The organism is Nocardia sp. NPDC052001 (assembly GCF_040680615.1).
GTDB lineage: Bacteria > Actinomycetota > Actinomycetes > Mycobacteriales > Mycobacteriaceae > Nocardia.
The window spans coordinates 1-113046 of the sequence record NZ_JBFAXC010000016.1 but is presented as its reverse complement, the minus strand read 5'-3'; the positions used below and the strand labels follow the sequence as shown (position 1 = coordinate 113046).

Sequence of the window (113046 nt, the reverse complement as noted above, 5' to 3'; positions counted from 1 at the left end):
GGGCGCGCCCCGGCCCGCAGCGCCGCGTCTCGCACCAATCGGATGAGATGGGTGGAGGCGGTGCCGTCGAGCGGGTTCACGCCTGGAACATTAATCGTCGTTAGGATTGCTGATTTTATGCCGATCCGCCCAGGAGGTCCCGGATTGCTGTGGGAACAGCACTGCTGCCTGCCGCTGCTGCCCTCGGCCGATATCGCCGAGCTGGCGCGCTATCCGCTGGGTTCGTATCTTTCGGTGAATGTGGGTTATTCGCTGCACTCCACCCGGGATGCGGAGCGGATGATCGATCAATTCCGCCGAGATGCTTTGGCGGACGGTCGATTCCGCTTGGTGGAGCGCATCGCGGACGCGGTCGATCCCGATCCGGACCTCATCGCGCTCGCCTTCGATCTGGAGGATTCCGGACCGCTCGGCGGTGACCTCGACAATGTGAAGATGTTCTACGATCTGGGTGTGCGGTCGGTGCTGCCCAGCTATAACTACGCGAATGCGGCGGGCTGCGGCTGCCTCGATACCGAGGACACCGGGCTGACCGCGTACGGCCGCGATCTGATTCGCACGCTCAACGAGGTCGGCATGTTCGCGGACGGTTCGCACTGTTCGCCGCGCACGGGTCTGGACATCGCCGATATCACCACCGTTCCGATGGTCTACAGCCATTCGAATTTCGCTGCGGTGTGGGCGCATCCGCGCAATATCTCCGATGATCAGGCGCGGGCGTGTGCCGCCACCGGCGGGGTGATCGGCATCAACGGCGTCGGCATCTTCCTGGGGCGCAATGCGCCGGGCGAGCGCGCCGAACGCGTGGAGGCCATGGCCGATCACATCGTCTACGGCGCGGAGCTGGTCGGAATCGAGCACATCGGGTTCAGCTCGGATTTCTCGTTCGACGGTGATGACTTCAATGCGGAGGTGGCGGCGAATCCGGAGGTGTTCTCCGCGGAGTTCACCCGCTGGGGTCCATTGCAGTGGACGCCGCCGGAGGATCTGCTCGGCGAATCCGATGTGCCCGGACTGGATGAGGTGCTCGCGAACCGCGGTTTATCGGCCGCCGAGCGTGCCGCCGTCTTCCACGGCAATTTCGCCCGCATCGCCGGTCAGGTCTGGCGGGACTGAACGACCCCTGGCGTAATCGATCTTCGCCGCTAGACTCGAACCCGGTGTTTGCCCTGCTCAACCCATTCCGTATCGAAGGGGAGATCAGATGACGCAGCTCGATCGCACGGTGCAGAAATTCGTGGACGCCGTCAACGCGCATGACGTGGACGCGTTCTTCCAGACCCTCACCCCCGATGCCAGCATGTCCGATGACGGCAATGAGCGGAATCTCGCCCAGTGGACCGATTCGGAAATCTTCACCACCAATGGCCGGATGCGGGTCGAATCGGTCACCGCGCCTACCGAATTCGTCGCCGATTACGCCAATGACCGGTGGGGGAGCATGCGCACGGCATGGCGCTTCACGGTGCGGGACGGTCTGATCAGCCGCTTCGAAACCGGGCAGGCTGGATGAGTGCGACGCGCGCGGCGGGGCTAGGCTCGCAGGCGTGACTTCCCACTACGATGTCGTCGTTCTCGGCGCTGGTCCCGGCGGTTACGTCGCTGCGATCCGCGCCGCTCAACTCGGCCTGCGAACAGCTATTGTCGAGCAGAAATACTGGGGTGGCGTGTGCCTGAACGTGGGCTGCATTCCGTCCAAGGCGCTGCTTCGAAACGCGGAGCTGGCCCATATTTTCCATAAAGAGGCCAAGACCTTCGGTATTTCCGGTGAGGTGAGCTTCGACTTCGGCGCTGCTTTCGATCGCAGTCGCAAGGTGGCGGACGGCCGCGTCAAGGGCGTCCACTTCCTGATGAAGAAGAACAAGATCGACGAGTTCGATGGCGCGGGCACGTTCACCGATGCCAAGACGCTCTCGGTCGCGCTGTCCAAGGGCGGCACCGAGACCATCACCTTCGACAATGTCATCATCGCGACCGGTACCACCACGAAGCTGCTGCCGGGGACCTCGCTGTCCGCGAATGTGGTGACCTACGAGGAGCAGATCCTCACCCGCGACCTGCCGGGTTCCATCCTGGTGGTCGGCGCGGGCGCGATCGGCATGGAATTCGCCTATGTGCTGAAGAACTACGGCGTGGATGTGCGGATCGTCGAATTCCTGGACCGCGCACTGCCGAACGAGGACGCCGACGTCTCCAAGGAGATCACCAAGGCGTACAAGAAGCTCGGCATCACCATCACCACCGGTGCGGCCGTGCAGTCCATCGATGACGACGGCTCCAAGGTCACCGTCGCCATCAAGGACAACAAGTCCGGCAATATCGAGACCGTCACCGTCGACAAGGTGCTGCAGGCCGTCGGCTTCGCGCCGCGCGTCGACGGCTACGGCCTGGAGAACACCGGCGTGCAGCTCACCGATCGCGGCGCCATCGCCATCGACGAGTACATGCGCACCAATGTCCCCGGCATCTACGCCATCGGTGACGTCACCGCGAAGCTTCAGCTCGCGCACGTCGCGGAGGCGCAGGGCGTGGTCGCGGCCGAGACCATCGGCGGCGCGGAAACCCTGCCGCTGGGCGACTACCGCATGATGCCGCGCGCCACCTTCTGCCAGCCGCAGGTCGCCAGCTTCGGTCTCACCGAGCAGCAGGCCCGCGACGAGGGCTACGACGTGAAGGTCGCCACCTTCCCGTTCACCGCCAACGGCAAGGCGCACGGCCTCGGCGACCCGACCGGTTTCGTGAAGCTCATCGCGGACGCCAAGTACGGCGAACTCATCGGCGGCCACCTCATCGGCCCCGACGTCTCCGAACTGCTCCCCGAGCTGACCCTGGCCCAGAAGTGGGACCTCACGGTCAACGAACTCGCCCGCAACGTCCACACCCACCCCACCCTGAGCGAAGCCCTCCAGGAGGCCATCCACGGCCTCGCGGGCCACATGATCAACTTCTGATCACTTCGCCCACAGCACAACAGCATTCGGCCCGGCACCGGTGAAACACCCGGTTCCGGGCCGTTTCGTATCCGGCTCGGTCCGCCTGGATGCGGGGATGCGGTCGCTGAACAACGAGTGAGAGTAGGCCGGGCGTTGGCATGTCCTACTCCATCAAACGATCAGTCACCCAGGTGTAAGCGCTTGTGCAGGGCGTGGATTCGTTCGGTCAGCTCCGGGAATGGGCCGCTGACCGGGATATTCGGGGCTACCTGGCTGATGGGGAGCGGGTTCACCGGGCCCTGGGGGACGCCGAATTCGGCTAGCCAGGCGGTGAGCTGTTCGGTCGAGGCGGCGTAGACGATGGGGCCCAGGCCGACCCAGGCGTGCGCGGCCGAGCACATGGCGCAGTGTTCGCCGGAGGTGTAGACCGTGGCGGTGGCGCGGTCGGCGGGGGTGAGGTTTTCGGCGGCCCAGCGGGCTAGTTCGAATTCCGGGTGCCGGGTTTGATCGCCGCCGGAGACGCGATTGCGGTCCTCGGCGAGGACGGTGCCGTCGGCGGCTACCAGTACCGATCCGAAGGGTTCGTCGCCCGCGTCCAGTGCCTCGGTGGCGAGTTCGACGCAGCGTTCGAGGTAGTGCAGATCGGTGGGCATGATGCCGCTCCTTCGTCGATGGTGTTGTCGCACAGCTGATCACGACCCGCTGATCACGACACTGCTCAGTCGCGGTGGTAGGTCTCCTGTGCGGAGCGGATCTGATCGATATTGGTTTCGAGCAGCACCACCAGGCCCTCGAGCTGGTCGGCGACTTTCGCGCCCAGATCGGTGAGGGTGTATTCGACGTGCGGGGGGATGGATTGCTGGACTTCGCGGTGGATCATGCCGTCGCGTTCCAGGGTCTGCAGGGTTTGCGAGAGCATGCGTTCGCTGATGCCGTCGACGCGGCGGCGCAGGGCGCTGAAGCGGAACGCGCCTTCGCGGAGGGCGACCAGGGCGAGGACGCCCCAGCGGCTCGCCACGTTCTGCAGGACCGGGCGAGATGCGCAGTTTCGCGCGAAGACGTCGGCCTCCAGGGTGGGGTCGTCGCGATCCGGGGCGGGCGTGCTCATGATTCGAGATTACCTAACCGTTCGGGTTGCGGTGCGGGAATAGTATGTGCTTACTATTAGTTAGTACACGTCGATACCGCAGTTCATTCCCTTGAATACCTGGAGGAAGTCATGACCGTCGCCGTCACCGGAGCAAGTGGTCAGCTGGGTCGTCTCACCATCGAGGCGCTGCTGCGCGAGGGCGCACAGCCCGTAGCCGTGGTCCGCGATGCCTCGAAGGTCGCCGATCTGGCCGAGCGCGGCGTCGAGGTTCGCGAGGCGAGCTACGACGACGCCGAGGCGCTGGACCGTGCCTTCGCGGGCGTCGACCGCGTCCTGTTGATCTCCGGCAACGAATTCGGCAGCCGAGTGGCCCAGCACACCAATGTGATTCGCGCCGCCGAGCGCGCGGGCGTGAACCTGCTGGCCTACACCAGCATTCCGAACGCCGAGCGCAATGAGCTCATCCTGGCGCAGGAGCACCGGGGCACCGAGGCCGCGCTGGATGAGGCGTCCGTACCCGTGGTGCGGCTGCGCAACAGCTGGTACTGGGAGAATTACCTGAACGGTGTCACCGCGGCGGCCGAGTCCGGCGTCTTCTACGGCGCGGCGGGCGAGGGCAAGGTGGCGGGTGCGGCCCGCGCCGATTACGCCGAGGCCGCCGCCAAGGTGCTCATCACCCCCGGGCACGAGGGCCGGACCTACGAACTCGGCGGCGATCTGGCCACCTATGCCGAACTGGCACAGGCGATTTCGGAGGCCGCCGGTAAGCCGGTGCGCTACCAGGACCTGCCCCAGGCCGACTACGCCGCCGCCCTCGAGCAGAACGGCGTCCCCGCCGGTTACGCCGCGGTCCTCGCCGACGCCGACGCGGGCATCGCCCAGGGCATCCTCGCCGTCGACAGCGGTGACCTGCGCAAACTGCTCGGCCGCGAGACCACCCCGGCGGTCGAGGTCTTCCGCACCGCACTCAACTGAGCGCGGTCTACGGTATTCGAATTGCGTTCGGGCCCGGTCGAATACGACCGGGCCCCGGGGCGGAGAGCTGGAAATCCAGGCTGATTCAGTACCAGTTGTGTTCCTGCCAGAACGCCCAGGCCGCCATCGGGCTGCCGTAGCGCTCGTTCATGTACTTGTAGGCCCAGCGCAATTGGGTCAGGGGATTGAAGATCCAGTCCGGTCCCTCCTCGCCCATCTTGTGCGCGGGCAGGGCCTGAGCCAGTCCGTACGCGCCCGAGGAGGGGTTGACGGCGAACACCCGCCAACTGCTCTCGTGCGAGATGATCTGGTCGAACGCGCCGAACTGATCCAGCGGAACGATGCTCAGCGCCATGGCTTTCAGCGCCGGTCGCGGGAAAACCCAGGACGGCTCCAGGAATCCGGCCGCTCCGCTCGAACTGGAGGCCAGTTCGGACAGGCTGGAGGACAACTCGGACATCCCGGGTGACAGCGAGGTGACGCCGGAGGCCAATCCGAGCAGCGTGGGAGCGGTCTGGGAGAGTCCTGCGGTCAATTGCAGAAATCCCACCGACAGGTCCGAGAGTCCGTCGGTGTACTCCGACAACCGCGCGATCTCGGCCGCTGTGACCCGCCTGCGCTCCTGCCCGGTATCGGTCACCCAGCGCAATCCGCCGCCCTGCCAGACCGGCCCGGTCCGCGACGGTTTGGTCGGTGCCTGCGCGCTGCTGCTGCCGCCGGTGGGGCTGGAGTTTCCGGCGGGCGGTGTGCCGGTGTCCGCGTACGCGGCCGGGCTGCCGACGCCGAACAGGATCGGCGCGACCGAGATCACGAGAATTCCAATGGTTTTCGTAATCACGACTAGGGCGAAGAGGCTTCCACCGTACGCGCCGCGCGGCGGTTCCCGTGGGAGCCGGATCGGCGCGCCGAACCGGAATCTTCCGGGGTTCTCGCTGGTGAGCCGTCTATGCTCAAAACTTTTGCGGCGGCCCGGCGTAACAATGCATCAGGGAAGGGCCGGTGTCGCCGCGCGGGGTTACTCGTCCTTCGAGTGGATTTGTTCTGCCCGACCGGTCAGCAGCGCCTGTTCGGTGCTGTTGCCGGTGAGTTCGGCCGCGCGCAGGAAGGCGGCGCGGGCTTCGGGGCCGCGGTCCAGGCGGGCGAGCAGATCGCCGCGTACCGCGTGCAGCAGGTGGTAGCCGTCGAGCGCGCCGGATTGTGCCGCCTTGTCGGCGAGTTCGAGTCCGGCGGCGGGACCGTGCAGCATGGCCACCGCCACGGCGCGGTTCAGTTCCACGATCGGTGACGGAAACCGTTCGGCGAGCACGGCATACAGTCCGGCTATGCGACGCCAGTCGGTATCGGCGGCGGTTGGGGCCATGGCGTGCACCGTCGCGATCGCCGCCTGCAGCGCATAGCGTCCCGGTGGGCGGCCCTGCGCGCGGTTCAGTGCGTGCGCGCGCCCGAGCGCCGCGAAGCCGCGCCGAATGTACAGCCCGTTCCAGTGTGCGCGATCCTGATCGGCAAGCAGCACAGGCTCATTGGCCGTGCCGTGCCGTGCCTGGAGGCGGGACGCCTGCAATTCCAGCAGGGCCGCCAGCCCGTGCGCCTCCGGCTCATCGGGCAGCAGCCCGGTCAGAATGCGCGCCAAACGCAGTGCGTCCTCACATAATTCGGTGCGTACCCAGCGATCTCCCGCCGTCGCGGTGTACCCCTCGTTGAAGATCAGATAGATCACCTCGAGCACCGAGTCCAGCCGCGCCGCCAATTCCGCCCCGCGCGGTACCTCGTACTTCACCCCCGAGTCCGCGATAGTGCGCTTGGCTCGCACGATCCTTTGTGCCACAGTCGATTCCGAGATCACATAGGCCCGTGCGATCTCCCCGGTACTCAGCCCGCCGACCATGCGCAGCGTGAGCGCCGCCCGCGCGGGCGGCGTCAGCACCGGATGACAGGCCGTGAACATCATCCGCAGCAGATCATCGAACGCGTCGCCTTCGTCGGTCGCCGATACGGCCGATGCCGCGGGATCGTCGCCGAACGCGTCGGCGCGCGGCCCGTGCTCGTCGATGCGCAGTTGATGTCCGAGTAATTCGAGTTTGCGGGCGAAGGTGGCGTCGCGCCGAATCCGGTCGATGGCACGGTGTTTCGCCGTCAGCATCAGCCAGCCGCCCGGATTCGGCGGGACCCCGTCACGCGGCCACTGCTCCAGCGCGGCCACGAGGGCATCCTGTGCGAGCTCCTCGGCCGTGCCCATATCCCCGGCGATCCGGGTGAGCCCGGCGACGAGCCGCGGCCACTCGATGCGCCACGCCGCCTCCACCGCTAGACGTGCGCGTTCCTCCGGCGGCCGCGAGGTATGAGCCTCGCGGCCGGGAGGTTCCGCGTCGGGTGGCCGCATCCGGTCAGCCCTGGTCGTCGAGCTGACGGACCTCGACTTCGATCTCCCACTCCGGCCCGTGCACGCGCAGGAAGCGCGAGGCCCATTCCACCGCTTCGGCATTGGAGCGGGTTTGCAGCAGGCAGTAGCCGCCGATGACCTCTTTGGTTTCGGTGAAGGGGCCGTCGATGACGGTCTGCTTGCCGCCGGATTGGCGGACGCGGGTGCCCTCTTCGGTGGGGCGCAGGCCGGCCGTGTCCAGCAGAACTCCAGCCTTGGTCATCTCTTCGATGAGGATGTTCATATCCGCCATCAACCGCTCATCGGGACCGCCCGCGGGCGCGGCGGCGGGGTCCAGGCGGATCAGCACCATATGTCGCATTGTTCGATCCTCTCGCTCACGCGACCTGGTGGCGGACATATGCCGCACCCGAGTCGAAGGTCTTGGATTCCGGCGGGTTCAGCTCCAGTCTGATTGCCATTGCTGTGCGCATTGCTCGTCCTTCCCGTTCGAGGCGGACCGTTCATCGGTCCTCACCTACTCCTCGAACGGGAAGGGACGGAATCGACACGACTAGACCCACTGCACGAGTTGAATCACGATTCCGTTCGGATCGAGGGTCTGGAAGTAGCGCTCACCCCAGGGTTCGGTCTCGATCTCGGTGACGATCGGGACGCCTTCGGCCTGGACTCGGGCGTATTCGGTGTCGATGTCCTCGACGGTGAATACGACCAGCACACCCTGTCCGGCACTGCCCGCGATGGTTGCCGGTTTGAAGCTGCCCAGGCCGGTGCGCAGGTAGATGACATTGATTCCGGCGTCCGGGCGGGTCAGGGAGACGAAGCCGTCGGCGGACATGGCCTCGGTGAAGCCGAAGTGGTCGATGAGGAACTTCGCCGAGGCGGTCGGATCGGGCACGTTCAGGGAGAGGGCGGATGCGGTGATCTTCATGGGGGCTCCTCGCTGCCGATTAACTCTGTACTAAGTACGCTGTACTTTGTACGTAAATTCCCGATGGCCTGCATCGTGACGTGCGTCACATGGATACGATCGGCGTGGAGGTGGCGATGGGCGCACGAGAGCGCAGTTCGGCCGGAGATCCGGTGCGCACGCTGGAACTACTGTGGCGCGAGCCCGGACAGGGCGGTCCGGCGCGCGGGCCCAAGCAGCGCACCACCGTGGACGCGGTGGTCGCGGCGGCGCTGGAGATCGCCGATGCCGAGGGGCTGGGCGCGCTCACCATGCGATCGGTCGCGGCGAAACTCGGGGTGACGCCGATGGCCACCTACACCTATGTGCCGGGTAAGGCCGAACTGCTGGATCTCATGCTCGATACCGTCTACCACGCGATGCCGCGCGCGGATCTCACCGGAATGCCTTGGCGGGACAAGGTTTCCGTGATCGCGGCGGAGAATCGGGCATTGCTCGCGACGCATCCGTGGGTCGCGTACGTGCCGACCACGCGGCCGCCGCTGGGGCCGGGCGTCACCGCCAAATACGACCATGAGCTGCGGGCGTTCGACGGACTCGGCCTGAGTGATGTGGAGATGGACGCCGCGCTGACCTATCTGCTCGGCTTCGTCACCTCGGTCGCGCGCATCGCCATCGATACCGCGCGAGCGGCCGCCGACAGCGGCGAATCCGATCACGATTGGTGGGAGCGCGCCGCGCCCCTGCTGGAACGGGTCATGCCCGCCGAGCGCTATCCGCTCGCCGCGCGGGTGGGGGCCGCCGCCGGGCAGGCGCACGACAGCGCCTACGGTGCCGATCACGCCTACGACTTCGGATTGGCGCGCACCCTCGACGGCCTCGCGGCCATGATCGAATCTCGCGCGGGCTGATCGAATCTCGTGCGGGCCGACCGGATCCCGTCGGCCATATGAGTCCGTGGGCGGTGCGCGTCCGTGGGGTAGACGAGTCTCGTGCGGGGTGATCCTGCCGAGTCGGGTGAGTGTTGCGCGGGGTTGGCTCCGGGCGGGGTGAGCCGGACGAATTCCGCTGCCGATGTCCGAGTCGCGCCAGTGGCCGAATCGCGCCGGGGATTGCCGGGAAGGTAGCCGGGCACTGTCGGCTGTTGTCGCGACTCCACGAATCCTGTTTGGCTGGACGGTCTTTGGCGAAACCGGCGGCCCGCTGCCGCAATGCGACCCCGCAGTCCGATTGCGGCCGATCGATATTTCCCGCGACATCACTGCGGCGCACGGGGCAGAATTCGAAGTATGCCGCGTTCCATCCCGGCAATCGTTGCCGCCGAAGCCTTCACCAGAACCGCGCAACCGGTGCTCCCGGCGGGCGAGGATCTGGTGTTGCGGCCCTGGCTGCGACGCGACGCCGATGAGGTGTTCACGGCCTTCCAGGATCCGCTCATCCAGCGCTGGCATCGGCGCACCGCCGAGACCATCGAGGAGGCGGAGGAGTTGGTGGCGGCGTGGGGTCGCACCTGGCACGGCGGCGTGGACGCGAATTGGGCGGTGACCGACAGCCGTTCGGGCCGAGTGGTCGGCCGCGCCTCGGTGCTGGGGATGGAGTTACCGCACGGAACCGCGGCCGTCGCCTACTGGGTGATGCCCGGCGCGCGCGGCCGCGGGATCGCACCGCGCGCCGTCGAGGCGGTCACCTCCTGGGCCTTCGACGATATCGGCTTCCACCGTCTGGAACTGCGCCATTCGGTCCACAACGAGCAATCCTGCCGGGTGGCGGGCAAATGCGGCTTCCTCCTCGAGGGCGTCAACCGCAGCGCCACCCTGCACGCCGACGGCTGGCATGACATGCACCTGCACGCCCGAGTCCGCGGCGACCACCCCGCCGAAACCCTCCCTCTCGCACTGGGTTCCCGCGCCAGGCACCGCGCGGAACCCTAGCGAGCGCGCCTGATACCCGCAGAACGGAATGGGGTCGTGGCTGCGGCGGCGCTATGAATGCCCCGCTTCGTCATCCCGGTGCTTGTGGGCGGAATCCACGGAAACCGTTGGTGCTCGGCGGGTGTGGATCCCGGCCAAAAGCATGCCGGGATGAAGAGGGGGTGCCGTTTCAGTGGTCGGTTTGGATGCGCAGGGCGGTGATGGTGCTGGCCAGGCCCTCGTACTGGTTTGTGAGCAGCACGATTTCGATGAGACGGCGCTCGTCGTAGTGGGTGGCCAGGGTCTGCCAGGCGATGTCGTCGAGGTCGCGGGTGGCGACGAGTTGGTCGACCGCGGTCAGCAGGGCGCGTTCCTTATCGTTCCAGCCGGGGGCGGCGGGGCCGGTGCGAATCCAGTCGAGTTTCTCCTGGGTGACGCCCGCGCGCTTACCGAGCCGGATGTGATGATCCATCTCGTAATCGCATTCGCGCAGGTGGGCGACGCGAATAATGACGAGTTCGGATTCGTAGCGACGCAGCCGCCCGCCCGGCATGAGCTTGCCGGAGAAGTGCAGCCAGCCGCGAAACAGTCCGCCGGTGCGGCCCAGCGTGCTGAACAGATGGGCGTCCTCGGTCCCGGCGGCGCGGGAGAGCGCTTGCCAGACAACCCAATTGACAGGACCGAGCTCCCGGAGGCGGCCGGGAGCGATGCGTGGCTGCGTCGACACCATGCCTCACGCTAACAGGCTGTCCCAGTCACCGGCCACCACTCGACGGTGTCACTCCCGCACGGCCTGGGCCAGTTTCGTCATTTCGATGGCGCGCTTGGCTCGGGTGAGGACGTGGGCTCGGGAGCTGGTGAGGTGGGCCATGAGGGTGCGCAAGGCCGTGTCGAGGTCGCCTGCGAGCAGGCTTTCGGCGATCGCTATGTGGTCCTCGGCCATGGCGGCTACGCGTTCGGCGGTGGGCATATCGATGGCGCGGACCGGGCGGACGCGGGCGTGCACGGTGGCGAGGGCGTCGGCCAGGGCCGAATTGCCCGCCGCTACGAGCAGGGTGGAGTGGAATCGCTCATCGGCGGCGATGAGTTCGGCACCCGGCTCGGGTGGCTGGTCGCGTAGCTGCCGCCACAGCTCCAACTCGCGGCGCAATGCCTCGGCGTCATGGAGCAGCTGGGACGCGTCGTCCATATGCTGCAACCGCTGGATTCCCCTGGCTTCCAAGACGATTCGGAGTTCGTAGAGGTCACCGAGTTCGTTGACGCGGGGGCGGTAGGGGTAGAGGCCGTCGGTGTGGCGTTCCAGGAGACCGTCGGCGTAGAGGCGCGCCAAAGCCTCGCGGACGGGGGTGCGGGAGACGCCGTAGGTCTCGGCGAGGCGTTCCTCGCCGAGCCGTTCGGTGGGGGTCAGGACGCCTGCCGCCAGGTCTCGTTGCAGGGCCAGGTAGACCCGCTCGGACAATGGAATACGCCCCCTGCGCGCCATGTCGGATCGCCTGATCAGATCGCCATGGCCAGTCGGACATCGGATTCCGCGCCCGCTCCACCCGCCCCGGTGGAGGTGATGCGCCCCGATTGCAGCACGTAGTACTGCTGTGCGGCCTGCAGCGCGAAGCCGATGTGCTGTTCCACCAGCAGCACGCTCAAACCACCGCGATTGGTGAGATCGATGATGGTGCGCTCGATTTCGGCGACGACGGACGGCTGGATGCCCTCGGTCGGCTCATCCAGGATGAGCAGTTTCGGTTCGGTGATGAGCGCGCGGGCAATGGCGAGCTGCTGGCGCTGACCACCGGACAGCAGCCCGGCCTTGCGGGTGAGCAGTTCCTTCAAAGCCGGGAACAGGTCCAGGGATTCGGCGATGAGTTCCTTGGCGCGTTTGCGCCCGTCCGCCACCACCTGGAGGTTCTCCATGGTGGACAGCTGCGGGAACGACTGCTGTCCCTGCGGCACATAGGCGATACCGCGCTTCACCCGCTTGGACGGCGACATCTTGGTGATGTCCTCGTCATTGAAGCGGATCCTGCCGGATTTGGCGGGCAGCAGTCCCACCGCCGCGCGCAGCAGCGAGGTCTTCCCGGCGCCGTTGTGCCCCATGACGGCGACCACGCCGTCACTCGGAACCGTCAGGGAAACACCGTGAATCACCTGGGTGCGGCCGTAACCGGTGGTCAGGTCAACGAGTTCAAGCATTCGCGGCCTCCGTGACATCGGTGGATGGGGCTTCGGTGGCGGGCGGCAGTTCGCCCGCGGCGGCGGTGCCGAGGTAGACCTCCTGCACCTTGGGATCGGCCTGCACCTCTTCCACGGTGCCCTCGCTCAGCACGCGGCCACCGGCGAGCACCGTCACCGAGGTGGCGAAGGCGCGCATGAAGTCCATATCGTGTTCGACCACCACGACGACGCGTTCGGTTCCGATGCGGCGCAGCAGGTTTCCGGTCTCTTCGCGTTCCTCGGCGCTCATGCCCGCGACGGGTTCGTCGAGCAGCAGCACCGAGGCGTTCTGCACCAGCAGCATGCCGATCTCCAGCCACTGCTTCTGTCCGTGGGCGAGGATTCCGGCGGGCTTATCGCGCAGTTCGGTGAGGCCGATGGTTTCGAGCGCCTCCTCGATGGCGGGCAGCACCGATTTGCGCTTGCGCAGCAGGGTGAGCGCGGAACGTCCTGCCCCGGCGGCGATATCGAGGTTCTGCAGCACGGTGAGCTGTTCGAATACCGAGGCGGTCTGGAAGGTGCGCCCGACCCCGAGCCGCGCGATCTGATGCACCTTCTTGCCGATGAGCTCGTTCCCGGACTTCTGTGCCGAGCCGGTGGCGGCGGCCAATCCGGTGATGGCGTCGATGAGCGTGGTCTTGCCGGCGCCATTGGGGCCGATCAAGAAGCGCAGATCACCCTGCAGCACAGTCAGATCCACATCGGAGACGGCTTTGAAGCCGTCGAAACTGACCGACAGGCCGCGGATCTCGAGGTATTCGCTGTCCATTTTCATGCGGTCACCTTCGCTTCGTCCGCAGGGGTTTCCGGTTCGGCCGGTGCGCCGGTGGACATGACCGAGGCCACGATCGCGGTGCCCGCCGGAACGGCCGGCGCGCTGCGCGCGGACCGCAGTCGTTCGGCCAATTGCTTTGCGATGGGCCCGAATCCGGCCAGACCGGCGGGCAGGAAGCCGACCACCACGATGAACAGCGCGCCCTGCAGGTAGATCCAGCCGGACGGGAATTCCTCGGAGAAGCTGGTCTGCGCCCACGCCACGCCGATCGCGCCGAGCGCCGGGCCGAGCAGGGTGGTGCGCCCGCCGATGGCGACGCCGATGAGGAAGGCGATGGAGGGCACCACGCCGATATCGGCGGGGGAGATGATGCCGACGATCGGGGTGAACAGCGCGCCCGCGATACCCGCGAAGAACGCCGCCACCACGTAGGCGACGATCTTGATATTGGCCGGGTCGTAGCCGAGGAAACGCACGCGTTCTTCCTGATCACGCACTGCCACAAGCAGTTCGCCGTACCGGCTGTGCATCAGCTGCCGCGCCACGGCCACCACGATCAGCAGCGCGCCCGCCGCGATGAAGAACAGCATGCGCCGGTTCACCGGATCGTCCAGCCGGAAGCCGAAGAAGGTCTTGAAATCGCTGAGCCCGGTGAACCCGCCGATGGTCTGCTGTCCGGTGAGCAGAATCGCCAGCGCCGCCGCGAGCGCCTGGCTCAGGATGGCGAAGTACGCGCCCTTGACGCGGCGCTTGAAAACACCGAACCCGAGCACCGCCGCGATGGCGGCGGGCAGCACCAGGATCCCGATGATCGCGACCGGTGCGGAAGCGAAAGGCTGCCAGTACGAAGGCAATTCGGAGATGCCCGCGATGGACATGAACTCCGGCACATCCTCGTGCGCCTTGGCGGCATCGGCCATCTGCATATGCATGGCCATGATGTACGCGCCGAGCCCGAAGAACACGCCCTGCCCGAGCGTCAGCATCCCGCCGCGCCCCCACGCCAGCCCGATGCCCACCGCGACAATGGCGAAGCACAGGAATTTGGCGAGCAGACTCAACCGGAAATCGGTGAGCACCGCGGGTGCCAGACCGAAGAGAACGATTGCGGCCAAGGCGAATCCGCCCACGGCCTTGAGCGAGGAATTGGTACTGAGCCGTTGCACAACGGAAGTCATTGGAATCCTTCCCGAGACGCCCGCGCCTGACGGCAGGTGACGCGAGCCCGGGTTCGTGAAAACCGAGGCGCGTATCGAACGGGTGTGCTAATTTTCTGATCATGCAATCCGCTTCTGTGAAGCGGGCGTTCAAATTTCGCTTCTATCCGACCGATGTGCAGGCAGCTGAGCTGACGCGAACTTTCGGATGTGTGCGGTTCGTGTACAACCTGGCGTTGGAAGCTCGAAGTGAGGCCTGGCGCCTGCACGGAGAACGAATTACCTACAACACCACTTCGGCGATGCTGACGTTGTGGAAGCAGACCGACGAGCTTGCGTTCCTGAACGATGTAGCGGCTGTCCCGCTGCAGCAGGTACTGCGACACCTGCAGTCCGCATTCGTTGCTTTCTGGGATAAGCGGGCGCGGTATCCGCGGTTCAAATCCCTCAAGAAGTCCCGTGCCAGTGCTGAATACTCGCGCAGCGGCTTTCGATACCACGACGGGCAGCTGACGCTTGCCAAGTTGGCCGAACCCTTGAAGGTTGTCTGGTCGCGACCACTGCCCGAGGGGATTCAGCCGTCCACGGTCACCGTGTCGTGCGACCGCGCCGGGAGATGGTTCGTATCGCTGCTGTGTGATGACTCCGGAGTCGAGTCCCCGCCCGTCACCGATGCCGCGGTTGGTATCGATATGGGTTTGGCGAGCCTTGCGGTGTTGTCCACGGGGGAGAAGGTCATGAATCCCAAACATGAAGTCCGCGAACAGATCAGACTTGCCAGAGCGCAGCGGAGACTGGCTCGGAAGGCCCCCGGCGACGGCGAGAATCGGAAGAAGGCTCGCCGGGCGGTTGCGCGCATCCATTGCCGTATCGCTGATCGGAGAAGCGACTACCTGCACAAAGTGACGACTCGACTCGTGCGTGAGAATCAAACGCTCGTTATCGAGGATTTGAAAGTCCGAGGGATGGTTCGCAATCGCGGTCTCGCGCGGGCCATCGTGGATGCTTCGTGGCGACAGTTCCGAACCATGCTGGAGTACAAGGGTTCCCGGTACGGGCGTGAGGTGATCGTCGTCGACCAATGGTTCCCCTCGTCCAAACTCTGTTCGGCGTGTGGAGCCGTTGCCGACGATATGCCGTTGGTGGTCAGGGAATGGGCCTGTGAAACCTGCGGTGTCACCCACGATCGTGACGTCAATGCAGCTCGGAACATTCTGGCCGCCGGACTGGCGGTTGCAGTCTGTGGAGATGGCGTAAGTCCTCATCGGGATACCCCGAGACGGCAGTCGTCGGTGAAGCAGAAACCTCGGCTCGTGAGAGCAGGGACCGCTACTCGATAGGCGTGGCGGGAAGTCAAGCCAGGCTCCTGGTGCGAACGGTGAACAGGCCCTGCGGGCGCACCTGCAGGAAGATCACGATCACGATGAAGACGATCACCTTGGCGACCGAGGCCGTGGTCGAGTATTCGACGAAGGAATTCAGCAGGCCCATGCCGAAGGCCGCGATGATGGTGCCCTTGATCTGGCCGAGGCCGCCGATGACGACCACCAGGAAGGCGTCCACGAGATAGGACTGGCCGATGGTGGGGCTGGTGGAGCCGATCAGGGTCAGCGCGACACCGGCGACGGCGGCCAGGCCCGAACCGATGAAGAAGGTGCTGATATCGGTGAATCGGGAAGAGACGCCGGAGGTTTCGGCGAGACTGCGGTTCTGCACCACGGCCCGGATGCGACGGCCCAGCGGTGTGGTCTTGAGCGCGGTGGCCAGCGCGATGACCGCGGCGACCGCCAGCACCATGATGAAGATGCGGGTCTTGGGGACGACCGTTCCGGCGATGGTGATGCCGCCGGTCAGCCAGTCGGGGGCCACCACGTTCTTGGCGGGCGCGCCGAAGATGTCCCGGGTGACCTGCTGGAGCACCAGGCCGACGCCGAAGGTGACCAGCAGGGTGTCGAGCGGGCGGTCGTACATCCAGCGGATGAGACCCATTTCCAGGGCGGCGCCCAGCAGACCGCCGACCAGGAAACCGACGAACAGCGACACGATCAGCGCGACGCCGGTGGAGTGAATGACTTGCTGTACAACGAATGTGGTGTAACACCCGGCCATGATGAATTCGCCGTGCGCCATATTGATCACGCCCATCTGACCGAAGGTCAGGGACAGACCCAGCGCGGCGAGCAGCAGGATAGAGCCGAGGCTCAAACCCGTGAACAGCTGTCCGACAGCGACTTCCATTGTGAATACCTCTGTGGTTCTCTCGCGCCGCCGTGGCGGGGCAGCGCGTCGTGGGCGATCCTCATGGCCGGGATGGCCGCCGTAACGGCCGGTGCGGCAACGAGTTCCGCACCGGCCGCCCCTCATCGGCGGCTGTCTGTTACTTGAGGCCCTTGGCCCAGTCGTAGGACTTCAGGTACGGGTCCGGCTGTACGGCCTTGCCCGAATCCCACACGGTGTAGATGAGTCCGTCCGGCCGGATCTCACCGATGCGCGCGGTCTTGGTGATGTGGTGGTTGGAGCCGTCGATGGTGACGGTGCCCTCCGGGGCGTCGTAGCTGACGCCGTCGGCCGCGGCCTGAATGTCGGCCACCGCGAAGGACTTCGCCTTCTCGACGGTGTTCTTCCACAGGAAGACCGAGGTGTAGGCGGCTTCCATCGGGTCCGAGGTGGGCTTGTTGGCGCCGAAGGCGGCCTTGTACGCGGCGACGAACGCCTTGTTGGCCGGGGTGTCGACGGTCTGGTAGTAGTTCCACGCCGTCAGCTGGCCCGCGATGTTCTGCGCGCCGATGCCCGCGACCTCTTCCTCGGCGATGGACACCGAGACCACCGGCATATCGGTGGGCTTGAGGCCCGCGTTGGAGTACTCGCGGAAGAACGCCACATTGGAGTCGCCGTTGAGGGTGTTGAAGACCGCGCCCGCCTTGGAGTTGCGGACCTTGTTGACGATTGTGGAGAAATCGGTGGAGCCGAGCGGGGCGTAATCCTCGCCCTTGATCTCGATGCCGTTGGCCTTGGCGTACGCCTTGATCTCGCGGTTGGCGGTCTGCGGGAAGACGTAGTCCGAACCGACCAGGTAGAGGGAGGTGATGCCCTTCTGCTTCAGGTAGTCCAGGGCCGGGACGATCTGCTGGTTGGTGGTGGCGCCGGTGTAGAAGATGTTCTTGCTGTCCTCCAGGCCCTCGTACTGCACGGGGTAGTAGAGCAGCGAGTTCAGGGATTCGAACTTGGGCTTCATGGCCTTACGGCTCGACGAGGTCCAGCCGCCGAAAACCGCTGCGACACAGTCGGAGCTGATCAGCTTCTCGGCCTTCTCGGCGAAGGTCTTCGGATCCGAGGCGCCGTCCTCGAGCACCAGGTCGATCTTCTTGCCCATGACGCCGCCGGCCGCGTTGATCTGGTCCACCGCCATCTTGGTCGCGTTCGCGACGGTCACCTCGCTGATGGCCATGGTGCCGGTCAGCGAGTGCAGCGACCCGATCTTGATGGTGTCCTTGGAGGTGTCGACGCAGGACTTGGCGTTGGAGCCCGCGGCGGTATCGCTGTCGCGGGAACCGCAACCGGCGATCATGGCTGCGGACAGCACCAGTGCGGTCGGGATGGTGATGGCCTTGACCAGGCGCTGAGTTCGCTGCCGGCGGTGGGAATCTTGCATTGGGCGGACCCTTCTCACTTGCACATCGACGCCACGTGCGTCGCTTGCGAATACGGCCGCGTATACAACTGCTGTATTCGTGAGGGGAACCGTAAACGGGAAGTATTGCGCCGGAATGACTCTCGATGACGGTCCGGTTGCCGATGTTTCCCGCGCGTGAATTTCAGCTCACCGCAACGCCGTTCGAGTCGATCACTTCGGCTATCACCGCAGCTGAAGGGCGAAATCGGGCACGGCGCGGCTCAGATCGGGGCGGGTTCCCACCATTGGTCACGGGTCTGCTCGAAGGTATGGCCGGGCCAGGAGACCTCGATCAGCAGCGTGCGGGCGTCGGGGGTGACCAGGCGGTAGGTGGCCAGGGCGAAGGGTGCCGCGGGGTCCTTGGGCTGGTGCAGCACCATATCGGCGGGAGCCGTGGTGGCGCGCTGCCCAATTCGGACGGTGTGCGCCTCCAGGTAGGTCTGGAGGTCGGCGGGTGTGGCGTACTGCGTGTACCAGGTGGTGATGTTGTCCGAATCGGTGCAGGTGATCTGGCGGACGGGCGGCGGATCACCGGCGGTGGCCACGATGGTGCCGACCGCGGAGCAGCGCGCGCCGTGCCAGGCGGTGCCGTTCGGATACCGGGGAATGAGTTCGGGGAAGGCGAAGGCGATATCCGCGTGATCGCCCCAGGACGGCGGAACCGGTACGGGGCGAATGAATTTCCAGTAGACGCCCACCGCGCCGATGCCCGCGACGGCCACCAGCGCCATGACCATCAGCAGGACCGAGGTGAGCCGCCAGTTCGAGGACACCTGGCGGCGGGCCGGGGCGATCATGGTGGGTTCGAGGGCGTGGTTGCCCGGGGCCGGGGCGGGTGGGGCCGGTACCGGCGCCGGCGGTGTGTACTGCTGTCCGTCCCGCGCCCCCACAGTCAGGGCGTGCGCGGCCGCCTCGGCGAATTCGCAACAGCTGGAATATCTTTCGCCCGGCAGCTTGGCCATGGCGCGGGCGATCACGGCATCGATGGCGGGCGGTATGCCGGGGACCGCATGGCTGGCGCGCGGCACCGGGCGGGTGAGGTGCGCGGCGACCATCTCGCCGGGATTGGCCGCCACGAACGGCGGTTGACCGCTGAGCAGGGTGTACAGGGTGCAGCCGAGGGCGTACTGGTCCACCCGGTGGTCCACCGGTTCGCCCGAAAGCTGTTCCGGCGCAGCGTAGGACAGCGTGGCCAGGAATTGGCCGGTCTGGGTCAGATGATGCTGATCGTCGAGCAGCCGGGCAATGCCGAAGTCTGTCAGCAATACTCGGTCACCGCCGCGCCCGGCGGTCAGTAATATGTTGGCGGGCTTCACATCCCGATGCAGCACACCGCGTTCATGGGCGAAATCCAGTGCGTCGGCGGTCTGCGCGATGATCCGCACCGCCCGCACCGGATCCACCGGCTCGTCGAATTCCCCGGCGTCCGAGCCGTCGACGTACTGCATGGAGATCCACAGCTGCCCGTCCTCCGCGCCCCGATCCAGCACCGAGACGATATTCGGATGGTCGAGTGCCGCGGCCACATCCGCTTCCCGCTCGAACCGCCGCCGCAGCTCCTCATCCGCGTACAGCTCCCGGCTGAGCAGCTTCAGCGCGATCAGCCGCGGTAACCGCGGATGCCCCGCCAGATACACCGTGCCCATGCCGCCCCGGCCCAGCACCTTTTCGATGCGGAACCCCGCGAACATCGCACCGGTGACGAGTCCCGCCCCCTGCATCACAGCACCTTCCACCCAGCCGACAAACCGGCTCCACCCTACGGAGTCCGGGTGCGCGCGGACGAATGTGTCATTGAATGACGTACGGGGAGATGGAACTGCGGTGTTCGCTGATGTCGAGGGTTTTGCCCAGGGGCGGGAAGGCGCGTTGTGGGCAGTTGGAGCGTTCGCAGACGCGGCAGCCCGCGCCGATGGGAGTGGCCTTGGGCTCGTTGAGATCCAGGCCGTCGGCGTAGACGACGCGGCTCGCGTGCCGGAGTTCGCAGCCGAGACCGATGGCGAACACCTTGCTGGGTTCGCCGTAGCGGGTGGCGCGGCGTTCGACGGTGCGGGCCACCCAGAGGTATTTTCTGCCGTCCGGCATCTGGGCGATCTGGGTCATGATCTTCGCGGGATAGGCGAAGGTCTCGTAGACATTCCACAGGGGGCAGGTGCCGCCGCTGGAGGAGAAGTGAAAGCCGGTGGCGGACTGGCGTTTCGACATATTGCCCGCGCGATCGACGCGGACGAAGGAGAACGGGACGCCGCGCAGGCGGGGACGCTGCAGGGTCGAGAGCCGGTGGCAGATGGTCTCGTACGACTGGGTGAAGAAGGCCGAGAGGCGTTCGATGTCGTAGCGGAAATCCTCCGCCATCTCATGAAAGTGGCTGTACGGCAGCACCGTTGCGGCGGCGAAGTAGTTGGCCAGGCCGAGCTTGGCCAGCACGCGGGACTCCGGACTGGAGAAATTGCCTTCCTCGACCAGCTTTTCGATGAGATCCCCGCACTCCAGATAGGCGAGTTCGGCGGCGAGTTTGAATACCCGCTGCCCGCCGGACAGATGCGGCGCGATTTCCAGGCGACGCGATTCCGGATCGTATCTGTGCAGCATGCCGTCGCCCAGATCGATGCGCTCGACGATCTGCACCCCGTGCGCGGTGGTGAGGCGGCGCGCGATCTCGCGTTTCAGATCGCCGCCGTGGAAGCGCATTCTGGTGGCGAGTTCCTCTGCGGCGGTATCCAATTCGTGAATATAGTTCTGCCGCTGATAGAAGTAGTCGCGTACTTCCTCGTGCGGTTTGGAGATGGCCCCGGAACCGCTGCCGTCGGCGAAACGATCCTCGGTGGCCGCGGCCAGCTGCGCGGTGGTGTTGCGATAGCGGCGATGCATATTCACCATGGCGCGCGCCAAACCCGGGTGCGCGGAAACCATTTCGGCGATTTCCTGGGCATCGGCCTCGATGCTCAATTCCTGATCCATGACGACTTCCTGGAGTTCGGCGATGAGCCGGGTGTCGTCCTGGGAGGAGAAGAATCCGGCGTCCACCCCGAAGACCTCGCTGATACGCAGCAGGACCGGTACGGTGAGCGGGCGGACGTCATGTTCGATCTGGTTGAGGTAGCTGGCCGAAATCTCCAGCTTCTTGGCGAGGGAGACCTGACTCAGCCCGCGTTCGGTGCGCAGCTGACGCAGCCGCGCACCGACGAAAGTCTTGGCCATGCGCCCAGTTTATGGGCGGTTTCGCAACCCTGCCAACCCGGAATTAACACCCTTGCTGAGGGGTGCGTCACAGGGACGCTCGGCGGAAGGTCCCCGATGTGTCGGAGGTCGGCGTTACCGTCGGGTGATGTATTTGTCGCAAGTGGTCGAGGCGTTGCGGGCGGTACGCGCGACTTCATCGCGAAAGATCAAGATCGCAACCCTGGCCGAACTGCTCGGCCAGGCCGGACCCGATGAACTCGCCCAGGCGGTGGCCTGGGTTTCCGGGGAGCTGCCGCAGGGGCGAATCGGCACCGGGTGGCGGACGCTGACCACGATGGAGGTCGAATCCGCGGCGGATTCGACGCTCACGGTCGGCGAGGTCGATCGGGTGTTCACCGAGCTCGCGGGCGTCGGCGGCAGCGGGTCGACGGCACGCAGGCGGGAATTGCTCGCGAAACTGTTCAGCGCAGCGACGAGCGAGGAACACGATTTCGTGCTGCGGCTGCTGACCGGGGAAATGCGGCAGGGGGCGCTGACCGCGATCGTCGCGGAGGCGGTGGCCAAGGCGTTCGAGGTGCCCATCGACGCGGTGCGGCGGGCACACATGCTGTCCGGGCGACTACCGGTGACCGCGGTCGCGGCTTCGACCGGCGGGGTGGCGGCACTGGAGGCGTTCCGGCTCGAGGTGGGGCGGCCGATTCAGCCCATGCTCGCGTCGCCGGGTGCGGCGCTCGATGAGGCCATGTCCGAATTCGACGGAGACGTCAGCGTCGAGCACAAAATGGATGGTGCGCGCATTCAGGTGCACCGGGATGGCGATCAGGTGTGGGTATTCACTCGCACGCTGCGCGATATCACCAAGAGCGTGCCCGAATTGGTCGGGCGGGTAAGGGAACTCGACTGCACGAGTGTGGTGCTGGACGGGGAGACCTTGGCGCTAAACGATTCCGGTCGCCCGCGTCCGTTCCAGGAGACCATGAGCCGGTTCGGCGCGGCGACCGCGCAGGAATTGCTGCTGCACCCGTATTTCTTCGACTGCCTGCATCTGGACGGCGTCGATCTGCTGGACGCGCCGCTGCGGGACCGCCGCGCCGCGCTCACGAAAGTCGCGGGCGCGCTGAGCATTCCGGCGCTCATCGCTCCCGATGCCGAGGCCGCCGCCGAATACTTCGACGGTGCGCTGGCCGCCGGGCACGAGGGCATCATGATCAAGGCCCTGGACGCGCCCTATGCGGCGGGGCGGCGCGGACGGTCCTGGCTGAAGATCAAACCCACGCACACCCTGGACCTGATCGTGCTGGGCGCGGAATGGGGTTACGGCCGCCGCACCGGATATCTGTCGAATCTGCATCTGGGCGCACGGGATCCGGACGGTGGCGAGCCGATCATGGTCGGCAAGACCTTCAAGGGGCTCACCGATGCGCTATTGCAGTGGCAGACAGCGGAATTCCCGCGTCATGAGCGCGAGCGCGACGGCTCCACCGTCTATCTGTGGCCGGAGCTGGTGGTCGAGATCGCCATCGACGGCGTCCAGGTCAGTCCCCGCTACCCGGGCGGCTTGGCGCTGCGCTTCGCCCGCGTGGTCCGGTACCGCCCCGATAAGGAACCGCATCAGGCCGACACCATCGGCACCTTGCGAGCCCTGCTCCCCGAACCCTCCGCCGCCGCACCGACTGACTGACCAGGCGTTACGCCCCGGACCCCGGTTCCCAGGAAGTTCACAGCGGGATGGATGCCGGTTCCGAGCTTCGCGGCGCACGATTCACATGTCGAGCTCGAGCCTGGTGGTTGTCAGGTAACAGCGAACGGGCACTGCCACCGCACTCCCACGCGGGTTCCGTTCGCTGTGAACCCTGGCCCGGGTCTCGACGGTGGGTTGCGCATGGCTCACCTGTGCTGTCGACGGCGTCCCGTACCCTCGCCGGGCGCCGTCGACGACACGAATTCGCGCGGTGATCGATAGTCGATCCGCGCTGTGGTCAGTCCCGTATCCGGGCGATCAGTACTCGTATTCGCGATTCCCGGTCAGATTGGGCAGTCGTCGCCGGCCCGCGGCCAATTCGGTCGCCAGATGCTCGTAGGCCAGGGCGAGTTCGCGCAGTCGCGTCGCCGCCTCGTGCATGGCCTCATCGGCGTACGCGAGCGTCAGGTAGGCCAGCGCCGAGAATTGCGCGAGCCGATCGATCACGGTGCCGACGGTCTCGGTGTGCAGTTGGGCGTCGCGGTCGGCCTTGGGCAGTTCCATCGCCACCCACCGATCGATATCGAGCACCATGCGGGCTCGTTCGTGGTCGATCAGCCCGGTCGCCCCGGCTTCCGCGGTCAGTCGCTTCTCGTGCAGATCCGCCAATAAGCCCGCGCAGTGCAGCACCGGGTGTCGATCTTCGGGCGGGAGGCCGCGGCAAGCCTGCAGCAGCAGATGTTTCGGCGGGAGCAGAGGCACGGCGGCCATCCTGCTACGCGAATATCTCCGATTGGCAACGACATTCGCGGACGATTGATCAATTCGCGGCGAGTTGCGCCGACACCCACGCGATCACCGTGTCATTCCTGGGCATGTCCTTGTGTGTCACCACGCCCGGGCTCAAATCCTGAACGTATTCGTTTCGGACACCGGGCTCTTCGAGGAATGACGCCGTCCCATCAGGGCGACTCACAGTGACTCAGACGAGGTCCACCCGGACCCCGGCGGCGCGCAGTTCGGCCACCGATTCCGGATCGGCATCGCTGTCGGTGACCAGCACGTGAATCCGGTCGATGGGGCAGATCCGCGCCAGCGCGGTGCGATGCAGTTTGTCCGAGGTCGCCACCGCGATGACATGCTGTGCGCGGCGCACCATTTCGGCGTTCACCCCCGACTCGTCCAGGTGGGTGCACTGCGCCCCGCCCTCCACCGAGATCGCGTTCACCCCGAGAATCACCGTGTCCAAACGCAATTCGGCCAGCGACCGCTCGGCCAGCGGCCCATGCAGCTCATATGACTCCCGCCGCGCCATCCCGCCCAGGCAGATGGTCCGCAGGTACGGCCGCAACACCATCTCCGCCGCGATATTCAGCGCATTGGTGACCAGCGTCAACCGCTCATCGGTGGCGGTCGCGAGATCCGGCCGTGTCGCCAGCGCCCGCGCGACCGCGGTGGTTGTGGTGCCGCCGTTCAACCCCACCACCGCATGCGTATCGATAAGCCCCGCAGCATGTTCCGCGATCCGCTGCTTGGCCTCATCCTCATGCCGATACCGCGCGGGCAGGTCATAGGCCACCGAGGTGGCCACGATCCCCCCGTGCGTCCGCGTCGCCAACTGCTGCTCGGCCAGCGCCGTGAAGTCCCGCCGCACCGTGGCGGGGGAGACACCGAGTCGCTCGGACGCCTCCTCCACCGAGAGCCGCCCCGCCTCGGCGAGCAACTCCAGCAGACGGTTCCAGCGCATGGGCCTATCGGCCGCTGCGGTCATTTCACGCTTCCCGCGGTGAGACCGGCGACCAGGCGTTTTTCGATAACTGCGAAGAGGATGACGACCGGCACGATACCGACCGTAGAGATGGCGAAGACGTATTGCCAAGCCGTGTCGTATTGGCCGATGAATTTGGTGAGGGCTACCGACAGTGGCTGGTTCTCCGGGGTGGTGAGAATGACCAGGCTGGCGGCGAATTCGTTCCAGCAGGCGACCACGGTGAAGATGGTGGCGGTCACGATGCCGGGCCAGACCAGGGGCAGGCTGACCCGGGTGAGGATTTGCAGGCGGGACAGGCCGTCGAGTTGGGCGGCCTCCTCGATCTCGACCGGGACCGAGGCGAAGAAGCTGTGCAGGATCCAGACCGCGAAGGACAGGTTGAAGGCGGAGTTCACCAGGATCATGGCCAGCCAGGTGTCATTGATGCCGAGCGTGAAGAACTCCCGGATCAGGCCGGTCACCAGCACGGTCGGTTGCAGCATCTGGGTGATCAGCACCAGACCCAGGAAGGCCACGCGGCCCGGAAAGCGGCGGCGCGCGGTGTAATACGCGGCCGGGATCGCCACCACCAGGACCAGCAGGGTCGCCGCCACCGAGATGACGATGGTGCTGACCATATTGAACGCCAGCGGGGTTTCCGGGGTGTTCCACATGGTGGAGTAGTTGTCCGGATGCCACTGCTGCGGCAGATACGTCGGCGGGATGTGCAGGATCTCGGCGCGCGATTTCAGCGAACCCAGCACCATCACGATGTACGGGATCAGGAAGATCGCCGCGAGCAGGACACCCACCGCGGTGAGTTCCCAGCGCCGCCGTTTGCGTCGCGGTGCGCGGGCGTCCGGCTTGCGCTGTTCGTGCGGCAGCGCCGCTGCGATCGTCATGCGTCCACCTGCTCGGTCGGGCGGATCACCTTCACGTAGATCGCGATGATCACCACGATCAGCACGAAGTTCAGCACGCTCATGGCGGCGGCCGTATCGACCTGCTGGTTCTGCCGAATCAGCTTGAACGTCAAGGTGGTTGTGGTGTCGGCGGAGAAGCCCGCGATGCTGCCGGTCAGAACCTGGAGGATGGGCAGCGAATTGAAGACGTTGATGATGTTGATGATGGCGGCGACCGCGATCGCCGGGCGCAGCTGCGGCAGTGTGATGTGCCGGTAGCGCTGCCAGGAGTTCGCGCCGTCCACCCGGCCCGCCTCCTGCACCTCGGCCGGAATCGATTGCAGCCCGGCCAGCATCGTGTACGTGGTGAAGGGCACCGAGACGAATACGCCGACCACGACCGCCACGATGAACGCCTGCGTCGGCTGTTTGGTGAAACCGTAACCGCGATCGAGCAGGCCGATATCAACCAGGAACCGGTTCACGATGCCGACATCCGGATCGAGCAGGTAGTAGAAGATCGTCGTCGTCATCACCACCGACGCCGCCCACGGCACCAGCACCGCCATCCGCACCGCGGTGCGGCCCGGGAAATCCTTGTTCAGGAATTGTGCCAGCGCGGCCGAGAGCAGCAGCGTCAATCCGACCACCGCCACCACCCACACCACCGTGTGCACCAGGATCGGCCCGAGCTCCGGAATCGCGAAAAGCCTGCGGTAGTTGGCGAATCCGGCCGGACCCTGATCCTGCCCGTACGGGCTCAGCGCCCGGGTGCTGGTCCACAGCATGTACCCGGCCGGGAAGACCACGATCGCCGCGATCAGCACCAGCACCGGGCCGATCCACGGCAGGGCGGCCAGCCCCGCCGTGAATCGTGTTGTCCGCCTGCTCAACTCGCCGCCTGTGTGATCTTCTTCAGCACATCGGCCGGATCCGCGCCCTGCGCGATGGTGCCCATCTGCTGTTTGATCGCGCCCTGCACCGCACCCCATTTGGGATTGTTGCTCGGGTAGAACTTCGCGACCGGGAGGGTGGCGGCGAAGATCTTGGTCACCGGATCGTCGGCCAATGCGGTGACCGCGCTCTTGGTGATCGGGATGAAGTGCTCGCTCTTGACGAAGTTCGAGTACACGTCGGCGGTGTAGAAGTAGTCCAGGAACTTTCGGATGGAGTCCTGCTTCTTACCGTCCTTCTTGAACGCCATCAGGTGATCGGCCACGCCGAGTGTGACGGGTGCGCCGGTCTCGGTGGGCGAGGGCGCGGTGGCGTACTTCAGCGCCGGATTCTTATCGCTGATCATGCCGAGCACCGGTGGCAGGCCCTCGATCATGCCGATCTTGCCCTGGATGAAGGCGTTGATCACATCCTTGCGGTCGGTCGCGCCCGGATTCGGCTGTGTCACACCGGCATCGGCGATCGCCTTCATGGCCTTCACGCCGGCCAGGTTCTGCGGGGTGTCGATGGTGAGATTGCCGCCGTCGGACCAGTTCCCGCCCGCGCCGAAGGTCCAGATGGAGGTTTCGCCCTGTGCCTCTTCACTTCCCAGTGGCAGCCCGTAGCCGGAGACGCCGCCGCCGAGCGCCTGGATCTTCTTGGCGTCATCGGTGAGTTCGGCCCAGGTCTTGGGCGGGGTGGTGATGCCGGCCTTCTCGAATAGCTCGGAGTTGTAGAACAGCGTGCGGGTGGAGGCGAACAGCGGTAGCGCCCACTGGGTTCCGTCGATGGTCGCGTTCTGTGCGAAGGCGGGCTGGATATCGGCCAGGGTGGCGTCGGAGGTGACCTCCTTGGCCGAGTAGAGCAGTTTGTCCTTGGCGAAGGTGGAGTACGCGTCGATGTTCAGGATGTCCGGGGTGGTGGACTGCGATTGCAGTTTGGTGCGCACCACGTCATTGATGCTGTTCCAGGACTCGATCTGGAGATCGACCTTGATGTCCGGATTCTTGTCGTGGAATCCGCTGATGATGTTGTCCCACAGCGCCTTGGTGCCGTGCGCGCCATCGCTGTAGGAGGGCACGAGCAGTTTGACGGTGTTCGGGTCGTTATCGTCGGAGCTCTTGGAACCGAAGCCGCAGGACGAGGCGGCCAGCACCGCCGCGGTGAGCACGGTTACGCCGGTGAGTGTCCGATGGAGACGTCTTTTCACTTGTCGAACCTTTCGATACACACACCCGGGTCAATCGGGGGATGATGGGTCGACCGGGTGATCGTTGTCGAATCTAACCCAGCCGTGATTGATTGTGACTACTTTGGCTGTAAATTTGACATGAACGATCACTGGGCGCACGCTGGGCTGGTGCTGTCCTCCGCCGAACACACCCCAGCCACCCACCTCTCCACCGAGATCGCCTCGCAGCCGGACAACTGGGTCCACGCGCGGGTCATCGCCGAGCGAAATCGCGCACTGCTGCCCGCTGCCGGCGAACGCGTGGCCGCGATCGGTTGCGGCACCTCGCTTTTCATGGCGCGGGCCTACGCCGCGCTGCGCGAGCGCGCCGGACACGGACTCACCGACGCCTGGCCCGCCGGACAACCGCCGATCGGGCGCGAGTACGACCGCTACGTCATCATCTGCCGCTCCGGCACCACCACCGAGGTGATCGACGCGGTGCGCGCGCTCCCGGCCGGGACACCGCGCGTGATCATCTGCTCGAGCCCGGGCACACCCGTTCTCGCCCTGGGCGATTCGATCCTCATCGACGAGGTGGACGAGCGCTCGGTAGTGCAGACCAGGTTCGCCACCACCACCCTGGCCATCCTGCGCTGGAGCCTGGGTGAAGACCTCACCCCGGTGATCGCGCAGGCCCGCGCGGTATTGGCCGAGGAGCCCGCGACCGCGCTCGCCGACGTGCGGTACGCCGACCAGATCACCTTCACCGGAATGGGATTCGCCGCCGCCCTCGCGGACGAGGCCGCGCTCAAACTGCGCGAATCCTGCCAGTCCTGGACCGAGTCCTACCTCGCCACCGAATATCGGCACGGGCCGATCAGCATTGCCGCGCCCGGCCGCGCGGTCTGGGCGCTCGGACCGCTGCTGCCCGGCTTCACCGCCGATATCGCCGCCACCGGCGCGCATCTCGAGCATCGGGATATCGATCCGATGGCGGATCTGGTTCGAGTACATCGGCTCTGCGTACTTCGTGCCGCCGATATCGGGCTGGATCCCGATCATCCGCGTAGCCTCACTCGCTCAGTGGTCCTCGATTTCTGAGTCATGATGTGAGCCTGAGCGTGTTCGTCCGATCGGAGCCCGATATGAACCTGCAACCCGTCATCGGACTCGGCCCGCAGGCCCTGGTGCTGGGCCTAGATGTCGGCGGCACCACCATCAAGGCCGAGATCAGCGATGCCGCGGGCGCGGTGCTCGCCGCCGGTGATGTCGCCACCCCGCGCGGTCCGGCCGCCTTCGACGCCATGCTGAGACTCGGAGACGCGTTGCTGGACAAGCTCTCCGAATCGGAGCGGGCGCGCGTGGAGCGGGCGGCGGTGCTGCTGCCCGGGGTGGTCGATACGGCCAATTCCATCGCGGTGTTCAGCGCGAATGTGGGATGGCGGGATATCGAAGTCGGCTCGCGCTTCACCGAACGCTGGGCCATGCCGGTGGTGATCGAACACGATGTGGCGGCCGCCGGATGGGCCGAATGGCGTTTCGGAGCGGGTGGTGACCGGGACAGTGTCTGCGTGGTCATCATCGGCACCGGGATCAGCGGAACACTCTCCGTCGGAGGGCGATTCGTGCGCGGCGGGATCGGGCAGGCCGGGGAGTACGGGCATATCGCGGTGCGGCCGGACGGGCTGCCCTGTCCCTGCGGCAATACCGGCTGCGTGGAAACGGTCGCCTCGGCCGCCGCGATAGCGCGCGCCTACACCCGGCGGACGGGTATCGAATGTGACAGCGCGGCAATGGTATTCGAGCGACTTGCGGACGCCGGGGATGATGCCGACGCGCGCGATGGCGGTACGCGCGCGCACGACGAGCACGCGCGCGCCGTGGTGGACGATGCCGTCGACGCACTCGCGGACGGCTTGCTCGGTGTCATCCACGCCGCCTGCCCCGAACGCATTGTGCTGGGCGGCGGTCTCGCCGGTGCGGGTGAAGCGCTCGCCCAACCCCTGCGCGATGCGCTCGCCGCGCGGCTGCGCGTCGTCCCCGCGCCCGAAGTGGTGTTGGGAGCCTTCGGCGCTCGCGCGGGACTTACCGGCGCGGCGCTCTTCGCACGGTACGGGGTGCTGGCATGAACGCGCCGGGGGAACATCCGAATGGCACCAGCCGCAGTCGGTCGAGCCGCAGCCGGGCGCGGCGGAAAGCGCAGGCGGCGAATGAGATCAGTCCGCCGAGCTTCGCGGTGGACGCAGGGGTGCACATTCGAGGGCGGATATTCGCGCCGAGCCACGTCGTCGAAGACGGGGTGATATCGGTTCTGGGGGAACGGATCATCGCCGTGCGCACCACCGAACAGTGGACGGTGACGCATCCGGAATCGGGGGAGTTGCCGTTCGAGGGGATGCTGTTGCCGGGGCTGGTGGACATTCATGTGCACGGTGGGGCGGGGCATCGGTTCGATACGGTCGATCAGGAGGAGGCCGCCGGGGCGGCGGCGTATCACCGGTCGCGGGGGAGCACCACCGTGCTGGCGGGGATTGTTACGGCCGCGCCCGACGATATGGTCGCGCAGGCGGCGGCACTGCGGGAGCTGGCGCAGGACGGGGTGATCGGCGGGATATACGCCGAGGGGCCGTTCCTTTCCGAAACCCGCTGTGGCGCACAGGATGCGCGCTATCTCAGTGATCCCGATCCGGTGCTGGCGCGGCGGTTGCTCGAAGCCGCGGGCGGACATCTGCGCATCATGACCATGGCGCCCGAACGGGACGGGTACGCCACCGTGGCGAGTCTGCTCGCCGATCACGGGGTGACCGTCTCGCTCGGGCATACCGACGCCGAGTTCGGAGTCTTCCGGGATGCCGTGCAGCCCAACGGCGTTGCTCGCTCGGTCACGCATCTCGCCAACGGAATGCGGCCGCTGCATCATCGATCGGGCGGCCCGGTGGCGGCGGCCGTCGCGGCCGCCGCGCGCGGGCACGCCACCGTAGAGCTCATCGGTGACGGGGTGCATGTCGACGCCGGTTTCGGCGCACTGGTTTTCGCCGCCGCCCCGCAGCGGATCGCACTCATCACCGATGCCATGTCCGCGGCCGGAATGCCGGACGGCGCGTACCGGCTCGGTCCGCAGGAGGTTCAGGTCAGCGAGGGTGTGGCGCGCATCGCGAGCGGGTCCATCGCCGGTGGCACCGCGCATCTGCTGCGCTGCGTGGCCTGGGCCGTGTGGGAATGCGGTGCCTCCCTCGATGATTCGGTGCGCGCCGCCACCATGACCCCGGCGACCACGGCCGGGCTCACCGATATCGGGGATATCAAGCCGGGCGGATACGCCGACATCATCGCCGTGGACGAGCAGTTGGCATTGCGCCGGGTACTGCATCGCGGGCGGTGGTTGTCATGATCCTCACCGTCACCATGAATCCGGCCTACGACCTCACCTATCGGCTGGATAAGTTCGAATACGCTGCGGTGCAGCGCATTCCGGTGGTGGAACAGCGGGTCGGCGGTAAGGGCCTGAATGTCGCCCGGGTACTTCGCGCGCTCGGGCACGAGGTCGTGGCGATGGGATTCGCCGATGCGGCCTTCGCCCGCGCGGCCGCGGCGGAACTGCCGGTCGACTTCGTCGAAGCGCTCCCGTTCGTGCGGCGCACGGTCGTGCTCAGCGAGGCCGATGGCACCACCACCGGATTATGGGAACCCGGTGCGGCACTGAATGATCCGGCCGCCGTCGACGACCTGAAAGACCGCATCGCCGCCCGGCTGCCGCAGGCGCGCGGCCTGGTCATCTCCGGCTCACTACCCGCCGGTCTCGACCCCGGCTTCCCCGCCACCCTGGCCCGCCTCGCGATCCGCGCCGACGTACCGGTCATCTGCGACGTCGACGGCGAAGCCCTGCGGCAGGCCGCCAAAGTCGAGGGCGTCGTGCTCATGCCGAACACCGACGAACTCGCCGCGCTACTGGGCGGGGACGCGGGCGACCGCGCCGCGATGCGCCGCGACGGTTCGGGCATTCGCCCCGCGTCGGCCCGTGACGCTCCGGTTGATCGTGCCGCGTCGGTCGGAGCTGTGCCGGACGATCCGGGGCGGTTGCTGGATGTGGTGCAGCCGCTACAGAAGTCGGGGGCGGCGGTGATCGTCGCGACGCGCGGCCGGGACGGGGTGTTCGCGATGGTGCGCGGGAAGGGCTGGTCCGCCGCGCCACCCGCCGAGATCAGCGGGAATCCGACCGGGGCGGGGGATGCGGCCGCGGCCGCGCTCATCGCGGGGTTGGCGGCGCTGCCCAAACTTCCGCGCCATATCCCGCCGGAGCTGCCGTTTCTGGCGACCGTCCCGCCCGGGTGGCTCGGTGCGCGCGAACTCGATTGGCCCGCACTGGTCGCCGAGGTGGTGGCAACCTCCGCCGCGGCCGTGGCCCGGCCGGTGGCGGGGGAGATCGATCTCGACCTACGCGCCCGCCTCATTCCGGAGATCCGGGTGCGGGAGTGGAACACCTGGCTCTACTAGGAGAATTCATGCTCACCCCGATTCCACGACTGATCGAACTGGCCCGGCCGGGCGGACTCGGCGCGTTCAATGTGATCACTCTCGAACACGCCGAGGCCATCGCCGCCGCCGCGGAAGCCGTGGAAAGGCCCGCGATCCTGCAGATTTCGGAGAACACCGCGCGCTATCACGGGAGTGTGAAACCGCTGGCCCGCGCCTGCCTGCAGATCGCGCAGGACAGTTCGGCGGCGCTCGCGGTGCATCTGGACCATGCCACCGAGATAGACCTGATCAAGGAGGCCGTCGAGGTCGGGATCGGCTCGGTCATGTATGACGGGGCGGCGCTCGACTATGCCGAGAATGTCGCTGTCACAGCCGAGATCGCGCGCTGGTGTCATGAGCGCGAGGTCTACGTCGAGGCCGAGCTGGGTGAGGTCGGCGGCAAGAACGGCGCGCACGTTCCGGGTGTGCGCACCGATCCGGACGAGGCGGTGGCCTTCGCCGCCGCGACCGGGGTGGACGCGCTCGCCGTCGCGGTCGGTTCGACGCACGCCATGCAGACCCGCGCCGCGACCCTGGACACCGATCTCATTGCGAGGTTGGCGAAGGCGCTGGATATCCCGTTGGTCTTGCACGGTTCCTCCGGTGTGCCTGATGATGGCCTGCGGTCTGCCGTGCGGCACGGCATGGTGAAGATCAATATCGGCACCCGGCTCAATATCGCGCTCACCGAAGCGGTCCGCACCGCGCTGGCGGCGGCCCCTGCCAGCTCCGATCCGCGAAAGTATCTGGGCCCGGGGCGCATCGGCATACAGCGCGATGTGGAACATCACCTCCGCGTGCTCGGCACCAGAATCCTGCGGGCGGTACCGAACTGATCGGCTCGGACTGCCGCCTTTGCGAACCCTTTCACTGACCATTCGCGAGGTTTGGGTCTTGCGCCCGTTGTGCTGACATGAACTAGTTGTCAGGGTGATCCTCACCGTGACCATGAACCCCGCCTACGACATGACCTATCGGGTCGAGCAGTTCGAACGGGGCCGCGCACACCGGGTGCGCTCGGTGGATCAGCGGCTCGGCGGCCGCGGCATCAATGTCAATCGGGTACTGAATCAGCTGGGCAAATACGCCCGCGCCACCGGTTTCTCCGACCATTCCTTCGCCGCCGCGGCCGAATTGGAGATGCCCGTCGACTTCGTGCACGCCCTGCCCTGGGTGCGGCGCACCGTGGTGATCAGCGAATCCGGGGACGGCACCGCCACCGCGCTCTGGGAACCCGGACCGCGCATCTCCGAACCGCACGCGGTCGATCAACTGCGGGTGCGGGTCGCGGGCATGCTCTCGGATATGAGTGGCATGGTCATCGCCGGATCACTACCCGGCGGCGTCGATCCCGGCCTGCCCGCCGAACTCGCCCGTACCGCCGTGCACGCCGGGGTGCCCACCATCTGCGATCTCGACGGGGCGGCGCTGGAACTCTCCGCGCGGGTGCCCGGGATCATCCTGACCCCCAATACCGAAGAGCTGGAACGACTCACCGGCCGCCCCGCCACCACCGTCCCGGAGGTGCTGGCGGCGGTCGACCCGCTCATCGCCGACGGCGCGGGCGCGGTCGTCGTCACCCGCGGCGGTGCGGGCATGATCGCGGTCACCGCCAATCGCGCGTGGTCCGCCGCCCTGCCCGAACCCCTCGCGGGCAACCCCACCGGCGCGGGCGACGCCGCGGTGGCGGCCATCATCGCGGGCCTCGCGGGCACCCGCACCCCCAACTGGCCCGCCCTGCTCACCGACGCCGTCGCCACTTCGGCCGCCGCCGTTGTCATTCCGGTCGCGGGGGAGATCGACCGGGTGCTGCGCGATCGGTTGATGCCGACCGTTCGAGTCACCGAATTGGAACCGGTGGCCGCTCGCTCATAGTTAGCGGGTGATCCCCACGGCGGCTGTGCACGACTGTGGACAGGTGGCGCACGGCACTCTCGCGCGGCGGCGTGGTGACCGGATCGGCCCGGCGCGGCGAGGTAAATTCGCTGGGATGCCGGATCTGCGAACCCCGCCCGACCACGGGCAGGGAGTGGACGAGACGTACCGGATGCCGCGGGCGGTGCGCGCGGCACAGTTCATCGCGGTGCTCATGGCCCTGATCGGAATGCTGTGCACGGCGTCCTCCGGCTGGTTGCTGGGAAGTAGTTCCGCCATCCAGACCGCGATTCCCTTCATCCCGGCGTGGCTGCTCGGGCTGGTGGCGTTGACCTTTCAGTCCGAGGGGCAGTCGGTGCGCATCGGCGCGATTCTGTTGGCCGTGCTCAATATGCTGTGGACGGTGCCGTCGATCACCGATGGGCATCCGCCGGGGCCGCTCGGGCCGATCACCTCACTCGTGGTGATAGTGCTGCTGTTTCGCCGGGAAGCCCGGGACTGGTTCGAACCGTCCGGCTGGTGAGGGTTCGGTAACCGGATTCGAGCGTCAGTCGTAACAGGCCCGAAATCCAGTCTGCCGATTCGCAATCTCGGTGCAATTCCCTGCTCCTATCGTGACCCTATGAGCTCGGGCGGAACAGGCATACACATCAGCGGTTTGAGCAAGACCTTCCGCTCCGGGCGGCGCAGCGTCGCCGCACTGGATTTGGTCGATCTGCATACCGACGAGGGCGCGTTCCTGTCGTTGCTCGGCCCGTCCGGCTGCGGGAAATCCACCATCCTGCGCATTCTCGCCGGACTCGACACCCCGAGCGCGGGCACCGCCCGCATCAATGGTGAGACACCCGCCGAACTGCGGCGCAGACATGAATTCGGCATCGCCTTCCAGGATTCGGCGCTGCTGCCCTGGCGCACCGTGGAATCCAATATCAAACTGCCGCTGCAGGTCGCCGGACTGCCCGCCGATCCCGGACTGATCGCGGACCTGATCGCCCTGGTCGGCCTCGACGGCTTCGAGAAGGCCAAACCCGCGCAGCTCTCCGGCGGTATGCGGCAACGGGTTTCGATCGCCCGCGCGCTGGTGGTCAAGCCCAAGATCCTGCTGCTGGACGAACCCTTCGGCGCACTCGACGATATGACCCGGCAGCGGCTCAACCTGGAACTGCTGCGCATCTGGACCGAAAAGCCCGCCACCACACTGATGGTCACGCACGGCATCGCCGAAGCGGTCTTCCTCTCCGATGTGGTCGCGGTGATGAGCCCGCGCCCGGGCCGCGTGGTCGAGGTGGTCGATATCGATCTGCCGCGCCCGCGTACCCCGGAAATGATGCGCACCACCGAATTCCACAAACTCTGCGACTATCTCTCCGAACTGCTGTTCGGGCGCACCGGACAGGGCGGGGTGGTGACCGAATGACAAGTACGGCAACCGAATCGGTGCGGGACGAGCCGCGCGGCGCGTTGGCCGCGCTGCGCGGGCAACTACACATTTCCACGCTCGGCGGGCTCGCGGGCATCGTGATCCTGGTGGCGGTGTGGGCGGTGCTCGCCGCACTGCACGTCGCCAATGGCACCGTGCCCGGACCGTGGCAGGTGCTGCACACCATGTACACCGACGGCTGGTCGCTGTACGGGCCGAACTTCAAGGTGACCGCCTGGGGCGCGCTCCAGGGTTTCGTGTGGGGGAACACCCTCGCCATCGTGCTGGCGCTGCTGGTGGTGCTGATCCCGCCGATCGAAATGCTCGTCACCCAGCTGGCCATCCTGAGCTACTGCACCCCGCTGCTGGCGCTCGGGCCGATCATCCTGGTGGTCTTCGGCGGGCGGACGCCGACCGTCTTCCTGGCCGCCATGTACTGCTTCTTCCCGACCATGGTCGGCGCGGTCTCCGGCCTGCGCTCGGCCGACGGCACCAGCCTGGACCTGGTGCGCGCCTACGGTGGCGGCCGCTGGCAGCGCATGCGGCGCGTGCAATTGGTGTCGGCGCTGCCGAATACCTTGGCGGCGTTGAAGATCGCCGCGCCCTCGGCGGTGCTCGGCGCGATCATCGGCGAATATCTGGGCGGGGTGGACAGCGGTATCGGCGTCGCGCTCACCGCCGCGCAGACCGCGTACAACGTGCCGCGCACCTGGGGTATGGCCCTGGCCGCCGCCGCACTCGCCGGGCTCGGATACGCGGTGGTCGCCCTGATCGCCCGCGCCGCCCTGCCCTGGACCCGAGCAGAGGTGCGATGAAAGCCCTGAACATCCTGCGGCCCATCGCCGGATTCCTACTGCCGCTGGTGGTTTCGCTGATCCTGCTGGTCGTGCTCTGGTACGGCTTCCTACAGCTCTATCCACAGGTCGGGCTGGTCGGCAAGAGTCCCGGCGATGTGTGGAAGTACCTGGTCACCGGCCCCACCTCCGGGACCGCCCGGCACGCCATCTTCGCGGAGATGCGAATCACGCTGCGCGACGCGGGAATCGGGTTCATCGCCGGGCTCGGCGGTGCGCTCGCGGTGGCGGCGCTGTTCGTCGGCGTTCCGGCGGTATCGCAGGCGTTCCTGCCGGTGGCCATGCTGCTGCGGTCGGTGCCGCTGGTCGCGCTGACCCCGATCATCGTGCTGGTATTCGGGCGCGGGCTGCTCGGCGTCACGGTCATGGCGGCCATCGTGGTGTTCTTCCCGGCGCTCGTCATGATCATGACGGCGTTGCGGGGAGCGCCGAAACAGGCGATGGAACTCGTTGCCGCCTACGGCGGTTCGCGCTGGACCACCATGCGCATGGTGTCCGTGCCCGCGGCGCTGCCCTCGGTGTTCGCGGCCGCCCGGGTCTCGGTTCCGGGTGCGCTCATCGGCGCGCTGCTGGGCGAATGGCTGGGCAGCGGAACGGGATTGGGCGCGGGGCTGATCCGCGCCATCCCGACGTTCCAGTACAACCGGCTGTGGGCGTCCATCGCGCTGGTCACCGTCGTCTCGGTGTTCGCCTACGCGGTGGTCGGCGTGCTGGAGAAACTCGTGCTGGCGCGGTTCGCCCCGCAACAGGGCCGCGATTAGCCCCGCGGCAGGCCGCGACCAGCCCCGCGACAGACCGCGCTCGGCTCAGCGCGCGAGCAGCAGCAGCCCGGCCGCCACGATCTCGACGCCGCAGTAGAACCAGTTGGGATAGAAGCCGGTGGCATCGCCCAGCAACCGGGAGATGATGCGCCCCAACGCCATTCCGCCCAGCGCCGCCGCCACCGCGACGACCGCACCCGGGCGGATATCGCCCACATCGGCGGCGGCCGCGCCCAGCAGCGCCGCGATGGCCAGCCCGAACCCGCCGTAGACGGCCCGGATCTCCGAACGCGCCACCGGCGACTCGATGCGAATATCGAACGGTTGCCCCAGCGCCGCGGGCACGGCCAGCGCGTACAGGCCCATCAGCAGGAAGAACGCCGCTACGACGAGGATCAGAACGGTGCCCATGGGACCTCCCGGAAACGATGCGCCGCACGCTGCGGCCACCATGCGATGATCGGCGCTGTGCCCGCCGACCCGCTTCCGGAAACGTGCTACCCGGCCACGGTGTGGCTCGGGCCGGGGTATGCGGTCTACCTCGGGCCGTCGCTGCGCCTGGATCCGCACTCCGGTTCGGTGCACTGCCTGGTGATCGGTGTCGACGCGCCGTTCACGCTGCGCATCGGCGATGACGAACAGGTGCTCCGCAGTGCCCTGATTCCGCCGCGCACCACCCATCAGGTGATCGCGGGCGGTGAGCGCATGCTGTTCCACTACATCGATCCGGTCGCGATGGACGCGCGAATCACGGCCGCGCTGAAGACGATTCGCGCCGATATCGCGATGAACCCGGCCGCCGCCGAACTGGCCGCCGACGCCAACCTCTCGGTCTCGCGATTCCTGCACCTGTTCTCCGCCGAGACCGGCACCAGCTTCCGCCGCTACCGGAACTGGGCGCGCATGGCGCAGGTCATGCGCGCGGTGGCGGCGGGAGCCGATTTCACCACCGCGGCCGTCGACGCCGGATTCGCCTCACCGAGCCATTTCAGCGATACCTTCCACGCCATGTTCGGCCTCACCGCCGGTACGCTGCTGCCGAACACGCGATTGGTGGTGTGCGGTGACGAGCCCTGAGTCGTCCATCGCGCGTTAGTTAACCTGGCGCACACAAATACGTCGGCGAAAGCAAAATAATCGAAACTGAATGGCCCTAGGTTCGGTACATGAGTCGTTTGCGTCAGCCGGGTTCGGTTTCTCCCTTGTCCATGGATCGGCGATCCTTCCTTCGCGCCGCCGGGCTCACCGGCGCACTGGTCGCCGGCGGCGGCCTGCTCGCCGCGTGCGGAAAGGACTCATCGAGCTCGGGTAACGGCACCACCGCCGACGGATCCAAGTACGGGACCGTCGCGGTGCAGCTGTCCTGGTTGAAGAACATCGAATTCGCGGGTGAGTACTTCGCGGATTCGAAGGGGTATTTCAAGGACGCCGGATTCGGCTCGGTGAATCTGGTCGCCGGTGGCGCGGCCAGCACCTCGGTGGAGGCGGGCCTGGGCACCGGGAAGATCTGGATCGGCATGTCCGCGCCGCAGACCACCGCGCCCGCCGTCTTGGAGGGCCTAAACGCCAAGATCGTCGGCGCGACCTATCAGAAGAATCCGTTCTGCATCGTGAGCTCGGCCGCCAAACCCATCAACTCACCGCAGGATATGAAGGGCCGGAAAATCGGTGTGCAGGACACCAATCAGCTGATTTTCAATGCCCTGCTCACCGCCAACAGCATGACGCCCAACGATGTCACCATCGTGCCCGCGCAATTCGATCCGAGCCCGCTCGCCAACGGTGAGGTGGACGGCTGGGTCAGCTACGTCACCAATGAGCCGATCACCTTGAGCGCCAAGGGATTCGCGAACTCGAACTTCATGTTCGCCGATTACGGATTGCCGCTCACCGCGGAAACGCTCACCGTCAGCCAGCACACCATCGACAATGAGCGCGAGAAATTGAAGGCGTGGCTGGTCGCCGACATCAAGGGCTGGCGGGACGCGGTGGCGAATCCGGCCGAATCCGCGCGACTGGCCGTCGAGGTGTACGGCAAGGATCAGCGCCTGGATCTGGAAGAGCAGAAGAAAGAGGCGATCGCGCAGAACACGCTGGTGGTGTCACCGGAAACCCAGTTCGACGGACTGTTCACCATGAGCGAGGCGTTGATCGCGCACAACATCACCGCGCTGGGCAAGGCCAAGATCGATATCACGGCCGACAAGCTGTTCGATATGTCGATTCTGAAAGAGGTCTACGCGGAGCATCCGGAACTCAAGCAGGGCTGAGGATTTCGAATCCCGGGAGTTACGACACCAGCGTATGCCGCTGCGGCGGGCCACCCAGGCTCGACAGCGGTTCCGCGCTGGTGCTGTTCCGGGTCGCCAGCAGTTCGGCGGCGATCGACACCGCGGTCTCGGCGGGGGTGCGCGCACCCAGATCCAGCCCCGCCGGGGCATGCAGACGCGACAGCGTCTCGTCGTCGAAACCGCCCGCCTGCAGGGCCTCCATCCGATGCGCGTTCGCGGCCCGGGAACCCAGCGCTGCCAGGAACCCGAGCTCGGGTAGTCGCAAAGCGATCGTCAGCAGCGGTATCTCGAACTTCGCGTCATGCGAGAGCACCACAACCGCTGTGCTGGAATTGATCTCACCCGCCGCGGCGAGCGTATTGAGATAGCGGTGCGGCCAATCCACCACCACCTCGCAGCCGGGATAGGCATCGGCATTGGCGAAGGTGGGCCGGGCGTCGCACACCGTCACGCGATAACCGAGCAGCCGGGCCTGAATCGCCAGCGCACCGGCAATCGCATTGGCCCCCACGATGATCAGGCGCGGCGGCCGGGTGAACGAGGATACGAACACATCCGAATCCGGCAGCGACACCAACTCGGTGCCGTGCTTGCGATCGGTGATCAGATGCTGGCCGATCACATCCGGATCCGAATGCCACACCACGGTGAAAACGGTGACCTGCCGCTGCGCCACGATATCCGCCGCCACATCCGGGAATTCCGGAAAATGCCTGCGCGAGAACGGTTCCGTGAAGACATCCAGGGTGCCGCCGCAATCCATTCCGGCATCGAGGCCACTGCCCGGGGCGAAACGATGCAGACCGCGGCGACCGGTGCGCGCCGCCTCCACCGCCGCCTCGTACGCGGCCGCCTCGGCACAACCCGCCGATACCGAACCGAAGGCCCGGCCCTCCGCGTCGACTACCATGGCCGCGCCGATCGGAAGCGGAGTGGAACCCATCGTGCGCACCAGCGTGGCGAGCCCGCCCGTCCGGCCGCTGTGCCACACCCGTAGCAGGTCGTCGACGATATCGCGCATCACTAGCTCCCGATCACCGTGTGCCGCACGGGTAGTCCCGGTCGATCCCCGTCGCTAGGTCATCACACGTGACGCACACCATATCCGCTCTTCCTCGCAAATAAGTCCCCGCCCCATAATTTCCTGTGGCATTCACCATCACGTCGGCCCAATGCGCGCGGCCCAATACCACCGGATGCCCCGGAGTCTTCCCGAAAAAGGCGCGCGCCAAACCGCTCTCGGCGATGCGCGCCGCCTCGATCACCCGGCGCACCACATCCGGGCCGACATCGGGCGTATCCACCGGCATGATCGCGACGTGACTCGGCGGGCCGGAAATCATGTCCGGAACGCTAATGCTCCCGGCGCGGGAATTATTGCCCGCAGTATTCCCCGCAGGGGTAATACCGTCGGCAGCAGTCCGCGCCGCAATGAATTCGCCGGGTGTGATTTCGCCCGGTGGAAAGGCGATTTCCGAAGGCGATGCGGGCGCGGTCATGAGACTCGGCGCGGCCGACACGGCAGCCAGCCCCGCCTTCATCGAGGCGCTCACCCCCGTCGCCCAATCCGACGCCCACACCGGATGCGCGCCCTCGGGCACCGGGATGCGGGGCGTTTGCGAGACGAGCCAGCGTGGGCCGGAACCGGATTCGCCATCGCGCTGTGCCGGGCCGGTCGCACCCAGCACCACGAAGACTCGCGCGCACCCGCCCGCACGCAGCGCGTGCACCGCCGTGCGCAACCACGCGCCATCCTCGGCCAGCGCTTTCGGCATGCCGTAGCGGGTGCCTGCGCCCGCCGCCAGCACGATGCCGTCACAGCGTTCGGGGGTCATGCTGGGCAGGGTAACCCCGGGCGATGATCTTCGCCCCTCGAGTGGCGGGCGCGGTTGCCATCACCGATGCTGGAGGCGATGACGGACAACCCGATCGGCCTCGACGAATTCACCGCGCTACCCGAGGCGGCGGCGGTGGAATTACTGCTGACCTGCTGCTCCTCACCCGCCTGGGCCCGCGCCGTGGCCGCGCGGCGGCCCTTCGCCGGAATCGACGAACTGCTGCGCGCCGCCGATGCGGAGCTCCGTGAGATCTCCCAAAGTGAAATGGAACGTGCCCTGTCCGGGCACCCGCGCATCGGCGATCGCCCGGACAGCGCCGCCTCCGCGCGCGAACAAGCCGGAATGGCCGACGCCGACACCGCCGTGCGCGCCGCGATCGCCGCCGGGAACCGTGACTACGAGGCAAAATTCGGGCAGGTGTACCTGGTGTGCGCCACCGGGCGGACGCCGGCCGAACTACTGGCCACGCTCACCGCCCGGCTCGGAAACGACCCGGATACCGAAAGGCGCATCGTGCGAGAGGAATTGGTGAAGATCAATCGAATCCGGCTGCGGCGGTTGCTCGATGCGGGAGCCGACGCGTGAGCACACTGAGCACCCACGTCCTGGACGCGGTCCTCGGCACACCCGCCGCCGACATCACCGTGACGCTGTTCGCCTGGGACGGAACCGAATTGGCCACCGGCCGCACCGACGCCGACGGGCGGGTCGGCGCACTCGCCGAACTGCCGATCGGTGACTATCGGCTGCGCTTCGACACCGGCGGCTATTTCACCGCGCAGGGCATCGACGCGTTCTACCCTGAAGTGATCATCGCCTTCACCGTCACCGGGGACCGGCACTACCACGTGCCGTTGCTGCTCTCACCCTTCGCGTACTCCACCTATCGAGGGAGCTGAGCCCCATGAATGCCGCTGCCGCACAGCACAATGACGGAGCACCGGTGAGCCCGCACGCGCGGGTCGGCAGCGGCGCGGCATCGGCCGGTGACGCCGGTGTCCTGATTATCGACAGCTGTGCCATCGCCACCGTCGACGCGGCCGGAACCGAATATCGGGACGGGCATGTCATCGTGCGCGGTAATCGCATCGAAGCGCTGGGAGCGGGGCCCGCGCCCGACGTGCCGGGGGCCACGCGCATCGACGGGCGGGGCTGCCTGCTCACGCCCGGTCTGATCAATACCCACCATCACCTCTACCAATGGGTCACGCGCGGGCTGGTGCCCGATGCCACGCTGTTCGAATGGCTTACCGCGCTCTATCCGATCTGGGCGGGGATAGACGCCGACGCCACCCGGATCGCCGCCACCGGTGGGCTCGCCTCGCTGGCACGCACCGGCTGCACCACGACCACCGATCACCACTACGTCTTCCCGCGCGACGCCGGTGATCTGCTGGCCGCCGAGATCGACGCCGCCGCGCAGGTCGGGTTGCGCTTCCACCCCTGCCGGGGATCGATGGATCTGGGCCGCAGTGCGGGCGGGCTGCCGCCGGACTCGGTGGTCGAGACCCTGGACGACATTCTCGCGGCCAGTGCGGACGCGGTCGGCCGGTACCACGACCCGGGGTTCGACTCCATGCTGCGCATCGCGCTCGCACCGTGCTCGCCGTTCTCCGTATCCGCGGATCTGCTGCGCGAATCCGCGCTGCTGGCAAGGGAACTCGGGGTCCGGCTGCATACGCACGTCGCCGAAACCCTCGACGAGCAGGAATACTGCCTCGCCACGCACGGCGTCACGCCCGCCGAATACATGGACAAACTCGGCTGGGCCGGGCCCGATGTGTGGTGGGCGCACGCCATTCACCTCGACGACAGCGCCATCGCGACCATGGCCCGCTCCGGCACCGGCGTCGCGCACTGCCCCACCTCCAACGGTCGCCTCGGCGCGGGCATCGCCCGCACCGCCGACCTGCTCGCCGCCGGGGTCCCCGTCGGACTCGGTGTGGATGGCGCGGCCAGCAATGAGGCGAGTTCGCTCATCGAGGAACCCCGCAACGCGCTGTTCTTCGCCCGCCAGCGCGGCGGTCCACAGGCGCTGTCGGTACGCACCGCACTGGCGATGGCGACGATGGGCGGAGCCCGAACCCTCGGCCGCGCCACCGAAATCGGCTCCATCGAGCCCGGAAAACTCGCGGACCTCGCGCTCTGGGACCTGTCGACACCCGCGCACGCGGGCATCGAGGATCCGGTCACCGCGCTCATCCTGGGTTCCGCCCCGCCGCTGGCCGCGCTGCTGGTGAACGGCCGAATCGTGTTGCGCCACGGCGAAATTCGCACCATCGATGAAGCACAGGTCGGTCGCGAGGTCGCCCGTGCCCAAGCCGCCCTGGTGGCCAAGGCGGGCTGACGCCACGTTCGGAAATTCGGCCGCGATCCCGGTACGCGGCAGGGTTATCGGGGTATGCGGAATGGTCGGATGATCGGATCATGGGGAAGAGTTACCCGCACGAAACAGGTGTGAGGGGTGCCGCAATCTCCGCGCAACTCGTGGCTCGTAATCTGAAAGGGAAGTCGTTACCAGCTGGCGCGGGGACGGCCCCGCAGGTGAGAGCAGGTGATGACAATGGATCTGGATACGATCCGAGAGGTGCTGATCGCCCGCGAACGGGCGGATCTGAAGGGATTGGGCGCGGGCACGGCGGTGCTCGCCGGGGGTACCTGGCTGTACTCCGAACCGCAGGATCACCTGGAAAAGCTGATCGATATCACGCGCCTGGGATGGCCGCCGCTCACCATCGATGACGCGGGGCTGGAAATCGCCGCCACCTGCACACTCGATGAATTGGCCACGGGGGAGTACCCCGCGCGCTGGGGTGCGGTGCGGTTGTTCGAGCAGGCCTGCGGCGCGCTGGTCGCCTCGCACAAGATCCGGCGCACGGCCACGGTCGGCGGGAATGTCTGCCTGGCGCTCCCGGCGGGCGCGGTGGCGGCGGCCTTGACCGCACTTGGCGGATTCGGGCTGGTCTGGGGATCGCGCGGCGATCAATGGATTCCGCTGTCGCACTTCGTGACCGGCGTGGGGGAGACCGTCCTCATGCCCGGTGAAATGCTGCGGGCAATTCGGATACCGGAGTCGAATCTGCGCTCGCGCACCGCATTCCGCAAGCTCGCGCTCGCCCCGCTCGGCCGATCGGGAGTGGTGGTCATGGGCCGCCGCGATGCCGACGACGCGTGCGTGATCACCCTCAGCGCCGGGACCACCCGGCCGGTGGTGCTCGAGTTCTACTCGTTGCCGACCATCGGCGAACTGTCGGCAAAGGTCGCGGAGCTGGATTCCGCGCTCTGGTACGACGATCCGCACGGTGCGCCCGACTGGCGGCGGGAGATGAGCGGCCGCCTCGCCGCCGAGGTGCTCGCCGAATTGGGCGGGCGGCCATGAGATTCCAGGTCGACGGCGAAGCGGTGGACCGCGCCGCTCGCCCCGGGCAATGCCTGCGCACCCTCCTGCGCGAAACCGGCCACCAGGCTCCGAAGAAAGGCTGCGACGCCGGCGACTGCGGCGCGTGTACCGTCCTGGTCGACGGTGCGGCCGTGCACTCCTGCGTCTACCCCGCCCACCGGGCGGAAGGCCAGACCATCACCACCGCCGCCGGACTCGGCACCGACGGCGCGCCAACCGATCTGCAACGCCGATTCATCGAGCACGCCGCCTTCCAATGCGGCTTCTGCACCGCCGGAATGCTGGTCACCGCAACCGAATTGGATCGAACGGGCGACCTCACCCCCGCCACCCTCCCCGAAAAACTCAAAGGCAACCTCTGCCGCTGCACCGGCTACCGCGCCATCACCGATGCGCTCACCTCCGGCCGCACCGACTGTGCCGCGAACGGCACGACTGCCGCAAACGGTATGGCTGCCCCGAATGGTGCGACTGCCCCGAATGGTGCGGTTGCGGCGAATGATGGGGCTGCGGCGAATGGTGCGACCGTCCCTTGCGGGTCGCGGTCGGGAAGGGTGGGAGCCGGGGATGGTGTGGGGGCCGGGATCGGGGCGCTCGCGGGTGGGCGGATTGTGCGCGGGGTGGAGCCGTTCACGATGGATGTCGATATGGGGGAGCAGGATTCGGGGAAGGTGCCGCCGGGGGAGGTGTTGCGGCTGGAGGTGGTGCGGAGTCCGCATGCGCATGCGCGGATCGTGTCGATCGATACCGCTGCGGCGGAGGCTGTTCCGGGGGTGCGGGCGGTATTCACGCACGCCGATGTGCCCGAGCTGCTGTATTCCACTGCGCGCCATGAGATCCGCGAGGACGACCCGGACGACACGATGATGCTCGATCGCATCGTGCGGTTCCGCGGGCAGCGGGTGGCGGCCGTGGTGGCGGATTCGCTGGCCGCCGCGCGGGCGGGCTGTCGCGCGATCAGGGTCGAATATGAGCTGCTTCCAGTGGTTTTCGACCCGGAAGAGGCGCTCGCGGAGCATGCGCCGCTGCTGCACGCCGAGAAGGGGCCGGAGTCGCGGATAGCCGATCCCGGGCGCAATGTGGTCGCCGCCGCGCAGGGCCGGGTCGGGGATGTCACCGCCGGACTGAGCGCGGCCGTCGAAGTGGTGCAGGGGGAGTGGCGGACGCACCGGGTGCAGCATGTGCACCTGGAGACGCACGGCAGCATCGGCTGGCTGGATCGGGACGGGCGGCTGGTACTGCGCACCAGCACCCAGGTGCCGTTCCTGGTGCGCGATGAACTGTGCCGGTTGTTCGGGCTCGAGCGTTCGGGCATAAGGGTTTTCGCCACGCGCGTGGGCGGCGGCTTCGGCGCGAAACAGGAGATGTTCACCGAGGATCTGGTGGCCCTGGCCGTGTTGAAGACCGGGCAGCCGGTGCAGTACGAGCTGACCAGATCCGATGAATTCCTGACCACCTGCCGCCATCCCATGCGTGTGCGGGTCACCGCCGGGGCCGATGCCGACGGCCTGCTCACCGCACTCGCGGTCGATGTGCTCGCCGATGCGGGAGCCTACGGAAACCACAGCGCCGGAGTGCTTTTCCACGGCGTCGGGGAATCCGTCGCCATCTACCGGTGCCCGAACAAGCGCGTCGACGGGCACGCGGTCTACACCAACAATGTCCCCTCCGGCGCGTTCCGCGGCTACGGCCTCGGCCAGGTCATGTTCGGCGTCGAATCCGCGCTCGACGAACTCGCCCGCCGAATCGGCCTGGACCCCTTCGAATTCCGCCGCCGCAATCTGGTGCGGGCCGGTGACGAACTCATCGGCGGTGCGGGCCACGCCGAACCGGACCTCACCATCGCCAGCTACGGCCTCGACCAATGCCTGGACCTGGCCGAACAGGCGCTGCGGCGCGGCAACGGCGTACCCGCCCCCGGCCCGGACTGGCTGATCGGCGAGGGTATGGCCCCCGCCATGATCGCCACCGTCCCGCCGCGCGGCCACACCTCCACCGCGCACGCCACCCTGCTCGCCGACGGAACGGTCGAACTACGCGCGGGAACAGCCGAATTCGGTAATGGCACCACCACCGTGCTGGCCCAGATCGCCGCCACCGTACTGGGCACCGATACCGCGCATATCGTCATCCGGCACGCCGACACCGATGTCACCGCCCACGACACCGGAGCTTTCGGCTCCACCGGCATCACCGTTGCCGGTCGCGCCGTGCACGCCGCCTGCGCACAACTCCGCGAACACGTACTGCGCCGGGCGGTCACCCTCACCGGGGCGGACCCCGACCGGCACACCCTGGAACCCGGTGGCATTCGCGTCGACGGCCGATTCCTCACCGCCGCAACACTTGTCGCGGACGGTGAACTCACCGCCACCGCCACCCACGACGGCACCCCGCGCTCGGTCTCCTTCAACGTGCACGCCTTCCGCGTCGCGGTGCACCCGGATACCGGTGAGGTACGCATCCTGCACTCGGTGCAGGCCGCCGACGCGGGCACGGTCCTGAATCCGGTGCAATGCCGCGGTCAGGTGGAGGGCGGGGTGGCGCAGGCCATCGGTTCGGCGCTGTACGAGGAGATCCGCGTCGAACAGGGTGAGGTCCGCACGAAAACCCTGCGGCACTACCACCTTCCGCAGCTTTCCGACCTGCCCCGCACCGAGGTGCTGTTCGCGGAGACCGCCGACCCGCTCGGCCCGCTGGGCGCGAAATCCATGAGCGAATCCCCGTACAACCCGGTTGCCCCGGCACTCGCCAATGCCATCCGGGACGCGATAGGTGTTCGCCCGCAACAACTTCCGATGACCGCGGACCGAATCTGGCGGCTGCTCCACGATGCCCGGACGACAGCGGCCCCGCACCTGGGGGTGCGGGGCTGATGACCGTGCGGCTGGGCCGGGACCTGGCGGTACGAGCCGATCGGGGCGGAGCGATCTCGTGCGATCAGATCAGCGCGATCGCGATGCCCAGTCCGGCCAGCGCAATGCCCTGGAGCGCGACGCGGTAGGGGAGGATGCTGTCCCAGCGATCCTGCAGCGCACGGGCATTCGCGGGAATGACGCCGGACTGCGCGGCCGCCTTCTGCACGTTGTTCACCGGCTTGGCGACCACGACGTAGAAACCGAGCCAGGTCACCAGTGCCAGTACCGCGACGCCCGCCGCGACTGCCGCGCCGATGGAACCGGCGAGCACCGCGAACACGGTGGCGAGCACGGCCGTGATGACGCCGCCCGCGCCGAAGGGCGGCATCCGCTTGTCGCCGTAGAAGTGGCCCCATCCGGCGGAGATCGTCACGGCCGCATCGTCGAGGTGCTTGTTGACCGAGCGGAGGATGACGGCGGCGGAGATATCGGTGCCGTACACCGCGCCATTGGCGAGGATGGCGGCGATGGCGAGGATCTGGGCGGTGGTGGTGAGCATGGCTGGTGTCTCTTCCGGTCGAAATCTAGCATCGCTAGGAACTGGAGCAACCATAACAGTAGCTCGGCTATGTTGTCTAGCGTTGCTAGATTTCAGTCCGGAAACCGGCGTTGATCAGGCAAAGAGATTGCGCACGAACGGAACCGAATCCGGCAGCGAGGCATTCACGGTGCCATCGTGATTGGTCGGATAGGTGTGCAGCGTGACCGGCTGCCCGCCCGCCCGCAAGCGCGCCGCGAACGCCAGCGTCGCCGGGGTGATGACATCGGTGTCCAGCAGGCCCTGGCCCAGGAAAAGCGGTTTGTCATAACCGGATTCGGGCAGTCCCATCACCCGCGTGAGCACACCGGGCAGATCCGGGATCTGCGACAGCGGACGCGAGAACAGATCCCCGACGACCACATTGCCTGCGGTCAACTCCTCGCCGAGCGCCTCCAGGCAGGAGGTGTTCGCGTGATCGAGCCAGTACCGGCCCGAATCGGTCAGGTACGACTCGATATTCAGCTCCGGATACGTGGTGCGCAGGCCGTTCAGGATGTACAGCACATATCCGGTGCTATGCGGCGGCAGCTTGGCCGGCGGCACGCCCGGGCCCAGCGGGAGCAGAATGTCCTCGATATAGGCCGGTACGCCGGTGCCGACCGCACCCCGGTAATCGAGTCCGGGTCCGCCGAATTCGGTCGCGTAGCGCGCGGTGAAGACCGCCGCACCGCCGCCCTGGGACTGGCCGACCACCGCCCACTTATGCGACAGCGAGGAATAGTGGCTGGTCGCGGCCTTGACCGCGTCCACGACGTTATGCGCCTCGACCGTGCCGTTGAGGTACGGATGATCGCCCGGGGTGCCCAATCCGGCGTAGTCGGCGGCCACGATCGCGTAGCCCTGCTTCAACCAGGTGCCCAGGTAGGCCCAATCCCGTTCGCGCGCACCCGGACCGGCGATGGAGTACGCGCACTCGTCGCCGAGGCCGATGGTGCCGTGCGCCCAGGCGATCACCGGCCAGCCCCCGGCGGGCGCGTCGCCGGGCGGGAAGTAAACCGCGGCACTCGTGGTTGTGGGTCGGTCGCCGACGGTGGTGCTGCCGTAGAGAATGCGTTCCGCGCGGGCCGAGCCGGGCAGTACGGCGGCCGGTGCGAGCGGTTCCACCGAACTCACCGCGCCGATCTCGGTGGCAGGCGCTGCCATCGCGCTCGGCACGCTGACCAGCGCCGCGATCGAAGTGGCGGCCAGGGCCGTTGTGCACAGCCATCGTTTCCGCATCGAAGCTCTCCTTAGGTTCTCTGACGTCGCACCTGCGCTGGACGCGTGTCCAGATTAGGGCCTTTGGGGTACCCCGGGTGGTGTGCCCCACAGCCATCAAGATCACAATCGATTGTGAAGGTCCTCACAGCTCGCCGTCCATCGGCGCGTCGCGTGCCGGTGGCCGTCGTCACCCAAACAGTACGGGCGTTATGCAAAACTGCACGTCAGAGCTACCCGCAAGTAGATTCCCCGGCTGCAATTAACAAGCAAATTTCGCAGCATTAGCAAAAGCAGGGCCAAAGCTAGCCGGGATTCACACTTGCAACAGGTAGACGGACATTTTTTCCTGTGCCATCGTGTGGAAGTACACCTCGCGGGCATAGCAAGCCTGCAAATTGCCGCTCCAGCAGTGTCCGAATCATCGCGAGAGGGTTCGACCGGCGGGGCAACCGAGACCGAACGAAGAAGTGGAGTCAGAGATGTCGACTGTCGGCACCCCGAAGACCGCTGCGGAGATCCAGAACGACTGGGACACCAACCCCCGTTGGAAGGGCATCACCCGTAGCTACACCGCCGAGCAGGTTGTGAAGCTGCAGGGCACCGTTGTCGAGGAGCACACCCTCGCCCGCCGTGGTGCCGAGATCCTCTGGGATCTGGTCAACAACGAGGACTACATCAACTCCCTGGGCGCCCTCACCGGCAACCAGGCCGTGCAGCAGGTGCGCGCCGGCCTCAAGGCCATCTACCTGTCCGGTTGGCAGGTCGCCGGTGACGCGAACCTGTCCGGCCACACCTACCCGGACCAGTCGCTGTACCCGGCGAACTCGGTTCCGTCCGTGGTGCGTCGCATCAACAACGCGCTGCTGCGCGCCGACGAGATCGCCAAGGTCGAGGGTGACACCTCGGTCGCCAACTGGCTGGCCCCGATCGTCGCCGACGCCGAGGCCGGCTTCGGTGGCGCGCTGAACGCCTACGAGCTGCAGAAGGCCATGATCGCGGCCGGCGCCGCGGGCGTGCACTGGGAAGACCAGCTCGCCTCGGAGAAGAAGTGCGGCCACCTCGGTGGCAAGGTGCTGATCCCCACCCAGCAGCACATCCGCACCCTGACCTCGGCTCGCCTCGCGGCCGACGTCGCCGGTGTCCCGTCGGTCATCATCGCGCGCACCGACGCCGAGGCCGCCACCCTGATCACCTCCGATGTGGACGAGCGCGACCGCGAGTTCCTCGATGGCACCCGTACCGCCGAGGGCTTCTTCGGCGTGAAGAACGGCATCGAGCCCTGCATCGCGCGTGCCAAGGCCTACGCCCCGTACTCCGACCTCATCTGGATGGAGACCGGCGTGCCGGACCTCGAGGTCGCGCGCAAGTTCGCCGAGGCCGTCCGCAGCGAGTTCCCGGACCAGCTGCTGGCCTACAACTGCTCGCCTTCGTTCAACTGGAAGGCGCACCTGGACGACGCGACCATCGCGAAGTTCCAGCGTGAGCTCGGCGCGATGGGCTTCAAGTTCCAGTTCATCACCCTGGCCGGCTTCCACTCGCTGAACTACGGCATGTTCGACCTGGCCTACGGCTACGCCCGCGAGGGCATGACCGCCTTCGTCGACCTGCAGGAGCGCGAGTTCAAGGCCGCTTCCGAGCGTGGCTTCACCGCCGTCAAGCACCAGCGTGAGGTCGGCGCCGGCTACTTCGACACCATCGCCACCACCGTGGACCCGAACACCAGCACCGCTGCGCTGAAGGGCTCCACCGAAGAGGGCCAGTTCCACTGAGCAACACCGCCACTCCGCGCCTTTAGCGCACAACTGGGATCCGTTCCCAGTTCTGCACGCGTGGTGCGGTAGGGCGCGGGAACTATTTCGGGGGTACCCCCGGAGTTACCCCCACCTTTCGAGATCAGTTGTCGCGTTGCGCGACAACCGGTTTCGAGGCAACTCCCGGGGCGGCAGTCGCATCACACCGCCCGCCGCCCCGGGGTCCTGGCCCTTCCCGTCGACAGCCCCGGCGGGGAGGGCGTTGTCATATAGCTTTGATCGAAAGACCTTACGAAGGCGCAGGGTCACAAGTAAGTCCGACGCCTTCACCCATAAAGCCACGACGGCTAACCAACAGCAGGAGCGGGACGTGAGCAGCGAGAAAATTCAGCGCGTTGGAATCATCGGCGCCGGACAGATGGGCGCGGGTATCGCCGAGGTTTGCGCTCGGGCACACGTCGATGTGCTCGTGTTCGAACAGACCCGTGAACTCGCCGCCGCCGGTCGCGCCCGCATCCTGCGGTCGCTGGACCGTGCCGTCTCCAGCGGCAAGATCTCCGAGCGTGAGCGGGAGCAGACCGCCTGGCGGCTGCGCTTCACCTCCGATCTCGCCGATTTCGCAGATCGTCAGCTGGTCGTCGAGGCCGTGCTGGAGAACGAAGATGTGAAGACCGCCATCTTCGCCGAGCTCGACAAGGTCGTCACCGACCCGAACGCCGTGCTCGCGTCCAACACCTCCTCCATTCCGATCATGAAGATCGCCGTCGCCACCAACAACCCCGAGCGGGTCGTCGGCATGCACTTCTTCAACCCGGTGCCGGTGCTGCCGCTGGTCGAGCTGGTCACCACGCTCAAGACCACCGAGGCCGTCTCGCAGCGCGCCGAGCAGTTCGCCTCCGATGTGCTCGGCAAGCAGGTCGTGCGCTCCGCCGACCGCTCCGGTTTCGTCGTCAACGCGCTGCTGGTGCCGTACCTGCTCTCGTCCATCCGCATGGTCGAATCCGGTTTCGCCACCAAGGAAGACGTCGACAAGGCCATGGTGCTCGGCTGTGCCCACCCGATGGGCCCGCTGGCGCTGACCGACCTGGTCGGCCTCGACACCGTGAAGTCCATCGCCGACTCCATGTACGCCGAATTCAAGGAGCCGCTGTACTCCGCTCCTCCGCTGCTGATGCGCATGGTCGAAGCGGGCCTGCTGGGTAAGAAGTCCGGCGCGGGCTTCTATCAGTACAACCGCTGACGACTGGCACGCGGGTACGAGTCTTTCGTCCCCGCGTGGGGCATAAGCTGCAATAAAGGGCTGGTGTCACCGGCCAGCCCACTCGGGGTGGACTCGAGTCCATTCCAAATCAGGGCGCAAACTGTGCGGCGCTCACCTTCGGTGGTGGGCGCCGCACAGGTGACTTAAGGAGGAGTGGCGCGCTCATGGCCAACGTCACCGATGGCTTCGGATCAAGCATTCTGGGCTATCCCCGCATCGGACCGCACCGCGAACTCAAGCGTGCTCTCGAGTCTTATTGGCATGGAACGCTTTCTCGGGAAGAGCTGGTCGAGGTGGGTCGCGAGATCCAGGAATCCCAGTTCCTCGAGCTGGCTGCCACCGGGTTGACGCAGGTCCCCGGCAACACCTTCTCTTATTACGACCACGTGCTCGACAACGCGCTGCTCTTCGGCGCGGTCCCCAAGCGGTTCGAGCCGTATCGCGAGGGGCTGGATCCGCTCGATTTCTATTTCCTGATGGCGCGCGGCAATCCGGATGTGCCGCCGCTGGAATTGGTGCGGTTCTTCAATACGCCGTATCACTACCGGCAGCCCGAACTCGACACCGATACCGAATTCTCCTTGCACCCCGAGGCTTTGCTCGACGAATTCGATCGGGCCAAGGCGCGCGGCATCGAATTGCGGCCGGTCGTGCTCGGCCCGCTGTCGCTGCTGTTGCTGTCGAAGACCGGACACGTTCCGGGCGAGACCGAATTCGACAAACTGGTGCTGCTGGACAAGCTGCTACCCGTGTACGAGGAGCTGTTCGAGCTGCTCGCCAAGCGCGGCGCCACCTGTGTGCAGCTGGACGAGCCCTGCTTCACCAGTGACCGCTCGCCGTCCACCATCGAGGTGTTCGAGCAGGCGTACAACCGGCTCTCCAAGGCCTCGCTGCGGCCGCGACTGCTCGTCACCGGACAGTACGGCGATTTCGGTGAGGCCCTGGAAGCGTTGGCGCGCACCAAGGTCGAGGCCATCGGACTCGATCTGGCGAACTTCCGCATCCGGCCCGAGGATCTGGCCAAGATTCCCGGCATCGGCCGCAAGCGGCTGTACGCGGGCGTCATCAGCGGCACCAATGTGTGGCGCGCGGACCGCGTGGTCGCGCTGGAATACCTGAACGAGCTCGCCAAGGTGTGCCCGGACATGGTCGTCTCCACCGGTGCGACGCTGCTGCACGTGCCGTACGACCTGCTCGTGGAATACGATCTGGAAGAGCATGTCGCCGACCGCCTCGCCTTCGCGAAACAGAAGGTGCTGGAAGTGGTTTCGCTTGCCAAGGCGCTCACCGAGGGGCCTTCGGAGAAGTGGCGCAAGCGGCCCACCTCGGTGCATTTCAAGCAGAAACACGCTGTGCGGCAACGGGTGTACAACGTGACGCCGGAGATGCGCGAACGTGCGCCGTATGCCGAACGCCGGGTCGCGCAGCAGGCCAAGCTGAATCTGCCGCTGGTGCCCGCCACCACGCTCGGCTCGTTCCCGCAGACCAATGCCGGACGGCAGGCGCGCTACGAACTCGGTCAGGGACGGCTGTCCTACGACGACTACCGCAAGCGCATCGAAGCCGAGATCGAAGGCACCATCCGGTTGCAGGAGGACATCGGCCTCGACGTCTTCGTGCACGGTGAGCACGAACGCAATGACATGATCCAGTTCTTCGCCGAACAACTGGACGGCTTCGCCACTACCCACTTCGGCTGGGTGCAGGTGTACGGATCGCGTTGTGTGCGACCGCCGGTGCTGTACGGCGATGTGTCCCGGCCCGCGGCCATGTCGGTCGAATGGACCACCTACGCGCAATCGCTCACCGAGAAGCCGGTCAAGGGCATGGTCACCGGACCGGTCACCATGCTGGCGCGCTCCTTCGTGCGCCAGGACCAGCCGCTGTTCGAGACCGCCGACCAGGTGGCGCTTGCCATTCGGGACGAAGTGGTGGATCTGGAGCGCGCCGGTATCGCCATCATCCAGGTGGACGAACCGTCCATTCGCGAACTGCTGCCGCTGCGGGTCAAGGGGCGGGCCGAATACCTGCGCTGGGCCGTCGGCGCGTTCAAGCTCGCCACCTCGGGCGTGCTGCCGGAAACCCAGATCCACACGCATATCGGCTATTCCAGTCGCGGTGACGTGGTGCAGGCCATCGAGGAACTCGATGCCGACGTGACGGCCATTGTCGCCACCCGCTCCATCGAATGGGTGCTCAAGGCGCTGGAGGAAGACAATGCCGAGGGCCGCGGGCTCACCCACGGCGTCGGACCCGGTGTGTACGAAAGCCGTTCGGCGCGTATCCCGGATATCGACGAACTGGATGAGGCCCTCACCGCCGCGGCCGCGGCCGTGACACCGCAGCGGCTGTGGGCCAATCCGGACGGCGGGCTCAAGACCCGGCACCACTGGCAGCTCGATCCGTCACTGCGCAATATGGTCGCGGCCGCCCGCCGCGTCCGGCGGCGCGCGCTGGCGGCGGAAGCCGAAGCGGCGAAGTAACTTCCGCACGCGACACGACAGCGCGGCGGCACCGGATGCGTTTCCGTGCCGCCGCGCTGTTTCGTATTCACGATCCCGTCACGATGAAGGAATTAGCCTGCGGGCACACTTCTTTCGAGACAGGAGGCGGATATGGATCCGACGGGTAAAGGGGATCAGCCGGACCCGGCCGAGAACACCAAGAGCTTCAATGAATCCGCGCAGAACAAGAGCGATCAGGTGGACCCGGATCAGCCCTGGAAGAGCGGGAACTAGTCGCCAACCACACACCCGTCGTTCCACCGTCCCGGTCGGCGCGGCCGATAGCCTGTGGCCGAGGTTGATTCGAGATAGGAGTACGACGGTGGGTCTGTTCGACAATCTGAAGGACGCGGCGGGCAAGGCGGCCGAACTGGCGAGCGAGCACGCGGACAAGCTCGACCCGCTGGTCGACAAGGTCGGCGACGTGGTCGACGAGCGCACCGAGGGCAAGTACGCCCAGCACATCGACAAGGTGCAGGACGCCGCCAAGAAAGCCCTGCACGAGCAGGTTCAGAAGTAGTTTCGGCCGGTCCCGCGCGCCGGTGCGCGGGACCTCCGGCCGGGCAGTAACGGATAGCGCTCGGCGCTGAGCTGCCCGCGGCCGCACTGCCGTCGGTAATCCGCTACCGCCGCTGTGTATTCGGCGACAATGGCGTCGATGCCATGACGCGGGATATCGCTGTCATCGCGGTGGGCGGATCGTCACCAGCCGTTGTGGCTGTCGTGGCCGCTGTTGTGGTCGCGCTGGTAGCGGTCGCGGTAGTGGCCCCAGCAGTAGTTCCAGTCGAAGCCGCGGCTGTCGCGATCGCAGTACCAGTGGTAGTCGTCGCGGTCGTAGTTGGTTGCGGCGGTGCCGGTTCCGGCGGGCACAGCGGACGCGATGCCCGCGCCGAACGGGAGAATGAACAGGGTGGCCGCCAGGGCGGTGGTGATGCGCTTCGCGGTGGTGGTCATGTGATCGGCTCCTCTTGCCTGGTTCCGGGAGGTGTTCCCGATGCATGCAATGGTGCTGGTCAGCGGCCGAATACTCTGTCGCCGCATGGACACTGGAAGTGTGTCCGCGCCGACACTTCCGGGCGGGCCCGCGCGCATCGTGTCAGCGGTGATCGGCGACCTTCCACAACCGCACGGTGTTGTCGGCACTGCCCGTGGCCAGCAGTGCGCCGTCGGGGCTGAACGCCACCGAATGCACCGCGTCAGCGTGCCCACCCAGCGGATTGCCGACCGGGGCGCGAGTCTTGCTGTCCCACAGTCGAACCGTGCCGTCCCGGCTGCTACTGGCCATAAGGGTGCCGTCCGGGCTGAAAGCCACCGCCAGCACCGGTTCGGCATGACCGCTCAGCGGATCACCCGCCGCGGCGCGAGTGTCGGTGTCCCACAAGCGAATCGAGGCATCGTCACCGGCGGTGGCGAGCAGCGTCCCGCCGGGATGGAAGGCCACCGCCCGCACCGCCCCCCGATGCCCCGACAGCGCCGCACCGGAGGCGACGCCGGTGCCGCCGCGCCACAGCCGGGCCGTGCCGTCCTGACTGCCGGTGGCGATCAGCGTGCCCTTGGGGTGGAAGGCCACCGCGCGAACCGGACCGGTGTGCCCGGTCATCGTGGTACCGGCGGGCTGGCGGGTCTGCACCGTCCAGAGCTGTGCGGTGTTGTCGTCGCTACAGGTCGCCATGAGACTGCCGTCCGGGTGAAAGGCTATGCCGCGCACCGCGTTCGTATGCGCGGTCAGCGGCCCGCCGATCGGCTGGCGAGTATGCGCGTCCCACAATCGCGCGGTGCGGTCATCGCCACCGGTGGCCAGGAGGCTGCCGTCCGGGCTGAATGCCACCGCGCGAATCGAATTACTGTGTCCGGTAAGCGAATTGCCGCTCTCGGCACCGGTGTGCACATCGATCAGCCGGGTCGTATTGTCCTTGCCGCCCACCGCCAGCAGGGTGCTGTCCGGACTGAACGCGATCGTCATCACCTGCGTCGGCAGCGTGAGTTCACCTGGTACATCCGGTGCTTGCGCCGGGGCGTCAGTCGGTGCGGAATTCTGGCTGTCGCCGGTCAGTGCGATCCCGGCCGCGGCGGCGGCCGCTCCGCCTGCGACCACCGCTCCGCCGAACAACGCCCACCGCCGGGTGAATCGGCGCGGCTGCGCGGATATCGCGGACGACCGGTGCGCGGGCCCACCGGTTGCGGACGGGATCGATTCGCGCGGACCCGTTCCCCCGTATCCCGCGGGCGGGGACAGGGCGGTTTCCGCATCCTCGCCCTGCCAGATCAGCGGCGGTTCGGTGCGGGCGCGGCGCCCGGAATCGGTCGGAAAGTACTGTCCCGCAACGGTTGAGCCGGATCGGTCGACAGCTTCGCGGGCCGCCGCGGCGAAGGCGGCGCAATCGGGGAAGCGATCCTCCGGACGTTTGGCGAGCACGGTGGCCAGCACCTCGTCCAGGCCGTGCGGCAATTCCGGGCGGTACTGGGTGGCACGCGGCGGCGGAGCGTGCAGGTGGGCCGCGACCACGGCCGCGTCATCGGCGCGGGGGTACGGCGGTTCGCCGGTGAGGAGTTTGAACAGGGTGCAGCCCAAGGAGTACTGGTCGGCGCGGTGATCGGTCGGGCCGCCCGCGAAACGCTCGGGTGCGGCGTACGCGAGGGTGGCGCTCACCCGGGAATTGGTTTCGGCGTCCTCGATACTGCGGGCGATCCCGAAATCGGTGACCACGGTGCGCTCGATACCACCGATACCGCGCTCCACCAACAGATTCGCCGGTTTGATATCGCGATGCAGGATCCGATGCCGGTGTGCGTGATCGAGCGCGCGGCCCGCATCGCCGATCATCCGCACCGCCCATTCGGCGGATACCCGGCCGCCTTCGCGGGCGAGCATGGCGGCGGCGTCACCGCCGTCGATGTATTTCATGGAGATCCACAGCATGGGATCACCCAGCGAATTGCGGTCGTAGATGGGCACGATATTCGGGTGATCGAGGGTGGTGATGAGCGCTGCCTCGCGCTCGAATCGCGCTCGCGCCCGGTAATCCTGGGCGAAGGTGTCGTTGAGGACTTTGAGCGCGACGGACCGTTCCAGCCGGGGATGGCGCGCCAGATACACCACGCCCATACCGCCCGCGCCCAATTGCCGTTCGATGGTGTAGCCAGCGAAAACCGCGCCCGCCTGCAATCGCATTCGGCTCCCACCCTCCGCGCCGTGCTAGCCGTCCAGCGACAGTATGCCGTGGCGGCGGGCCGGGTCACCCGAGTTTGCCCGCCCTCCCGGTGGTTACGGGCGCGGCGCTCCTCGGGTTCATTCGGACGGGGGAGTGGTGCTCTTATCGCGCCGGAAGCGCTCGGCGAGCGGTTTGCGCTCGCGCGGTGCGGGTTCGGTCCCGGTCGGGGACTCGACTTCGTAGCGGCGGATGTACGCGCCGATGAACGCCTGCGCGGACGCGGTGACCGGGATGGCCAGCAGGGCGCCGGTCGCGCCGAACAGGGCCGCGCCCGCGAGCACCGCGCCGAACGCCACGGCCGGATGCATATCCAGGGTGGTCGCCGTAATGCGCGGTTGCAGCACGTAATTCTCGAACTGCTGGTAGATCACGATGAAGCCGAGAATCCAGAGCGCGGTGCGCGGACTGTGCGACAGCGCGACCAGCACCGGCAGCGCCCCGGCCAGATAGGTGCCGACGGTCGGAATGAATTGGGAGACAACGCCCACCCAGAGCGCGAGCGCGATGGCGGAGGGGATATCGAGTATCCGCATGGCCACGAAATGCGCGATCGTGGAGCAGAGTGCCAGCAGCGCACGGGAATACAGGTAGCCGCCGGTCTTCTCCACCGCGATATCCCAGGCGCGCAACACATGTCGCTGCCGCTTGGGCGGCAGCACCGAGCACACGGCATTGCGGAAACGCGGTCCGTCGGCGGCGAAATAGTAGGTGAACAGCAGTACGCCCAGCGCCTGGAACAGCACGCCGATGGCGGTGGTGCCGATACCCCACACATCACCGGCCAGCCCGACCAGCCATGACTCCAGCCTGGAACTCAATTGTGAGGCGCGCTCGGTGATATCGGTGCCCGAGAGCTCGGTGTGGAAGGTGCGGTTGATCCAGGCGACCAGATCCTCGGCATTATGCGGTGCGTTCTTCACCAGCGCGGTGACCTGATCGATCACCAGATCGCCCATGGCCCAGGTGAATCCGACAACCGCCGCCAGCACGACCAGGAATACCGCACCGGTCGCCGGACCGCGCCGCCAGCCGCGCGCGGCCAGCTTGTTCACCGCCGGTTCGATGGCGAACGCCAGGAACAGCGACACCACCAGCACGGTCAACAGCCCCTGCAACTTCTGCAACGACCAGAAGGTGACGACGATCCCGGCCACCGTGGCCGCCGCCAGCAGGTACGCGCGCGGCAGCCACGGCGGAATCGCCACCGTCAGCCGCAACGGCGTGTCATCGTCCCCGCTCGCATCGATCCGCGCGGGTGTGTCGTTCTTCTCGGCCGCCTCGCCGGGCGCGCCGTCACTCTCATCGGGCACACCGCAAACGTAGCGGCGTGGCCGCTTTCCCGGTGGGAGCGGCGTGTTGTGCTACATGGTGGCGGCGTCGATGACGAAGCGGTAGCGGACGTCGCTGGCGACGACGCGGTCGTAGGCCTCGTCGATGCGGTCGGCGGAGATGACCTCGATTTCCGCGCCGATACCGTGTTCGGCGCAGAAGTTCAGCATCTCCTGGGTTTGGGCGATGCCGCCGATCATGGAACCCGCCAGCGAGCGCCGGTAACCCGCGATGGTGAAAGGCTTTACGCTGAGCGGGTTTTCGGGCAGGCCGAGGATCACCAGGGTGCCGTCCAGGGCCAGCAGTTTCATGTAGTCGTCGATGGGCAGATCCGCCGACACCGTATTGAGGATCAGGTCGAAGCGCCCGCGCAGCCCGCGGAAGGTCTGCCGATCGCTGGTCGCGTAGTAGTGGTGCGCGCCGAAACGCTCACCGTCGGCCTGCTTGCTCAGCGAATGACTCAGCACGGTGACCTCCGCGCCCATGGCGGCGGCGATCTTCACGCCCACATGCCCGAGCCCGCCCATACCGATGATGGCGACCCGCTTACCCGGCCCCGCGTTCCAGTGCCGCAGCGGTGAGAACAGCGTGACGCCCGCGCACAGCAGCGGCGCGGCCTCGTCCAGGCCGATGCCCTCCGGAATGCCGACCACGAAACCCTCGGTCACCACGATCTGCGTCGAGTAACCGCCCATGGTGTACCCGCCGGCCTGATCCTGCGCCGGGACCGGGGTGTTGTAGGTCATGGTCGCGCCCGGCTGACAGTACTGCTCCTCACCGGCCACGCACGGATCGCAGACGCCGCACGAATTCACCATGCAGCCCACGCCGACCCGATCGCCGACCTTGTGCCGGGTGACCTCGGAACCGACCGCGGCGACCAGGCCCGCAATCTCGTGTCCCGGTACGCAGGGGTAGCGGGTGCCGCCCCATTCATCGCGGGCGGTGTGGATATCGGAGTGGCAGATACCCGCGAACTTCACATCGATCAGCACATCTCGGGGTCCGAGTTCACGGCGTTCGATGGCGAGCTTCTCGAACCGGCCATCGGGCGCGGAAACGGCATAGGCGGCAGCAGTGCTCATGCGTACATGCCTACCATTCCGGCGCGGCGTGCTCACGGCGCGCCGCCGGATCGGCATGCTGAAGCCCGTGGCGATTCTGCTGGCGCTGGTGTCGATGTGCTCCACGTTCATCGGCGGACTGGTCGCGGACCGGCTCGGCGAGCGCAAACGCCTGGTCCTCGGCCTGGCGGCGGGCGTCATGCTCGGCGTGGTCGCCTTCGACCTGCTGCCCGAGGCGCTCGAACACGACACCCGCGTCGCACTCGGTGTTCCGGTGCCGCTGCTGGCCGCGGTGGTCGGCTTCTTCACCGTGCACATCGTGGAGCAGACGGTGGCGCTGCACACCGGGCACGAGGACGAATTCGGTACGCACCACCACGATTTCGCCTCGATCGGCCTGGTGGCCGCGGGCGGACTGGTGTTCCACAGCTTCCTGGACGGGCTCGGTATCGGACTCAGCTTCCAGGTCGGCGCGGCCACCGGGGCGGCCGTCGCCATCGCGGTGATCAGCCACGACTTCGCGGACGGCTTCAACACCTTCACCCTCACCACGCTGTACGGCAATGCCCGCAAACGCGGGCTGGCCATGCTCGCCGCCGATGCCATCGCACCGGTAATCGGTGCTGTCGCAGGCACTTTCCTGAAGGTGCCGGCGCAATTCGTCGGCATGTACCTCGGCTACTTCGCGGGTTTCCTGCTGTATCTGGCGACCGCGGACATCCTCCCGGAGGCGCACGCGGGCACACCGTCCAAGGCCCCGCTGCTGCTCACCCTGCTCGGACTGGGTTTCATGCTCGTCATCGCCGCACTGAGCCACTGAAAACCTGGTACACCAATAGATACAGAGTTCGCAGCCGACGCAGCAGCGGAGGATTCCGATGTACGACCACCCGCGTCGCACGAACAATGCCGGTGGCGGACGACTATTCGCGCTGTTCTGCGTGGCCGTCGTCGGAATCACCGCGTTCCTGGGCTATCACGGTGATCTGGCCCGCTGGCCCTTCCGGCAGGATCCGCCCACCGCCAGCCTGATCGGACCGCCGCTGCCGCCGCTGGACACCCAATTGGTGTCACACCTGGTGGACCCGGTACTGGTGAACATCACCGCGGCCATGCGCCCGTACGGTCTCGGCGCATCCGGTTCCGGCATCGTGCTCACCGCGAACGGTGAGGTGCTCACCAGCCATCACGTGATCAAAGGCGCTGACACCGTATCGGTTTCGGATATCGGCACCGGCGCGACCTTCCCGGCCACCGTGCTCGGCTACGACTCCTCGGCCGATATCGCGCTCATCGCGCTCACCGGTGCGGACGGCCTGCCGATCGCGCGCATCGGCAGCTCCGCCGGATTGCGGCTCGGCGACCAGCTATTGGCCATCGGCAATGCGGGCGGCACCGGATCGCCGACGTCGGTCGGCGGTGCGATCACCGGTCTGGACAGCAGCATCGTGGCACGTAACTCCGCGGATCTGTCACGAAAGTCCTTGCACGGCTTGATCGAAGTCGCGGCCGCCGTCGCCGCCGGACAATCCGGCGGAGCGCTGGTGGACCGCTACGGTGCGGTCGTCGGCGTGGTCACCGCCGCCTCCGGAGATCTACAGGCGACACTCGGTCGTGGACCCGAGGGCTATGCCGTGCCGATCGACGCCGCGATGGCCGTGGTGCGCCAAATCCGTTCCGGCACACCGACGGACACCGTGCACATCGGCCCCACCGCGACCCTCGGCATCATCACCTCGGACGCGCATCCGGCGGGCGCGCGCATCGATGTGGCCGTGTACGGGCAGCCGGCGTTCGCGGCCGGACTCGCCGAGGGGGAGGTGATCACCGCCATCGACGGCCGGATCGTCGCGAGCACCCAAACCCTCAAGGCCGCACTGAATCTGCACAAACCCGATGATGTGGTGCGCCTGGATCTCACCGCACCCGGTGGCGGGCAGCGGACCGTGAACGTGACGCTCACGGTCGGGCCGCCCAACTAGCTCACAGGTGATCGCGCCAGTAATCCTGGAATTGGATGTACAGGATCAGAATCACCACCGCGTAGTAGATGGCGACGACGGTCCACCGCCACTCCACCACGATCTGCAACAGTCCGCGGGACTTACCCCACAGCTGCCCCGTCACCACCGCCAGCAGCAGCGGCGTCACCGCCCACACCACCATGCACCACGGGCACAGCGCGTGAATCTGGAACACCGCCTGATAGATCAGCCAGCCGATGAACCCCATGCCGAGCACCAACCCGGCCCACAGTCCGCCCCAAATCCAGCGCGGCAGACCGATATTGGCCACCGCGAGCACCCCGAGCGTCACCACCACCGAGAACCCGACCACACCGATGATCGGATTCGGGAAACCGAACGCCGCCGCCTGATCCGACTCCATGATCGTGGTGCAGGACAGCGTCGAATCGATACTGCACAGCGGTTTGAAACCGGGTTCGGTGAACAGCTTGAACTTGTCGACCAGCAGCGTCACCGACGCACCCCAGCCGATCAACGCGCCGATCAACAGCGGCCAGGCGGACCGGGGTGGAGCCGAGATGATCACTTCGCCGCGGCCTCGATGACCGGCTTCAGGCCGTTCGGGCTCATCAGCGACTGCTGATCGCTGATCTGCTTACCGTTCACGTACACCGAGGGGGTCGACTTGATGCCGGTGTCGAAAACGCCCTTGGTCTCATCCTTCACGAACGCCGCGTACTTCTGGTCCTTGATGCCCTGTGCCACAGCGGGATCGGTGTAACCGACCGACGCGGCGATCTGAATCAGCTGATCGTCGGTCATGCCGTTGCCGCCCTCCTTGGGCTGCGCGCTGTACATCGCGGACAGCCAGGCCTGGAACTTCGACGGATCGGCCGAGGCCACCACGTAGGCCGCGCTCGCCGCGCGCGTGGAGAACTGGTTGCCGCTGGAGGCGCGGTCCAGGAACGAGATGATGTTGTACTCCACCACCGCGGTGCCGTTCTTCACCTCGTCCTCGAGCACGGCCGCGTTATTGCTCTCGAACATCTGGCAGGCCGGGCACTGCAGATCGGCGACGACCTGCACCCGCACCTTGGCGTCCGACTTGCCGATGCGGATCGCGCCGCCCTCGGTCAGATTCGGCGGCGTCGCGCCCGTGCTCGCGTCATGGGTGACGACCGGAGCGAACGACGAGGTGTTCTTGTCGTCGGACTTACGCATCGCCAGGCCGATACCGATGGCCGCGATCAAACCCACCAGGACGACACCCACGCCGACCTGAATGAGGATCTTGCGATTGCGATCGGCCTGTTGAGCCTTGGCCAGAGGATTCTTGCGATCACCCGGTTTGCTCACCGCGCGTTCACCACGCCTTTCGTAGTCACGACTGCTGCGGCCCCATCTTCACTCGCGAACCTGAGAGATTCCTGGTGAAACACCGCCGTTGCCCACAACGGCGGTGTATAGGCGGTGCGAATCACGCCTGGGCGAGCTTCTTCTTCTCGGCTTCCACATCGAAAGTGGCGGCGGGCCAATCGAGTTTCAAGCCCTGCATGGCGTCGATGAGGAGTTCGGTCACGGCCAGGCGGGCGTACCACTTGGAATCGCAGGGGAGTACGTGCCAGGGCGCGTATTCGGTGTTGGTGCGATCCAGGACCGCCTGGTACGCCTCCTGATACGCGGGCCAATAGGCGCGCTCGGCGAGGTCGTTGGGACTGTACTTCCAATGCTTGTCGGGGCGGTCCAGGCGCTGGGAGAGGCGCTTCTTCTGCTCGTCGAGGGAGACGAACATGGCGACCTTGACCACCGTGGTGCCGTCGTCGACGAGTTTGCGCTCGAACTTGTTGATCTCGTCATAGCGCTTGCCCCACACCTCCGGCGGCACCAGATCGTGCACGCGCACCACCAGTACGTCCTCGTAGTGCGAGCGGTCGAAGACGCCGATCTGACCGCCGCGCGGCAGCTGCCTGCGAATGCGCCACAGGTAGTGGTGTTTGCGCTCCTCGGCGGTCGGCACACCGAAGGCCGCGTGATCGACGCCCTGCGGATCCACCGAGCCGATCACATGCCGGACGATGCCGCCCTTGCCCGCGGTGTCCATACCCTGCAACACCAGCAGCACACTGCGATTGTCGCCATGCCTGCCATTGGCGTAGAGCTTCTCCTGCAACTCCGACAAAACGCCCGTGCGCTCGGCCAGCAATTGCTCCCCGGCCTTCTTGTCACCCTTGAAACCGGGAGTCGCGGATGTGTTCAGTTCGCTGACCTGCACACCGTCGGCCCGCAGGGCTTTGGTGACCGGTTTCGACCAGGATGCTGCCTTCGCCATCCGTCATGCGTAACACGCGGCGCGGCCCGGCGGGGGCAAGCACGCCGAAAATCTCCCGGTGAACCCGAGGTGATCCACATCCGAACGCCGAGTGTCCGGCCGGTTACACCCGCGCCAGGCGCACCAGATGTTCGGCCAGTTCGGCATCGCCGACCGGGGTGAGGGTGAGATCGGTGGCGGTGGTGAGCAGATAGCGGCCGTCACCGGTGAAATCCAGCCAGGTGCGATGCCGGGTGGGCGGGGACAGCGGATTCGCGGGCTCCACCGTGACGGTGATGAAACCGCGCCCGTCCACCGGCTCGCGCAATTTGCGGCGGAAATTATCGGCGGCCAGATCGGACGAATCCGGTTGGGCGGCAATCTCTTCGGCATGGTCGCCCGGTTCGGCCGGAAGTAATACCGCGTGCTGCGGTTCGCTCATCTGGGCCTGCTGCCCGGCGGGCGCGGAGCCGATGATCTCCACCAGTTCCTGACCGAGTTGATCGGCGGGACAGATCATCACCGAGACGGCGTCCGGGAGCGCGACCAGAATGCCCGCACGCTGCTGCGCCACCGCCGCGAAGGCGAGAATGCGGCGCGGTGCCGGATTGGTGCATTCGCCGTACAGCGTGACGGTGGTGGTGTCGGTGCGCGCGCACAGCATGAGCGCGGCGGTCAGGTCCGGATCGGTGCGGCCCAGGTAGCGGTGCCGCGGGCGTGCGGCGGCGCTCGCGGTGCCGCGAGTCAGGGTGTCGAGGGGATAGGGGCGGCGTTCCAGCTCGGTTTCGCGGGTCCAGACCAGCGCGAATTCGTCCGGGGTCAGCATCCATTTCATGCAGAGTCCGGCCTGCTGTCCATCAAGGACATACGGGCGTCCCCCTTTCCTGCGGTACGACCCTCCGTCCCGATCGCGACCCTACCGGAGCGTTTCGACGGCCGCGTCCCCTCGCGTAAGGGGGCTTACTGTGACGTACCGCACGGTAGGGTTCGGCGCGTCGGTGTGCGATCATCCCATCTTGGTCGAACGACCAGAGCTGTGTGCCGTTGTGCCGCAAACAGATAGCCGGAGGCAGAAATGCATATCGAATATCCGGCGGCGGCCGCGCCCACTCCGCGACGACCCGCGCGCCGCACCCGGGCGTCGAGCCTGGTGAGCGCCCTGCTTGCCGCCGGAACCCTGGCACTCACCGCCGGAACCGCCGGGGCCGCACCCATTCCCGCCCTGCCCGGACCGGACTTCCTCGGCACACCCGCCACCGCACAACCCGTCACCGGAGTGCCCGCGGTCCCGCAGCACCCCGGACTCGCCGCCAATGCAAACTCCGGCATCCACGGCGACGGCTGGATGAGTGACACCTACACCCGGCCCGGCCCACTCGGACATGACACCCGGGTTGACTCGCTACTGCTCGGCAGCGAATGCGGATCGGTCGCCTTCGACCGCGCCGGGCGCATCATCTCCACCTGCCCCGGCCTCAATCCCGGTCTCTACCTGATCGATCCGGCCGGAATGCGGGTGCTCGGCAAATACGCGCTGCCGGGTCGCGGCCCGGGGGCGATGCTCGAGCCCGGAGCCTTCTCCAATTTCGGTGGCGGCGCGTACTTCTTCCTCGACAATCAGGACCGCGCGGTGGTCGGGTCCAGCAGCGGGCACGTCCAGATCTTCGCGGAAACCCCCGCGGCGGACGGCTTCACCCTCGAACACGACTACGACCTCACCGGCGCGCTGCGACCCGGCGAAACCCTGAACTCGGTGCTGCCCGACTCCACCGGCCTGCTCTGGTTCGTCACCAGGACCAACGGCGTCGTCGGCACCCTCAATACCGAAACCGGTGCGATACAGGTGATCCGGCTCGGTGACGGCGCGGAGGGCGAGATCGAGAACTCCTTCGCGGTCGGCAATGACGGCGATGTCTACATCGCCACCAACCGCGAAATGCTGCGCTTCGACGCCGGACCCGGCGGCAGCCCCGAGGTCACCTGGCGCATCACCTACGCCAACAGCGGTCAGCGCAAACCCGGCCAGGTCGACGACGGCACCGGCACCACACCCACCGTGCTGCCCGGCGGCTACGTCGCCATCACCGATAACGCCGACCCCATGAACGTGGTGGTCTACCGCACCGCCCGCAACACCGCCCAGCGCGAAGTGTGCAGCGTCCCGGTCTTCGCGAAAGGCGCTGGGAATACCGAGAATTCGCTCATCGGCGCGGGCAACTCGCTGATCGTGGAGAACAACTTCGGCTACTCCGGACCCGAGGCCACCCTGGCGGGCCGCAACACCACACCCGGCTTCGCCCGCGTCGACATCGACGCCGACGGCAACGGCTGCCACCTGGTCTGGACCAACTCCACGGTCGCCGCGCCCAGCGTGGTCGCCAAACTCTCGCTCGCCACCGGACTGATCTACACCTATACCAAGGGCAACGAGCCGACCGACCCCTGGTACTGGACGACCCTGGACTTCCGCACCGGAAACCTGTTGTGGCAGCGGCGATCCGGCTCCGGCCCGCAGTTCAACAACAACTACGCGGGCCTGGCCCTCGGCCCGGACGGCACCGCCTACCTCGGCGTCCTCGGCGGCCTCATCTCGCTGCGCGACGGCAGTTAACCGACGCATCGTCAGCCGCCGACCGGCCCGGCGAATGGCAGCACCACCGTGCACCCCACGGGCACAGCGTGTTCCGGATCGAGTGCGTTCAGCACCACCCGCACCGCCACCGGGTCATAGGTGAGTTCGTTGTGCTCGGTGAAATCGGTCGCGCACAGGTCCTGGAGCACCACGTTCCGCACATTCGGGCCGTCCAGCAGCCCGGTCGTATAGGGCGTGGAGATCTCGTCGTAGCGCGTAACCACCATGGTGAAACGGATATTCGGCGCTTTCGCCGGATCGGGATCGAGCGTGCGCAGGAACGGCTCACCCGGGGACAGGCTGCACGGGCCGCATTGGCGCAGCAGTTCCCGGCCCGGTTCCACGGCCGCGGCGAGCGGCTGCAACGCGGCCAGTCCGCTCACCGTGGATCCGTGCAGGGGAGCGGCCAGCGCGACGAAGTGATCGATGTTCGGAATGCCGCCGAGCTGATTCAGGTAGTAGAAGGCCACCGCGCCGCCGATCGAATGGGTTACCAGATCCACCTTTTCGGTACCGGTCGCGGCAAGCACCCGATCGATGAACGCGGAGATCTGTCGTGCGCTGTCCTCGACGGGTGTGAACGCGCCGATCAGCGGGCCGGCCGCACCCACCCCGTAGGTGGTGGTGAAGACACAGTATCCGGCCCGGGCGAGCACCGGTGACAGCGTGTTCCAGGAGATCGCGTCATTGGACAGGCCGTGCAACAGCACCACCGGATTCGGATGTGCCGCAGTGGGTTTGCAGTTCCAGTCGTTCGCGCCGGGTGGTGGCTGGCCGGGACTGGTGAACTGGGCGGCGAGCCCGCCGGGATAGCTGTAGGACGGTTCGGGGTCAGCCGCCGCGCTACCCGCCGCCAATGTCGGCAGCGTGATCATCAGTGTCGGCAGCGTGACCATCAGTGCCAGCAGGCCGAATGTCCGGGCGGCGCGGATCTTCGCTGATCGCATTGCGGGACTCCATGTCTCGTGGACCGGTCGTCTCCCGCCGTCCCCTGCGCGGCGGGATGACCGACCGGTCGGTCACAGGTTAGCGCGGGTGGGTACCCTTCGGGAAGAGCCAATCGCCGAGAGGATTACATCGATGCCACGTCCGCCCGAACCGGGACGCAATGCCTTGCTCACCGCCGGAGCGGAAATCGCCGGGCGCGAAGGGATGCGCGGCCTCTCGGTCAATGCCGTGGTCGCCGCCGCCGGAATGGCGAAAGGCACCTTCTACCACCACTTTCCGGACCGTCGCAGCTATGTGGTCGCGCTGCATCACCGCTATCACGAGGAACTCGGCGCGGTCATCCTCGCGGCCATCGCCGGATGCGAACCCGGCGCGGAACGCTTGCGAACCGGTATCGCCGCCTACCTGGACGCCTGCCTGGCCACCAGCGGCACGAAAGCCTTTCTCGCGCAATCCCGTACCGATACCGACCTGATCGACCAGGTGCACGAGCGCAATCAACTGTTCGCCGCGATGATCGGCCCCGACCTGACCGAGCTGGGCTGGTCCGATCCCGAGCCGGTGGCGCTGCTGGTCATCGCCATGGTCGCCGAAACCGCACTGGCCGAACTCTATTCGGCCGGTCCGCGCCCGGACCTGCGGGCCGCGCTGACGGCCTTGATAGAACGAGACCCCCGCCACCAGGGGTGAGCGGGGGTCTCGCGAGGGTACTGGATCAGGCGACGTCGACGTCGATTGTCATGCCCGCCTTGCGAAGTCGATCGGTGAGCGCATCGCCCATGGCCGCGGCAGGGGTGAGAATGCCTGCCAGCTCCGGCAATTGGTCGAAGGCCAGGGCCAGGCCGGACTGGCCGAGCATGACCGAGGTGGCGGCGTAGCCCGGATCGCCCTTACCGGCGAAGGTGCACATGTACTTCGCGCCCGAGGTGGTGTTGGCGAACGTCTTCATGGTGAACCAGCCGCTGTTGCGGGCCTTTTCGCTCGGACCGGTACCCGGCTTGGGTACCAGCCGGTCCAGCAGGCGGCGGCCGACCGCGACCCGGGACAGCACCGCGCCCGCCGCCATTCCCGCCACGATTCCGCCCGCCATACCCGCCGCCACCAGGGGAGCGGTGGCCGAGGTGCCCGCGCTCATCACCTCGCGGTAGCGGAAGTTCTTACCGTACGGCCAGCCCAGCAGGCCATTGCTGCGACGCACGATCTTGGTGTTGTGCGCGCCCATGACGAAGGTGGCGACCCAGCCGCGCAGGCTCGGATCGATATTCGCCGCGCGCTCCAGCGCCTGATCGCTCTGCCGGCCGACATCGGGCTCGAGGGACTTGTCCGGGCTCAGCGAATACGGGTGCGACATGATCGCGCCCTTCTTCGGATCCGCGGCGATGGCCTCCATCATGGCGCGCCCGGAATCCACCGTGCCGCCGGAGACCCCGCCCTTGAGCCAGGCCACCAGGGTGACATCGGTGAGTTCACCGGTGTTGTCGTCCACGCTGCGCTTGTACAGCTGATACACGCTCAGATCGGACGGAATCGAGTCGTAGCCCGCCGAATTCACGATCTTCGCGCCGGTCTCGGCGGCCCGATCGGCGAACCGGTCGATGCATTCGCGAATGAACAGCGGCTCACCGGTGAGATCGGCGTAGTGCGTGCCGTTCTCGGCGCACGCCTGCACCAGCGGCAACCCGTAGCGCAGGTACGGCCCCACCGTGGTCACCACGACCTTGGTGCGCGCCGCGAGCGCGTTCAGGCTGGCCTGATCCGTCGAATCCGCCTGTACCAGCGGCCATTCCGCGGCACCCGGGCCGAGTTCGGCGCGAACCTTCGCCAGCTTGTCCAGCGAGCGCCCGGCCAGTGCGATGCGTGCCCCGGCGGGTGCGGCCCCGATCAGATATTCCGCGGTCAGTTTGCCGACAAAACCCGTCGCGCCGAATAGCGCTAGGTCGAATTCCCTGTCTGCCATGATTTTTCCCGTCCGATGGGGTTACGCCTTCGCGGCGCGTTTGCGAGTGGTCTTCTTCTTGGGTCCGGTGGTCGGCGTCGGCGCGGGCCGGGTGGCCAGCCAATCCCGGTGTGCGATACCGAGTTCGGTGACCGGGTCCTCCTTGTACAGCCACTCCCGGGAGATGCGATGCCAATTCCCGGTCGCTTCCAGCTGCCCGAGCATGCCGAAGGTCAGGAAATCCGCGCGCCGCGAGAACAGATGCTCCGGCGGCAGATTCTGCTGCTTCATACCGGAGAACTCGCTGGCCCGCGGGTCGACGGCGAGAATGAAAGCGCCCGAGGCGAGCTCGGGCGTAATGGTGAGATCCTCATCGACCAGCGCCCATTCACAGGCCGCCAGCACGTACTCCAGACATTCCTCCGGGGTGATCTCGTCCGGGGAATCGATGACGCCGCGCTGAATCATCAAGTCGCGCAACTCTTCCGCGTGATCCTCCGCGGCGGCGCGAATGCAGGTGGCCTCGAATTCGACGTGCTCGGGATCCATCCGGTTGTAGAGCCCGAAGTCCAGGAACGCCACCCGGCCGTCCGCACCCAGCAGCAGATTGCCCGGATGCGGATCACCGCAGAACTCGTTGAAGGTGAACAGCGAACCCACGTAGAACCGATAGATGATCTCGCCGATGCGATTGCGCTCCTCGGCGGGCAGCGCCCGGATCTCCTCGAACCCGCGCCCCGGGAAATACTCGCTCACCAGCACCCGCTGCGTGGACAGCTCCGGCATGGTGTCCGGCACCACGATGAACGGATGCCCGCGATACAGCGCCGCGATCTGCGACTGCGTATTCGCCTCGGCGACGTAATCGAGTTCGCTCTCCAGATTCAGCCGCAGCTCATCGAGCACCGCCGGGGTCACCCACGGCATGGCCGATTGCAGAATGCGCCGGAACATGGCCAGGTTCTTCAGATCCGCGCGCACCGCGGAATCGATGCCCGGATACTGCACCTTCACCGCGACCGTGCGGCCGTCATGCAGCTGCGCCCGATAGACCTGACCGATCGAGGCCGCCGCGATGGGTTCGGGCTCGAAATCGGCGAAGACCTCCTCCAGCGTCTTACCGAAATCCTCCTCGATGACCGCGCGCATCACCTCGAACGACACCGAGGGCGCGCTGTCGCGCAGCACCGCCAGGCGGCGCTGGAAACGTTCACGATGCTCGGGCGGCACCAGATCCAGATCCAGCACCGAGAGCATCTGCCCGAGCTTCATGGCGACGCCCTTCATGGTGCCCAGCACCATGACCATCTGCTCGGTGGCCCGGATCATCGACTCCTCGGCCATGCGCTCGCGCACCGCCTCCGAGCGCCCCCGCATCGAGCGCCGCGTCTTCTGAGCTCGTATGGCATTACCGGCGACGGCCATTCCCAGCTTGGTTCCCCGCGCAAGCCTGGATGTGGGCAGCTCTTTCGCCATCAGTGACCCTCCATTGAACCGGCGCCCCCATTGGTGCCGAAGCGGGCGGAAACCCCGATGTGCCCGCCGTGCCTCAGCCTAACCACATCTCGATCGTCCAGCCCAGGCCCGATTCGGCCGGATTTGCTCCGGGCCGATCAGGCCTTGTTCTCCGGATCGGGTAGTACGTGCGGCTTGGAGTTGAAGTAATTCCGGTCGCCGCCCGCGCGCACCATGCCCTCGATGGCGCTCCACGCCATCATGGTCAGGTAGTCGAGCATCTCCTCGCTGGACATGGTGCGGTTGGTGATCCACCAGTCCGTGGCCAGCTGGACGCCGCCGACCAGGACGTAGGCCCAGAGCATCGCGCCCTCGGTCTGCACCTTGCGGTCGAAGGCCTTGTCGATGATGACCGCCGACACCACCTGCGCGAACAATTTCTCGAAATCGGCCAGGGTCGAGGTGTCGGTCGAAGCGCCGTTGCCCATGATGAAGCGGTAGACGTCGGTATCGGCGTCGACGGTGTGCACGTACGCGGCGAGCGTATTGCGGACCAGCTGATATTCATCCAGATCATCGCTGATCGCCTCGTAGATGCGCGGCATCAGCGTGGTCTCGATGAACCGTTCCATGGTGGCCCGGGTGAGATCCTGCTTATCGGAGAAATACCGGTAGAGCACGGTTTTGGAGACGCCGATCTCCGCGGCGATCTCATCCATCCCGGCATCCCCGCCGCGGGCGCGAATGGCCGCGAGGGTGCCGTCGACGAGCTCTTCCCGGCGGTCGATCTTGTGTTGCTGCCAGCGCCTTTTGCGTCCGTCCTCTCGACCCGGTCGAGGGGTGGCGCCGTCGGCTCTGGCGCCGGCGTCGACGGCTCTTTGGGTGGACAGCGTGACTCCCGTGGTTCGTGTTGTGGGCTGGGCCTATTCAGCTTAAGCCTCGCATGCGCCGGATCGCCGACGTTCGGGACCGGCCCGGTGGCCGGGAGTAATTTCCGGGAAGCAGCAGAATGGAACATATGGAGCAACCTGCCGGCACCGCCGAGGTCCTCGAATCGAGCGGGCGTGCGTCGCAGCCCGCCCCCGCACCGGGTGGCGCCTTCGCCGACCTGCTGGGTGACGAAGGCAAAGCGAAGGACCTGTGGCGGATGAAGGCCATCGCCACCGCGTTCCTCGCCGCGGCCACCGTCATCTACCTGTTCTGCCGCTGGACCGAATCACGCGGCGCGGGCGGCGACTGGGTCGGCTACGTGCGGGCCGCGTCCGAGGCGGGCATGGTCGGCGCGCTCGCCGACTGGTTCGCCGTGACGGCGCTGTTCCGCCATCCACTCGGCCTGCCGATCCCGCACACCGCCATCATCCGGAAGAAGAAGGATCAGCTCGGCGCGGGCCTGGGCGATTTCGTGCGCACCAATTTCCTCTCACCCGATGTGGTTGTGACGAAACTCAATTCCGCGCAGATCTCGTTCCGGCTGGGTCGCTGGATGGCCGATCCGGAGCACGCCGAACGCGTCGCCGAGGAGAGCGCCACCATGCTGCGCGCGTTCATCGGCGTGCTGCGCGATGAGGACGTCGAGCAGATCATCGACCAGACCATCGTCAAACGCGTCGCCGAACCGCTGTGGGGTCCGCCACTGGGCAAGGTGCTCAAGGAGCTCATCGCGGACAACAGACAGGCGCCGCTGCTGGACCTGCTGGCCGAGCGCGCACACCAGTGGGCCCTGGACTCGCAGGAGACCCTGGACCGCATCGTGAACCGGGACGCGCCCTCGTGGGCGCCGAAGTTCGTGAATTCGATGCTGGCCGAACGCATTTACCGCGAGCTGGTGGAGTTCACCTGGAAGGTGCGCACGCAACCGGATCATGAGATCCGGCTGGCGGCGAATCGCTTCCTGGAGGATTTCGCGAACGATCTGCAATACGACGACGTCATGATCAAGAAGGCCGAGCGGGTCAAGGCCGAGCTCATGGGCCGCGCCGAGATCACCGGCCTGGCGCACGCGACCTGGCGCGCGGCCAAGCGGATGATCCTGGAGTCCGCCGAGGACCCGAATTCCACGCTGCGCCGCAAGGTTTCGGAGAATGTGCAGAACCTGGGCCAGCGCTTGTCGTCGGATGACGGCATGCGTGACAAGGTGGACGGGTGGCTGGAGCGCGGTGTCCGATACCTGGTCTCCAACTACGGTGATGAATTCGCCACGCTGGTCAGCGATACCGTTGCCCGGTGGGATGCCGACGAGGCCAGCCGCAAGATCGAATTGGCGGCGGGTCGCGATCTGCAATTCATCCGCATCAATGGCACGGTCGTCGGTTCCCTGGCGGGCCTTGCGATCTACGCCGTTTCAAATTTGCTGTTCAATGGCTGATCCCGGTACCGCCGGCGGTTTGCCGCAACGGTGCTAGCAGAGCGCTTGCAAGAGTTAGCACCCCCCTTTAGAATTGACCGCACAACCGCCGGAAGGTCAGTGATGACACACGATCCCGAGGTTCCCGAATCGATCGACGGCACACAGGCGGAGACGTCCGCCGCCGACGAACGAGCGGGCCGCGTAGCCAACGCGGCGCACGACATCGGGGGCTTCATCCGCGCGCAGCGTGAGGCCGCTCAGGTCTCCCTGCGTCAGCTGGCCCAGCTGGCGGGGGTGAGCAATCCGTATCTCAGCCAGATCGAGCGCGGACTGCGTAACCCGTCCGCCGAGGTGCTCGCGCAGATCGCGAAGGGTCTGCGGGTGTCCTCGGAGGTCTTGTACATGCGGGCCGGGTACCTCGAACAGAGGCCGCACGGCCCGGTCCGGGACGCACTGCTCGCCGATACGGAAATCTCCGAGCGGCAGAAGCAGGTCCTCCTGGACATCTATGAATCGTTCCGCCGAGAAAATGCGCAGAACGAGGACAGAGGGGACGCGACGAACCAATTGGGGGGCGCTCCCGGGGGAATCGAGGGCGCGAATGCCCTCAGGGACAACGAGGTTCCGATCCGTACTACCGAAGTTCCGCCACGCCAGGAGAACGAAACATCATGACTGAACCCACCCGTACCGCCACCGTGACCAAGCCGATCTACGCGACGGTCGGCGCCGGCGACGCCATCTACGCCTCCGTGCTCGACACCATCGACAAGGTCCGCACCCGTGCGGCCGCCGCCGATGTGAACGGCCGCGTCGAAGAGGCCCGCGAGCGCTTCGCGAACCTGCCGGCCGATGCCAAGGGCCAGGTCGACGTGGTGCGCCAGCGCATCGCCGCCCTGCCGTCCGAGCTGCCGGAGGACCTCGCCGGACTGCGCGAGAAGGCCACCCCCGAAGAGCTGCGCAAGCTGGTCGACCAGTACTACCACCAGCTGCTGGACCTCTACGCCGACCTGGCCGCCCGCGGCGAGGAGACCGTCGAGAAGATCAAGACCAGCAACCCGGCCTTCGAGGAGCGCTTCGGTCAGGTCGAGTCGCTGTACACCGATCTGGTGAACCAGGCGCAGGACGTCATCGGCAAGGTGTCCGATCAGGTCGCCCCGCTGCTGGGTGGCGCGAAGGAAGCGGCCGCCGAGGTCGAGGAGACCGTCGAGGCCGAGGTCGTCGGCGTGACCACCGAATCCGAGCCGGCCCCGGTCGCCGAGCCGGTCGCCCCGGTCAAGAAGGCGCCCGCCAAGAAGGCTCCGGCCAAGAAGGCCGCGCCCGCCGCCAAGAAGTAATCAGGCGCTGAAACAACCTGCGGCCCTCGCGCATTCATTGCGCGGGGGCCGCGGTCGTCGTGTCGGCCGCGAGTAGCGGGAATGGGCGCGACAGCCCTCGTATGATGGGTGGGGTGATGGGAATTCCCGGGTTGATTCTGTCGGCGTTACTGCTGCTCGAGTTCGGCATGGTGGTGTTCGCCCTGGTGCATGCCCTGCGGCAGCGTTCGGACGCGTTCCCGGCGGTCGACAAGCTGACCAAGCCGGTGTGGCTGGCGATTCTGGTGGCGTCGCTGGGCGGGTTGCTGCTCACCCGGAATCCGGTCAATTTCCTCAGCCTCGCGGCGGTGATCGCGACCGGTGTGTACCTGGCCGATGTCCGGCCGAAGGTGGATGAGGTGCAGCGCGGGCCGCGCTGGTAGCGGTACGCGGAGACTTTCGTCGGCCGTCTTCCCTGGTCAGGGGAGGGCGGCCGATTTCTTATTTTTCCGGGTGCTTGCACTGGCAAGCACGCTCTCGCGGAGTTACTGTATCTAGCAGTAACACAAAGGAGTGTGTCCCCATGCGAGCAATGCTGCGAGCGCACCGGGCGAACCTGCGTACCCGGACCTATGCCAACGCGGACCTGAACCCGCCGGCCGGTCCGTACGAGACCATTCCGGTCACCACCACCGACGGCGCGCGCCTGCGCGTACACGCCTACGGCCCCGCCGACGGCGATGTGCTGGTGCTGGTGCACGGCTGGACCTGCTGCCTGGAATACTGGAATCCCCAGATCAACGCCTTCGCGGGGGAATACCGCGTCATCGCCTACGACGTGCGCGGGCACGGTGAGAGCGAAGCAGGCACCGCGCCGCTCAGCACCGATCAGCTCGCCGATGATCTGCAGGCCGTGCTGGAGGCGTCCCTGAAGCCAGGTCAGCGCGCGGTCATCGTCGGCCACAGCCTCGGCGGTATGACCACGCAGGCGTGGGCCGGACGGCATCCCGAGCAGGTGCGCAAGCGCGCCGCCGCGGTGCTGCTCACCAATACCGCCGCCGGACAGCTCATCGCCGAGACCACGGTGGTGCCGTTCTTCAATCGCGGTGTGCTGCGACTGCCGTTCGCGGTCGGCCTGCTCGGCTTGAGCATGCCGATGCTGTTTCCGGCGTTGCCGCCGGTGCAGTGGCTGTTCCGGCGGCAGATCATGAGCCTGGCCGCGGTCGGTGAGGTCGCGACCTTCGCGCAGAACATCGTGCGGTCCTGCCCGGCGCGGGTGCGCGGGAAATTCGGCACCCTGCTGTCGCATTTGGATGTCGGACGCGGTGCGGTGAATCTGATCGTGCCGACCTCGATCGTCGCCGGCTCCGCCGACGATATGACCCCAGTTGTGCACGCGGATCGGATCGCCGAAATGCTCCGGGAGGCGGGCAGTCTCGACGGCTACCTGGTGCTGCCGACCGGTCATCTCGGCAATGTCGAGGCGTACCAAGAGTTCAACGCCGAACTCGCACGGGTTGCGCGCTCCGCCTTCGGAATTCCCGCGGCGGTCGTGGGCGCGTAGGCGACAGGTGTGGGTTTCCCACCCCTGGGGACGCTTCATCCGGGCGCAAAACCTCGCCAGGATGTGTTCTAGGTAACAGTAGATTTCCGGTCCGCCGCCTCCGAAATGGCGAATGTGGTTGCGGCGGATGGGTATCCCAGGAAAGACGGGGCGCAATGCGGCGGGTTCGAAAAAACCCGCCGCTTGCTCTAGCAAGCACCACTGCTAGCGCGGTACTGTGCCCTGGAACACAAAGGAGTGCTCATGCTGGTAAAGCTTCCTGAGGCCGGTGCGGACATGATGACCGCGCCCTTCCGCAGCTCGCTACGGTCCCGCACCTACGCGACCGAGACCTTGAATACGCCCGTTCCGGCCGAGGTCATCCCCGTCACCACCCACGACGGCGCCCGCCTGCGCGTACACGCCTACGGCCCGGCCGACGCCGAGGTCATCGTGCTGGCGCACGGCTGGTCCTGCGCCCTCGAATACTGGAACCCGCAGATCAACGCCTTCGCCGGGGACTACCGCGTGATCGCCTTCGATCAGCGCGGCCACGGCGAGAGCGAGAGCGGCACACGGGCTTTCGGCGCCGAACAGCTCGCCGACGACTTCGCGCAGATCCTGGACGCGGTGCTGCGCCCCGGCCAGCGCGCGACCCTGGTCGGGCACAGCATGGGCGGTATGACCATCCAGGCGTGGGCCAAGCACTACCCGGAGCAGGTCGCCCAGCGCGCTTCGGCGGTGCTGCTGGCCACCACCGCCGCGCGGCAGATTCCCAACCGCGCCACCGTGATTCCGTTCCTGAACGATCTGGTGCCCGCCCCGAGCTGGGTGGCCAAGCTGATGTTCGGAACGCCGCTGCCGCTGCCCGGCGGGTCCGCTGTCGGCGCGATCGCCAAGTACCGCCTGATGACTCCGGCCGCGACCGCCGATGAGATCAACTTCGGCCTGTCCATCGTGCGGTCCTGCCGTCCGTCGGTGCGCGCCGCCGTGGCGCGTGGCCTGCTGCATCTCGATTTGCACGGTGCGGCAGCCAATCTCACGGTGCCGACCACGGTCATCGCCGGTTCGGCGGATCGCCTGCTGCCCGAAATCCATTCTCGTGAAATCGCCGACACCCTCGCCGATGCGGGTTACCTCGACCGCTACGTCATTCTGCCCACCGGGCACCTGGTGAATATCGAAGCGCCGCAAGCATTCAACGCCGAATTGCAGCGCACCATTCGCATGGGTCGCCGCGGGCTGGTCGCGGTCGCGGGCTGACACAGGCTTTTTCCGGATAGCAGCAATGCCCCCTCCACAACGGCGTGGCGGGGGCATTGTGATGTCCGGGCGAAAAGCGTTTCAGGAGAACACGACTGTGCGGCGGCCGTGCACCAGCACCCGGCCCTCCAGATGCCAGCGCAGGCCGCGCGCCAGCACCACGCGTTCGATATCGCGGCCCTGGCGGACCATATCGTGCACGGTGTCGGCGTGATCGATGCGGGTGACGTCCTGTTCCAGGATCGGCCCGGCATCCAGTTCGGCGGTCACGTAGTGGCAGGTCGCGCCGATCAGCTTGACGCCGCGCGCGAACGCCTGGTGATACGGGCGCGCGCCGACGAAGGACGGCAGGAAGCTGTGATGGATATTGAGCGCCTTACCCGCCCAGTGCTCACACAGTTCGGCGGGCAGCACCTGCATGAACCGGGCCAGCACCACCGCGTCCGGTTCATACGCGTCGACCAGTTTGCGGACCTCCTCGAAGGCCGGGCCGCGTTCGGCCGGATCCTTCGGGAACGGCACGTGATGGAAGGTGATGCCGTGCGCCTCGGTGATCGCCGCCAGATCCGGATGATTGCCGATGACGGCCTCGATGGTGGCGGGCAGTTCCCCGCTGGCCGCGCGGCCCAGTAGATCGTGCAGGCAGTGCGCGTCCTTGCTGACCAGCAGGACGGCGCGGCGGCGCACGCCGGTGTCCAGCACTTCCCACTCGGTGTCCGGGCCGAGTTCGGCGGCGACGGTGGTGAAGCGCTCGCGCAGTTCGTCCAGATCGAACGGGACGGTGGCGGCCTTGATGGCCTGCCGGGTGAAGAACCAGCCGGTATCCAGGTCGGAGTGGTATCCGGCCTCCACGATCGAACCGCCGAAATCGGCGATGAACGAGGTGATGCGGGCGATGATGCCCGGACGGTCCGGGCAGCCCAGGGTCAGCACGTAGCGACGGTCATCAGGGTTTGCCGGGGTGGAACTCATACCGGTAATAGTCGCAGTAAGCGCTGCTACAGCTCGTAGAAGGGGTCGGCGTAGCGGAATTCGCCCTTGATCTCCGGGTCGTAGGCGGCGAGGGCGCGGATCTGGAAATGCGAGGTCCAGTCCGCCTGGTCGGGTGTGATGCCGAGCCGGACGCCGGGCACGAAGCCGAAGCGCGGGTAGTAGTCGAGGCTGCCCAGCAGACCCACCAGGGGCTCGTCCAGGGCGTCCGCCGCGCCCAGGGCGGCGTGCATGAGGGCCGAGCCGATGCCGTGCGCCTGGGCGTCCGCGCGGACGCCGATGGGGCCGAGGGCGAGTACCGGGAACGGGCCGACCCCGGCTCGGGTGAGGCAGACGTGGCCGACGATGTCGTCGTGCGATTCGGCCACCATGGACAGGGTCGGCATCCAGCCGGAACTATCGCGCAGCTGCCGGACCAGGCCGACTTCGACCGGGTCGGCGGTGGGGACGGGGGAACCCGGCGGGCGGTCGCCATTGGCGTTCGCGAACTCGCGTGCGAAGGCGCTGCGGTGTACCGCGTCGATCGCGGCGTTGTCGCCGGTTCGTTCACGACGGATCAGCACAAGTACGAGTGTGGCCGACCGCGGTGGCGGCCCGCAATGAAATTCGCCACGCATATGCCAAACTCCATGCTCATGGCTGAGATTTCCCGTCGAGACGTGGCCGCGATGATCGACCACACCCTGCTCGCACCAGAAGCGACTGCTCAGGACGTCGACGCGCTGATCGATGAGGCCCGGGAGCTAGGCGTGTTGGCGATTTGCGTATCGCCGTCCATGCTGCCGGTGCGCGCACCCGGGCTGCTTGTCGCGACCGTCGCGGGATTTCCCTCCGGCAAACATCATTCGCTGGTGAAGGGCGCGGAAGCGCGACTCGCCGTGGAGCAGGGTGCGAACGAGGTCGATATGGTGATCGACGTCGGCGCGGCCCGCGCGGGCGATTACAACGCGGTGCTCGGCGACATCATCACCGTGCGCGAGGCCGTGGGGGACCGGGCCGTGCTGAAGGTGATCATCGAATCGGCCGCGCTGAGCGATGCGCAGATCGTCGAGGTGTGCCGGGCCGCGGAGAAGGCCGGGGCCGATTTCGTGAAGACCTCCACGGGTTTTCACCCCGCCGGGGGTGCGAGCGCGCACGCGGTGCGGCTCATGGCCGACACCGTCGGCGGGCGACTGGGTGTGAAGGCCAGCGGCGGTATCCGCACCTCGGAGGCGGCGGCCGAGATGATCGCCGCCGGAGCCACCCGCCTGGGACTCTCACGCTCCCGCGAAGTCCTGCAAGGCTTTCCGGCCTGAAGACGCGAACGCCCGGACGGTGTCGGGCCGTCCGGGCATTTCGGTAAGTGCTTGTCAGCAGGTCACATTGGTGGTCTTGCCGGTGGAATCGGTTGCCTCCAAAGTGGTTTTGCCGCCCTTGAGGCTGACGTGGATGCCCGTCGAGGTGACCTCGACCTTGGTGGGCTGCAGGCCCATCGGGTAGCTCTGCAGGCTCTCGGTCATGAGTTCCACGATGCCCGAGACCAAATCGGTGGGCAGGCCGAAGCCAAGCAGTGAGGCGGACATGGTCTCCACCTCCACCTTGTCGCCGACGATTTTCGGCTTGACCTGCAATTGCGCCAGGCCGCCGAGCACATTGAAGCTCAGCGTGCCCGCGTTCGGATCGGAGGTCGCGCCGGATACCAAGCCGCCCAGCGTTTTCACGATGCCGTCGTTGCTCCAGTCCACCTCGGCTTCGGAGCTGCCGATGGTGCCGCCCGCGCGGCCCTGATCCTGCACCTCGATGTCGTGGAAGGTGGCGTGCACGACCATGCCGACCGCCGGGCCGAACTTGGTGTCGTCGCTGTCGACGGTCACCTTGCCGACCTTGTTGTCGAACATGGTGAGCAGCATGGGTTTCGCGCCGAACGAGACGTCGATCTTGGAGCCCATCTGCGCCTCGAACTGTGAGCTGATGCAGTTCTCGACGGTGCGCCGGGCGTACGCCTCGCCACCGGCCAGACCGCCGACCACGATCAGCGCCGCGACCAGTCCGACGATCAGGAGCGTCCGCTTCTTCCGGCTCTTACCCGGCGAACCGCCTTCTCCGCCAGTGTTGTTCGCGGTGGGCGGCGGGGTGCCCGGTGGCGGCGGGGTGCCGCCGACGGTGGCGGCACCGGCCGCGTAGGCGGCGGCTTCGCCCGGATCGAGTACCTGGGTGTGGTGCGAACCGGTGGACCCGAGCACCTCGGTCGGATGCGGACCGCTCTGACCGGCACCGGGGTAACCGCCCTGGGCCGCTCCGCTCGCGGGGTCACCGCCCTGACCGGTGATGACCTGGGTGCGCTGATCGATGACCTCGGTGGCGGGCTCGGTGGCCTGGCCCTCATGCCACCATTCGGTCGCTCCGGCGGCCGGTTCGGGCGCGTCGCTCTTGCCGAAGGCCGTGGTGGGGGCGTCGGCTTCCGGGGCCGCGGGGTGCTGCGGTGTGTTGTTGCCGCCGATCACCTCGGTGGTGTCGTGGGTGCCGCCCGCGCCCGCCGGATAGGGCGCGCCGCCTAGGATCTCGGTCTGCGGTTCGGCGGTTTCGGGCTTGTCGAGACGGGCTGCCGGTGCGCCGGAATCGGCTGCGCCGGAGGGGATCTCGTAGTTCGCCGCGCCCGGGTGTGCGGGTGAGGTGCCATTCGCGCGCGAGGTCTCGGTGTCGGGTTCCGGGCGCTTCGCGTCGTCCGAGGTGGGGTTCGAACTCATGCGGCCGATTCTTCCCGAGCTTTCTGTGTGAGCTCTGTGCTTCCGATGAGGTGTCGGTGGAGTCCGAGCTGATTGTGACGTAACACACAGGAGGTCGGCGTAGCCTGAGTGCATGGCTGGGAACCCCGCAGCGGAGCCGGACCCCGAACACGGCTGGCAGGCGCTGCAAGAGCTGGCCGGTCGGCACGCCGGATACTTCACCACCCGACAGGTGCTGCAAACGGGCTGCGAGGCGCGCATACGCGACGGCCTCCGCGACGGATCGGTGCTCCGCGCGGGCGTCGGACTGCTCCGCCTGGGCCGCTGGCCCGACGGGCCGCTCGACGAATACGCCATGTGGTCGGCGTGGTTCGACGGCGCGGCCGCCGTCTCGCACCACAGCGCCGCCGAATTGCACGGCCTGGGCCGCCTGCGCCCGCGGTTCGTGCACATGTCCGCGCGCATCGGCCGTTTTCCGCTCTCTCCGCGCCTGGTGGTGCTGCGCCGCACCTTCGCCCGCAAGGATGTGGAATCCGCGGGCACCTTCCTGGTCACCACCCCGCTGCGCACGGTGCTGGATCTCGCCGAAGCGGGTATCGGCCAGGCCGCCCTCGACGAAGTCGTCGCCGACGCCGTCGCCATCCACCGCTGTGCCCGCGCCGAAATCCGTTCCGCCAGCGACGCTCTCCCACCCCCCACCGCCGCCCGCCTGCACCGCGCCCTGATCCGCGTCTGAAAGTTCGAGCTGGTGGGAGGGTCCGGGCGGGCTTTACAGAATTCGCTGTTCGTTCGGCTTGATTCGAGTTTTGCACGCGCCGGTTTCGTGGCAGGGTGACCGGTATGGGGACGGTCCGTAATGGCATGTGGGATCTGGCTTTTCCACCCGGACCGCCCGAGCGGATCGCCGAGATGTTCTCGGCGGCGGTCGTCGCCGACGCGGTGCGCGAGTACGACGCGGATCTGGCGCAGTCGGTGGAGACGTGCCGGGACTGGCGGCATGATCATCGGCGCGTGTTCCGGGCCATGACCGCGCTGGCGGTCAGCGCGCCGGAGACCTCACTCGGAATCGCCACGGAGGGGCTGCATTCGGTGCGGACCATGCTGCGATTCGCCGCCGGGCGCACCGTGACCGCGCTCGACGCGGTCGATGTGACGGCGGTTGCGCAGGGGTCGCGGCTGGAGACCGAGCAGGTTTCCGGGACCGGGGCGGCGGTGCCGCGACTGGAGCTGCCGTGGCAGGGAAAGGTGCTGTTCGAGGACGAATTGCGGCAGCAGCTCGGAGACTGGGAGCGGCGCGGGATCTTCGAACCCGGGTTCGTTGCGGTGCTGCTTCGGGTGATCGACCATCCGGAGTGGTTGCGGCTGCCGGGATTCCGGCTGTCGATCATCGGCGCGGCGGCGGAATTGAGCCCGCTGCGGCCGCTGCTGGCCTGGGGCGCGGAGGTGCTCGCCGTGGATCGGCCGGGCCGGGCGCGCTGGGATCGATTGCGCGCCATGGCGAGTGCCGGTGCGGGGACCATGCGATTCCCCGTCGCCGCGGCCGGGCCGGGCGTGGATATCACCAGATTCTTTCCGACCCTGGCGAAATGGCTGATCGCGCACACCGACGCGCGGCTCGCACTGGGTCTGTACGCGGGACTGCCGGGGGCCGCCGGACTGCGGCTGGCGGCCGCCTCGGACGTGCTGGCCGAGCATCTGCTGCATGAGCGGCCCGATGCCACACTGGCGCTGCACGGTTCATCGGCGGACTGCTACGCCGTTCCCGAATCGGTGGTGCTCGCGGCACGGGAGCAATTGGCGCGGCGCGGTATTCGCGGGGCCGCGCAGGACATCCTGCACCGCCTCTCGCCGAACTCCCTGTACCGCTTGAACTATCTGCGCCCGATCGTCGACGCCGACGGCGCGCGCTGGGGTCTGTTCGACAATCTGCCGTACCTCGGCGGCCCGGATTACGCCCTGGCGCAACGCCTGCCACGCTGGCGCGCGGTCTCGGCGCACGCGGGCGGCCACACCGTCTCCTACACGGTCGCCCCACCCGCGTGGACCACCTCGGTGCACCGGAGTTCATTGCGCACGGCCGCGCATCGCACCGTCGGCCATTTCGGCGTGGAGGTCTTCGATCCCGCGACCGCGCGAATCCTGCTGGCCGCCAAGCTCGTCGGCGATCTCATGGCCCCCGCTCCCGAGCCTTCCGCCAATCCGGAGGCGCTGTTCACCGTGGGTGCCGCGCACGGCGGGTTATGGCGGCAGCCGTTCGCGCCGCGCTCGCTCGTCGCGCCCGCGGTGGTATCCGGGACCGTGCAGGAACTGCGGGACCGCGCGGCGAATGCCTTCGGCATCGGGAACGCGTAGCGATCAGCCGGGCAGGGGTGCGACGGCCGACCATGGGACGGTGAGGAGGTTGTCGCGGAGGCGGCGACGGTAGGGGCGGAGTGGAAAACCCTCCTGGCGCAGGAGATTCGCGGCATGCCGCCAGCGGACGCGGGGGCCGTACGGGGCCAGGGGCGCGGCGTGCGACCAGGCGCGGTCGGCGGCGGTCAGCAGGGCGTGGATGGGTTCGCCGGGGATGTTGCGGTGGATCAGGGCTTTCGGAAGGCGTTCGGCGATATCGGAGGGCCGGTCGACCGTGAAGGGGTCCCAGGCCAGGGTCAATGACAGCGGCCCGGTGCGGTCGAGCAGGACCCAGGCGCAGCGGCGGCCGAGTTCATCGCAGGTGCCGTCGAGGAGCAGGCCGTCGGGCGCGAGGCCCGCGAGGATGGTCGACCAGGCTTCGGGGACAGCGGATTCCGGGTACTGGCGCAGTACGTTGAAGGCGCGCACCAGGTTCGGGCGCAGGCCCGCGAGTTCGAAGCCGCCGCGGGCGAAGGTGACGTCCTCCTGGGCGGGCACCACGCGGGCCGGATCGATTTCGAGTCCGGTCACGCGCAGATCCGGCCGGATGGTGCGCAGTCGCCGCGCCATTTCGAGGGTGGTGACCGGGCTTGCCCCGTAGCCGAGGTCGACGACCAAGGGGTTCGGGGCATCCAGCAAACGTTGAGTGACCAAGGGGTCGTGCATGAGCCAGCGGTCCCCGCGGCGCAGCCGGTTGATACCGGTGGTGCCGCGGGTGATCGCCCCGATCGGTGTGGTCAGGCGACGCGATGCTGTTGATCCAGCCAGCGCTGTGTCACCTCGGCCTCGGCTCGGAACAGGTCGATCAGGTTCACCAGCATGAGCTGTTCGAGCTTGCGTCCGAGGAACGGGAGTTGCACGGTGGCGTACGAGGAGGTGCGCAGGGTGCACCCGGTCTCGGTCGGGAAGAGCCGCATGGTGCCCTCCAGGGTGCCGGGGCCGCCGGGCAGGAATGTGGTGTATTCGCCGGTCACCTCGGGTCCGAAGGCGCTGTAGCGCTCGGTGCGGGTGATCGTCATGTCCTTGCGCATGACGGCCTGCGCGAGATCGGGCAGGCTTTCGCGCGGCAGTACGTGCCGGGTTTCCACCTCGATGCCGTTATCGCCGGCTTCGAGGCGCACGAGATCGTTGGGGGAGTGTTTGCGCATCTCCTCGATCCGCGTGTCCCAGAGGTCGCGGTTCTGCAGCGCCGCGTACACCTCTTTGGTGGTGTGCAGCGGATAGCGCGCGGAGTAGTCCAGTCGACGAGGCACGATCGGTCAGACTACTGCCGTGCGGGACATGTCCGTGTGAACTCGGGCAATCTCACTGCGAACTCGTGGCAATCGCATCGGGAACCGAGGGCGGTGTCGGGGTGAATCGCTCAGTGCGAGCTCAGCCAGCCGTCGGTGAATTCGGCTTCGCGTTCGAGCAGTTCGGTGAGATGTCCCTGGATGGCGGCTTCGATCTTCTTGCCGAAGAGCGGGATCTTCACCTCGATGGTGGCGTCGACGGTGAAATCGGATCCGGTGCCCGCCTCGCGCATGGTGAGGCTGCCGTTCACGGTGGCCGGCACGCCGTCCACGTGCGCTTCCACGGTGCCGCCCCGGCCGTTCCAGGTTTCGGTGCGCGGAATGACCAGATCGCCGGGGCGGACCGCGGTCACCTGCGGGGGCAGCTCGGACGCCGGGATCGCCTGGATCATCTCCACGCGCACGTCATCGCCGTTGATGCTGATCGATTCGATGCGCGCGTTCGGGCCGCCGACCGCTTCGATGCGGTCCTTCCAGTACTGCTCGTTGGCGAAGGCAGCGCGCACGGCGGCGGTGGAATGGGTCGAGTGCGCAGTGAAGGCCAGAGGTGTCGCCATGGTCGGACAGGCTACCGTCTGTGCCTGTGCGTACTACTGGGGTGGTGTCCTTCGACGACGTCCGGGACCGGTTGGCCGGGACCGGCGCGAGCCTGCGGGCCGCGGTGCCGCTGGCCGAACTGACCACGCTGCGGGTCGGCGGCCCGGCGATCGTGGCCGATTGCGCCTCCACGGAGGCGCTGGTGGCGACGGTGCGGGCCCTGGACGCGGCCGGTATTCCGGTGCTCCTCATCGCCGGCGGCTCGAATCTGCTCATCTCCGATGCGGGATTCCCGGGCGTGGCGGTGCGCATCGCCAATGACGGCGTCGAGCTCGGTGACGACTTCCTGATCGCGGAGGCGGGCGCGAATTGGGATGCGGTGGTGGCGAAGTCGGTCGCGGCGGGGCGCGGTGGCCTCGAATGCCTTTCCGGCATACCGGGTTCCGCCGGGGCGACGCCGGTGCAGAATGTCGGCGCGTACGGCGTCGAGGTGGCGTCACTGCTGCGCCGGGTGCGGCTGCTGGACCGGGCGAGCGGTGCGATCCGCTGGGTGGAGCCGGACGAGCTCGGATTCGGTTATCGCACTTCGGTGTTGAAGCACAGCGATGCCGCGGTGGTGCTGGCGGTCGAATTCGCGCTGCGCGCGGACGGTTCCAGCGCACCCCTGGGCTATCGCGAACTGGCGGTCGCGCTGGGCGCGCAGGAGGGGGAATCGCGTCCGGCGGAGCTGGTGCGCGCCGAGGTACTGCGCCTGCGCGCGAGCAAGGGCATGGTGCTGGACGCGGCGGATCACGACACCTGGAGTGCGGGCTCGTTCTTCACCAATCCGATCGTTCCGGACAATCGGGTCGAGTCGGTGCGGGCGGCCATCGCCGCGCACCTCGGTGCCGATGTGACGGTGCCCACATGGCCGGTGGCCGGCGGGGTGAAGTTCTCGGCGGGCTGGTTGATCGAGCGCGCCGGTTTCGCCAAGGGTTTTCCGGGTACGGGCGCGCCCGCGCGACTGTCCACCAAACACACGTTGGCTCTGACCAATCGCGGTGCTGCCACTGCGGAGCAGCTCGCCGCACTCGCCCGGGAAGTTCGCCAAGGAGTTGCTGAACGCTTCGAAATCCACCTCGAGCCCGAACCTGTCACAGTGGGAGTCGCCCTGTAGGGGTGGCAGGTACCACGGTTTCGGCGGCTGGAGGACTCGGTTTGCGGGGGTAACGTCGAGGAAGTGAGTAGACGAGGATTCCCGGTCCGGCGGGCGACGGCTGTACTGGCCGCGCTACTGGCCGCGGTGGCGCTGGTGGCCGGATGCACGTCCGATAAGGGCGGAACCCCCGATAAACCTGCCGCTCCGGCCGCCAAGGTGACCCCCGAACCCGGCGATGGCGCACAGAATGTCAACCCGACCACACCCGTATCGGTCTCCGTCAGCGGCGGCCGCATCGACCAGGTGGCCCTGACCAACCCGAACGGTAAGCAGGTCACCGGCGAATTCAGCCCGGACCACAGTAAATTCACCGTCAACGAGGCCCTGGGCTACGGCATCACCTACACCTGGTCCGGCACCGCCACCGGTACCGACAACAAGCCGGTGCCGATCGACGCCAAGTTCACCACCGTCAATCCCAAGACCGAGGTGAACGCGACGATCAATATCGCCGACGGTCAGGAGGTCGGCATCGCCGCGCCGATCATCCTGCAATTCAACAAGCACATCGACAACAAGGCCGCGGTCGAGAAGGCGCTCACCGTCACCACCACGCCCGCCGCGGAAGGCTCCTGGGCCTGGTTGCCGGATGACAACGGCGGCTCCCGTGCGCACTGGCGGCCGCGCGAGTACTGGGTGCCCGGCACCGCCGTACACGTCGGTGCCAAGCTCTACGGCCTCGATATGGGTGCGGGCTCGTTCGGCGCCGCGGATATCACCTCGGACTTCAAGATCGGCCGCTCGCAGATCGTGAAGGCCGTCGCCACCAGCCACCGCATGCAGGTGATCCGCGACGGGCAGGTCGTGTTCGACTTCCCGGTCAGCTACGGCGAGGGCAATGAGGACCGCAATGTGACGCGCTCCGGCGTGCACGTGGTGACGGAGAAGTACGAGGACTTCGTCATGTCGAATCCGCCGTTCTACACCAATGCCCGCGAACGCTGGGCCGTGCGCATCTCCAACAATGGCGAATTCATTCACGCCAACCCGGAATCGTCTGCCGCGCAGGGCAATACCAACGTCACCAACGGCTGCATCAACCTCAGCACCAGTGACGCGCAGTCCTACTTCCCGACCGCGCTCTACGGTGATCCGGTGGAGGTGTCCGGCACCCGTATCAACCTCTCGGCCGCCGACGGCGATCTCTACGACTGGACCATCGACTGGGCCACCTGGAAGTCCATGTCCGCCATTCAGGGCGAACCGGCACCCGTGGTGACCGCCGCCCCCGTCCCCCCGCAGGCTCCCGGCGGTCGCTGACCGCAACGCTCACCGGCACGGCGCGGGCACTCGATAGGAGTGCCCGCGCTGTCCCGTTTCCGGGCCTTGTGCGGCCGCCCGCTCGCACGGGATGCGAACCCCGCCACGTCGCACTAGTCTCGCCGGACAGGCGCGGCGAGAGGCTCTACGGTGGTTGCGAGCAGAACGGCAACGACGGCAACCGATTCCGGCCGCGAACTGAGCCCCTCGGAACGCTGGTTCTGGATCATCGATCGCATCTCCCCGGCCAATTGCGTCGGCAGGGTCCGGGTGCACGGGCGGCTGACCGCGGAGCAAATCGAACGCGCGACCGCGGCGGTGCTCGCCGAATACCCGCTACTGCGCATGGGCGTCGTCGACACCGGTGACGGGCACCCGCGGGCCGAACCTCTCGATGAGCCGCGAATTCCGCTGCGACAGTTCGGCTGCGCGGAGCACGACGCCTGGCAGCGTCATATCGACACCGAAATGATCACCCCGATCGAGGTGTCCGCGGGCTTCGCACGTCTCACCGATATCGCCTATGCCCCGGGCACTTCCGGCGAATACCACGACCTCGTCCTGACGATCTCGCACATCATCGTGGACGGCCGCTCCCTGATGACCGTGCTGCGCAAGATCATCGAATACGCCGTGCGAGACGAGATCGGCCGACCGGGCGCGGACCGACCCGCCATCGCGCCGTCGGATGATCTGATTCCCGTTGCGGCACGCGGATTCTGGCGGTATGCCTACACGACGCTGTTGGATCAGGCGGCGGCCCTCGTCCTGCGCCCGCGACGGCTGCGCGGCAGCGCTCCGGTGGCCTTGCCGGATCGGCTGACCCGGGTAGTCCATCGAAAGGTGCCCGCCGAACTCCTGGCGGCGCTCGCGGACGACTGCCGCCGTGCCGGAGTGACCGTGCACGGGGTACTGGCGGCGGCGGTCGCACGAGCGATCGGGGAAGCGTCGGGATCCGCGCGCGGAATTGCGGGAATCGGCTCACCGGTGGACTTTCGGGGCCTGCTGGACCCGCAGCCGGAGCCGGACGAGCTGGGCAATTACGCGCCCGTGCTCACGACCTTCGTGCGGTATGGGGCGCGGGACTCACCGTGGCGGGCGGCGCGATCGGTGAATCGACAGCTTGCGCGCGGCGTGCGGCAGCGGCGACACCTGTCGACGGTTGCCGGAATGCGGTTCGGCACCCCGCGCACCGTGCAGACGGGCACCAGGATTGTCGAAATGGTGGATCGCCGCGCACCATGGAATGTCTCGGTCACCAACCTGGGCCGCCTGGATTTCCCGGAAGAGATTGGTGGCCTGGGGCTTTCGTGCCTGACCGTGGCCGCCACAAATTCCTGCGTCAGTGCGCTCACCGTGGCGATCGTGACCGCCCACGAGGAGATGCGGATCGCCTTCTGCTACGTCGATGGAGTGCTGGACGCCGTGCAGGCCGACCGCTTCGCCGACCGCGTCATCGCCGAAATCATTTCGCGCCCTGCGGTATAGCGCTACCACTCCGTCATCCCGGCCAAAACGCGCCGGGATGACGGGGAATGGCACGCGAAAGGCTTTTGTTCCAGCGTAATTCAGTTCGTGCGTGCGGCCAATTGCGTGCGGAGGGCGGCGCGGTCGGGTTTGCTGGTGCGGCCGGAGACGGGGATGTCGTCGACGAGGATGATGTCGTCGGGGAGGGCGGAGATGTCGATCAGGGTGGGGAGTTCCCTGCGCAGGTGCGAAACCATATCTGTCGCATCGGGATCGGGAACGACGGCGAGGATGATGCGCTCGTCGCCTATTTCGTCGGGGAGGCCGATCATGATGGCCTGGCGGACGCCGGGGACGGCGTTGATGGCTGGTTCGTACAGGCCCGGGTAGATATTGGTTTTGCCGCGCAGCATCATGTCCTTCTTGCGGCCCATGAGGATGAGGGTGTCGCCGTCCAGCCGGGCCAGGTCGCCGGTGCGGATCTCGGTCAGCGGTGGTTCGCCGAGGTAGCCGTGGCAGAGGTTGGGGCCGGACAGGATGAGTTCGCCGTCTTCGGCGATGGTGGCGGTGACGCCGTGCACGGGTGCGCCCAGGGGGTCGCCCGCACCGTCGAAGTCGAGTTTGGCGGTGCCGGAAGTTATTGCCACCGGCAGTATTTCGGTCATACCGTAGATGGCGAGGAATTCGCAGCCGGGGAGCGCCGCGCGGGCGCGGCGCAGCAGCGCCGTGGTGACCGGTGCGCCGCCGAGCGATATCTCGCGCAGGGTCGCGGGCGCGGTGAGTTTCCCGGTTTCGATGGCGGTCAGCACTACGGCCAGATCCGCCGGGGTGAAGAAGGCGTGTGTCGCGCCGGTGAGGTTCCGGGCGAATCCGATCGGTTCGATATGGGTGCCGAAGCGCGGGTAGCGCGGCATGGACCACTGCGCACCCGCCAGCAACGCGGGCAGTCCCATCATCAATTGTTCGGTATGCAGGTGCGTGCCGGGTCCGAGGCTGCTGCGCCCGGCCATGGCGGCCAGGCCCGCGCCGAGCGAACCGCGGTTGTGCACAACGGCTTTGGGGGCTGCGGTGGTGCCGGAGGTGAAGACGATCAACGCTTCGGCGGTCGGATCCGCGGCCGATTCCGCTGAATCGCTCGCGACGGGCGCGTCATCGAGCAGATGCCGCAGCGGTAGTGAGCCGCCCGGGGTTCCGGGCAGTCGCGGGCCACTGTGAATGTGCCGCACGGCAAGTCGCCCGAACGCGGGCAGGGACAGGCCCCGCATGCGGCCCACTCGGCTCAGTGGTCCGCTCAACAGATAGAGCAGCGATTCCGTTGCCGCCCAAGCGGGTTCGACCAGTCCGATGCGCCGTGCGAACAACTCCGGACCGACCCCCGGATCCACGAACACGATGGTTCCACCCGCCGTGATGGTGCCGAAGATCAGCACCACCGCGTCCACGCACGGGCGAATGGAGAACAGCATTCGATCGCCCGCCCGGAAACCATTGGCGCGCAGCCGTTCCGAGACCGTGGTGATCCGGTCGTCGAGTTCGGCGAAGCTGAGCGGGCGTTCCCCGACCATGCCCAGTGCCGGACTGTCGGGCTTGTTCCGCACCTGTTCGCGCAGCAGATGCAGGAAGTCGCTCGGCGGTGCGGTCACCGAATGTCCACCAGTTCCGGTTTGTAGCGGTGATCGGCGTACCAGGCGAGGGTTTTTCGCACGCCCCACGCGCGTACCCGCCGGTTGGAGGCGTGCACCCGCACATCGCGCCGCAGCCCATAGTCGGTGGTGAGCATGCGGACCGCGTTCACCAGTGCCCGATCCTCGTGCAGATCCTCGATGGCGGTGCGCGGGAAGCCGCCCGCGGCCTCGTAGAGTTCGCTGGTTATGGCCATATTGCAGCCGGGCGTCATGACGTACGGCCCCAGATAGCGCGGGTCCTGATTGCCGGGCCGGAGCTTGCCGAACGCGGACGCGACTTCGAGCACGATCCGGATGATGGTCCGATCCCGCCAGCGCACGCCCTCATCGGTGCGGGGGATGAGCTGTCCGCTGACCAGCCGCAGCCCGGAGTCGAATCCGGCGTTGATCCGTTCGATCCAGTCCGGATAGGGCAGGCAGTCGGCGTCGGTGCGGGCCAGGCGGGTGGCTCCACCCGCGATGGCGTACCGCATTCCGGTGTCGGAGGCGGCCCCGGTGCCCTTCTGGGTTTCGGTGATGACCTCGACGCGCATTTCCGGATGCGCGGCCGCGAACGCCTCGATCACGCCGACGGTGCCGTCGGTGGAATTGTTGTCGACCACGACCAGCGTGAATTTCGGGTCCCGCTGGGCGGCGAGCGCGTTCAGCGTGGCGGATATGCCGTGCTCTTCGTTGTATGCGGGCACGATCACCCAGAGTTCGCTCATGATCATCCCTCCGGCGTCGATTATGCCGGAGGCAGGCGATACGCGATGGCCGCGGCGGCGGGCCCCGCTCCGGCGGCCACGAACAGCGCTATGTCGGCGGTGGCGAGTCTGCCGCTGTCCCGGGCCGCGAGATAGGCGGCGGGCAGGGCGGAGGTGTGCGCGTCACCCTCGACGTCGGCGGCCTGCACGGCATCGGCGGGCAGGCCCAGCCGCGCGGCGAGCAGTGCCGGGAAGTCGGCCGTCGGACGGCTGCAGATCAGCAGGGTGCGCGCCGGATCGGCCTCGGCGACCTCGAGCGCTTCGCTGGCGGCCGAAACCGCATGGTGCAGTAGGTCTTCCACGGTATTGACGGTCCGGTCGACGATGATGGTGGACCGCCCGGTGTTGCCCATCTCGGGTAGTCGCACATAGCCGACCGGTTCGGGCGTCGCCGCGGTGGCGCTGATGTGCAGTGCGCCGAACCCGGCCGCGCCCTCGCCCTTCTCCAGCAGCAGTGCCGCACCGACCGGGGTGATCGGGAAACCATCCTGTGGCGCAGTGGATTTCGACGGATGCGCGTCACCGCTGACCACCAGCACCCGATGCACATTCGGCGCCTGCAACAGCGCCTGGCTCACCTGGACGGCATTGAGCACACCGCAGGCGCCGTTCATCAGATCGAAGGACAGACAGGGCACATCGCCGCTGCGATATTCGAGCCCGATGCCGGCGGCCTGCTGCACGAGCGCGGACATGGCCGGTTCCACCATGTTCGAATCCCGGTAGACGCCGGTGTTGATCAGCGCGTCGATCCGCTCGGGTGTCGTGCCCGCCTGGGCGATAGCGCGTTTCGCGGCCGCGGCGGCCTGTTCGATGGAACTGCCGCAACCGGTTTCGACGGCGACGGCGGAAATAACAATGTTCATGCTCATCACACCCGCAGTTCTCCGAGAGTCACCGACAGAAATCCCGCTACCACGCCGGAGGCCGCGGGCACCATCAGTACTTTCATTCCGGACGCTAGCCGCTGCTGTCGCAGCGCGTCGTGCAAAACCACGAAATGCGATGTGGAGGCCGTATTTCCGTACCGGTCCAGGACCGCGATACCGGGCGGAACGGCGGCATCGAATTCGCGCTCGGCGATTTTGTTGATCAATTCCACTGCGGGACCGCTGAATTGGTGATGAATGACGTGGTCGTAGCCTTCGGCGGCGAAATCGCTGTTCCGTTCGGCCAGGAAATCCCGTTGCCGGGTGGTCCACAGCAGGTAGCGGGATTCGTTGTGCATGGCGCGATTGTCGGTGTACAGCGCGATGCCCGGACCGCGGTCGCTGGGCATGCCCAGGCACAGTTGCGCGAAGGCGGCGCTGGTATTGAGTTCGATGTAGTCGATGCCCTCGTCGGCGGTGCCCGCGTTGTCGAGGATGACCGCGGCCGCACCGTCGCCGACGGTGAGCGAGGCGAACTGCGGATCGTATTTCTCGGACATCTCGCGCACGGCGGTATCGGAGATGGGGGTGATGTATTCGCCGGACACCACCAGCCCGTTCTTGACGATGCCCGCGCGAATCATGCGTTCCAGCACCAGCACCCCGGTCAGCATGCCCGCGCAGGCATTGGAGACGTCGAAGTGGATGGCTCCGCTCGCGCCGAGTTCATTGCGCAGCAGCAGCGCGAAGGACGGTTCGACCCAGAAGTCGTCCTCGCGTATCCGCGTGATCGAACAGGAGATGACGATATCCAGTTCGTTCGCCGCGTAGCCGGAGTTGGCCAGCGCGCCGCGCGCGGCGGCGAGCGCGACGGTGAACGAGTCCTCGCGCTGTCCGTCGGCGTCCACGCCGCAGCGGCGGCGATGTTTGACGCCGCTGACCTTCTCCAAGTCGATGGGGGATTCGACGTCGAGTTGCGTCAGCAGCTCGGCGGTAGATACTTCCAGGGTGGGCAGGTAGGAGCCCACCGCCTCGATTCGTGCTCGCACCATGTGATCACTCCAAACTGCCCACGGTTGCGGCGACGGTAGCAGTGCCGGTATTGCCAATATGAAAATTCCGCAATTCACTTTGTGTGAAGTGAACTACATTGGGACGCAACATGATCAACGCAGCCACCCGGCACGAACTGACGCTGCTCGCCGCCGGTCAACCCTGGCTGCCCGCCGTCCTGCTGGCGGGCCGCGCCGCTAAACCCATCCGCAAACTGCCCAAACTCGGCTGGTTCGTCGCCGATCCCCTGGTCGCGCGGCAGATCTTCAATGACAGCAACCACTTCAGCATCGTCGCCGAGGGCGCGGCCGGGCACTGGTGGGCGCAGGTCATCGGCGACTGGGTCGAGGACCTGTTCGAAGGGCCCGGGCACACCGCGCTGCGCACCAAGGTCCGCGACCTGTTCACCGCCGCGCACACCGATGCCCTGGTGGACGGGGTGCTCGGACCCGCGCTGAAGCAGATCACCGCCGACCTCGCCGACGGCAAGACCGTGGACATCGCCGAACGCGCGCGCGTGCTGGTCGGGCGCAGCGTCTCGGATCTGGTCGGCATGCGGCCCGCCGATATCGCCGCCATCTTCGCCGAGGACGGCGCGGCGGTCGACGAGAGCGATGATCCGGACCAGCCCTTCCGGATCCTGTTCGAACACGTCGAGGAATTGGTCAACCTCGCCATGGGGACAATGGCGTCAACCACCCTGGATCCGGTGGCCGTGGCACGCGCTCGCACCCTGGCCACCAAACTCGCCACCTCGGTGCCCGACGCCTACGAACGCGCCGATCCCGCCACCACGCTCGGCCGCTGCCGTGAACTCGGCCTGGAACTCGAACACGCCTCGGGCCTGGCCATTCTCATGGCCGTGGCCGGAACCGACACCCTCGCCAGCGCCATGACCCGCATGGTCGCGCTACTGCACGACAGCGGCGATCACCGGGAACTGATCGCACGGCCCGAGCGCATGCCCGATGCGGTGCGCGAGACCCTGCGCGTCACCAGTCCGGCCTATCTGGTCGGGCGGTCGGTGATCGGCGATGTGGAGGTCGCGGGGCGGCAGCTGCGCGCGGGCGAGCATGTCAAAATCCTGACCTGGTCGATCAACAACGCGGCCGGGCCGTTCAGCATCGACCGCGACTACAACCCCGAGACCCGGCAGCTGTGGTTCGGCGGCGGCCGTCACCTCTGTGTCGGGCTGCAACTGGTGCACTCGGAGCTGACATCACTGCTGGAAGCCTTGACCGCCAACGGCCGCCCGTGGGAGATCGTCGAACGGCGTTACCGCCGAAAGGTTTTCATCCCCACCTACGAGACCCTGCGAATTCGCTTGCTTCCCTAGCGGATTCAGCGGCGCGCGAAGCGGCCCGCCTCGGCCTGATCGCGCGGCTTCACCACGATGGTGTCCAGGTTGACGTGCGCCGGGCGCGCGGCGACGAAGCCGATGATCTCGGCGATGTCCTGCGCCACAAGGGGATCGATGCCCTGGTACACCTTGGCGGCGCGGTCGGCGTCACCGTCGAAGCGCACCAGCGAGAACTCGGTCTCCACCGCACCGGGCGCGATCTCGGTCAGCCGCACCGGCTGGCCCAGCAGCTCACCGCGCAGGGTCCGGTGCAGCACCGCCTGCGCGTGCTTGGCGGAGGTGTAGCCGGAACCGTTGTCGTAGTGCGTCATCGCCGCCACCGAGGTGATGGTGACGATCAGGCCGTCGCCCGAGGCGATCAGCTTGGGCAGCAGCGCCTTGGTGAGGCGCAGCGTGCCCAGCACATTGGTCTCCCACATCCAGCGCCAGTCATCCAGATCGGCGTCGGCGACCGAGGCCAAACCCTTTGCGCCACCGGCATTGTTGACCAGTACGTTGACCTCGCCGATCGCCTCGGTGAACGCGCGCACCGACTCCTCGTCGGTGACATCGAGCGGCAGCGCCGTGCCGCCGATCTCCGCGGCCAGCTTCTCCAGCCGATCGACCCGCCGCGCACCGACGTACACGTGGTACCCCTGCTTCGCGAGCTCCCGGGCAGTAGCCTCCCCGATTCCCGAACTTGCCCCGGTCACAACAGCGGTGCGAATGCTCATGTCATGAGCTTAGGCAAGGGTCGAAATTCCGCCGTATCTTCCCCCGCCCTGCCCCCGCCGCAGGTACTGCGGCGGGGGCGAGGACCCCGTAGCGCTCCCGGTTAGCCTGACCGGTATGGCAATTCGGGAAGTGGTCAGCGCGGACGGCACGAATATCGTTTACCGGGTCACCGGTCCTGAAGGCGCACGGCCGCTGGTGCTGTTGCACGGCTGGTCCGGAACCCTGCGCTGCTGGGGTCGCGCCGCCGACGACCTGGCCGAGCGTTTCCGGGTGATCGCCCTCGATCTGCGCGGTCACGGCTACTCCGACGCCCCCGAAACCGGATACGACGATCCGAAGAACTGGGCCGCCGATGTGGCGGCCGTGCTGGCCGCCGAGGGTATCTCCGCCGGTGCGGTGCTGCTCGGCTGGTCCTATGGCGGCATCGTGCTCAGCGACTACCTCACCGCCTACGGCACCGCCGCCGTCGCGGGCGTCGTCTACACCGGTTCCCAGGCCGGGATCGGCAAGAACGTGCCCGGCGCCGGCACCGGCCCGGCCATGCAGAAGGCCATTCCGGATGTCTTCGAGGAGAGCGCCGGTCGCGCCATGCGCGGGTTCGCGGCCTTCGGCAATGCCAATACCGGTCCCGGCCGGGATAAGGGCGGCGATGCCCAGCGCCTGTTCGGTGGCAGCGTCGCGACCCTGCCCCGGGTGCGCAAGGCGCTGTTCTATCGGACGGTCGACAACACCGAAACCCTGGCGAACCTCGATGTCCCGGTCTTCGTCATGCACGGTGAGGCCGACCCGGTGGTGCCGGTCGAGAACGGCCGGTACATCGCCGATACCGTCCCGAATTCGAGCACCTCGTACTGGCCGCAAGCCCAGCACGGCCTGTTCATCGAGGACCCTGAACGCTTCGTGGCAGAGCTCACCGCCTTCGTCGAAACCCTGTCCTGACCGGGGCTTCCCATGTGAGAGAGGTCACTAGGTCGGGTAACCCACGTATATTCGCTTACCGCGGGCGTGCACACTGGTGTAGTGAGTCAACGTTCCGACCTACGGCCCAATCGGATTGCCGTGCTATCGGTGCACACCTCACCCCTGGCCCAACCGGGTACCGGCGATGCCGGCGGCATGAATGTGTACGTCCTGCAGACGGCCATCGAATTGGCTCGCCGCGGCACTCAGGTGGAGATCTTCACCCGGGCCACCTCCTCGAATGACGAACCCCTGGTGGAAGCCGCGCCGGGGGTGCTGGTCCGCAATGTCGTGGCCGGGCCGTTCGAGGGTCTGGACAAGCATGATCTGCCCACCCAGCTGTGCCCCTTCGCGGGTGAGGTGCTGCGGCAGGAGGCCCGGCATCTGCCCGGGCATTACGACCTGATCCATTCGCACTACTGGTTGTCCGGACAGGTGGGGTGGCTGGCACGCGATCGCTGGCGGGTGCCGATGGTGCACACCGCGCACACCCTGGCCGCGGTCAAGAATCTGTATCTGGCCGAGGGGGACACCCCCGAACCGGCCGCCCGCGTGATCGGTGAGAAGCAGATCGTCGCGGAGGCGGACCGGCTGGTCGCCAATACCGGTGAGGAAGCCCGGCAGCTCGTCGAGCTGTACGGCGCGGATCCCGAACACATCGATGTGGTGCTGCCCGGCGCGGACCTGAACCGGTACCGCCCGGGTGACCGCGCCGCCGCACGCGCCGAACTCGGCCTGCCCGACAATGAGCGAATCGTGGCTTTCATCGGGCGAATTCAACCGTTGAAGGCACCCGATGTGCTGGTCCGCGCGGCCGCGCAGGTGCTGGCCGAGGAGGCCGCGCTACCGCAGCGCCCCGAGCGGCCGCTGCGCGTGCTGATCGTCGGCGGGCCCTCCGGCAGTGGCCTGGAGCGCCCCGACGCGCTCATCGAATTGGCTGCGGCACTGGGCATTTCCGATCGCGTCACCTTCCTGCCGCCGCAGCCGCCGCATCGCCTGGTGCAGGTGTATCGCGCGGCGGATCTGGTGGCGGTGCCCAGTTACAACGAATCCTTCGGTCTGGTCGCCATCGAGGCGCAGGCCAGCGGCACCCCCGTGCTGGCCGCCGATGTGGGCGGGCTCGGCACGGCCGTGCGCGACGGCGTCACCGGACTGCTGGTGCCCGGCCACCGCACCCCCGAGTGGGCGAGCGCGCTGCGCTCGCTGCTGGAGAATCCGGGCCGCCTGGAGGTGATGGGCGCGGCCGCGGTCGAACACGCCGCGAACTTCTCCTGGGCGCATACCGCCGACGGCATGCTGGACAGTTACGCCGCCGCGCTCGGCCAGTCCCGGGACCGCCGCAATCGCACCGGTAGCGTGCACGTTGACAGCAATCAAGCCAGATCGCTGGCGCTCTGGCGGCGCCGGATGGGAGCCGTACGCCGATGAGCGACCCCGTACAACCGGGTGATAGCGCCGCGCCTTCGAACGGTGCAGGGGCACAGTCGAATCCCGGTGGGGCCGAGGCCACCGCGCGGATCGTCGACCAGACGCTGCGCGACCGCGAGATCGAATACTCGCGCGAGGCCGATGGCACCTTCGTGGTGGTGCTGCCCGGTGAGCGCAAACTCAAGACGGTCATCGGCGTCACGGTCGGCAAGCACGGCATTCGCATGGAATCCTTCGTCTGCCGTAAACCGGACGAGAATTTCGAGGGCGTCTACAAATTCCTGCTGCGCCGCAATCGCCGCCTCTACGGCGTGGCGTACACGATCGACAAGGTCGGCGATATCTACCTGGTGGGCCGCCTGGCCAACCACGCCGTCACCCCCGATGAACTCGACACCTGGTTCGGTCAGATCCTCGAGGCCGTGGACGCCGATTTCAATACCCTGCTGGAATTGGGATTCGCGGAATCCATTCGCCGGGAATGGAAATGGCGGGTCTCGCGCGGGGAATCGCTGAAGAACCTGCGTGCCTTCGAACACCTCGTCGACGCCGAGGACAAGCTGTAGTCTCCCCGCCATGGTGGCATTGGCGCTGGATATCGGTGCGACGAAATTCGCGGCGGGCATTGTCGGCGCGGACGGCGGAGTGGAATCCGTTCGCCGCGTCCAGGTTCCCGAGACGAAGGTCTGGACGGCCTGTCTGGAACTGCTGCTGACCGTCGCGGGCACCGCCGAGGTGACCGCGGTCGGCATCGGCGCGGCCGGACCGGTGGATGTGCGCACCGGCGTGACCGGACCGCTCAATATCCCGGAGTGGGTGGACGGTTTCCGCCTGGTGGACGCGGTCCGGGAGTTGTTCCCGGACGCGGAGATTCGCTTCGCCATCGACGGGGTCTGCCTGGTACTCGCCGAACAGCGCTTCGGCGCGGCGCGCGGGGTGCCGAATGTGCTGGCGCTGACGGTGTCCTCCGGGATCGGCGGCGGCGTCATCTCCGATGACCGGGTTGTCATGGGCCGCACCGGAAATGGCGGGCATATCGGCCATATCATCGTTCCGGGTAACGAAGAGCCTTGCGCCTGCGGCGGTTTCGGCTGCGTCGAGGCCGTGGCCAGCGGGAAATCCTCGGTGCGCTGGGCGCGCGGGCAGGGGTGGACCGGCACCACCGGAATCGAGCTGTCGAAAGCCGCGCACGCCGGGGACGAGATCGCGGTGGCGGCGCTGCATCGCGCGGGCACCGCCATCGGGGCTGCGGTCGCGTCGGCGGCGGCGCTGCTGGACACCGATCTGGTCGTCATCGGCGGCGGCTTCGCGCAATCGGGGGAGCCGCTCTGGGGTCCGCTGCGCGAGTCGGCCGCCGCGCACGCGCGGCTGACATTCCTGCGTGAGCTCCGCGTCGTTCCCTCCGAACTCACTGATCAGGCCACCCTCGTGGGCGCCGCGCTGCTCGTGGAAAGATGACCCCCATGACGTACACCCTCGTGCTGCTGCGCCACGGCGAGAGCGAATGGAATGCCCTCAACCTGTTCACCGGCTGGGTGGACGTCCGTCTCACGGATAAGGGTGTCGCCGAAGGCAAGCGTGCCGGTGAATTGCTGGCCGAGCACGGGATTCTGCCCGATATCGTCTACACCTCGCTGCTGCGCCGTGCCATCAGCACCGCCAATAACGCGCTCGACGCCTGTGACCGGCATTGGATTCCGGTCGTGCGCGATTGGCGTCTGAACGAGCGGCATTACGGTGCGCTGCAGGGCAAGAACAAGGCGGAGATCAAGGATCAGTACGGCGACGAGCAGTTCATGCTGTGGCGCCGCAGCTATGACACCCCGCCGCCGCCGATCGAGGCGGGCAGCGAATACAGCCAGGACGCCGATCCGCGCTACGCGGGTATCGATGTGCCGCTGACCGAATGCCTCAAGGATGTCGTGGCCCGCATGGTGCCGTACTGGGAGGACACCATCTCCCAGGATGTCACCGCCGGTAAGACGGTTCTCATTGCGGCGCACGGTAATTCGCTGCGCGCGCTGGTGAAGCACCTGGAGGGCATCTCGGACGACGCCATCGCCGAGCTGAACATCCCCACCGGTATTCCGCTCAAGTACGAGCTGGACGAGAACCTGCGCCCGCTGGGCCCGGGTGAGTACCTGGATCCGGAGGCCGCCGCCGCCGGCGCTGCCGCCGTCGCCAATCAGGGTGGCAAGTAACAGTAAGTAACGCGAACGCGCTGTAGCCGGATTACATGGCTACAGCGCGTTTTTCATTTCTCCGGACAATTCGTGTCTCACGCTTATTCATGGCGTGAATGACTTACGATGTGATGCACATCTCAGTACGGCACCGTAGGGTATTCCGCCGCAAGGCATTTCAAATTTGCCGGAATTTTGCCCATTTAAAACGGTACGTGTAACCGGGGTTTGCAACTTACTTCTCGGTAGTTATGCTCTGGACGTTCGACCATTTGCGAGAGGTAGATCACGTTCGATGAAGCACGCGCTACGGGCCACTGTGCTAGCCACGGCAGCCACTCTTTTCGTTCCTTTGACCGCCATCACAGCGGACGCGGCCCCTATTCCGGCCGGTCCCGACGGTGGCGCGGCGGGAGCGGCCTGGACCGCCACCGAAGACGGTCAGCAGCAGTACCCGAACGTATTCATCGAATGGGACGTCCCCATCACGATGAGCGACGGAACCGTGTTGAAGGGCAACGTCTATCACCCGGCGGACGCCTCGGGCCGCCCCATCGACACCCCTACCCCGACCGTGCTGAACCTGACGCCCTACACCAAGCTGGTGTCGAACGTCGCCGACAGCGCCTTCGCGATTCCGGGCCTGGGCGATGCCCTGGTCAACGTGTTCCGGAACATCAACCTCTCCGGCACCCCCATCTCCGGCTTCGGTGAATTGCTGAATGCCGCGGGCAACGGCGAACTCCGCAACTTCTCCGTCGACCGCCAGCTCATCAAATCCGGATACACGCAGGTCGTCGTGGACGTGCGCGGTACCGGATTCTCGCAGGGTGAATGGGACATGCTGCGTGGCCGCGAGCAGCAGGACACCGTCGAAACCATCGACTGGGCGTCCAAGCAGAGCTGGTCCAACGGCCGGGTCGGCATGAACGGACTGTCCTACAGCGCCATCAACCAGGTGCAGGCCGCGGAGAAGCAGCCGCCCGCGCTGAAGGCCATCTTCCCGATCGTGCCCGGCAGCGACCTCGTCGACGATGTGCTCGCGCCCGGCGGCGGCTTCGGCTTCAACTTCATCCCGCTGTGGCTGAGTGCCATCAACGGGCTCAAGTGGGTGCCGGATCTGGCCTCGATCGCGCAGGGCAAGTTCGACTTCAAGTGGTTGCAGGACCGCGCCGACGATCCGTTCACCTATTTGGACGTGCTCATGTCGGCGTACACCAGCACCGATATGAACAGCCTCGACCCGCGCGTGAAGGCGATGCTCAACGATCTGTCGTCCGAGCGCAAGGATTGGCTCGGCGATCCGAGCCGCATCCAGGTGCCGACCTTCGTCACCGGCGGCTGGCACGACCTGTTCACCTACTCGGAATCCAAGATCTACAACGAGATTCCGCTGCCCGCCGGGCAGAAGCAGCTGCTCATGGGCAACACCTACCACGTCACCTCGGGGTCGGAAGCCGGTCGCCCCGGGCTGCCGCCGCGCCTGGACGTGCTGCAGCGCGCCTGGTTCGACAAGTGGCTCAAGGGAATCGACAACGGCATCGACAAGTACGGCCCGGTCACCCTGCGCCAGCAGGGCGGCGGCTGGATCACCCAGGGCGGCTTCGGCACCTCCGCGCCCTCGGAGGAGGCCGCGCGCTACCGCCGCATGTACCTGTCATCGCAGCGCAGCGGCACCGCGAACAGCCTGTACGACGGTTCGTTGACCGCCGAGGCCAATGGCGATACCGACCGGCTCAGTGTCGCAATGGGTTTGACCACACTGTGCTCCAATGACGCCGCACAGGGCAGTGCCGGTGTGCTGTCCATCATCGACGGCTGCGCGCTGGATTCGCGGGTCGCCGAGCTGAACGGGCTGACCTTCACCAGTGCCCCGGTCGCCGAGGCCACCACCATCTCCGGCCCGATCGCGGTGCACCTCAACACCGTTCAGGACGCCGCCGACGGCTACTGGACCGTCACCGTCAATGATGTTGCGCCCGACGGCAAATCGACCGTGCTGACCTCCGGGCAGATGATGGCGTCCATGCGCCAGATCGACGAGGCCAACAGCGCGCGCTCGGAGAACGGCGACTACACCGATCCCCGCGCCCTCACCTCGCTGGACAAGAGCGAGCCGACGGTGCCGGGCGAGGCCACCACCCTCGATATCGCGCTCAGCGGTACCCAGGGTCTGCTGCAGCCGGGACACCGGTTGCGGGTGGACGTCTTCGCGGGCAACTTCCCCAAGGGCCTGCCGATTCTCCCGATGCTCATCGATACCGGTCTGAAGCCGCAGCACGTGCAGCTCGACCCGAATCGTCCGAGCTTCGTGAATGTCCCGGTTCGCGGTAACACCGGCTGGTGATTCCGCTCTTCCGGGCCTGAAATCCGAGTGTGCACAACGGCGTGCACACTCGGATTTTTTCTTTGCCCGGACTAGTCGTCGACGGCCGCGAAGGTCGCTTCCAAGGGCGGGAACATGGCGCGAGAGTCATTGCCGCCGAACCACTGTCCGACCACGAAGGCCGAGGTGGCCTCCAGATATCTGGCCTGTGCCAGCCCGCCCGCGTGGAAGGGACGCAACTTCAGATCCGCCGCGAGCGATGCGACGCGGGCGACGGCGTCCGCATCGTCACCGCACAGCGGGACCAGCAGGGTGCGGCCCTCGAACTCGCGCCGTGTTCCGGCATAGACCTCGGCCGCGCACAGATTGAACCCCTTCACCACGTGCGCCGCCGGAACGGTCCCCGCGATGCGTTCGGCCACAGCGTCTTCCGACAGCACGAACGTTCCGCTGTCCGGCCGGAAGGCATTGGTGCAGTCGATGAGCGTGCGTCCGGCGAGCCCCGCGCCATGGGCATCGAGCACCTCGGCCAGCGCGGTGACGGGCAGCGCCAACAACACCGCCTCGCCGAACGCGGCGGCCTCGCCGATGTCCGCCGCCCGCACGTGACTCCCCATCGCCGTCGCCGCTTCCCGCGCGCGTGCGGCGTCGCGCGCTCCGATGACGATGTCGTGCCCGGCCGCCGCCCAGCCGCCGCCGAGCGCCCGCGCCATGGCTCCGGCTCCGATGATTCCGATTCGCATGTGAACTCCTGTGTCGTGGTTGCGAATTCGACGTTAGGAATTCCGATACGCACTCGCGGGTGCGCAATGGCGCTGGCAGGGTGGAGGCGTGACGATCGAGTTGACCGCGCCCGAGGTGGTGGAGTTCCCGGAGTACGGGGACTACGAATCCGATTGCCCGGCCCGCCTGGCGGTGGACATCTTCGGCAACTCCTGGCTGACCGTGATCGTCTACACCCTGCGCGCGGGTCCGCTGCGCCCGATCGAATTGCAGCGCGCGATCGGCGGCATCAGTCAGAAGATGCTCACCCAGACCCTGCGCCGCATGCAGCGGATGGGATTGCTGGAACGTCGCCGCTACGCCGAAGCGCCGCCGCGCGTGGAGTACGAGCTGACGGCCGCCGGCATCGATCTGCTCACCCCGATCGTGGCCCTGGGCGTGTGGGCCGATCGGCACGGCGATGCCGTCCGCGCGGCGCTGTACGGCAACCCCGAGGACTGAACCGGCCCTACCTCGTGTTTGCCACAAAAATGCCGAACGCCGCCCCCGACCAGTCGAAACATTGCGTGAACGGCGGGCCAACTCCCGCCGAAGCCCCTGTGACCTGCGTGAAACTTCCTGCACCCGGGGTTGGCGACGGCTGAGTCGACCGTACGATTCAAAGCGTGAGCGTTCCACAGGCCGTGCTGTTGGCAGTCCTGGCGGCCGTCGTTGGACTGGCAGTCGGTGGATTGCTCATTCCGTATGTCAATGCCCGGCAGGAGCGGATTCGCGCCGCCACCGATTCGGGTCTGACCATGTCGCAGGTCCTGGACCTGATCGTGCTCGCCTCCGAGAGCGGTATCGCCGTGGTCGACCAGTACCGCGATGTGGTGCTGGTGAACCCGCGGGCCGAGGAGCTGGGCATAGTCCATGACCGGCTGCTCGACGAACGCGCCTGGGCCGCCGTGCAGCAGGTGCTCGCGGGCGGCAGCGATATCGAATTCGAGCTGACCGCGAAAATCCCGTTGCCGGGCCGCGCGCGGCTCGCAGTCCGGGGTGTTGCCAGGCCGCTGTCGCAGGAGAACCCGAACTTCGTGGTTCTTTTCGCCGACGACGATTCCGAACAGGCCCGCATGGAGGCCACCCGCCGCGACTTCGTCGCCAATGTCAGCCATGAGCTCAAGACGCCGGTGAGCGCCATGAGCCTGTTGGCTGAGGCATTGCTGGAATCGGCGGACGATCCGGAATCGGTGCGGCACTTCGGCGAACGCCTGCACGGCGAGGCCCGCCGCATGGGCAAGATGGTCACCGAGCTGATCGCGCTGTCCCGCCTGCAGGGCGCGGAGAAACTGCCCGAACTCGAAGCCGTCGACGTGGACAGCGTCGTCAACCAGGCCATCGAGCGCTCCCGGACCGCCGCGGAAGCCGCGGGCATCACGGTGAGCACCGATTCCACCAGCGGCCTCGAGGTGATCGGCGATCAGACTCTGCTGGTGACCGCGCTGTCGAACCTGGTGGAGAACGCCATCGCGTATTCGCCGCGCGGATCGCAGGTTTCGGTGAGCCGGGCACTGCGCGGCGGCCACGTGAATATCGCGGTCACCGATCGCGGTATCGGCATCGCCAAGGAAGACCAGGAACGCGTCTTCGAAAGATTCTTCCGGGCCGACAAGGCGCGTTCGCGCGCCACCGGCGGTACCGGGCTCGGGCTGGCTATCGTCAAGCACGTAGCGGCCAACCACAGCGGTGAGGTCACCCTGTGGAGCAAATTGGGCACGGGGTCCACATTCACCCTGCGTATCCCGTCCCACCCCGCCGATCTCAATGGCGGCGACAAAAGACTTTCCGCCGGGATTCCGGCGGCGAAGAAGGAAACCGGTCCGCGCCCCCTCGGGCGGGCCAGAACCAACGGTGTGGAGGCAACCCGATGACGAGTGTGCTGATCGTCGAGGACGAGGAGTCGCTGGCCGATCCGCTCGCATTCCTGCTGCGCAAGGAGGGGTTCGAGGTCACCGTGGTCGGTGACGGCCCGTCCGCGCTGGCCGAGTTCGACCGGTCCGGGGCGGACATCGTCCTTCTCGACCTCATGCTGCCCGGCATGAGCGGCACCGATGTGTGCAAGCAGTTGCGCGCCCGCGGCAGTGTCCCCGTGATCATGGTGACCGCGCGCGACAGCGAAATCGACAAGGTGGTCGGCCTGGAACTGGGCGCCGACGACTACGTCACCAAGCCCTACTCCTCGCGCGAGCTCATCGCCCGCATCCGCGCCGTGCTGCGCCGCGGTGTCGGCGAGGAGGCCGACAGCGGCGGTGAGACCAGCGTGCTGGAGGCCGGTCCGGTCCGCATGGACGTGGATCGCCACACGGTGCAGGTGAACGGCAAGGCGGTGACGCTGCCGCTCAAGGAGTTCGACCTGCTCGAATACCTGCTCCGCAACTCCGGCCGAGTGCTGACCCGCGGCCAGCTCATCGACCGCGTGTGGGGTGCCGACTACGTCGGTGACACCAAAACCCTCGACGTGCACGTCAAGCGCCTGCGCTCCAAGATCGAATCGGACCCGGCCAAGCCGGAACACCTGGTCACGGTCCGCGGCCTCGGCTACAAGCTCGAAGCTTGACCGCCTCCCCGAGCCTTTAGCGCCCGGCTCCGAGCCGTCGGCGTCGGGCACGCGTGCCGGCGGTTGGGTGCCCACCCGATTTCGGGGGTACCCCGGGAGTTACCCCGAAGCTCACGAAATCAGTCGTCACGTGCGCAAAGACCGCGCCCGCTTCGGATTCCGACGCGGGCGCGACTTTTCGTGAACGAAAACGCCCCGCTTCGATGTCGAAGCGGGGCGTGAATTGTCTTGTGCTGCTTACGCGGCGGGGTCGGACTGCATGGTGTAGACCCAGCCCGGGCCCAGGCCGGGGATGTCCTGCTGGGCGAGGTTGATCCAGCCCAGGTCGTCCTGCTGCTTGCAGTCGTAGTACGCCACGTCCTGGCCGTTGCCGCGGCAGGCGATGGTCCGGGTGGTGCCGTAGGGGCTGACGATGATCAGCTTGCCGCTGTCCTTGGCGCTGAGCACGTTCAGGTCGTTGTACGGCACGAAGTTGGCGGTGACATCCGAGAACTTGGCGGGATCGGTGTTATCGGCACCGGCGTGCGGCGCGAGGGTGAGAACAACACCGGCGGCCAGCGCGGCGACGGTGAGCGATTTCTTGATCATGGGCAGGATGTCTAACACGTTTCGGTGAATCAGCAGTAGCGAGCCGATGTCGCGCGCACTTCCCATCGCTCACATTCCGAGGTCACGACGCCGGTAGATCTTCGAAACACCTTTCCGCGCAGCCTGATTGGAATGCTGTCCGAGATTCGGGCCGGTTCACCCGCTGTACACCTGTCGCGGTTGCCACACCTGTAACGCGGCCCAGCGGACGCCGCCTCGCGAACGCCCGCTGTAACCGCTGTCACTTCCGGGTCAGCTGCCCGCGCTGCCGGTCAATCCGCCGAGCAGGCCGCCGAGGGCCTTGTTCGCGCTGCCGGAACTGCCGCCGGGGGTGCCCGGATTACCGCCGCCGGGCGTGCCCGGGTTGGCCGGATCGGTGACGGTCACGGCGATGGTCTTGGTGCTGCCGCCCTGGGAGGCGGTGAGCAGATGCTGTCCCGGGGTGGTGGGCTTCCAGGTGATGCTGGAGAAGCCGACCGGCCACGGCACCTTGGGACCGCTCAGGTCATTGCCGTTGTCGGTCCAGTAGACGAGCAGGCCGATGCCCGCGCCGCTGAGGTTCGCGGTGAGCGTGTACTCGGTGTTGATGGTGTGCGGATCGCTGCCGGACACCGTGATCGAGTCCACGGTCGCGCTCGCCTGGGGTGCGGCCAGGACGATGATCGCGGCGGCGGTGGCGAGACCGGCGACGCCGCTGCCGAGTCGCCGGGACATGCTGTTCATGCTGGTGGTTCCGTTCACTTGCCGTTGCCGGTGGTGCCGCTGCTGCCGCTGCCGAGCGGTCCGGCGGGCCCGAAGCCGCTGCCGGAGCTGGAGCTGCCCGAGCCTAGCGGCTTATCGGCCACCGTGACGGTCGTGGATTGGGTGCTGCCGCCCTGTTCGACGGTGATGATGTGCTGGCCCTTGGTGGACGGCTTCCAGGTGATGCTGGAATGCCCGACCGGCCACGGCACCTTGGGGCTGCCGATGAACTGCCCGTTATCGCTGAAGTACACGAGCAGGCCGATGGACGCGCCGCTGAGGGTCGCCGAAATGGTGTATTCGGTGTCGACCTGGAAGTTCGAGCCTTCGACGGTGACGGTGTCGACCGCCGCGCAGGCCGTTGGCGCCGCGATGACGGCCGCCGCGGCGATGGCGGCGAAGCCGGTGATCCCCGCACCCGCTCGGCGGGCGGTGATCCTCGGTGGTGCGATGCGCATGGGTGTATCTCCTTCCGGTGAGTGAAATGTAGCTATTTCGCAATACTCGAGCAAGCGTCCGCTTGGTTTCGGTGGGCGTGCCGGATCCCGGGGATTTCCGCCACGCCCACCGCTACCCGGCCCGCGCTGCCCGCGCGCCGCGCCTGGAACTAGGAGCTGCCGAGCAATCCGCCGAGCAGCTTGCCCGCACTGCCGGAACCGAGGCTGCCGGTGCCGCTACCGCTGCTGCCGCCACCCGGGGTGGTGGTCGCCGGGGGAGTGGTGGTCGGCGGCGTCGTGGGCGGCGTCGTCGGCGGGGTGGTCGGGGGAGTGGTCGGGGGAGTGGTCGGCGGGGTGGTGGTCGATCCGCTCGACACGTTCACCACGACCGATTTGGTGCTGCCGCCCTGCGACGCGGTCAGGATGTGCTGTCCGGGCGTGGTCGGCGTCCAGTCGATGGAGGCGTGTCCCACCGGCCACGGCACCTTCGCGCCACTGAAGTCATTGCCGTTATCGCTCCAGTACACGAGCAGGCCGATGCTCGCACCGCTCAGATCGGCACTGAGCGTGTAGGTATTGCCCACCCGGAAGTCCGACCCGGCGATGCTGACGGTGTCCACGGTGGCCTGGGCGGACGGGGACATCGCGACGACGACGGCCGCACCCGCGGCCACGGTCAGCCCGGCGATGCCCGCGCCGAGCGTGCGGTGAGAGTTGTTACTGCGCATGGTTTCTCCTGTGCATACCTGGGGATGAATCCGCGCCCCAGGGGATTTCGAAAGGTTCCGTGTCAGAGGCCGAACGGGAGCAGGCCGTTCGAGCTGCCGGTGCCGCCGCCATTGGGCTTGGTGGTGGTCGTCGGCGGAGCCGTGGTCGTCACCGGAGGTTCGGTGGTCGGCGGCGTCGTGGTCGGCGGGACCGTGGTGGTCGGGGGCACCGTCGTGGTCGGCGGCTCAGTGGTGGGCGGCACCGTGGTGGGCGGTGTCGTCGTGGTCGGCGGCACCGTCGTGGTGGGCGGTTCGGTGGTGGGCGGCACCGTGGTGGTGGGCGGGACCGTGGTGGTCGGGGGCACCGTCGTGGTCGGCGGCTCGGTCGTCGGCGGCACCGTGGTCGGGGGGACCGTGGTGGTCGGCGGCACGGTGGTGGTCGGGGTGGACCCGTCCGTCACGGTTACCGAGAGCGATTTGGTGCTGCTGCCCTGTGATGCCGTGATCACATGCTGCCCAACGGTTTTCGGCGTCCAGTCCAGGCTGGCGTGTCCCACCGGCCAGGGCACCTTGCCGGCCGGGGTGAGGTTGGTGCCGTTATCGCTCCAGTAGATGAGCAGGCCGATGGAGGCGCCGCCGAGATCGGCGTTGAGGGTGTAGGTGTTGCCGACCTTCAGGTCCAGGCTCGACACGCTGATCGAGTTGACCGCGGCGTTGGCCGCAGGGGCGTCGGGCGCCGCGAGGACGGCGATGACGCCCGTCGCGACGGCGAGTCCGGCCAGGCCCGCGCCGAGGACGCGCCGGTTGGGCGGGGTGTTGCTCATGTGCTTCTCCTGTGCTGCGACCCACAGGATGTGGGTCCGTCGCACAGTAGGTGAGCAGTGAAGTGAAAATAGGTACTTTCAGAAAGTTACCGGTGAGTTCTGTTAACCCCGTTTAGTGGCCGTGGCCTTCTTCGACCCGGCCGCGGGCTTGGCCGCCGCGCTCCCCGCGCCGACCGTTTTATCCGCCTTCGCGGCGGCCGCACGCACGCTTTCGGCCGCCTTATCGGCGATGGCGGCCTCGTCCGCGGCCTTTTGCTCGGCGATAACCGTGGCCGGATGCACCGCCACGATCCCCAGTCCCTGCCGCCGCCGGCAGTGCTGCGCCAACTCGTCGTAGGCGGGCTGGCCGAGCAGTTCGATCAACTCGGGCGCGTACGCCTGCCACACCGGCCGGGTGCCGACATGCGCGTCCGGGGATCCGGTGCAGTACCAATTCAGATCCAACCCGCCCGGACCCCAGCCGCGCCGGTCGTATTCGCCGATGACCGTCCGCAGGATCTCCACCCCGTCCGGCCGGTCCACCCAGTCCTGGGTGCGGCGGATCGGCAGCTGCCAGCACACCTCCGGCTTGACCGTGAGCGGCTCCAGGCCCTCGCGCAGCGCCATGGTGTGCAGCGCGCAGCCGATGCCCTTGTCGAACCCGGGACGGTTGAGGAAGATGCACGCGCCGTCCACCCGCCGGGTGCGCAGTGCGGGCTCGTCGTCGAGATCGTCCTCTTCCAGATACAGCTTCTTGCGGACCTTGCCCTTGTCGTCCTGGGCCATCGGCATCAGCTGCCAATCCTCGAGTGTGAGCATTTTCACAGCCCGGGCCAGCTTCTTGCCATCCTCCTCATCGGAGAGGAATGCGCCGTGCGAACAGCAGCCGTCATCCTCGCGCCCGGCGATGATGCCCTGGCATGCCGGAGTGCCGAAAACGCACGTCCAGCGCGACAATAGCCAGGTCATATCGGCGGCAATCAAATGCTCGTCATTAGCTGGGTCGACGAACTCGATCCACTCACGCGGGAAGTCGAGCTCTACTTCGGGAGCCGGGTCGATCTTCGCCGCTGGTCGCAGCCCGGTCGGGCCACTCGCGGATGCACCTGCCGTCACACCGCGGAACGCTAACAGCTCAGTCGCCTGGCCTGAAGTCGTGACGCACCCAGTACCGTGTTCTTGTGCGGCTAGGTGTACTCGATGTGGGAAGCAATACCGTCCACCTGCTGGTGGTGGACGCGCATCGCGGTGGCCACCCGATGCCTATGAGCTCGACGAAGGCCACGTTGCGGCTATCGGAGAGCCTGGACGACCAGGGTCGGATCACGCCCGCGGGAGCCGCCAGGCTCACCGCGACAGTGGCCGAATTCTCAAGTATCGCAAAGACTTCCGGGTGCGCGGAGTTGATGGCCTTCGCCACATCCGCGGTCCGCGAGGCGGCGAATTCGGAAGAGGTGCTGGCCCGGGTGCGCTCGGAGACCGGGGTCAATCTCCAGGTCTTGACGGGATCCGAGGAAGCGGCGCACACCTTCCTGGCGGTGCGCCGCTGGTACGGCTGGAGCGCGGGGCGAATCCTCAATCTGGATATCGGCGGCGGCTCGCTCGAAATGAGCAATGGCGCGGATGAGCAACCCGATGTCGCTCTCTCGTTGCAGCTGGGCGCCGGACGGCTCACCCGGGATTGGCTGCGGCACGATCCGCCGGGCAAGCGCCGAGTGGCGGTGCTGCGCGATTGGCTCGACGCCGAACTGGTGCTGCCGTCCAAACAGCTGCTGGAGGTCGGCCGCCCGGATCTGGCGGTGGGCACGTCCAAAACGTTCCGTTCGCTGGCCAGATTGACCGGCGCCGCCCCCTCTGCCGCGGGTCCGCGGGTGCGGCGTACCCTCACGAGTTCCGGCCTGCGGCAACTGATTGCGTTCATATCGAGAATGACAGCCGCGGACCGGGCAGAATTGGAAGGCGTGAGTTCCGATCGGTCACAGCAATTGGTGGCCGGCGCGCTGGTCGCGGAGGCGAGTATGCGGGCATTGTCACTGGATACGCTGGAAATCTGTCCCTGGGCACTGCGTGAGGGATTGATCCTGCGAAAACTTGATACCGACCTGGGTAGCGAACCGATAACTGGCGGACCGAACGGTGGCCAGCCGGGCACGATCGAAACGGTGTCTCGATGACCGAGGATATAAGTCAACTGTCCGTAGCCGAGCTCTTGGCGCGCAACGGGCAGGGCGCGGCGCCCAATGCGGGCGGCGGGCGCAGACGTCGGAGTGGGCGCGGCATTTCGGTCGCGGATCTGACCGGCGATATGCCTGTGGTGCGGAATGGTTCGTCCTCGCACGCGGCATCGGATGAAGGGGACGACGCGCCCGAGGGTGCCGCGGCAGCTCCCACGGCCCAACCTAATTCGGGCGAATCGGACTATTCAAACTATTCGAATTATTCTGACTACTCGAACTTTCCGGAGTACTCGGACTTTTCCTATAGCTCGCCCACCCCGCAGGCCGACTTCCCGGACTACTCCGGGTACACCGCCCCCGCCGATCCCGAGCCCGCCTACTCCCCGCTCTCCGGCCCCATCTCGTACTATGACCCGCTCGCCGCCCCCGAACCCCCCTCGCTACCCGAGCCGTCCGGCTACCAATGGTCGGGCGGCTCCGACCTTTCCAACGGCCACGCCGCCCCGGAACAGCCCCGCTCGGGCCGTCGCCGCAAGCCCGACCCGCTCGATGCCGACGTATCGCTGGCCGAGCTCGAGGACCCGTCCGCCGCCCCGCGCCCGGAAGGCGGCCGTCGCCGCCGCTTCGATCCCGAGGACGACACCACCGACGAGGTGCGCCCCTTCCGCGGTGGCCGCTCCGACGGTGCGCCCGCCGGAAACGACAGCGCCATGGGCGCATTGGACAGCGCGGGCCGCGCCCGCCAATTCGACGCCGCCCCCGCCTGGTCGCCGGAACCGCGCACCCCGGGCTTCGATCCCGCGGCGGCCGCGCTCGCCCCGCCCCCCACCCAGGCCGCCCCCGCCGCTCCGCCGCTGTCCCGTTCGGCCCGCCGCCATGCCGAGGCGCAGCGCGCGGCCGAGGCCGAACGCCAGAGCGCGCCCCCCCCCCCGCCCCCACCCCCAGCACCCGCCGCCGCCCCCCCCCCACCCCCCCCCCAAGCCCCCACAGAAGAGAGAAGGAAAAACCAACAAAAACAAACCCAGAACCGCGCGGCACGACC

Annotated in this window: 113 protein-coding genes and 1 pseudogene (1 of these 114 only partly in view); 58 read left to right on the top strand and 56 right to left on the bottom strand. The window is 67.1% G+C overall.

Annotation, left to right across the window (positions count from 1 at the left end; translation table 11 throughout):
- Nucleotides 1-80 carry the 5' portion of an AraC family transcriptional regulator ligand-binding domain-containing protein gene (locus AB0L82_RS40115; protein WP_364649468.1) on the bottom strand. The gene continues 928 nt to the left of window position 1, outside the view, so 80 of the gene's 1008 nt are visible here — the first part of the coding sequence; its start codon is at nt 78-80; its stop codon lies off the left edge, out of view.
- A 37-nt stretch (nt 81-117) separates the two neighbouring features.
- On the opposite strand from AB0L82_RS40115, the gene AB0L82_RS40110 reads away from it, so the two are divergent.
- The 3 genes from AB0L82_RS40110 to lpdA all read left to right on the top strand — a co-directional run bounded on the left by AB0L82_RS40110 (nt 118) and on the right by lpdA (nt 2951).
- Entirely contained in the window at nt 118-1116 is a 999-nt protein-coding gene (locus AB0L82_RS40110) for a membrane dipeptidase (RefSeq protein ID WP_364649465.1), read from the top strand.
- A gap of 88 nt (nt 1117-1204) precedes the next feature.
- Nucleotides 1205-1513 carry a nuclear transport factor 2 family protein gene (locus AB0L82_RS40105; RefSeq protein ID WP_364649462.1) on the top strand — a complete coding sequence of 103 codons (309 nt, stop codon included), beginning with the start codon at nt 1205-1207 and terminating at the stop codon, nt 1511-1513.
- A gap of 34 nt (nt 1514-1547) precedes the next feature.
- Entirely contained in the window at nt 1548-2951 is a 1404-nt protein-coding gene (lpdA, locus tag AB0L82_RS40100; protein ID WP_364649459.1) for a dihydrolipoyl dehydrogenase, read from the top strand.
- Nucleotides 2952-3112: 161 nt separating this feature from the next.
- Here the strand turns inward: lpdA and AB0L82_RS40095 are convergent, their stop codons facing one another.
- Complete coding sequence (locus AB0L82_RS40095) at nt 3113-3586, bottom strand: nucleoside deaminase (protein WP_364649456.1); 474 nt, start codon at nt 3584-3586, stop codon at nt 3113-3115.
- A gap of 65 nt (nt 3587-3651) precedes the next feature.
- A complete protein-coding gene (locus AB0L82_RS40090; RefSeq protein ID WP_364649453.1) occupies nt 3652-4041 on the bottom strand; it encodes a helix-turn-helix domain-containing protein in 390 nt (129 codons plus the stop codon).
- A gap of 111 nt (nt 4042-4152) precedes the next feature.
- On the opposite strand from AB0L82_RS40090, the gene AB0L82_RS40085 reads away from it, so the two are divergent.
- Nucleotides 4153-4998 carry an SDR family oxidoreductase gene (locus AB0L82_RS40085; RefSeq protein ID WP_364649450.1) on the top strand — a complete coding sequence of 282 codons (846 nt, stop codon included), beginning with the start codon at nt 4153-4155 and terminating at the stop codon, nt 4996-4998.
- A gap of 85 nt (nt 4999-5083) precedes the next feature.
- Here the strand turns inward: AB0L82_RS40085 and AB0L82_RS40080 are convergent, their stop codons facing one another.
- From AB0L82_RS40080 to AB0L82_RS40065, 4 genes are all read right to left on the bottom strand, one after another.
- Entirely contained in the window at nt 5084-5809 is a 726-nt protein-coding gene (locus AB0L82_RS40080; protein WP_364649447.1) for a transglycosylase SLT domain-containing protein, read from the bottom strand.
- Nucleotides 5810-6013: 204 nt separating this feature from the next.
- On the bottom strand, nt 6014-7378 hold the full coding sequence (locus AB0L82_RS40075; RefSeq protein WP_364649444.1) for an RNA polymerase sigma factor: 1365 nt from the start codon (nt 7376-7378) through the stop codon (nt 6014-6016).
- Nucleotides 7379-7382: 4 nt separating this feature from the next.
- Complete coding sequence (locus AB0L82_RS40070) at nt 7383-7739, bottom strand: YciI family protein (protein WP_364649441.1); 357 nt, start codon at nt 7737-7739, stop codon at nt 7383-7385.
- A gap of 192 nt (nt 7740-7931) precedes the next feature.
- A complete protein-coding gene (locus AB0L82_RS40065; RefSeq protein ID WP_364649438.1) occupies nt 7932-8309 on the bottom strand; it encodes a VOC family protein in 378 nt (125 codons plus the stop codon).
- Between the two features lie 116 nt (nt 8310-8425).
- Here AB0L82_RS40065 and AB0L82_RS40060 point away from each other — a divergent pair, with 116 nt between their 5' ends.
- Nucleotides 8426-9199, top strand: a complete 774-nt coding sequence (locus AB0L82_RS40060) for a TetR/AcrR family transcriptional regulator (RefSeq protein WP_364649537.1) — start codon at nt 8426-8428, stop codon at nt 9197-9199.
- A 378-nt stretch (nt 9200-9577) separates the two neighbouring features.
- Nucleotides 9578-10219 (top strand): GNAT family N-acetyltransferase, encoded by a 642-nt coding sequence (locus tag AB0L82_RS40055; RefSeq protein WP_364649435.1) that lies wholly within the window; start codon nt 9578-9580, stop codon nt 10217-10219.
- A gap of 169 nt (nt 10220-10388) precedes the next feature.
- On the opposite strand, the gene AB0L82_RS40050 is transcribed toward AB0L82_RS40055, so the two are convergent.
- The 5 genes from AB0L82_RS40050 to urtC are packed head-to-tail and all read right to left on the bottom strand — an operon-like array spanning nt 10389 to nt 14362.
- Nucleotides 10389-10928, bottom strand: coding sequence for a carboxymuconolactone decarboxylase family protein (locus AB0L82_RS40050; protein ID WP_364649432.1), 540 nt, complete (start codon nt 10926-10928; stop codon nt 10389-10391).
- Between the two features lie 48 nt (nt 10929-10976).
- Complete coding sequence (locus AB0L82_RS40045) at nt 10977-11681, bottom strand: GntR family transcriptional regulator (protein WP_364649429.1); 705 nt, start codon at nt 11679-11681, stop codon at nt 10977-10979.
- A 14-nt stretch (nt 11682-11695) separates the two neighbouring features.
- A complete protein-coding gene (urtE, locus tag AB0L82_RS40040; protein ID WP_364649426.1) occupies nt 11696-12388 on the bottom strand; it encodes an urea ABC transporter ATP-binding subunit UrtE in 693 nt (230 codons plus the stop codon).
- Complete coding sequence (gene urtD, locus AB0L82_RS40035; protein WP_364649423.1) at nt 12381-13184, bottom strand: urea ABC transporter ATP-binding protein UrtD; 804 nt, start codon at nt 13182-13184, stop codon at nt 12381-12383. The genes urtE and urtD overlap by 8 nt, the downstream gene beginning before the upstream one ends.
- Entirely contained in the window at nt 13181-14362 is a 1182-nt protein-coding gene (urtC, locus tag AB0L82_RS40030; protein WP_364649420.1) for an urea ABC transporter permease subunit UrtC, read from the bottom strand. The genes urtD and urtC overlap by 4 nt, the downstream gene beginning before the upstream one ends.
- Before the next feature lie 101 nt (nt 14363-14463).
- Here urtC and AB0L82_RS40025 point away from each other — a divergent pair, with 101 nt between their 5' ends.
- On the top strand, nt 14464-15681 hold the full coding sequence (locus AB0L82_RS40025) for an RNA-guided endonuclease TnpB family protein (protein WP_364649417.1): 1218 nt from the start codon (nt 14464-14466) through the stop codon (nt 15679-15681).
- A gap of 13 nt (nt 15682-15694) precedes the next feature.
- Here the strand turns inward: AB0L82_RS40025 and urtB are convergent, their stop codons facing one another.
- The 4 genes from urtB to ramB all read right to left on the bottom strand — a co-directional run bounded on the left by urtB (nt 15695) and on the right by ramB (nt 21215).
- Nucleotides 15695-16579, bottom strand: a complete 885-nt coding sequence (gene urtB / locus AB0L82_RS40020) for an urea ABC transporter permease subunit UrtB (RefSeq protein WP_364649414.1) — start codon at nt 16577-16579, stop codon at nt 15695-15697.
- Nucleotides 16580-16718: 139 nt separating this feature from the next.
- Nucleotides 16719-17909 carry an urea ABC transporter substrate-binding protein gene (urtA, locus tag AB0L82_RS40015; RefSeq protein WP_364649534.1) on the bottom strand — a complete coding sequence of 397 codons (1191 nt, stop codon included), beginning with the start codon at nt 17907-17909 and terminating at the stop codon, nt 16719-16721.
- Nucleotides 17910-18235: 326 nt separating this feature from the next.
- The gene (locus AB0L82_RS40010) at nt 18236-19735 is read right to left on the bottom strand and encodes a serine/threonine-protein kinase (protein WP_364649411.1); all 1500 of its coding nucleotides are present in this window, start codon (nt 19733-19735) and stop codon (nt 18236-18238) included.
- Between the two features lie 70 nt (nt 19736-19805).
- Nucleotides 19806-21215 (bottom strand): acetate metabolism transcriptional regulator RamB, encoded by a 1410-nt coding sequence (ramB, locus tag AB0L82_RS40005; RefSeq protein ID WP_364649408.1) that lies wholly within the window; start codon nt 21213-21215, stop codon nt 19806-19808.
- Between the two features lie 127 nt (nt 21216-21342).
- Here ramB and AB0L82_RS40000 point away from each other — a divergent pair, with 127 nt between their 5' ends.
- Nucleotides 21343-22878, top strand: a complete 1536-nt coding sequence (locus AB0L82_RS40000) for an ATP-dependent DNA ligase (RefSeq protein WP_364649405.1) — start codon at nt 21343-21345, stop codon at nt 22876-22878.
- Between the two features lie 318 nt (nt 22879-23196).
- On the opposite strand, the gene AB0L82_RS39995 is transcribed toward AB0L82_RS40000, so the two are convergent.
- The 5 genes from AB0L82_RS39995 to AB0L82_RS39975 form a co-directional block, all read right to left on the bottom strand.
- Nucleotides 23197-23649, bottom strand: a complete 453-nt coding sequence (locus AB0L82_RS39995; protein WP_364649402.1) for a DUF4254 domain-containing protein — start codon at nt 23647-23649, stop codon at nt 23197-23199.
- Nucleotides 23650-23860: 211 nt separating this feature from the next.
- Nucleotides 23861-24649 (bottom strand): DeoR/GlpR family DNA-binding transcription regulator, encoded by a 789-nt coding sequence (locus AB0L82_RS39990; protein WP_364649399.1) that lies wholly within the window; start codon nt 24647-24649, stop codon nt 23861-23863.
- Nucleotides 24646-25530, bottom strand: a complete 885-nt coding sequence (locus AB0L82_RS39985) for a carbohydrate ABC transporter permease (protein WP_364649396.1) — start codon at nt 25528-25530, stop codon at nt 24646-24648. The genes AB0L82_RS39990 and AB0L82_RS39985 overlap by 4 nt, the downstream gene beginning before the upstream one ends.
- On the bottom strand, nt 25527-26423 hold the full coding sequence (locus AB0L82_RS39980) for a sugar ABC transporter permease (RefSeq protein ID WP_364649393.1): 897 nt from the start codon (nt 26421-26423) through the stop codon (nt 25527-25529). Before AB0L82_RS39980 ends, AB0L82_RS39985 begins: the two co-directional genes overlap by 4 nt.
- Nucleotides 26420-27673: an extracellular solute-binding protein gene (locus AB0L82_RS39975; protein WP_364649390.1), complete on the bottom strand. Its 1254-nt coding sequence runs from the start codon at nt 27671-27673 to the stop codon at nt 26420-26422. Before AB0L82_RS39975 ends, AB0L82_RS39980 begins: the two co-directional genes overlap by 4 nt.
- Before the next feature lie 120 nt (nt 27674-27793).
- Here AB0L82_RS39975 and AB0L82_RS39970 point away from each other — a divergent pair, with 120 nt between their 5' ends.
- From AB0L82_RS39970 to AB0L82_RS39925, 10 genes are all read left to right on the top strand, one after another.
- Nucleotides 27794-28738, top strand: coding sequence for a sugar isomerase (locus AB0L82_RS39970; protein ID WP_364649387.1), 945 nt, complete (start codon nt 27794-27796; stop codon nt 28736-28738).
- A gap of 44 nt (nt 28739-28782) precedes the next feature.
- Nucleotides 28783-29766, top strand: a complete 984-nt coding sequence (locus AB0L82_RS39965; protein ID WP_364649384.1) for an ROK family protein — start codon at nt 28783-28785, stop codon at nt 29764-29766.
- Entirely contained in the window at nt 29763-31028 is a 1266-nt protein-coding gene (locus tag AB0L82_RS39960) for an amidohydrolase family protein (RefSeq protein ID WP_364649381.1), read from the top strand. The genes AB0L82_RS39965 and AB0L82_RS39960 overlap by 4 nt, the downstream gene beginning before the upstream one ends.
- Nucleotides 31025-32131, top strand: a complete 1107-nt coding sequence (locus AB0L82_RS39955) for a PfkB family carbohydrate kinase (RefSeq protein WP_364649378.1) — start codon at nt 31025-31027, stop codon at nt 32129-32131. The genes AB0L82_RS39960 and AB0L82_RS39955 overlap by 4 nt, the downstream gene beginning before the upstream one ends.
- A gap of 8 nt (nt 32132-32139) precedes the next feature.
- The gene (locus AB0L82_RS39950) at nt 32140-32988 is read left to right on the top strand and encodes a class II fructose-bisphosphate aldolase (protein ID WP_364649375.1); all 849 of its coding nucleotides are present in this window, start codon (nt 32140-32142) and stop codon (nt 32986-32988) included.
- Nucleotides 32989-33094: 106 nt separating this feature from the next.
- Entirely contained in the window at nt 33095-34027 is a 933-nt protein-coding gene (locus AB0L82_RS39945; protein WP_364649372.1) for a hexose kinase, read from the top strand.
- Between the two features lie 115 nt (nt 34028-34142).
- Entirely contained in the window at nt 34143-34550 is a 408-nt protein-coding gene (locus tag AB0L82_RS39940) for a hypothetical protein (RefSeq protein ID WP_364649369.1), read from the top strand.
- 99 nt (nt 34551-34649) lie between these two features.
- The gene (locus AB0L82_RS39935) at nt 34650-35444 is read left to right on the top strand and encodes an ABC transporter ATP-binding protein (protein WP_364649366.1); all 795 of its coding nucleotides are present in this window, start codon (nt 34650-34652) and stop codon (nt 35442-35444) included.
- Nucleotides 35441-36262: an ABC transporter permease subunit gene (locus tag AB0L82_RS39930; RefSeq protein WP_364649364.1), complete on the top strand. Its 822-nt coding sequence runs from the start codon at nt 35441-35443 to the stop codon at nt 36260-36262. The genes AB0L82_RS39935 and AB0L82_RS39930 overlap by 4 nt, the downstream gene beginning before the upstream one ends.
- Complete coding sequence (locus AB0L82_RS39925) at nt 36259-37062, top strand: ABC transporter permease subunit (protein WP_364649362.1); 804 nt, start codon at nt 36259-36261, stop codon at nt 37060-37062. The genes AB0L82_RS39930 and AB0L82_RS39925 overlap by 4 nt, the downstream gene beginning before the upstream one ends.
- Before the next feature lie 45 nt (nt 37063-37107).
- Here the strand turns inward: AB0L82_RS39925 and AB0L82_RS39920 are convergent, their stop codons facing one another.
- Nucleotides 37108-37473, bottom strand: a complete 366-nt coding sequence (locus tag AB0L82_RS39920) for a DUF4345 domain-containing protein (protein WP_364649359.1) — start codon at nt 37471-37473, stop codon at nt 37108-37110.
- 57 nt (nt 37474-37530) lie between these two features.
- Between AB0L82_RS39920 and AB0L82_RS39915 the strand changes: the two genes are divergently transcribed.
- Together AB0L82_RS39915 and AB0L82_RS39910 are read left to right on the top strand one after the other, a co-directional pair.
- Complete coding sequence (locus AB0L82_RS39915) at nt 37531-38139, top strand: helix-turn-helix domain-containing protein (RefSeq protein WP_364649356.1); 609 nt, start codon at nt 37531-37533, stop codon at nt 38137-38139.
- An 89-nt stretch (nt 38140-38228) separates the two neighbouring features.
- On the top strand, nt 38229-39332 hold the full coding sequence (locus tag AB0L82_RS39910; RefSeq protein ID WP_364649352.1) for an ABC transporter substrate-binding protein: 1104 nt from the start codon (nt 38229-38231) through the stop codon (nt 39330-39332).
- Nucleotides 39333-39351: 19 nt separating this feature from the next.
- On the opposite strand, the gene AB0L82_RS39905 is transcribed toward AB0L82_RS39910, so the two are convergent.
- Together AB0L82_RS39905 and AB0L82_RS39900 are read right to left on the bottom strand one after the other, a co-directional pair.
- A complete protein-coding gene (locus AB0L82_RS39905) occupies nt 39352-40374 on the bottom strand; it encodes an XdhC family protein (protein ID WP_364649349.1) in 1023 nt (340 codons plus the stop codon).
- Between the two features lie 13 nt (nt 40375-40387).
- Nucleotides 40388-41188, bottom strand: a complete 801-nt coding sequence (locus tag AB0L82_RS39900; RefSeq protein ID WP_364649346.1) for an NTP transferase domain-containing protein — start codon at nt 41186-41188, stop codon at nt 40388-40390.
- Between the two features lie 78 nt (nt 41189-41266).
- Here AB0L82_RS39900 and uraD point away from each other — a divergent pair, with 78 nt between their 5' ends.
- The 5 genes from uraD (at nt 41267) to AB0L82_RS39875 (ending at nt 47467) form a co-directional block, all read left to right on the top strand.
- Nucleotides 41267-41776, top strand: a complete 510-nt coding sequence (gene uraD, locus AB0L82_RS39895) for a 2-oxo-4-hydroxy-4-carboxy-5-ureidoimidazoline decarboxylase (protein WP_364649343.1) — start codon at nt 41267-41269, stop codon at nt 41774-41776.
- Nucleotides 41773-42090 (top strand): hydroxyisourate hydrolase, encoded by a 318-nt coding sequence (gene uraH, locus AB0L82_RS39890; protein WP_364649340.1) that lies wholly within the window; start codon nt 41773-41775, stop codon nt 42088-42090. Before uraD ends, uraH begins: the two co-directional genes overlap by 4 nt.
- A gap of 5 nt (nt 42091-42095) precedes the next feature.
- Nucleotides 42096-43538 carry an 8-oxoguanine deaminase gene (locus tag AB0L82_RS39885; RefSeq protein WP_364649337.1) on the top strand — a complete coding sequence of 481 codons (1443 nt, stop codon included), beginning with the start codon at nt 42096-42098 and terminating at the stop codon, nt 43536-43538.
- A 216-nt stretch (nt 43539-43754) separates the two neighbouring features.
- On the top strand, nt 43755-44570 hold the full coding sequence (locus AB0L82_RS39880) for an FAD binding domain-containing protein (protein WP_364649334.1): 816 nt from the start codon (nt 43755-43757) through the stop codon (nt 44568-44570).
- Nucleotides 44567-47467: a molybdopterin cofactor-binding domain-containing protein gene (locus AB0L82_RS39875; protein WP_364649331.1), complete on the top strand. Its 2901-nt coding sequence runs from the start codon at nt 44567-44569 to the stop codon at nt 47465-47467. Before AB0L82_RS39880 ends, AB0L82_RS39875 begins: the two co-directional genes overlap by 4 nt.
- 64 nt (nt 47468-47531) lie before the next feature.
- On the opposite strand, the gene AB0L82_RS39870 is transcribed toward AB0L82_RS39875, so the two are convergent.
- Both AB0L82_RS39870 and AB0L82_RS39865 read right to left on the bottom strand, forming a co-directional pair.
- A complete protein-coding gene (locus AB0L82_RS39870; RefSeq protein WP_364649328.1) occupies nt 47532-48008 on the bottom strand; it encodes a DUF1772 domain-containing protein in 477 nt (158 codons plus the stop codon).
- A 114-nt stretch (nt 48009-48122) separates the two neighbouring features.
- Nucleotides 48123-49268 (bottom strand): lipase family protein, encoded by a 1146-nt coding sequence (locus AB0L82_RS39865; protein ID WP_364649325.1) that lies wholly within the window; start codon nt 49266-49268, stop codon nt 48123-48125.
- 461 nt (nt 49269-49729) lie between these two features.
- Between AB0L82_RS39865 and aceA the strand changes: the two genes are divergently transcribed.
- The 5 genes from aceA (at nt 49730) to AB0L82_RS39840 (ending at nt 55286) form a co-directional block, all read left to right on the top strand.
- A complete protein-coding gene (gene aceA / locus AB0L82_RS39860) occupies nt 49730-51019 on the top strand; it encodes an isocitrate lyase (protein WP_364649322.1) in 1290 nt (429 codons plus the stop codon).
- A gap of 352 nt (nt 51020-51371) precedes the next feature.
- Nucleotides 51372-52241 (top strand): 3-hydroxybutyryl-CoA dehydrogenase, encoded by an 870-nt coding sequence (locus AB0L82_RS39855; RefSeq protein ID WP_364649319.1) that lies wholly within the window; start codon nt 51372-51374, stop codon nt 52239-52241.
- A gap of 185 nt (nt 52242-52426) precedes the next feature.
- Complete coding sequence (metE, locus tag AB0L82_RS39850; protein ID WP_364649316.1) at nt 52427-54745, top strand: 5-methyltetrahydropteroyltriglutamate--homocysteine S-methyltransferase; 2319 nt, start codon at nt 52427-52429, stop codon at nt 54743-54745.
- A gap of 132 nt (nt 54746-54877) precedes the next feature.
- Nucleotides 54878-55000 carry a hypothetical protein gene (locus AB0L82_RS39845; protein ID WP_364649313.1) on the top strand — a complete coding sequence of 41 codons (123 nt, stop codon included), beginning with the start codon at nt 54878-54880 and terminating at the stop codon, nt 54998-55000.
- Nucleotides 55001-55088: 88 nt separating this feature from the next.
- Nucleotides 55089-55286: an antitoxin gene (locus AB0L82_RS39840; protein ID WP_364649310.1), complete on the top strand. Its 198-nt coding sequence runs from the start codon at nt 55089-55091 to the stop codon at nt 55284-55286.
- A 182-nt stretch (nt 55287-55468) separates the two neighbouring features.
- Here AB0L82_RS39840 and AB0L82_RS39835 read toward each other — a convergent pair whose 3' ends face one another.
- The 4 genes from AB0L82_RS39835 to AB0L82_RS39820 all read right to left on the bottom strand — a co-directional run bounded on the left by AB0L82_RS39835 (nt 55469) and on the right by AB0L82_RS39820 (nt 60392).
- Nucleotides 55469-55720, bottom strand: a complete 252-nt coding sequence (locus AB0L82_RS39835; RefSeq protein WP_364649307.1) for a hypothetical protein — start codon at nt 55718-55720, stop codon at nt 55469-55471.
- Between the two features lie 142 nt (nt 55721-55862).
- On the bottom strand, nt 55863-57938 hold the full coding sequence (locus AB0L82_RS39830) for a serine/threonine-protein kinase (RefSeq protein ID WP_364649304.1): 2076 nt from the start codon (nt 57936-57938) through the stop codon (nt 55863-55865).
- A gap of 117 nt (nt 57939-58055) precedes the next feature.
- Nucleotides 58056-59288 carry an AI-2E family transporter gene (locus AB0L82_RS39825; RefSeq protein ID WP_364649301.1) on the bottom strand — a complete coding sequence of 411 codons (1233 nt, stop codon included), beginning with the start codon at nt 59286-59288 and terminating at the stop codon, nt 58056-58058.
- 51 nt (nt 59289-59339) lie between these two features.
- Nucleotides 59340-60392, bottom strand: coding sequence for an NAD(P)-dependent alcohol dehydrogenase (locus tag AB0L82_RS39820; protein ID WP_364649298.1), 1053 nt, complete (start codon nt 60390-60392; stop codon nt 59340-59342).
- Between AB0L82_RS39820 and AB0L82_RS39815 the strand changes: the two genes are divergently transcribed.
- Together AB0L82_RS39815 and AB0L82_RS39810 are read left to right on the top strand one after the other, a co-directional pair.
- On the top strand, nt 60391-61191 hold the full coding sequence (locus AB0L82_RS39815) for a ZIP family metal transporter (RefSeq protein ID WP_364649295.1): 801 nt from the start codon (nt 60391-60393) through the stop codon (nt 61189-61191). The genes AB0L82_RS39820 and AB0L82_RS39815 overlap by 2 nt on opposite strands.
- 58 nt (nt 61192-61249) lie before the next feature.
- Nucleotides 61250-62353, top strand: a complete 1104-nt coding sequence (locus AB0L82_RS39810; protein ID WP_364649292.1) for a trypsin-like peptidase domain-containing protein — start codon at nt 61250-61252, stop codon at nt 62351-62353.
- 1 nt (nt 62354) lies between these two features.
- Here the strand turns inward: AB0L82_RS39810 and AB0L82_RS39805 are convergent, their stop codons facing one another.
- The 4 genes from AB0L82_RS39805 to AB0L82_RS39790 form a co-directional block, all read right to left on the bottom strand.
- On the bottom strand, nt 62355-62924 hold the full coding sequence (locus AB0L82_RS39805) for a vitamin K epoxide reductase family protein (RefSeq protein ID WP_364649289.1): 570 nt from the start codon (nt 62922-62924) through the stop codon (nt 62355-62357).
- The gene (locus tag AB0L82_RS39800) at nt 62921-63694 is read right to left on the bottom strand and encodes a thioredoxin domain-containing protein (RefSeq protein ID WP_364649286.1); all 774 of its coding nucleotides are present in this window, start codon (nt 63692-63694) and stop codon (nt 62921-62923) included. The genes AB0L82_RS39805 and AB0L82_RS39800 overlap by 4 nt, the downstream gene beginning before the upstream one ends.
- Before the next feature lie 121 nt (nt 63695-63815).
- Entirely contained in the window at nt 63816-64667 is an 852-nt protein-coding gene (locus AB0L82_RS39795; protein ID WP_364649283.1) for a polyphosphate kinase 2 family protein, read from the bottom strand.
- A gap of 103 nt (nt 64668-64770) precedes the next feature.
- Nucleotides 64771-65481 (bottom strand): ESX secretion-associated protein EspG, encoded by a 711-nt coding sequence (locus AB0L82_RS39790; RefSeq protein WP_364649280.1) that lies wholly within the window; start codon nt 65479-65481, stop codon nt 64771-64773.
- A gap of 240 nt (nt 65482-65721) precedes the next feature.
- Here AB0L82_RS39790 and AB0L82_RS39785 point away from each other — a divergent pair, with 240 nt between their 5' ends.
- Nucleotides 65722-67257 (top strand): hypothetical protein, encoded by a 1536-nt coding sequence (locus AB0L82_RS39785; protein ID WP_364649277.1) that lies wholly within the window; start codon nt 65722-65724, stop codon nt 67255-67257.
- A gap of 11 nt (nt 67258-67268) precedes the next feature.
- Here the strand turns inward: AB0L82_RS39785 and AB0L82_RS39780 are convergent, their stop codons facing one another.
- The gene (locus tag AB0L82_RS39780) at nt 67269-68225 is read right to left on the bottom strand and encodes an alpha/beta fold hydrolase (RefSeq protein WP_364649274.1); all 957 of its coding nucleotides are present in this window, start codon (nt 68223-68225) and stop codon (nt 67269-67271) included.
- A gap of 133 nt (nt 68226-68358) precedes the next feature.
- Here AB0L82_RS39780 and AB0L82_RS39775 point away from each other — a divergent pair, with 133 nt between their 5' ends.
- Nucleotides 68359-68916, top strand: a complete 558-nt coding sequence (locus AB0L82_RS39775) for a TetR/AcrR family transcriptional regulator (RefSeq protein ID WP_364649271.1) — start codon at nt 68359-68361, stop codon at nt 68914-68916.
- 25 nt (nt 68917-68941) lie between these two features.
- Here AB0L82_RS39775 and AB0L82_RS39770 read toward each other — a convergent pair whose 3' ends face one another.
- The 3 genes from AB0L82_RS39770 to AB0L82_RS39760 form a co-directional block, all read right to left on the bottom strand.
- A complete protein-coding gene (locus tag AB0L82_RS39770) occupies nt 68942-70183 on the bottom strand; it encodes a saccharopine dehydrogenase NADP-binding domain-containing protein (protein ID WP_364649268.1) in 1242 nt (413 codons plus the stop codon).
- Between the two features lie 21 nt (nt 70184-70204).
- Nucleotides 70205-71638, bottom strand: coding sequence for an AarF/ABC1/UbiB kinase family protein (locus AB0L82_RS39765; RefSeq protein ID WP_364649265.1), 1434 nt, complete (start codon nt 71636-71638; stop codon nt 70205-70207).
- 137 nt (nt 71639-71775) lie between these two features.
- Nucleotides 71776-72405 (bottom strand): TetR/AcrR family transcriptional regulator, encoded by a 630-nt coding sequence (locus AB0L82_RS39760; protein ID WP_364649531.1) that lies wholly within the window; start codon nt 72403-72405, stop codon nt 71776-71778.
- Between the two features lie 230 nt (nt 72406-72635).
- Between AB0L82_RS39760 and AB0L82_RS39755 the strand changes: the two genes are divergently transcribed.
- From AB0L82_RS39755 to AB0L82_RS39730, 6 genes are all read left to right on the top strand, one after another.
- Nucleotides 72636-73982, top strand: a complete 1347-nt coding sequence (locus AB0L82_RS39755; RefSeq protein WP_364649262.1) for a DUF445 family protein — start codon at nt 72636-72638, stop codon at nt 73980-73982.
- 102 nt (nt 73983-74084) lie between these two features.
- Nucleotides 74085-74639: a helix-turn-helix transcriptional regulator gene (locus AB0L82_RS39750; RefSeq protein ID WP_364649258.1), complete on the top strand. Its 555-nt coding sequence runs from the start codon at nt 74085-74087 to the stop codon at nt 74637-74639.
- Complete coding sequence (locus AB0L82_RS39745; RefSeq protein ID WP_364649255.1) at nt 74636-75301, top strand: heparin-binding hemagglutinin; 666 nt, start codon at nt 74636-74638, stop codon at nt 75299-75301. The genes AB0L82_RS39750 and AB0L82_RS39745 overlap by 4 nt, the downstream gene beginning before the upstream one ends.
- Before the next feature lie 104 nt (nt 75302-75405).
- On the top strand, nt 75406-75702 hold the full coding sequence (locus tag AB0L82_RS39740; RefSeq protein ID WP_364649252.1) for a DUF2516 family protein: 297 nt from the start codon (nt 75406-75408) through the stop codon (nt 75700-75702).
- 140 nt (nt 75703-75842) lie between these two features.
- On the top strand, nt 75843-76823 hold the full coding sequence (locus AB0L82_RS39735; RefSeq protein WP_364649249.1) for an alpha/beta fold hydrolase: 981 nt from the start codon (nt 75843-75845) through the stop codon (nt 76821-76823).
- A 243-nt stretch (nt 76824-77066) separates the two neighbouring features.
- The gene (locus tag AB0L82_RS39730) at nt 77067-78065 is read left to right on the top strand and encodes an alpha/beta hydrolase (RefSeq protein WP_364649246.1); all 999 of its coding nucleotides are present in this window, start codon (nt 77067-77069) and stop codon (nt 78063-78065) included.
- A gap of 81 nt (nt 78066-78146) precedes the next feature.
- On the opposite strand, the gene purU is transcribed toward AB0L82_RS39730, so the two are convergent.
- Together purU and AB0L82_RS39720 are read right to left on the bottom strand one after the other, a co-directional pair.
- Complete coding sequence (gene purU / locus AB0L82_RS39725; RefSeq protein WP_364649243.1) at nt 78147-79037, bottom strand: formyltetrahydrofolate deformylase; 891 nt, start codon at nt 79035-79037, stop codon at nt 78147-78149.
- Between the two features lie 26 nt (nt 79038-79063).
- On the bottom strand, nt 79064-79618 hold the full coding sequence (locus AB0L82_RS39720; RefSeq protein ID WP_364649239.1) for an N-acetyltransferase: 555 nt from the start codon (nt 79616-79618) through the stop codon (nt 79064-79066).
- A gap of 54 nt (nt 79619-79672) precedes the next feature.
- On the opposite strand from AB0L82_RS39720, the gene deoC reads away from it, so the two are divergent.
- Nucleotides 79673-80350 (top strand): deoxyribose-phosphate aldolase, encoded by a 678-nt coding sequence (gene deoC / locus AB0L82_RS39715; protein WP_364649528.1) that lies wholly within the window; start codon nt 79673-79675, stop codon nt 80348-80350.
- Between the two features lie 54 nt (nt 80351-80404).
- Here the strand turns inward: deoC and AB0L82_RS39710 are convergent, their stop codons facing one another.
- Nucleotides 80405-81781 carry an LmeA family phospholipid-binding protein gene (locus AB0L82_RS39710; RefSeq protein ID WP_364649236.1) on the bottom strand — a complete coding sequence of 459 codons (1377 nt, stop codon included), beginning with the start codon at nt 81779-81781 and terminating at the stop codon, nt 80405-80407.
- A 112-nt stretch (nt 81782-81893) separates the two neighbouring features.
- Between AB0L82_RS39710 and AB0L82_RS39705 the strand changes: the two genes are divergently transcribed.
- Entirely contained in the window at nt 81894-82496 is a 603-nt protein-coding gene (locus AB0L82_RS39705) for a type IV toxin-antitoxin system AbiEi family antitoxin domain-containing protein (protein WP_364649233.1), read from the top strand.
- Between the two features lie 104 nt (nt 82497-82600).
- The gene (locus AB0L82_RS39700; protein ID WP_364649230.1) at nt 82601-84112 is read left to right on the top strand and encodes a hypothetical protein; all 1512 of its coding nucleotides are present in this window, start codon (nt 82601-82603) and stop codon (nt 84110-84112) included.
- Nucleotides 84113-84115: 3 nt separating this feature from the next.
- On the opposite strand, the gene AB0L82_RS39695 is transcribed toward AB0L82_RS39700, so the two are convergent.
- From AB0L82_RS39695 to AB0L82_RS39685, 3 genes are all read right to left on the bottom strand, one after another.
- Nucleotides 84116-84805, bottom strand: a complete 690-nt coding sequence (locus AB0L82_RS39695) for a class I SAM-dependent methyltransferase (RefSeq protein WP_364649227.1) — start codon at nt 84803-84805, stop codon at nt 84116-84118.
- Nucleotides 84806-84888: 83 nt separating this feature from the next.
- Nucleotides 84889-85404: a DUF2505 domain-containing protein gene (locus AB0L82_RS39690; RefSeq protein ID WP_364649224.1), complete on the bottom strand. Its 516-nt coding sequence runs from the start codon at nt 85402-85404 to the stop codon at nt 84889-84891.
- Nucleotides 85405-85514: 110 nt separating this feature from the next.
- The gene (locus AB0L82_RS39685) at nt 85515-86000 is read right to left on the bottom strand and encodes a DUF2505 domain-containing protein (RefSeq protein WP_364649221.1); all 486 of its coding nucleotides are present in this window, start codon (nt 85998-86000) and stop codon (nt 85515-85517) included.
- Nucleotides 86001-86092: 92 nt separating this feature from the next.
- On the opposite strand from AB0L82_RS39685, the gene AB0L82_RS39680 reads away from it, so the two are divergent.
- From AB0L82_RS39680 to AB0L82_RS39670, 3 genes are all read left to right on the top strand, one after another.
- Complete coding sequence (locus AB0L82_RS39680; RefSeq protein WP_364649525.1) at nt 86093-87136, top strand: UDP-N-acetylmuramate dehydrogenase; 1044 nt, start codon at nt 86093-86095, stop codon at nt 87134-87136.
- Nucleotides 87137-87199: 63 nt separating this feature from the next.
- Nucleotides 87200-88438: an Ig-like domain-containing protein gene (locus tag AB0L82_RS39675; RefSeq protein WP_364649218.1), complete on the top strand. Its 1239-nt coding sequence runs from the start codon at nt 87200-87202 to the stop codon at nt 88436-88438.
- A 150-nt stretch (nt 88439-88588) separates the two neighbouring features.
- A complete protein-coding gene (locus AB0L82_RS39670) occupies nt 88589-89926 on the top strand; it encodes a hypothetical protein (RefSeq protein WP_364649215.1) in 1338 nt (445 codons plus the stop codon).
- Between the two features lie 80 nt (nt 89927-90006).
- Here the strand turns inward: AB0L82_RS39670 and AB0L82_RS39665 are convergent, their stop codons facing one another.
- Genes AB0L82_RS39665 through AB0L82_RS39650 form a run of 4 tightly spaced genes read right to left on the bottom strand, consistent with a single transcriptional unit; the run spans nt 90007 to nt 94257 of the window.
- Nucleotides 90007-91548: a class I adenylate-forming enzyme family protein gene (locus AB0L82_RS39665; RefSeq protein WP_364649212.1), complete on the bottom strand. Its 1542-nt coding sequence runs from the start codon at nt 91546-91548 to the stop codon at nt 90007-90009.
- Complete coding sequence (locus tag AB0L82_RS39660; RefSeq protein WP_364649209.1) at nt 91545-92297, bottom strand: glycosyltransferase family 2 protein; 753 nt, start codon at nt 92295-92297, stop codon at nt 91545-91547. Before AB0L82_RS39660 ends, AB0L82_RS39665 begins: the two co-directional genes overlap by 4 nt.
- Before the next feature lie 20 nt (nt 92298-92317).
- Complete coding sequence (locus AB0L82_RS39655) at nt 92318-93202, bottom strand: hypothetical protein (RefSeq protein ID WP_364649206.1); 885 nt, start codon at nt 93200-93202, stop codon at nt 92318-92320.
- A gap of 5 nt (nt 93203-93207) precedes the next feature.
- On the bottom strand, nt 93208-94257 hold the full coding sequence (locus AB0L82_RS39650; protein ID WP_364649203.1) for a 3-oxoacyl-[acyl-carrier-protein] synthase III C-terminal domain-containing protein: 1050 nt from the start codon (nt 94255-94257) through the stop codon (nt 93208-93210).
- A gap of 110 nt (nt 94258-94367) precedes the next feature.
- On the opposite strand from AB0L82_RS39650, the gene AB0L82_RS39645 reads away from it, so the two are divergent.
- Entirely contained in the window at nt 94368-95594 is a 1227-nt protein-coding gene (locus AB0L82_RS39645) for a cytochrome P450 (RefSeq protein WP_364649200.1), read from the top strand.
- 5 nt (nt 95595-95599) lie between these two features.
- On the opposite strand, the gene AB0L82_RS39640 is transcribed toward AB0L82_RS39645, so the two are convergent.
- Nucleotides 95600-96331: an SDR family NAD(P)-dependent oxidoreductase gene (locus AB0L82_RS39640; protein ID WP_364649197.1), complete on the bottom strand. Its 732-nt coding sequence runs from the start codon at nt 96329-96331 to the stop codon at nt 95600-95602.
- A gap of 115 nt (nt 96332-96446) precedes the next feature.
- On the opposite strand from AB0L82_RS39640, the gene AB0L82_RS39635 reads away from it, so the two are divergent.
- From AB0L82_RS39635 to AB0L82_RS39610, 6 genes are all read left to right on the top strand, one after another.
- A complete protein-coding gene (locus AB0L82_RS39635) occupies nt 96447-97271 on the top strand; it encodes an alpha/beta hydrolase (RefSeq protein ID WP_364649194.1) in 825 nt (274 codons plus the stop codon).
- Nucleotides 97272-97352: 81 nt separating this feature from the next.
- Nucleotides 97353-98720, top strand: coding sequence for a D-inositol-3-phosphate glycosyltransferase (gene mshA / locus AB0L82_RS39630; RefSeq protein ID WP_364649191.1), 1368 nt, complete (start codon nt 97353-97355; stop codon nt 98718-98720).
- Complete coding sequence (locus AB0L82_RS39625; protein ID WP_364649188.1) at nt 98717-99286, top strand: YbjN domain-containing protein; 570 nt, start codon at nt 98717-98719, stop codon at nt 99284-99286. The genes mshA and AB0L82_RS39625 overlap by 4 nt, the downstream gene beginning before the upstream one ends.
- Before the next feature lie 10 nt (nt 99287-99296).
- The gene (locus tag AB0L82_RS39620) at nt 99297-100178 is read left to right on the top strand and encodes an ROK family protein (protein ID WP_364649185.1); all 882 of its coding nucleotides are present in this window, start codon (nt 99297-99299) and stop codon (nt 100176-100178) included.
- 5 nt (nt 100179-100183) lie between these two features.
- The gene (locus AB0L82_RS39615) at nt 100184-100921 is read left to right on the top strand and encodes a phosphoglyceromutase (RefSeq protein ID WP_330184624.1); all 738 of its coding nucleotides are present in this window, start codon (nt 100184-100186) and stop codon (nt 100919-100921) included.
- Between the two features lie 277 nt (nt 100922-101198).
- Complete coding sequence (locus AB0L82_RS39610) at nt 101199-103250, top strand: CocE/NonD family hydrolase (protein WP_364649182.1); 2052 nt, start codon at nt 101199-101201, stop codon at nt 103248-103250.
- Nucleotides 103251-103321: 71 nt separating this feature from the next.
- Here the strand turns inward: AB0L82_RS39610 and AB0L82_RS39605 are convergent, their stop codons facing one another.
- Nucleotides 103322-103972, bottom strand: a complete 651-nt coding sequence (locus AB0L82_RS39605) for an NAD(P)-binding domain-containing protein (protein WP_364649179.1) — start codon at nt 103970-103972, stop codon at nt 103322-103324.
- A gap of 88 nt (nt 103973-104060) precedes the next feature.
- Between AB0L82_RS39605 and AB0L82_RS39600 the strand changes: the two genes are divergently transcribed.
- The 3 genes from AB0L82_RS39600 to AB0L82_RS39590 all read left to right on the top strand — a co-directional run bounded on the left by AB0L82_RS39600 (nt 104061) and on the right by AB0L82_RS39590 (nt 106551).
- On the top strand, nt 104061-104453 hold the full coding sequence (locus AB0L82_RS39600; protein WP_364649176.1) for a helix-turn-helix domain-containing protein: 393 nt from the start codon (nt 104061-104063) through the stop codon (nt 104451-104453).
- Between the two features lie 164 nt (nt 104454-104617).
- Entirely contained in the window at nt 104618-105865 is a 1248-nt protein-coding gene (locus AB0L82_RS39595; protein ID WP_364649173.1) for an ATP-binding protein, read from the top strand.
- On the top strand, nt 105862-106551 hold the full coding sequence (locus AB0L82_RS39590) for a response regulator transcription factor (protein WP_364649170.1): 690 nt from the start codon (nt 105862-105864) through the stop codon (nt 106549-106551). The genes AB0L82_RS39595 and AB0L82_RS39590 overlap by 4 nt, the downstream gene beginning before the upstream one ends.
- A 237-nt stretch (nt 106552-106788) precedes the next feature.
- Here AB0L82_RS39590 and AB0L82_RS39585 read toward each other — a convergent pair whose 3' ends face one another.
- From AB0L82_RS39585 to AB0L82_RS39560, 6 genes are all read right to left on the bottom strand, one after another.
- Nucleotides 106789-107139 carry a hypothetical protein gene (locus AB0L82_RS39585; protein ID WP_364649167.1) on the bottom strand — a complete coding sequence of 117 codons (351 nt, stop codon included), beginning with the start codon at nt 107137-107139 and terminating at the stop codon, nt 106789-106791.
- Between the two features lie 252 nt (nt 107140-107391).
- Nucleotides 107392-107862 (bottom strand): hypothetical protein, encoded by a 471-nt coding sequence (locus AB0L82_RS39580; RefSeq protein WP_364649164.1) that lies wholly within the window; start codon nt 107860-107862, stop codon nt 107392-107394.
- A 14-nt stretch (nt 107863-107876) separates the two neighbouring features.
- Nucleotides 107877-108338, bottom strand: a complete 462-nt coding sequence (locus AB0L82_RS39575) for a hypothetical protein (protein WP_364649161.1) — start codon at nt 108336-108338, stop codon at nt 107877-107879.
- Between the two features lie 149 nt (nt 108339-108487).
- Entirely contained in the window at nt 108488-109045 is a 558-nt protein-coding gene (locus AB0L82_RS39570) for a hypothetical protein (protein WP_364649158.1), read from the bottom strand.
- Nucleotides 109046-109107: 62 nt separating this feature from the next.
- Complete coding sequence (locus tag AB0L82_RS39565; protein ID WP_364649155.1) at nt 109108-109848, bottom strand: hypothetical protein; 741 nt, start codon at nt 109846-109848, stop codon at nt 109108-109110.
- Nucleotides 109849-109950: 102 nt separating this feature from the next.
- A complete protein-coding gene (locus AB0L82_RS39560) occupies nt 109951-110943 on the bottom strand; it encodes a hypothetical protein (protein WP_364649152.1) in 993 nt (330 codons plus the stop codon).
- Nucleotides 110944-111008: 65 nt separating this feature from the next.
- Here AB0L82_RS39560 and AB0L82_RS39555 point away from each other — a divergent pair, with 65 nt between their 5' ends.
- Together AB0L82_RS39555 and AB0L82_RS39550 are read left to right on the top strand one after the other, a co-directional pair.
- Complete coding sequence (locus AB0L82_RS39555) at nt 111009-112001, top strand: Ppx/GppA phosphatase family protein (RefSeq protein ID WP_364649148.1); 993 nt, start codon at nt 111009-111011, stop codon at nt 111999-112001.
- A pseudogene (locus AB0L82_RS39550) lies at nt 111998-113046 on the top strand (hypothetical protein); the annotation flags it as partial. The gene AB0L82_RS39555 and the pseudogene AB0L82_RS39550, both read left to right, overlap by 4 nt.

Excerpts from the sequence above, each read along its gene's own strand:
- AB0L82_RS40110 (WP_364649465.1), top strand. The coding sequence starts at position 118 with ATGCCGATCCGCCCAGGAGGTCCCGGATTGCTGTGGGAACAGCACTGC.
- AB0L82_RS40105 (WP_364649462.1), top strand. The coding sequence starts at position 1,205 with ATGACGCAGCTCGATCGCACGGTGCAGAAATTCGTGGACGCCGTCAAC.
- AB0L82_RS40095 (WP_364649456.1), bottom strand. The coding sequence starts at position 3,586 with ATGCCCACCGATCTGCACTACCTCGAACGCTGCGTCGAACTCGCCACC.
- AB0L82_RS40090 (WP_364649453.1), bottom strand. The coding sequence starts at position 4,041 with ATGAGCACGCCCGCCCCGGATCGCGACGACCCCACCCTGGAGGCCGAC.
- AB0L82_RS40085 (WP_364649450.1), top strand. The coding sequence starts at position 4,153 with ATGACCGTCGCCGTCACCGGAGCAAGTGGTCAGCTGGGTCGTCTCACC.
- AB0L82_RS40075 (WP_364649444.1), bottom strand. The coding sequence starts at position 7,378 with ATGCGGCCACCCGACGCGGAACCTCCCGGCCGCGAGGCTCATACCTCG.
- AB0L82_RS40070 (WP_364649441.1), bottom strand. The coding sequence starts at position 7,739 with ATGCGACATATGGTGCTGATCCGCCTGGACCCCGCCGCCGCGCCCGCG.
- AB0L82_RS40065 (WP_364649438.1), bottom strand. The coding sequence starts at position 8,309 with ATGAAGATCACCGCATCCGCCCTCTCCCTGAACGTGCCCGATCCGACC.
- AB0L82_RS40060 (WP_364649537.1), top strand. The coding sequence starts at position 8,426 with ATGGGCGCACGAGAGCGCAGTTCGGCCGGAGATCCGGTGCGCACGCTG.
- AB0L82_RS40055 (WP_364649435.1), top strand. The coding sequence starts at position 9,578 with ATGCCGCGTTCCATCCCGGCAATCGTTGCCGCCGAAGCCTTCACCAGA.
- AB0L82_RS40050 (WP_364649432.1), bottom strand. The coding sequence starts at position 10,928 with ATGGTGTCGACGCAGCCACGCATCGCTCCCGGCCGCCTCCGGGAGCTC.
- AB0L82_RS40045 (WP_364649429.1), bottom strand. The coding sequence starts at position 11,681 with ATGGCGCGCAGGGGGCGTATTCCATTGTCCGAGCGGGTCTACCTGGCC.
- urtE (WP_364649426.1), bottom strand. The coding sequence starts at position 12,388 with ATGCTTGAACTCGTTGACCTGACCACCGGTTACGGCCGCACCCAGGTG.
- urtD (WP_364649423.1), bottom strand. The coding sequence starts at position 13,184 with ATGAAAATGGACAGCGAATACCTCGAGATCCGCGGCCTGTCGGTCAGT.
- urtC (WP_364649420.1), bottom strand. The coding sequence starts at position 14,362 with ATGACTTCCGTTGTGCAACGGCTCAGTACCAATTCCTCGCTCAAGGCC.
- AB0L82_RS40025 (WP_364649417.1), top strand. The coding sequence starts at position 14,464 with ATGCAATCCGCTTCTGTGAAGCGGGCGTTCAAATTTCGCTTCTATCCG.
- urtB (WP_364649414.1), bottom strand. The coding sequence starts at position 16,579 with ATGGAAGTCGCTGTCGGACAGCTGTTCACGGGTTTGAGCCTCGGCTCT.
- urtA (WP_364649534.1), bottom strand. The coding sequence starts at position 17,909 with ATGATCGCCGGTTGCGGTTCCCGCGACAGCGATACCGCCGCGGGCTCC.
- AB0L82_RS40010 (WP_364649411.1), bottom strand. The coding sequence starts at position 19,735 with ATGCAGGGGGCGGGACTCGTCACCGGTGCGATGTTCGCGGGGTTCCGC.
- ramB (WP_364649408.1), bottom strand. The coding sequence starts at position 21,215 with ATGGCCAAGACTTTCGTCGGTGCGCGGCTGCGTCAGCTGCGCACCGAA.
- AB0L82_RS40000 (WP_364649405.1), top strand. The coding sequence starts at position 21,343 with ATGTATTTGTCGCAAGTGGTCGAGGCGTTGCGGGCGGTACGCGCGACT.
- AB0L82_RS39995 (WP_364649402.1), bottom strand. The coding sequence starts at position 23,649 with ATGGCCGCCGTGCCTCTGCTCCCGCCGAAACATCTGCTGCTGCAGGCT.
- AB0L82_RS39990 (WP_364649399.1), bottom strand. The coding sequence starts at position 24,649 with ATGACCGCAGCGGCCGATAGGCCCATGCGCTGGAACCGTCTGCTGGAG.
- AB0L82_RS39985 (WP_364649396.1), bottom strand. The coding sequence starts at position 25,530 with ATGACGATCGCAGCGGCGCTGCCGCACGAACAGCGCAAGCCGGACGCC.
- AB0L82_RS39970 (WP_364649387.1), top strand. The coding sequence starts at position 27,794 with ATGAACGATCACTGGGCGCACGCTGGGCTGGTGCTGTCCTCCGCCGAA.
- AB0L82_RS39965 (WP_364649384.1), top strand. The coding sequence starts at position 28,783 with ATGAACCTGCAACCCGTCATCGGACTCGGCCCGCAGGCCCTGGTGCTG.
- AB0L82_RS39960 (WP_364649381.1), top strand. The coding sequence starts at position 29,763 with ATGAACGCGCCGGGGGAACATCCGAATGGCACCAGCCGCAGTCGGTCG.
- AB0L82_RS39955 (WP_364649378.1), top strand. The coding sequence starts at position 31,025 with ATGATCCTCACCGTCACCATGAATCCGGCCTACGACCTCACCTATCGG.
- AB0L82_RS39950 (WP_364649375.1), top strand. The coding sequence starts at position 32,140 with ATGCTCACCCCGATTCCACGACTGATCGAACTGGCCCGGCCGGGCGGA.
- AB0L82_RS39940 (WP_364649369.1), top strand. The coding sequence starts at position 34,143 with ATGCCGGATCTGCGAACCCCGCCCGACCACGGGCAGGGAGTGGACGAG.
- AB0L82_RS39935 (WP_364649366.1), top strand. The coding sequence starts at position 34,650 with ATGAGCTCGGGCGGAACAGGCATACACATCAGCGGTTTGAGCAAGACC.
- AB0L82_RS39930 (WP_364649364.1), top strand. The coding sequence starts at position 35,441 with ATGACAAGTACGGCAACCGAATCGGTGCGGGACGAGCCGCGCGGCGCG.
- AB0L82_RS39925 (WP_364649362.1), top strand. The coding sequence starts at position 36,259 with ATGAAAGCCCTGAACATCCTGCGGCCCATCGCCGGATTCCTACTGCCG.
- AB0L82_RS39920 (WP_364649359.1), bottom strand. The coding sequence starts at position 37,473 with ATGGGCACCGTTCTGATCCTCGTCGTAGCGGCGTTCTTCCTGCTGATG.
- AB0L82_RS39910 (WP_364649352.1), top strand. The coding sequence starts at position 38,229 with ATGAGTCGTTTGCGTCAGCCGGGTTCGGTTTCTCCCTTGTCCATGGAT.
- AB0L82_RS39905 (WP_364649349.1), bottom strand. The coding sequence starts at position 40,374 with ATGCGCGATATCGTCGACGACCTGCTACGGGTGTGGCACAGCGGCCGG.
- AB0L82_RS39900 (WP_364649346.1), bottom strand. The coding sequence starts at position 41,188 with ATGACCCCCGAACGCTGTGACGGCATCGTGCTGGCGGCGGGCGCAGGC.
- uraD (WP_364649343.1), top strand. The coding sequence starts at position 41,267 with ATGACGGACAACCCGATCGGCCTCGACGAATTCACCGCGCTACCCGAG.
- AB0L82_RS39885 (WP_364649337.1), top strand. The coding sequence starts at position 42,096 with ATGAATGCCGCTGCCGCACAGCACAATGACGGAGCACCGGTGAGCCCG.
- AB0L82_RS39880 (WP_364649334.1), top strand. The coding sequence starts at position 43,755 with ATGGATCTGGATACGATCCGAGAGGTGCTGATCGCCCGCGAACGGGCG.
- AB0L82_RS39875 (WP_364649331.1), top strand. The coding sequence starts at position 44,567 with ATGAGATTCCAGGTCGACGGCGAAGCGGTGGACCGCGCCGCTCGCCCC.
- AB0L82_RS39870 (WP_364649328.1), bottom strand. The coding sequence starts at position 48,008 with ATGCTCACCACCACCGCCCAGATCCTCGCCATCGCCGCCATCCTCGCC.
- AB0L82_RS39865 (WP_364649325.1), bottom strand. The coding sequence starts at position 49,268 with ATGCGGAAACGATGGCTGTGCACAACGGCCCTGGCCGCCACTTCGATC.
- aceA (WP_364649322.1), top strand. The coding sequence starts at position 49,730 with ATGTCGACTGTCGGCACCCCGAAGACCGCTGCGGAGATCCAGAACGAC.
- metE (WP_364649316.1), top strand. The coding sequence starts at position 52,427 with ATGGCCAACGTCACCGATGGCTTCGGATCAAGCATTCTGGGCTATCCC.
- AB0L82_RS39845 (WP_364649313.1), top strand. The coding sequence starts at position 54,878 with ATGGATCCGACGGGTAAAGGGGATCAGCCGGACCCGGCCGAGAACACC.
- AB0L82_RS39835 (WP_364649307.1), bottom strand. The coding sequence starts at position 55,720 with ATGACCACCACCGCGAAGCGCATCACCACCGCCCTGGCGGCCACCCTG.
- AB0L82_RS39830 (WP_364649304.1), bottom strand. The coding sequence starts at position 57,938 with ATGCGATTGCAGGCGGGCGCGGTTTTCGCTGGCTACACCATCGAACGG.
- AB0L82_RS39815 (WP_364649295.1), top strand. The coding sequence starts at position 60,391 with ATGCGTACATGCCTACCATTCCGGCGCGGCGTGCTCACGGCGCGCCGC.
- AB0L82_RS39820 (WP_364649298.1), bottom strand. The coding sequence starts at position 60,392 with ATGAGCACTGCTGCCGCCTATGCCGTTTCCGCGCCCGATGGCCGGTTC.
- AB0L82_RS39810 (WP_364649292.1), top strand. The coding sequence starts at position 61,250 with ATGTACGACCACCCGCGTCGCACGAACAATGCCGGTGGCGGACGACTA.
- AB0L82_RS39795 (WP_364649283.1), bottom strand. The coding sequence starts at position 64,667 with ATGGCGAAGGCAGCATCCTGGTCGAAACCGGTCACCAAAGCCCTGCGG.
- AB0L82_RS39790 (WP_364649280.1), bottom strand. The coding sequence starts at position 65,481 with ATGAAATGGATGCTGACCCCGGACGAATTCGCGCTGGTCTGGACCCGC.
- AB0L82_RS39785 (WP_364649277.1), top strand. The coding sequence starts at position 65,722 with ATGCATATCGAATATCCGGCGGCGGCCGCGCCCACTCCGCGACGACCC.
- AB0L82_RS39780 (WP_364649274.1), bottom strand. The coding sequence starts at position 68,225 with ATGCGATCAGCGAAGATCCGCGCCGCCCGGACATTCGGCCTGCTGGCA.
- AB0L82_RS39775 (WP_364649271.1), top strand. The coding sequence starts at position 68,359 with ATGCCACGTCCGCCCGAACCGGGACGCAATGCCTTGCTCACCGCCGGA.
- AB0L82_RS39770 (WP_364649268.1), bottom strand. The coding sequence starts at position 70,183 with ATGGCAGACAGGGAATTCGACCTAGCGCTATTCGGCGCGACGGGTTTT.
- AB0L82_RS39765 (WP_364649265.1), bottom strand. The coding sequence starts at position 71,638 with ATGGCGAAAGAGCTGCCCACATCCAGGCTTGCGCGGGGAACCAAGCTG.
- AB0L82_RS39755 (WP_364649262.1), top strand. The coding sequence starts at position 72,636 with ATGGAGCAACCTGCCGGCACCGCCGAGGTCCTCGAATCGAGCGGGCGT.
- AB0L82_RS39750 (WP_364649258.1), top strand. The coding sequence starts at position 74,085 with ATGACACACGATCCCGAGGTTCCCGAATCGATCGACGGCACACAGGCG.
- AB0L82_RS39745 (WP_364649255.1), top strand. The coding sequence starts at position 74,636 with ATGACTGAACCCACCCGTACCGCCACCGTGACCAAGCCGATCTACGCG.
- AB0L82_RS39740 (WP_364649252.1), top strand. The coding sequence starts at position 75,406 with ATGGGTGGGGTGATGGGAATTCCCGGGTTGATTCTGTCGGCGTTACTG.
- AB0L82_RS39735 (WP_364649249.1), top strand. The coding sequence starts at position 75,843 with ATGCGAGCAATGCTGCGAGCGCACCGGGCGAACCTGCGTACCCGGACC.
- AB0L82_RS39730 (WP_364649246.1), top strand. The coding sequence starts at position 77,067 with ATGCTGGTAAAGCTTCCTGAGGCCGGTGCGGACATGATGACCGCGCCC.
- purU (WP_364649243.1), bottom strand. The coding sequence starts at position 79,037 with ATGAGTTCCACCCCGGCAAACCCTGATGACCGTCGCTACGTGCTGACC.
- deoC (WP_364649528.1), top strand. The coding sequence starts at position 79,673 with ATGCCAAACTCCATGCTCATGGCTGAGATTTCCCGTCGAGACGTGGCC.
- AB0L82_RS39710 (WP_364649236.1), bottom strand. The coding sequence starts at position 81,781 with ATGAGTTCGAACCCCACCTCGGACGACGCGAAGCGCCCGGAACCCGAC.
- AB0L82_RS39705 (WP_364649233.1), top strand. The coding sequence starts at position 81,894 with ATGGCTGGGAACCCCGCAGCGGAGCCGGACCCCGAACACGGCTGGCAG.
- AB0L82_RS39700 (WP_364649230.1), top strand. The coding sequence starts at position 82,601 with ATGGGGACGGTCCGTAATGGCATGTGGGATCTGGCTTTTCCACCCGGA.
- AB0L82_RS39685 (WP_364649221.1), bottom strand. The coding sequence starts at position 86,000 with ATGGCGACACCTCTGGCCTTCACTGCGCACTCGACCCATTCCACCGCC.
- AB0L82_RS39660 (WP_364649209.1), bottom strand. The coding sequence starts at position 92,297 with ATGAGCGAACTCTGGGTGATCGTGCCCGCATACAACGAAGAGCACGGC.
- AB0L82_RS39655 (WP_364649206.1), bottom strand. The coding sequence starts at position 93,202 with ATGAACATTGTTATTTCCGCCGTCGCCGTCGAAACCGGTTGCGGCAGT.
- AB0L82_RS39650 (WP_364649203.1), bottom strand. The coding sequence starts at position 94,257 with ATGGTGCGAGCACGAATCGAGGCGGTGGGCTCCTACCTGCCCACCCTG.
- AB0L82_RS39645 (WP_364649200.1), top strand. The coding sequence starts at position 94,368 with ATGATCAACGCAGCCACCCGGCACGAACTGACGCTGCTCGCCGCCGGT.
- AB0L82_RS39640 (WP_364649197.1), bottom strand. The coding sequence starts at position 96,331 with ATGAGCATTCGCACCGCTGTTGTGACCGGGGCAAGTTCGGGAATCGGG.
- AB0L82_RS39635 (WP_364649194.1), top strand. The coding sequence starts at position 96,447 with ATGGCAATTCGGGAAGTGGTCAGCGCGGACGGCACGAATATCGTTTAC.
- AB0L82_RS39625 (WP_364649188.1), top strand. The coding sequence starts at position 98,717 with ATGAGCGACCCCGTACAACCGGGTGATAGCGCCGCGCCTTCGAACGGT.
- AB0L82_RS39620 (WP_364649185.1), top strand. The coding sequence starts at position 99,297 with ATGGTGGCATTGGCGCTGGATATCGGTGCGACGAAATTCGCGGCGGGC.
- AB0L82_RS39615 (WP_330184624.1), top strand. The coding sequence starts at position 100,184 with ATGACGTACACCCTCGTGCTGCTGCGCCACGGCGAGAGCGAATGGAAT.
- AB0L82_RS39610 (WP_364649182.1), top strand. The coding sequence starts at position 101,199 with ATGAAGCACGCGCTACGGGCCACTGTGCTAGCCACGGCAGCCACTCTT.
- AB0L82_RS39605 (WP_364649179.1), bottom strand. The coding sequence starts at position 103,972 with ATGCGAATCGGAATCATCGGAGCCGGAGCCATGGCGCGGGCGCTCGGC.
- AB0L82_RS39590 (WP_364649170.1), top strand. The coding sequence starts at position 105,862 with ATGACGAGTGTGCTGATCGTCGAGGACGAGGAGTCGCTGGCCGATCCG.
- AB0L82_RS39585 (WP_364649167.1), bottom strand. The coding sequence starts at position 107,139 with ATGATCAAGAAATCGCTCACCGTCGCCGCGCTGGCCGCCGGTGTTGTT.
- AB0L82_RS39580 (WP_364649164.1), bottom strand. The coding sequence starts at position 107,862 with ATGAACAGCATGTCCCGGCGACTCGGCAGCGGCGTCGCCGGTCTCGCC.
- AB0L82_RS39575 (WP_364649161.1), bottom strand. The coding sequence starts at position 108,338 with ATGCGCATCGCACCACCGAGGATCACCGCCCGCCGAGCGGGTGCGGGG.
- AB0L82_RS39570 (WP_364649158.1), bottom strand. The coding sequence starts at position 109,045 with ATGCGCAGTAACAACTCTCACCGCACGCTCGGCGCGGGCATCGCCGGG.
- AB0L82_RS39565 (WP_364649155.1), bottom strand. The coding sequence starts at position 109,848 with ATGAGCAACACCCCGCCCAACCGGCGCGTCCTCGGCGCGGGCCTGGCC.